General features: G+C 68.9%; 101 protein-coding genes (1 of these 101 cut by a window edge). 33 read left to right on the forward strand and 68 right to left on the reverse strand.

The features are described 5' to 3' along the window. Positions 1 to 311 precede the first annotated feature (311 nt). The 13 genes from biuH to AC1DJH_RS22065 all read right to left on the reverse strand — a co-directional run bounded on the left by biuH (position 312) and on the right by AC1DJH_RS22065 (position 12,978). On the reverse strand, positions 312 to 1,022 hold the full coding sequence (gene biuH, locus AC1DJH_RS22005; protein WP_478187160.1) for a biuret amidohydrolase: 711 nt from the start codon (positions 1,020 to 1,022) through the stop codon (positions 312 to 314). 7 nt (positions 1,023 to 1,029) lie between these two features. Then, positions 1,030 to 2,022 (reverse strand): formamidase, encoded by a 993-nt coding sequence (locus AC1DJH_RS22010; protein WP_478187161.1) that lies wholly within the window; start codon positions 2,020 to 2,022, stop codon positions 1,030 to 1,032. A gap of 5 nt (positions 2,023 to 2,027) precedes the next feature. Next, positions 2,028 to 2,951 carry an ABC transporter permease gene (locus AC1DJH_RS22015; RefSeq protein WP_108140058.1) on the reverse strand — a complete coding sequence of 308 codons (924 nt, stop codon included), beginning with the start codon at positions 2,949 to 2,951 and terminating at the stop codon, positions 2,028 to 2,030. A 61-nt stretch (positions 2,952 to 3,012) separates the two neighbouring features. Beyond that, positions 3,013 to 4,086: an ABC transporter permease gene (locus AC1DJH_RS22020; protein ID WP_478187162.1), complete on the reverse strand. Its 1,074-nt coding sequence runs from the start codon at positions 4,084 to 4,086 to the stop codon at positions 3,013 to 3,015. Positions 4,087 to 4,105: 19 nt separating this feature from the next. Then, positions 4,106 to 5,224 carry a BMP family ABC transporter substrate-binding protein gene (locus AC1DJH_RS22025; protein WP_472113958.1) on the reverse strand — a complete coding sequence of 373 codons (1,119 nt, stop codon included), beginning with the start codon at positions 5,222 to 5,224 and terminating at the stop codon, positions 4,106 to 4,108. A 66-nt stretch (positions 5,225 to 5,290) separates the two neighbouring features. Beyond that, positions 5,291 to 5,674: an oxalurate catabolism protein HpxZ gene (gene hpxZ / locus AC1DJH_RS22030; RefSeq protein WP_435438803.1), complete on the reverse strand. Its 384-nt coding sequence runs from the start codon at positions 5,672 to 5,674 to the stop codon at positions 5,291 to 5,293. Then, positions 5,671 to 7,128 (reverse strand): AtzE family amidohydrolase, encoded by a 1,458-nt coding sequence (locus AC1DJH_RS22035; RefSeq protein WP_478187163.1) that lies wholly within the window; start codon positions 7,126 to 7,128, stop codon positions 5,671 to 5,673. Before AC1DJH_RS22035 ends, hpxZ begins: the two co-directional genes overlap by 4 nt. Continuing rightward, complete coding sequence (locus tag AC1DJH_RS22040) at positions 7,125 to 7,331, reverse strand: AtzG-like protein (protein WP_478187164.1); 207 nt, start codon at positions 7,329 to 7,331, stop codon at positions 7,125 to 7,127. Before AC1DJH_RS22040 ends, AC1DJH_RS22035 begins: the two co-directional genes overlap by 4 nt. 13 nt (positions 7,332 to 7,344) lie before the next feature. Continuing rightward, the gene (locus AC1DJH_RS22045) at positions 7,345 to 8,178 is read right to left on the reverse strand and encodes an ABC transporter ATP-binding protein (protein WP_478187165.1); all 834 of its coding nucleotides are present in this window, start codon (positions 8,176 to 8,178) and stop codon (positions 7,345 to 7,347) included. Further along, entirely contained in the window at positions 8,175 to 9,002 is an 828-nt protein-coding gene (locus AC1DJH_RS22050; RefSeq protein WP_478187166.1) for an ABC transporter permease, read from the reverse strand. The genes AC1DJH_RS22045 and AC1DJH_RS22050 overlap by 4 nt, the downstream gene beginning before the upstream one ends. Before the next feature lie 2 nt (positions 9,003 to 9,004). Next, on the reverse strand, positions 9,005 to 10,009 hold the full coding sequence (locus AC1DJH_RS22055; RefSeq protein ID WP_478187167.1) for an ABC transporter substrate-binding protein: 1,005 nt from the start codon (positions 10,007 to 10,009) through the stop codon (positions 9,005 to 9,007). A gap of 19 nt (positions 10,010 to 10,028) precedes the next feature. Next, positions 10,029 to 11,780: an allophanate hydrolase gene (atzF, locus tag AC1DJH_RS22060; RefSeq protein ID WP_478187168.1), complete on the reverse strand. Its 1,752-nt coding sequence runs from the start codon at positions 11,778 to 11,780 to the stop codon at positions 10,029 to 10,031. Positions 11,781 to 12,120: 340 nt separating this feature from the next. Continuing rightward, positions 12,121 to 12,978, reverse strand: a complete 858-nt coding sequence (locus AC1DJH_RS22065; RefSeq protein ID WP_478187169.1) for a M48 family metallopeptidase — start codon at positions 12,976 to 12,978, stop codon at positions 12,121 to 12,123. Between the two features lie 60 nt (positions 12,979 to 13,038). On the opposite strand from AC1DJH_RS22065, the gene AC1DJH_RS22070 reads away from it, so the two are divergent. The 8 genes from AC1DJH_RS22070 to AC1DJH_RS22105 all read left to right on the forward strand — a co-directional run bounded on the left by AC1DJH_RS22070 (position 13,039) and on the right by AC1DJH_RS22105 (position 22,730). Continuing rightward, positions 13,039 to 14,424 carry an AmpG family muropeptide MFS transporter gene (locus tag AC1DJH_RS22070; protein WP_472113981.1) on the forward strand — a complete coding sequence of 462 codons (1,386 nt, stop codon included), beginning with the start codon at positions 13,039 to 13,041 and terminating at the stop codon, positions 14,422 to 14,424. Between the two features lie 205 nt (positions 14,425 to 14,629). Beyond that, on the forward strand, positions 14,630 to 15,835 hold the full coding sequence (locus tag AC1DJH_RS22075; RefSeq protein WP_478187170.1) for a beta-ketoacyl-[acyl-carrier-protein] synthase family protein: 1,206 nt from the start codon (positions 14,630 to 14,632) through the stop codon (positions 15,833 to 15,835). Further along, positions 15,832 to 16,680, forward strand: a complete 849-nt coding sequence (locus tag AC1DJH_RS22080; RefSeq protein WP_478187171.1) for a beta-ketoacyl synthase chain length factor — start codon at positions 15,832 to 15,834, stop codon at positions 16,678 to 16,680. Before AC1DJH_RS22075 ends, AC1DJH_RS22080 begins: the two co-directional genes overlap by 4 nt. Positions 16,681 to 16,722: 42 nt before the next feature. After that, positions 16,723 to 18,375 carry an NAD(P)/FAD-dependent oxidoreductase gene (locus tag AC1DJH_RS22085; protein WP_478187172.1) on the forward strand — a complete coding sequence of 551 codons (1,653 nt, stop codon included), beginning with the start codon at positions 16,723 to 16,725 and terminating at the stop codon, positions 18,373 to 18,375. Between the two features lie 53 nt (positions 18,376 to 18,428). Continuing rightward, a complete protein-coding gene (locus AC1DJH_RS22090; RefSeq protein ID WP_435438791.1) occupies positions 18,429 to 19,151 on the forward strand; it encodes a response regulator in 723 nt (240 codons plus the stop codon). 10 nt (positions 19,152 to 19,161) lie between these two features. Beyond that, positions 19,162 to 20,361: an ATP-binding protein gene (locus tag AC1DJH_RS22095; RefSeq protein ID WP_478187173.1), complete on the forward strand. Its 1,200-nt coding sequence runs from the start codon at positions 19,162 to 19,164 to the stop codon at positions 20,359 to 20,361. A 69-nt stretch (positions 20,362 to 20,430) separates the two neighbouring features. Next, positions 20,431 to 21,675, forward strand: coding sequence for an O-antigen ligase family protein (locus AC1DJH_RS22100; RefSeq protein ID WP_472113997.1), 1,245 nt, complete (start codon positions 20,431 to 20,433; stop codon positions 21,673 to 21,675). Continuing rightward, positions 21,672 to 22,730 (forward strand): hypothetical protein, encoded by a 1,059-nt coding sequence (locus tag AC1DJH_RS22105; protein ID WP_478187174.1) that lies wholly within the window; start codon positions 21,672 to 21,674, stop codon positions 22,728 to 22,730. The genes AC1DJH_RS22100 and AC1DJH_RS22105 overlap by 4 nt, the downstream gene beginning before the upstream one ends. A gap of 60 nt (positions 22,731 to 22,790) precedes the next feature. Here the strand turns inward: AC1DJH_RS22105 and AC1DJH_RS22110 are convergent, their stop codons facing one another. Then, complete coding sequence (locus AC1DJH_RS22110; RefSeq protein ID WP_093127844.1) at positions 22,791 to 23,000, reverse strand: zinc-finger domain-containing protein; 210 nt, start codon at positions 22,998 to 23,000, stop codon at positions 22,791 to 22,793. Positions 23,001 to 23,004: 4 nt separating this feature from the next. Further along, complete coding sequence (locus AC1DJH_RS22115; RefSeq protein ID WP_472114003.1) at positions 23,005 to 23,955, reverse strand: branched-chain amino acid transaminase; 951 nt, start codon at positions 23,953 to 23,955, stop codon at positions 23,005 to 23,007. A 132-nt stretch (positions 23,956 to 24,087) separates the two neighbouring features. On the opposite strand from AC1DJH_RS22115, the gene AC1DJH_RS22120 reads away from it, so the two are divergent. Then, on the forward strand, positions 24,088 to 25,095 hold the full coding sequence (locus AC1DJH_RS22120) for a recombination-associated protein RdgC (protein ID WP_472114006.1): 1,008 nt from the start codon (positions 24,088 to 24,090) through the stop codon (positions 25,093 to 25,095). Positions 25,096 to 25,105: 10 nt separating this feature from the next. Here the strand turns inward: AC1DJH_RS22120 and AC1DJH_RS22125 are convergent, their stop codons facing one another. Then, the gene (locus AC1DJH_RS22125) at positions 25,106 to 26,317 is read right to left on the reverse strand and encodes a M20 aminoacylase family protein (protein ID WP_478187175.1); all 1,212 of its coding nucleotides are present in this window, start codon (positions 26,315 to 26,317) and stop codon (positions 25,106 to 25,108) included. 26 nt (positions 26,318 to 26,343) lie between these two features. Then, positions 26,344 to 27,672: an MFS transporter gene (locus AC1DJH_RS22130; protein ID WP_478187176.1), complete on the reverse strand. Its 1,329-nt coding sequence runs from the start codon at positions 27,670 to 27,672 to the stop codon at positions 26,344 to 26,346. 202 nt (positions 27,673 to 27,874) lie between these two features. On the opposite strand from AC1DJH_RS22130, the gene AC1DJH_RS22135 reads away from it, so the two are divergent. After that, positions 27,875 to 28,819: a LysR family transcriptional regulator gene (locus AC1DJH_RS22135; RefSeq protein ID WP_435438784.1), complete on the forward strand. Its 945-nt coding sequence runs from the start codon at positions 27,875 to 27,877 to the stop codon at positions 28,817 to 28,819. Here the strand turns inward: AC1DJH_RS22135 and AC1DJH_RS22140 are convergent, their stop codons facing one another. Further along, positions 28,820 to 29,254: a glycerate kinase gene (locus tag AC1DJH_RS22140; protein ID WP_478187177.1), complete on the reverse strand. Its 435-nt coding sequence runs from the start codon at positions 29,252 to 29,254 to the stop codon at positions 28,820 to 28,822. 159 nt (positions 29,255 to 29,413) lie between these two features. Between AC1DJH_RS22140 and AC1DJH_RS22145 the strand changes: the two genes are divergently transcribed. Beyond that, positions 29,414 to 29,869, forward strand: a complete 456-nt coding sequence (locus tag AC1DJH_RS22145; RefSeq protein WP_435438782.1) for a hypothetical protein — start codon at positions 29,414 to 29,416, stop codon at positions 29,867 to 29,869. A gap of 55 nt (positions 29,870 to 29,924) precedes the next feature. On the opposite strand, the gene radA is transcribed toward AC1DJH_RS22145, so the two are convergent. Continuing rightward, the gene (radA, locus tag AC1DJH_RS22150) at positions 29,925 to 31,322 is read right to left on the reverse strand and encodes a DNA repair protein RadA (RefSeq protein WP_478187178.1); all 1,398 of its coding nucleotides are present in this window, start codon (positions 31,320 to 31,322) and stop codon (positions 29,925 to 29,927) included. 111 nt (positions 31,323 to 31,433) lie between these two features. On the opposite strand from radA, the gene hpaR reads away from it, so the two are divergent. The 15 genes from hpaR to AC1DJH_RS22225 are packed head-to-tail and all read left to right on the forward strand — an operon-like array spanning position 31,434 to position 44,045. Beyond that, a complete protein-coding gene (gene hpaR / locus AC1DJH_RS22155) occupies positions 31,434 to 31,868 on the forward strand; it encodes a homoprotocatechuate degradation operon regulator HpaR (protein WP_435438780.1) in 435 nt (144 codons plus the stop codon). Then, complete coding sequence (locus AC1DJH_RS22160; RefSeq protein WP_478187179.1) at positions 31,865 to 32,497, forward strand: fumarylacetoacetate hydrolase family protein; 633 nt, start codon at positions 31,865 to 31,867, stop codon at positions 32,495 to 32,497. The genes hpaR and AC1DJH_RS22160 overlap by 4 nt, the downstream gene beginning before the upstream one ends. After that, positions 32,494 to 33,276, forward strand: a complete 783-nt coding sequence (locus AC1DJH_RS22165) for a fumarylacetoacetate hydrolase family protein (protein WP_435487264.1) — start codon at positions 32,494 to 32,496, stop codon at positions 33,274 to 33,276. Before AC1DJH_RS22160 ends, AC1DJH_RS22165 begins: the two co-directional genes overlap by 4 nt. Beyond that, entirely contained in the window at positions 33,273 to 34,736 is a 1,464-nt protein-coding gene (gene hpaE, locus AC1DJH_RS22170) for a 5-carboxymethyl-2-hydroxymuconate semialdehyde dehydrogenase (RefSeq protein WP_478187180.1), read from the forward strand. Before AC1DJH_RS22165 ends, hpaE begins: the two co-directional genes overlap by 4 nt. Then, positions 34,733 to 35,707, forward strand: a complete 975-nt coding sequence (locus AC1DJH_RS22175) for a tripartite tricarboxylate transporter substrate binding protein (protein WP_478187181.1) — start codon at positions 34,733 to 34,735, stop codon at positions 35,705 to 35,707. Before hpaE ends, AC1DJH_RS22175 begins: the two co-directional genes overlap by 4 nt. A 3-nt stretch (positions 35,708 to 35,710) precedes the next feature. Then, positions 35,711 to 36,046: an aromatic ring-opening dioxygenase subunit LigA gene (locus AC1DJH_RS22180; RefSeq protein ID WP_472114025.1), complete on the forward strand. Its 336-nt coding sequence runs from the start codon at positions 35,711 to 35,713 to the stop codon at positions 36,044 to 36,046. After that, positions 36,043 to 36,870: a DODA-type extradiol aromatic ring-opening family dioxygenase gene (locus AC1DJH_RS22185; RefSeq protein WP_478187182.1), complete on the forward strand. Its 828-nt coding sequence runs from the start codon at positions 36,043 to 36,045 to the stop codon at positions 36,868 to 36,870. The genes AC1DJH_RS22180 and AC1DJH_RS22185 overlap by 4 nt, the downstream gene beginning before the upstream one ends. Before the next feature lie 13 nt (positions 36,871 to 36,883). Next, the gene (locus tag AC1DJH_RS22190) at positions 36,884 to 37,291 is read left to right on the forward strand and encodes a 5-carboxymethyl-2-hydroxymuconate isomerase (RefSeq protein WP_478187183.1); all 408 of its coding nucleotides are present in this window, start codon (positions 36,884 to 36,886) and stop codon (positions 37,289 to 37,291) included. A 12-nt stretch (positions 37,292 to 37,303) separates the two neighbouring features. Continuing rightward, positions 37,304 to 38,107, forward strand: coding sequence for a 2-oxo-hept-4-ene-1,7-dioate hydratase (gene hpaH, locus AC1DJH_RS22195; protein WP_478187184.1), 804 nt, complete (start codon positions 37,304 to 37,306; stop codon positions 38,105 to 38,107). Between the two features lie 10 nt (positions 38,108 to 38,117). Then, positions 38,118 to 38,939, forward strand: a complete 822-nt coding sequence (gene hpaI / locus AC1DJH_RS22200; protein ID WP_478187185.1) for a 4-hydroxy-2-oxoheptanedioate aldolase — start codon at positions 38,118 to 38,120, stop codon at positions 38,937 to 38,939. 26 nt (positions 38,940 to 38,965) lie between these two features. Next, positions 38,966 to 39,439, forward strand: a complete 474-nt coding sequence (locus AC1DJH_RS22205; RefSeq protein ID WP_472114031.1) for a nuclear transport factor 2 family protein — start codon at positions 38,966 to 38,968, stop codon at positions 39,437 to 39,439. 43 nt (positions 39,440 to 39,482) lie between these two features. Next, positions 39,483 to 41,216, forward strand: a complete 1,734-nt coding sequence (gene ilvD / locus AC1DJH_RS22210) for a dihydroxy-acid dehydratase (RefSeq protein WP_478187186.1) — start codon at positions 39,483 to 39,485, stop codon at positions 41,214 to 41,216. Positions 41,217 to 41,250: 34 nt separating this feature from the next. Continuing rightward, on the forward strand, positions 41,251 to 42,243 hold the full coding sequence (locus AC1DJH_RS22215; protein ID WP_478187187.1) for a Bug family tripartite tricarboxylate transporter substrate binding protein: 993 nt from the start codon (positions 41,251 to 41,253) through the stop codon (positions 42,241 to 42,243). Between the two features lie 19 nt (positions 42,244 to 42,262). Next, positions 42,263 to 43,054 (forward strand): class II aldolase/adducin family protein, encoded by a 792-nt coding sequence (locus AC1DJH_RS22220; protein ID WP_478187188.1) that lies wholly within the window; start codon positions 42,263 to 42,265, stop codon positions 43,052 to 43,054. Between the two features lie 13 nt (positions 43,055 to 43,067). Beyond that, positions 43,068 to 44,045 (forward strand): 2-dehydropantoate 2-reductase, encoded by a 978-nt coding sequence (locus AC1DJH_RS22225; RefSeq protein ID WP_478187189.1) that lies wholly within the window; start codon positions 43,068 to 43,070, stop codon positions 44,043 to 44,045. A 24-nt stretch (positions 44,046 to 44,069) separates the two neighbouring features. Here the strand turns inward: AC1DJH_RS22225 and AC1DJH_RS22230 are convergent, their stop codons facing one another. The 5 genes from AC1DJH_RS22230 to alr form a co-directional block, all read right to left on the reverse strand. Next, positions 44,070 to 44,918 (reverse strand): hypothetical protein, encoded by an 849-nt coding sequence (locus tag AC1DJH_RS22230; protein WP_478187190.1) that lies wholly within the window; start codon positions 44,916 to 44,918, stop codon positions 44,070 to 44,072. Between the two features lie 105 nt (positions 44,919 to 45,023). Further along, positions 45,024 to 46,178, reverse strand: a complete 1,155-nt coding sequence (locus AC1DJH_RS22235; RefSeq protein ID WP_478187191.1) for a serine hydrolase domain-containing protein — start codon at positions 46,176 to 46,178, stop codon at positions 45,024 to 45,026. A 9-nt stretch (positions 46,179 to 46,187) separates the two neighbouring features. After that, entirely contained in the window at positions 46,188 to 46,856 is a 669-nt protein-coding gene (locus AC1DJH_RS22240) for a hypothetical protein (protein ID WP_478187192.1), read from the reverse strand. Between the two features lie 16 nt (positions 46,857 to 46,872). Further along, positions 46,873 to 47,637: a hypothetical protein gene (locus AC1DJH_RS22245; RefSeq protein ID WP_478187193.1), complete on the reverse strand. Its 765-nt coding sequence runs from the start codon at positions 47,635 to 47,637 to the stop codon at positions 46,873 to 46,875. After that, on the reverse strand, positions 47,634 to 48,743 hold the full coding sequence (gene alr / locus AC1DJH_RS22250; RefSeq protein ID WP_478187194.1) for an alanine racemase: 1,110 nt from the start codon (positions 48,741 to 48,743) through the stop codon (positions 47,634 to 47,636). Before alr ends, AC1DJH_RS22245 begins: the two co-directional genes overlap by 4 nt. Positions 48,744 to 48,923: 180 nt before the next feature. Between alr and lplT the strand changes: the two genes are divergently transcribed. From lplT to AC1DJH_RS22265, 3 genes are all read left to right on the forward strand, one after another. Beyond that, positions 48,924 to 50,228 (forward strand): lysophospholipid transporter LplT, encoded by a 1,305-nt coding sequence (gene lplT, locus AC1DJH_RS22255; protein WP_472114051.1) that lies wholly within the window; start codon positions 48,924 to 48,926, stop codon positions 50,226 to 50,228. A gap of 62 nt (positions 50,229 to 50,290) precedes the next feature. Beyond that, a complete protein-coding gene (locus AC1DJH_RS22260) occupies positions 50,291 to 51,190 on the forward strand; it encodes a DMT family transporter (RefSeq protein WP_472114054.1) in 900 nt (299 codons plus the stop codon). 9 nt (positions 51,191 to 51,199) lie between these two features. Beyond that, entirely contained in the window at positions 51,200 to 51,691 is a 492-nt protein-coding gene (locus AC1DJH_RS22265; RefSeq protein WP_472114057.1) for a glutathione peroxidase, read from the forward strand. Between the two features lie 13 nt (positions 51,692 to 51,704). Here AC1DJH_RS22265 and AC1DJH_RS22270 read toward each other — a convergent pair whose 3' ends face one another. The 9 genes from AC1DJH_RS22270 to AC1DJH_RS22310 all read right to left on the reverse strand — a co-directional run bounded on the left by AC1DJH_RS22270 (position 51,705) and on the right by AC1DJH_RS22310 (position 61,163). After that, complete coding sequence (locus AC1DJH_RS22270) at positions 51,705 to 52,142, reverse strand: carboxypeptidase regulatory-like domain-containing protein (RefSeq protein WP_435494451.1); 438 nt, start codon at positions 52,140 to 52,142, stop codon at positions 51,705 to 51,707. Positions 52,143 to 52,255: 113 nt separating this feature from the next. Beyond that, positions 52,256 to 53,485 (reverse strand): glycolate oxidase subunit GlcF, encoded by a 1,230-nt coding sequence (gene glcF, locus AC1DJH_RS22275; protein WP_478187195.1) that lies wholly within the window; start codon positions 53,483 to 53,485, stop codon positions 52,256 to 52,258. Positions 53,486 to 53,498: 13 nt separating this feature from the next. After that, positions 53,499 to 54,638: a glycolate oxidase subunit GlcE gene (gene glcE / locus AC1DJH_RS22280; RefSeq protein WP_478187196.1), complete on the reverse strand. Its 1,140-nt coding sequence runs from the start codon at positions 54,636 to 54,638 to the stop codon at positions 53,499 to 53,501. Between the two features lie 8 nt (positions 54,639 to 54,646). Next, entirely contained in the window at positions 54,647 to 56,149 is a 1,503-nt protein-coding gene (locus AC1DJH_RS22285) for an FAD-linked oxidase C-terminal domain-containing protein (protein ID WP_478187197.1), read from the reverse strand. A gap of 183 nt (positions 56,150 to 56,332) precedes the next feature. Continuing rightward, entirely contained in the window at positions 56,333 to 57,217 is an 885-nt protein-coding gene (locus AC1DJH_RS22290; RefSeq protein ID WP_472114069.1) for a LysR substrate-binding domain-containing protein, read from the reverse strand. A gap of 84 nt (positions 57,218 to 57,301) precedes the next feature. Further along, positions 57,302 to 58,234 (reverse strand): SMP-30/gluconolactonase/LRE family protein, encoded by a 933-nt coding sequence (locus tag AC1DJH_RS22295; protein WP_478187198.1) that lies wholly within the window; start codon positions 58,232 to 58,234, stop codon positions 57,302 to 57,304. A gap of 187 nt (positions 58,235 to 58,421) precedes the next feature. After that, complete coding sequence (locus AC1DJH_RS22300; RefSeq protein ID WP_478187199.1) at positions 58,422 to 59,855, reverse strand: ammonium transporter; 1,434 nt, start codon at positions 59,853 to 59,855, stop codon at positions 58,422 to 58,424. A gap of 29 nt (positions 59,856 to 59,884) precedes the next feature. Continuing rightward, on the reverse strand, positions 59,885 to 60,223 hold the full coding sequence (gene glnK, locus AC1DJH_RS22305; protein ID WP_007833403.1) for a P-II family nitrogen regulator: 339 nt from the start codon (positions 60,221 to 60,223) through the stop codon (positions 59,885 to 59,887). A 67-nt stretch (positions 60,224 to 60,290) separates the two neighbouring features. Then, on the reverse strand, positions 60,291 to 61,163 hold the full coding sequence (locus AC1DJH_RS22310; RefSeq protein WP_472114078.1) for a TorF family putative porin: 873 nt from the start codon (positions 61,161 to 61,163) through the stop codon (positions 60,291 to 60,293). A gap of 214 nt (positions 61,164 to 61,377) precedes the next feature. Between AC1DJH_RS22310 and AC1DJH_RS22315 the strand changes: the two genes are divergently transcribed. After that, a complete protein-coding gene (locus AC1DJH_RS22315) occupies positions 61,378 to 62,928 on the forward strand; it encodes a YifB family Mg chelatase-like AAA ATPase (RefSeq protein ID WP_478187200.1) in 1,551 nt (516 codons plus the stop codon). 12 nt (positions 62,929 to 62,940) lie between these two features. Here the strand turns inward: AC1DJH_RS22315 and AC1DJH_RS22320 are convergent, their stop codons facing one another. The 7 genes from AC1DJH_RS22320 to tssJ all read right to left on the reverse strand — a co-directional run bounded on the left by AC1DJH_RS22320 (position 62,941) and on the right by tssJ (position 75,642). Next, the gene (locus AC1DJH_RS22320; protein ID WP_478187201.1) at positions 62,941 to 65,565 is read right to left on the reverse strand and encodes a hypothetical protein; all 2,625 of its coding nucleotides are present in this window, start codon (positions 65,563 to 65,565) and stop codon (positions 62,941 to 62,943) included. A gap of 134 nt (positions 65,566 to 65,699) precedes the next feature. After that, positions 65,700 to 67,727, reverse strand: a complete 2,028-nt coding sequence (locus AC1DJH_RS22325; RefSeq protein ID WP_478187202.1) for a serine/threonine-protein kinase — start codon at positions 67,725 to 67,727, stop codon at positions 65,700 to 65,702. A 49-nt stretch (positions 67,728 to 67,776) separates the two neighbouring features. After that, a complete protein-coding gene (gene tagF / locus AC1DJH_RS22330; protein ID WP_478187245.1) occupies positions 67,777 to 68,490 on the reverse strand; it encodes a type VI secretion system-associated protein TagF in 714 nt (237 codons plus the stop codon). A gap of 2 nt (positions 68,491 to 68,492) precedes the next feature. Next, positions 68,493 to 72,149, reverse strand: a complete 3,657-nt coding sequence (tssM, locus tag AC1DJH_RS22335) for a type VI secretion system membrane subunit TssM (protein WP_478187203.1) — start codon at positions 72,147 to 72,149, stop codon at positions 68,493 to 68,495. After that, positions 72,149 to 73,561, reverse strand: coding sequence for a DotU family type VI secretion system protein (locus tag AC1DJH_RS22340; protein WP_435488151.1), 1,413 nt, complete (start codon positions 73,559 to 73,561; stop codon positions 72,149 to 72,151). The genes tssM and AC1DJH_RS22340 overlap by 1 nt, the downstream gene beginning before the upstream one ends. An 8-nt stretch (positions 73,562 to 73,569) precedes the next feature. Further along, positions 73,570 to 74,949, reverse strand: a complete 1,380-nt coding sequence (gene tssK / locus AC1DJH_RS22345; RefSeq protein WP_435488150.1) for a type VI secretion system baseplate subunit TssK — start codon at positions 74,947 to 74,949, stop codon at positions 73,570 to 73,572. A gap of 174 nt (positions 74,950 to 75,123) precedes the next feature. Beyond that, entirely contained in the window at positions 75,124 to 75,642 is a 519-nt protein-coding gene (gene tssJ, locus AC1DJH_RS22350) for a type VI secretion system lipoprotein TssJ (RefSeq protein WP_478187204.1), read from the reverse strand. Positions 75,643 to 75,772: 130 nt separating this feature from the next. Between tssJ and AC1DJH_RS22355 the strand changes: the two genes are divergently transcribed. The 3 genes from AC1DJH_RS22355 (at position 75,773) to AC1DJH_RS22365 (ending at position 79,077) form a co-directional block, all read left to right on the forward strand. Continuing rightward, positions 75,773 to 76,183, forward strand: coding sequence for a TssQ family T6SS-associated lipoprotein (locus AC1DJH_RS22355; RefSeq protein WP_478187205.1), 411 nt, complete (start codon positions 75,773 to 75,775; stop codon positions 76,181 to 76,183). 64 nt (positions 76,184 to 76,247) lie between these two features. Then, complete coding sequence (gene tagH / locus AC1DJH_RS22360) at positions 76,248 to 78,269, forward strand: type VI secretion system-associated FHA domain protein TagH (protein ID WP_478187206.1); 2,022 nt, start codon at positions 76,248 to 76,250, stop codon at positions 78,267 to 78,269. Then, positions 78,262 to 79,077, forward strand: coding sequence for a PP2C family protein-serine/threonine phosphatase (locus AC1DJH_RS22365; protein ID WP_478187207.1), 816 nt, complete (start codon positions 78,262 to 78,264; stop codon positions 79,075 to 79,077). Before tagH ends, AC1DJH_RS22365 begins: the two co-directional genes overlap by 8 nt. A gap of 12 nt (positions 79,078 to 79,089) precedes the next feature. Here the strand turns inward: AC1DJH_RS22365 and AC1DJH_RS22370 are convergent, their stop codons facing one another. From AC1DJH_RS22370 to AC1DJH_RS22505, 28 genes are all read right to left on the reverse strand, one after another. Continuing rightward, on the reverse strand, positions 79,090 to 79,470 hold the full coding sequence (locus AC1DJH_RS22370) for a DUF4150 domain-containing protein (RefSeq protein ID WP_435496911.1): 381 nt from the start codon (positions 79,468 to 79,470) through the stop codon (positions 79,090 to 79,092). 14 nt (positions 79,471 to 79,484) lie between these two features. Further along, positions 79,485 to 80,129 carry a DUF3540 domain-containing protein gene (locus AC1DJH_RS22375; protein ID WP_478187208.1) on the reverse strand — a complete coding sequence of 215 codons (645 nt, stop codon included), beginning with the start codon at positions 80,127 to 80,129 and terminating at the stop codon, positions 79,485 to 79,487. A 52-nt stretch (positions 80,130 to 80,181) separates the two neighbouring features. Beyond that, positions 80,182 to 81,231: a pentapeptide repeat-containing protein gene (locus AC1DJH_RS22380; protein ID WP_478187209.1), complete on the reverse strand. Its 1,050-nt coding sequence runs from the start codon at positions 81,229 to 81,231 to the stop codon at positions 80,182 to 80,184. Next, entirely contained in the window at positions 81,228 to 83,939 is a 2,712-nt protein-coding gene (locus AC1DJH_RS22385) for a DUF2169 family type VI secretion system accessory protein (RefSeq protein ID WP_478187210.1), read from the reverse strand. Before AC1DJH_RS22385 ends, AC1DJH_RS22380 begins: the two co-directional genes overlap by 4 nt. A 19-nt stretch (positions 83,940 to 83,958) precedes the next feature. After that, positions 83,959 to 84,372, reverse strand: a complete 414-nt coding sequence (locus AC1DJH_RS22390; RefSeq protein WP_478187211.1) for a hypothetical protein — start codon at positions 84,370 to 84,372, stop codon at positions 83,959 to 83,961. A gap of 29 nt (positions 84,373 to 84,401) precedes the next feature. Further along, positions 84,402 to 86,771, reverse strand: a complete 2,370-nt coding sequence (locus tag AC1DJH_RS22395; RefSeq protein ID WP_478187212.1) for a type VI secretion system Vgr family protein — start codon at positions 86,769 to 86,771, stop codon at positions 84,402 to 84,404. Between the two features lie 20 nt (positions 86,772 to 86,791). After that, positions 86,792 to 89,518 carry a type VI secretion system ATPase TssH gene (gene tssH, locus AC1DJH_RS22400; RefSeq protein WP_478187213.1) on the reverse strand — a complete coding sequence of 909 codons (2,727 nt, stop codon included), beginning with the start codon at positions 89,516 to 89,518 and terminating at the stop codon, positions 86,792 to 86,794. Next, entirely contained in the window at positions 89,515 to 90,567 is a 1,053-nt protein-coding gene (tssG, locus tag AC1DJH_RS22405) for a type VI secretion system baseplate subunit TssG (RefSeq protein WP_478187246.1), read from the reverse strand. The genes tssH and tssG overlap by 4 nt, the downstream gene beginning before the upstream one ends. A gap of 170 nt (positions 90,568 to 90,737) precedes the next feature. Beyond that, positions 90,738 to 92,618, reverse strand: coding sequence for a type VI secretion system baseplate subunit TssF (gene tssF / locus AC1DJH_RS22410; RefSeq protein ID WP_478187214.1), 1,881 nt, complete (start codon positions 92,616 to 92,618; stop codon positions 90,738 to 90,740). Continuing rightward, entirely contained in the window at positions 92,619 to 93,158 is a 540-nt protein-coding gene (gene tssE, locus AC1DJH_RS22415; protein ID WP_435441484.1) for a type VI secretion system baseplate subunit TssE, read from the reverse strand. Further along, positions 93,155 to 94,018, reverse strand: coding sequence for a type VI secretion system accessory protein TagJ (locus AC1DJH_RS22420; RefSeq protein WP_478187215.1), 864 nt, complete (start codon positions 94,016 to 94,018; stop codon positions 93,155 to 93,157). Before AC1DJH_RS22420 ends, tssE begins: the two co-directional genes overlap by 4 nt. A 147-nt stretch (positions 94,019 to 94,165) precedes the next feature. Then, the gene (locus tag AC1DJH_RS22425; RefSeq protein ID WP_435441482.1) at positions 94,166 to 94,648 is read right to left on the reverse strand and encodes an Hcp family type VI secretion system effector; all 483 of its coding nucleotides are present in this window, start codon (positions 94,646 to 94,648) and stop codon (positions 94,166 to 94,168) included. A 47-nt stretch (positions 94,649 to 94,695) separates the two neighbouring features. Then, entirely contained in the window at positions 94,696 to 96,204 is a 1,509-nt protein-coding gene (gene tssC / locus AC1DJH_RS22430; RefSeq protein ID WP_472114246.1) for a type VI secretion system contractile sheath large subunit, read from the reverse strand. A gap of 24 nt (positions 96,205 to 96,228) precedes the next feature. Further along, the gene (tssB, locus tag AC1DJH_RS22435; RefSeq protein WP_435488136.1) at positions 96,229 to 96,807 is read right to left on the reverse strand and encodes a type VI secretion system contractile sheath small subunit; all 579 of its coding nucleotides are present in this window, start codon (positions 96,805 to 96,807) and stop codon (positions 96,229 to 96,231) included. Between the two features lie 85 nt (positions 96,808 to 96,892). Then, positions 96,893 to 97,990, reverse strand: coding sequence for a type VI secretion system protein TssA (gene tssA / locus AC1DJH_RS22440; RefSeq protein ID WP_478187216.1), 1,098 nt, complete (start codon positions 97,988 to 97,990; stop codon positions 96,893 to 96,895). 150 nt (positions 97,991 to 98,140) lie between these two features. After that, positions 98,141 to 99,322, reverse strand: a complete 1,182-nt coding sequence (locus AC1DJH_RS22445) for a fumarylacetoacetate hydrolase family protein (protein ID WP_472114252.1) — start codon at positions 99,320 to 99,322, stop codon at positions 98,141 to 98,143. A 111-nt stretch (positions 99,323 to 99,433) separates the two neighbouring features. After that, a complete protein-coding gene (locus tag AC1DJH_RS22450; protein ID WP_478187217.1) occupies positions 99,434 to 103,270 on the reverse strand; it encodes a molybdopterin cofactor-binding domain-containing protein in 3,837 nt (1,278 codons plus the stop codon). Beyond that, entirely contained in the window at positions 103,267 to 103,848 is a 582-nt protein-coding gene (locus AC1DJH_RS22455; protein WP_472114258.1) for a (2Fe-2S)-binding protein, read from the reverse strand. Before AC1DJH_RS22455 ends, AC1DJH_RS22450 begins: the two co-directional genes overlap by 4 nt. Beyond that, a complete protein-coding gene (locus AC1DJH_RS22460) occupies positions 103,826 to 104,986 on the reverse strand; it encodes an ABC transporter substrate-binding protein (protein ID WP_478187218.1) in 1,161 nt (386 codons plus the stop codon). Before AC1DJH_RS22460 ends, AC1DJH_RS22455 begins: the two co-directional genes overlap by 23 nt. Before the next feature lie 56 nt (positions 104,987 to 105,042). Continuing rightward, positions 105,043 to 105,768 carry a bifunctional nicotinamidase/pyrazinamidase gene (pncA, locus tag AC1DJH_RS22465; RefSeq protein ID WP_478187219.1) on the reverse strand — a complete coding sequence of 242 codons (726 nt, stop codon included), beginning with the start codon at positions 105,766 to 105,768 and terminating at the stop codon, positions 105,043 to 105,045. Positions 105,769 to 105,795: 27 nt separating this feature from the next. Next, on the reverse strand, positions 105,796 to 106,530 hold the full coding sequence (locus tag AC1DJH_RS22470; protein ID WP_435488130.1) for an ABC transporter ATP-binding protein: 735 nt from the start codon (positions 106,528 to 106,530) through the stop codon (positions 105,796 to 105,798). Next, complete coding sequence (locus AC1DJH_RS22475; RefSeq protein WP_478187220.1) at positions 106,527 to 107,366, reverse strand: ABC transporter ATP-binding protein; 840 nt, start codon at positions 107,364 to 107,366, stop codon at positions 106,527 to 106,529. Before AC1DJH_RS22475 ends, AC1DJH_RS22470 begins: the two co-directional genes overlap by 4 nt. Continuing rightward, on the reverse strand, positions 107,363 to 109,294 hold the full coding sequence (locus AC1DJH_RS22480; RefSeq protein WP_478187221.1) for an ABC transporter permease: 1,932 nt from the start codon (positions 109,292 to 109,294) through the stop codon (positions 107,363 to 107,365). Before AC1DJH_RS22480 ends, AC1DJH_RS22475 begins: the two co-directional genes overlap by 4 nt. 24 nt (positions 109,295 to 109,318) lie before the next feature. Then, positions 109,319 to 110,524 carry an ABC transporter substrate-binding protein gene (locus tag AC1DJH_RS22485; RefSeq protein ID WP_472114272.1) on the reverse strand — a complete coding sequence of 402 codons (1,206 nt, stop codon included), beginning with the start codon at positions 110,522 to 110,524 and terminating at the stop codon, positions 109,319 to 109,321. Between the two features lie 80 nt (positions 110,525 to 110,604). Beyond that, positions 110,605 to 111,189, reverse strand: a complete 585-nt coding sequence (locus tag AC1DJH_RS22490) for an amino acid synthesis family protein (protein ID WP_478187222.1) — start codon at positions 111,187 to 111,189, stop codon at positions 110,605 to 110,607. Positions 111,190 to 111,223: 34 nt separating this feature from the next. Next, positions 111,224 to 111,865, reverse strand: coding sequence for an amino acid synthesis family protein (locus AC1DJH_RS22495; RefSeq protein WP_472114278.1), 642 nt, complete (start codon positions 111,863 to 111,865; stop codon positions 111,224 to 111,226). 21 nt (positions 111,866 to 111,886) lie between these two features. Further along, positions 111,887 to 112,804: a UPF0280 family protein gene (locus AC1DJH_RS22500; protein ID WP_472114280.1), complete on the reverse strand. Its 918-nt coding sequence runs from the start codon at positions 112,802 to 112,804 to the stop codon at positions 111,887 to 111,889. A 2-nt stretch (positions 112,805 to 112,806) separates the two neighbouring features. Continuing rightward, positions 112,807 to 113,100 carry the 3' end of a 6-hydroxynicotinate reductase gene (locus AC1DJH_RS22505; protein ID WP_478187223.1) on the reverse strand. The gene runs 1,329 nt beyond the window's last position, so 294 of the gene's 1,623 nt are visible here — the last part of the coding sequence; its start codon lies beyond the right edge, outside the window; its stop codon occupies positions 112,807 to 112,809.

A 113,100-nucleotide genomic window follows, 5' to 3' on the forward strand; every position in this document is an offset into this window, starting at 1 on the left:
GCCGGGCACTCCCCTCCGCGAATGTCCCCCGCTTCGCTCCTCCTTTATTTCGCTGCGGGGAGCACCCGACGCCCTGTGCACTGGACACGCTGCTGGTGTGCCCCGATCACGACCGCTCTTGACAATGCTCACGCTCCTGGCGTGCGGCCGATCAACCACCGCTTTGAACAAGCTCACGCCGATGGGGTGCCTTGCGCAGCGAAATAAAGGAGGAGGGGCGCAGCCCCGGGGGACATTCGCGGAGCAAGGTACCCCGTCGGCGTGAGCGCGCCCCGAATGCCCCCGACAGCGACGAACAAGACAACCGCTCCTCATAGCACCGCCAAAAGAGCCGACGAGCTGGCATGCGCCCCGAACACACCGCCCTGCATCGTGATCATCTTCAGCGCAGCCAGGTGGTTGCCGTAGTCCGTTGCAGCCGTGCAGTCCGACAACAGCAGGCACTCGAACCCCCGGTCGTTCGCGTCGCGCATCGTCGTGTGCACGCACACGTCCGTCGTGATGCCCGCGAGGATCAGGTTCTCGATGCCGCGCGTGCGCAGGATCAATTCGAGGTCCGTGGCATAGAACGAGCCCTTGCCCGGCTTGTCGATCACCACCTCGCCCGGCAACGGCGCCAGCTCCGGAATGATGTCCCAGCCCGGCTCGCCGCGCACCAGGATGCGCCCGCACGGCCCGTCGTCGCCGATGCCCACGCCGTTCGCACCGATCTGCCGCGAGCGCCAGCGCTTGTTGGCAGGCAGGTCGGCCAGGTCCGGCCGATGGCCCTCTCGCGTGTGGATGATGTGAAAGCCCAGCGGGCGCAACGCCGCCAGCGTGCGCGCGATCGGCTGGATCGGCGCCTGCACCAGCGCCAGGTCGTAGCCCATCACGTCGACGTACCCGCCCTTGCCGCAGAAGTCGGTCTGCATGTCGATCACGATCAGCGCGGTGTTGTCGGGCCGCAGCGCGCCGTTGTAGGGCCAGGCATAGGGCTCGGCGGCGACGTGGCGCTCGGTGGTGTTGGCGATGGTCGTGGTCATGGGTGCGTCATTCGCCGTAGTTGCGTTCGGGCGGCGCGAAGCCGCAGCTCGTGCCGTCGGTCACCTTCACGTCGGCGCTCCACGGCAGCTTGTAGGTGCCGGCCGCCATGTCGTGCATGTAGGTGTAGGGGCAGTCCTGTGCGCCGCCCTTCACCGCCACGTAGCCGCGGTGGTACAGCTGGTAGATGTTGTTCTCCACGCCCCAGCCGGTGCGCGCCTCGCGCACCAGGTCGGGCCGCAGCTCGGCGGTGATGATCTCGTCGACGCGGCCGCCGCCCTCGACCATCACCGTGCCGTCGAAGCTGCAGAACATGCCCTCGCCCATCGAGTCGAAGCTGCCGTCGCTGCCGCACAGGCACACGCTCGCGGTGTAGGCCAGGTTGCAGAAGGCGTTGGCCTGGTTGGTGATCTTCCAGGCGTGGCGGATCGGCGCGGTGTAGCCCGCCGTGCGCAGGATGATGTCCGCGCCCTTGTACGCGGCCTCGCGCGCCATCTCGGGGAACATGCCGTCGTGGCAGATGATGAGCGAGAGCTTGCTGCCGTTGGGCCCGTCGCACACCGGAATGCCGAGGTTGCCCGGCTCCCAGGGTTCCACCGGCACCCACGGGTGCAGCTTGCGGTAGTAGAGCTTGATGTCGCCGTGGTCGTCGATGATCAACCCGCTGTTGTACGGGTTGCCGCCGGGGTTGGCTTCCATGATGGAGAAGCAGCCCCAGATCCTGTGCTCGACGCAGGCCTGCTTGAAGGCCGTGACCTCGGGCCCGTCGAGCGTGCACATGATCTCGGGGTTGGTGTCCATCGACAAGCCGTGCAGCGCGTACTCCGGGAACACCACGAGGTCCATGGTGCCCTGGTTGCGCCGCGCCTTGCCCACCATGTCGCAGATGCGTCGCGTCTGCGCGGCCAGGTCGGCCGGCGTCTTCACGCTGGGCAGTTGCAGCTGCACCAGCCCGACCACCACACCGTGCGCCGATTTGTTGAGGCCTCCGAAACCGCTCATGGCATTCAGCTCCTTGTCGATGAAAGTTCGCCGGGGCTGCCGACGGCCGCGCTGCCCGGCTTGCAGGTGAACACCAATATCACCAGCGTGAGCACGTAGGGCACCGTGTTGAACAGGTGGTAGCCCCAGCCGATGCCGATGGACTGCAGCGCCGGGCCGATGGCGCCCGCGCCGCCGAACAGCAGCGCCGCGCCCACGCAGCGCAGCGGACTCCAGCGCGCGAAGATCACCAGCGCCACGGCGATCAGGCCCTGCCCGCTGGAGATGCCTTCGTTCCAGCTGCCCGGGTAGAACAGCGTGAGCGACGCGCCGCCGAGCCCGGCGATGAAGCCGCCCGCCGTGGTGGCCGCGATGCGCAGGCCCGACACCGAGTAGCCGAGCGCGCGCGTGGCCTGCGCCGAGTCGCCCGCCATGCGCACCAGCAGGCCGGCGCGCGTGCGCGCGAAGCCCCACCACAGCAGCACCGCGAGCGCCACGCCGATGGGCACCAGCGCATTGAGCTGCAGGGCGGAGCGCACCACCGTGTTGTCGCTCCAGAAGCCCAGCGGAATGGCGGGGATCTGCGGCGCCTGTGGCTGGATGAGCGGCTTGCCGAGATAGAAGGCCAGGCCGGTGCCCAGCAGCATCAACGCGATGCCGGTGGCCACGTCGTTCACGCGGTCGAGCGAGCACAGCAGGCCGTGCAGCAGCGCCAGCAGTGCACCGGCCACCGCACCGACCAGCACGCCCAGCCACGCCGAATCGGTGAGGTAGGCGCCGCCGAACGCCGCCATGGCCGACAGCACCAGCACGCCTTCGAGCCCGAGATTGATGCGGCCCGACTTCTCGGTGAGGCACTCGCCCAGGCTCACGAAGAGGAATGGAGCCCCCACGCGCAACGCGCCGCCGACGATGCCGGCCACGAGCGCGATCCATTGGTCGGCGGTCATTGGCATACCTCCGTGCTTCGCACTGCGGTGCGACCTTGCTTGGGGCGGCCCGGCGCGGCGGTCATGCATTGCTCCTTTCGTAGGTCTTGGCCTCGGGCAGCATGCGGTCGCCGAACTTCTTCCAGTTCACGGTGCGCAAGCCCTCGCTAGCCAGGATCAGCACGAAGGCGATGCCCTGCAGCACCAGCACCGACGCATCGGGCAGGCCGAGCCGCCGCTGCAGCAGGCTGCCCGCCGCGCCGAAGCCGCCGAACAGGATGGCCACCGGCACGATGGCCACCGGGTTGTGCCGCGCGATGAACGACACCAGGATGCCCGCGTAGCCGTAGCCCGCGATCAGCGAGGCGTTGGCATTGGTGTGCACCGCCGCCACCTCGACCGCGCCCGCGAGCCCCGCGCACGCACCGCCCAGCCCGCAGGCCGAGAGAATGAGCCGCGTGGCCGGCAGCCCCACCAGCTGCGCGGTGCGCGGATTGCCGCCCACCACGCGCACCGAGAAGCCCGACACCGTGGCGCGTAACCACCAGCCGAGCCCCAGGCACGCCACCACGCCGATCGCCAGCCCCCAGTGGATGTCGGAGCCGCCGATGCCGCCGATGAGCAGCCCGTCGTTCAATGCGTAGGTCGAGGGCTTGTTCAGGCTCGCCGGGTCGCGCAGCGGGCCTTCGACCAGGTGCTTGAAGATGCCGATGGCGATGTAGGCCAGCAACAGGCTGCTGATGGTTTCGTTGATGCCGCGGAACTGCCGCAGCCAGCCCGCCAGCATGATCCACAGCCCGCCGGCGATGGCGCCCGCGATGCAGACGGCGACCGTGCCGACGACGTTGCCGGGCAGCGGCACCGCATGCGCGAGCGCCGCGCAGGCCAGCCCGCCCAGCACCAGCGCGCCCTCGCCGCCGATGATGATCAGCCCGGCGCGCGCGGGCAATGCCACGCACAGCGCGGTAAGCATCAGCGGCGCGGCGCGCTGCAGCGTGTTCTGCCAGGAGAACCAGTCGCCGAACGCGCCCTTGAACAGCGTAGTCCACACCTCCACCGGGTCGACCCCGGCGAAGGCCACCACCAGGCCGAACAACAGCAGCGCCGCCGCGATGGCGAACACCGGCAGGGCGAATTCCTTGAGCGCGTGGCGCATTTCGGTGGTGCGGAATCGATCAGACGGAGCCGACCACACCCTCGACCAGGTAGTTCATCTTTTCCAGCTCCAGGTCGTTCTGCTTCAGCACCTTGCCCGCCGGGACCACCACCGCGCCCTTGTTGTCCTTGATGCCGTCCTTGAAGATGTCGAAGCTGCCCGCGATCATCTTCGCCTTGATGTCGTCGGCCTGCTTCTTCGCGGCGTCCGGCACCATGGGGCCGTAGGCGGACATCTTCACGTAGCCCTCCTTCAGGCCGCCGCGCAGGAAGTTGGGATGCGGCTTGCCGGCCTGCGCGGCGTCGATGATGGTCTTGTAGGCGGTGAGCCAGTTCCACTCGGCACCGGTGAGGTAAGCGTTGGGCGCCAGCTTGGCCTGGCTCGCGTGGTAGCCGCAGACCATCTTGCCGCGCTTGGCCGCCGTTTCAACCACTACCTTGGGGCCGTCCACGTGCATGGTGAACACGTCGCAGCCCTGGTCGGCCAGGCTGTTGGTGGCCTCGGCCTCCTTCACCGCCATCGACCAGTCGCCCGTGAAGATCACGCTGCAGGTGATGTTCGGCTTGACCGAGCGCGCGCCCAGCGTGAAGGCGTTGATGTTGCGCAGCACCTGCGGAATGGGCTTGGCGGCGACGAAGGCGATCTTGTTGCTCTTGGTCATGTGCGCGGCGATCACGCCGTTCAGGAACTGGCACTCGTCGATGTAGCCGAAGAAGCTGCCCACGTTCTTCGGGTGCTTGCCTTCGGTCCACAGGCCGCCGCAGTGCGAGAAGCGCACGTCGGGGTTCTTCGGCGCCACCGCGAGGATGTGCGGATCGAAGTAGCCGAACGAGGTGGGGAACAGCAGCTTGGCGCCGTCCTGCGAGATCATGCCGGCCATGGTCTTCTGCACGGCGGCGGTCTCGGGCACGTTCTCTTCCTCGACCACCTTGATGCCGGGCATCTTCTTGACCTCGGCGGCGGCCTGCGCGTGGGCCTGGTTGTAGCCGTAGTCGTCGCGCGCGCCGACGTAGATCACGCCGACCGTGAGCGGCTTGGCCTGCGCGCTGGCGAGGGCGCTCCAGCCCCCGAGGGAGCCGGCGGCGCCCAGCGCGGCCAGGGTCTTGAGGGAATCGCGGCGATTGAGGGGGCTGGTCATGACGTACTCCGTTGCTGGATACAAGTTGAAGGACTGGAAGAAAAAACTGTTGTGCGGCGAGGTGCCTCAGCCAAGCAGGCTGACGTGCGCCGAGACCACGCGCCAGCCCTCGGGCGTGCGCATCCAGGTCTGGCTCTGGCGGCCGGTGCGCTCGGCGCCTTCGCGGCGGAACTCGCAGTTGGCGGTGGCGAAATCGCGCCCGTAGGTGGTGATGACGGTGATCAGCAGTTCGCGCGCCAGCCCCTGCGAGGGGCGCGATGCGCGAAAGGCCCGGATCTCGTCGTAGCCGTAGAGGTTCTCGGTGGCGCCGTAGCGCAGCGTGGTCGGGCTGTTCCAGAACAGCTCGTCGAGCACCTCGACCTTGTTGTGGACCAGCGCGTCTTCGTAGCGGGCGAAGGCGGCCTGCACTTCGGCCAGCACGTCGGGCAGGTTGATGTCGGTGGCATTCATGCGGGGGTTTTCTCCGAATTCAGTGCGGCGACGGGCGCATGCGCCACGCCCGCGGCTTCGAGTGCGGCGGCCACGCGCAGCACGAGGTCTTCGCGCCAGGGCGCGGCGATCACCTGGACGCCGATCGGCAAGCTGGCGTGCGCGCCCCACACCGGCACCGCGCACACCGGCAGGCCGATGCACGAGAAAGGCTGGGTCAGCAGGCCCATGTTGGGCCGCACCGGCAGCTTGTGGCCGTTGACCTCGAAGGTCTCCGCGCCCACGGGCGTGGCCGCGGTCGGCGTGGCCGGGGCCAGCAGGATGTCGTAGCGGCCGAGCAGCCGCGCCACGGCTTCGGCATAGAGCCGGCGCACGCGCTGCGCACGCGACACCCAGGCAGCGGGCAACAGCGCGCCGGCCAGGAAACGGTCGCGCGAGAGCGGCTCGAAGTCGTGCGCGCGGCGGCGCAGGTCTTCCAGGTGCAGCGCGGCGCCTTCCGCGTTGGTGATGAGGAAGGCCGCGGCGCGACCCGCCTCGACCATCGGCAGCTCGACGCTGGCCTGCGCGACGCCCGCGCCCAGCGCATCGGCCACGAGATCGACGGCAGCCAGCGCCTCGGCGCCGGCGCGCTGGTGAAAGTAGCCGCCGAGCACGCCGATGCGCAGGCCGCGCGTGCCGTGCGCCAGCACACCCGACACGGGCTCGACCGCGCGCTGCGCGCAGCCGGGGTCCTGCGGATGACCGGCTTCTTCGGGCCCCTGCATCGCGTCGTAGACCAGCGCCAGGTCGCGCGCCGAACGGGCGAAGGGGCCGAGATGGTCCAGGCTGGACACGAACGGAAAGCTCCCGGTGCGCGGCAGCCGCCCGAAGGTGGGCTTCAGGCCGAACACGCCGCACAGCGAAGCGGGCACGCGTATCGACCCGTTGGTGTCCGAGCCCAGCGTGAGCGGCACCTGCCCCGCGGCCACCGCGGCGCCCGAGCCGCCCGACGAACCGCCCGCGATGCGGGTGAGGTCGTGCGGGTTGCGCGTGGGGCCTTCGTGGCTGTTCTCGGTGGTGAAGCCGTAGGCGTACTCGTCCATGTTGAGCGCGCCCACCAGCACCGCGCCGGCGCGCTCCAGGCGGCGCACCAGCGCGGCGTCGGCGCGCGCGGGCGCGGTCTGGCGCTCGATCTTCGAGCCCGCGAGCGTGGGCAGGCCGGCGATGTCGAACAGGTTTTTCACCGCGAAGGGCACGCCGAGCAGCGGCAGTTCGCGGGTGCGCGCACCGTGCGCCGAGGCCAGCGAGGCATCGACCTGCGCGGCGCGGCGCAGCGCGCGTTCGCTCAGCACGCAGGTGAATGCGTTGACCTTGCCGTCGGTGGCGTCGACGCGGTCGAGGCTGGCCTGCACCAGCGCGGTGGCGGTCGACGCACCGGTGCGCACGGCTTCGGCCATGGCGGACGCATCGCGGGCCAGCAACTCGGCGGGGGTCATACGGCCTTCTCGTCGGGCTCGACCGGCGAGAAATGCACCGCCGGTTCGGCCGACATCGCGAGCGGCACGGCCTCGACCACCGCGGCGAACTCGGCCGCGAGCGCGAAGTAGCGCAGCACGCCGGGCCGGTGATCGGGCGACAGGCGCAGGTCGAGCACCGCGGCGGCGGCGTCGACGTAGCTTTCGATCTGTGCGGGTGTCATGGCAACGCTCCTTCTATCGGCGCACTTCGCGCTGGAAGATGTCGAGGCTGAGCTTCTTCATGGCCACGAAGCTCTCGGTGCTCAGCGTCTCCACGGTGCGCGGACGCGCATCGCCGTAACGCAAGATCTCGGCCACCTTGGTGGGCCGCTTGGTGAGCAGCAGCACCTCGTCGGCGAGGTACACCGCTTCTTCGAGGTCGTGCGACACCAGCAGCATGGTGGTGCCGGTCTGCATGAACACCTCCTGCAGCTTCTCGCGGATGAAGAGCGTCATCTCGAAGTCGAGCGCGGAGAAGGGCTCGTCGAGAAACAGCACCTCGGGGTTGGGCGCCAGCGCGCGCATGATCGACGCCGTCTGCTGCTGGCCGCCCGAGAGCTCGTAGGGAAAGCGCTTCAGGTCGAACTTGACGTCGAAGGACGCCACCAGCTCTTCCATGCGCCGGTCGACCTCGGCCTTGCTGCGGCCTTCGAGCTTCAGCGGATAGGCGATGTTGTCGATGGTGCGCATCCACGGAAACATCGCCTCGCGGTAGTTCTGGAACACGTAGCCGATCTTGGTGTCCTTGCGCTGCTTGCCGTCGAACAGGATCTCGCCCGCGTCGATGGGAACCAGCCCCGCGATCATGTTGATGAGCGTGGACTTGCCGCAGCCGTTGGGCCCGAACACCGAGACGATGGCGCGCTTGGGAATGTCGAGGTCGAAGTTCTCGTACAGCGGCCAGCCGGCGAAGTACTTGGTGAGCCCGCGGATGGTGATGTGCGTGCCGGCGGGGCCGGGCTTGAAGACCGGCTTGGGCACGTCGGCGTACACCGGGCCGTTCAGGACGATGTCGGAGGTCACTTTCATCTTCCGCTCCAGTGCACGATTCGGCGCTCGGCAATGAGGAAAAGGATGTTGAGCGCGTAGCCCAGCGCACCCGCCGCGAGGATGGCCGCGTACATGCTCTTCACATTGAGCACCTGCTGCGCGTCGATGATGCGGTGGCCCAGCCCGGTGTCGGAACCGATGAACATCTCGGCCACGATGACGATCACCAGCGCCATCGACACGGCCGAGCGCAGGCCGACGAAGGTGGGCTGCAGGCTTTCCCAGATCAGCACGTCCTTGAAGACCTGCCAGCGCGACGCGCCCATGACCTTGGCGGCCATCACGCGCTGCTTGCGCGCATTCATCACGCCGTAGGCGCTGTTGAACACCACGATGAGCAGCGCGCCGAAGGCCGCGATGGCCACCTTGTTGACGTCGCTCACGCCGAAGATCAGCAGGAACAGCGGAATCAGCGCGGACGAGGGCGTGGAGCGGAAGAAGTCGATCAGGAACTCCACGCTGCGGTAGGCGCGCTCGTTGCTGCCGAGCAGCACGCCCAATGGCACGCCGATGGCCGCCGCGATGACGAAGGCCTGCAGCGTGCGCCACACGGTCATTGCGAAGTCGGTGAGCAGCGGCCCGCCCGCCAGCCCGGTGACGAGCGCGGCGATGGTGTCGGCCGGCGTGGGCAGCAGGATGGGCTTGATGAAGCCCAGGCGCACCACCAGGTCCCATGCAATGAACAGCACCACGGGGCCGATGAAGGGCAGCAGGCGCTCGCGCAGCGGCGTCTTCGGTGCGGCGGCGTTGAGGCTGGCCGGCGGGGTCCACGGCGCGGCCGTGGTCGGGCTTGCGTCGGCCATGGTCAGGCCTTGTAGAGCAGCGTGTCCACGAGCACCTTCTTCTCGAAGATGCCTTTCTCGGTGAACAGGTCGTAGAACTTCTGGAAGTACGCGACGTCGCTGGGCTTGAACTCGTTGTAGAGCATGTACGACGCGAGCGGCACTTCGGCCGTGAGCTTGCCTTCGATGGCGGTGTAGCCCTTCATGAACTGGCGCGCCTCGTCGGGTTGGGTGCGCACCAGCGCCACGCCGCGCGCGTAGGCGGCGATGTACTTCTTCGCCACCTCGGGGTTCTTCTTGATGAACTCGGTCGTGAGGCTGGCCGCGCCGCCATGCCACGGCGCCAGCGGGTCGCCCAGGATGTACTTCGCCACCACGCCGGCTTCGATGACGCGCGTGGTGCCGTTCATGCGGCCCACGGTGCCGGTGGGTTCCAGCGTGTAGCAGGCGTCGACCTGGCCCGCCACCAGCGCGGCCACGTGCTGGCCGATGGGCAGTTCGGTGACGGTCGCGCCCTTGGCGCCGGCGCGCTCCAGCATGGTCTTGCACAGCGTGACGTTCTGGATGCCGGGGCCCGAAGCCACCCGCTTGCCGGCCAGTTCGGCCATGGCCTTGATGGCGCTGTCTTTCGCGACGATGAACTCGTCGAGCACGAACTTGGCGTTGCTCGGGTTGGTGCAGAAGATCTTGAACAGGCCGGGCTGCGCGATCTCGCCGATGGCGAGGTTGGCCGAGCCGGTGCCGTTGGCGCTGCCGTCGCAGCGGCCTGCGAGCATGCCTTCCATGACCTGCTGCGCGCCGGCGAACTTGAGCGGCTCGACGTCGAGGCCGGCTTCCTTGAAGTAGCCCTTGTCGACCGCCGCGAAGAACGGCAGGCCCGCGGCCACGGGCCAGAAGCCGATGCGCAGCTTGGGTGCGGCCTGCGCGCGCACGAGGGCGGGCGCGGCCAGCACGGCCAGGCCCGCGGCGCCGGCCTGCAGCAGCTGTCGGCGGTGGCGCGAAGCGGAGGGTTTCTTGGGGGTGCTCATCGGGACTCCTGGATCAAAGTCAAAGGGAAGTAGGTGCGGTGCCGGTGCCGGTGCGGTTGGCGACGTAGGCACGCCAGCCGCCATGGGAGCTCACGTCCTGCGCGGCCGCCAGCGCGTGGCCTTCGCAGATGAAGCCCTTGACCCAGCTGCCGTCGGCCAGCTCGACGCTGCCGAGGCCCAGGGGCGGCGGAATCAGCGCCAGGAAGCTGCCGACCTGCGCGAGCGGCACCGACCACACCTCCAGCGCGATGGCCGCACCCGCCTCGCCTTCGGCCACGCGCTGCAGGCCGGGCTTGGGCGGCACCGTGCCCGGCAGCGCGTACAGGCGGTAGGCCGGCGACGTGGTGGTGGCGCGCAGCAGCGTGGCACCGCGCTCGGTGAGCTGTCCGTTGAGCGGCATGCCCGACAGGTGGGCACCGACCACGGCGATGGACAGCATGTCGGCATCGGCCGCGGCAAGGCCCGGAATGGCGCGCGGCGCGGGCAGCGGTTTGCCGGTGGCGCCCTGCGCGAGTCCCGTGGCGTGGTGGTAGCGCTGGCCCAGGTCGGCCAATGCCAGGTCGCTGCCGCAGGGCCCGATCAGCGTGATGCCGAACGGCAGGCCGTCGTCGCGCAGGCTGCTGGGCACCGAGAGCGCGGCGTAGTCGAGCAGGTTGACGAAGTTGGTGTACGCGCCCAGGTTGCGGTTGAGCGCCACGGGGTCGGCGCGCATCTGTTCGCGTGTGTAGTGGGTGGGCGCGGTGGGCACCACCAGCAGGTCGATGCCGCGCCACATCGGCTCGACTTTCTGCGCGATGGCGCGCAGGCGCGTCTGCGCGTCGAACACGTCGGCGGCGTTGTAGCCGCGGCCGGCGGCGAGGATGCCGCGCACGGGCTCGATGACTTCGTCGCCGTGCGCGTCGAAGAATTCGCGCACCGCGGCGTAGCGCTCGGCGACCAGCGCGCTTTCGTACAGCAGCGCGGCGGCCTCGGCGAGCGGCGCGTAGGCAATGGTGACGGGCGAGCCGCCCATGGCCAGCAGCCGCGCGGTGGCGTCGTTGAAGGCCTGCTCGGCGCCGGTGTCGCCGAAGAAGTTCAGCGTGTCGGGCACGCCGAAGGAGAAGCGCACGGGCAGCGGCTTGCGGGCCAGGCCCAGGTTGCGCGAGTACGGGTCGCGCGCGTCGTGGCCGGCGGCGGCCAGCAGCACGTCGACGGCGGTGGCGACGGTGGTCGCGAAGATGGAGACGCAGTCCGCGCTCTGCGCGGCCGGCACCACGCCGAAGGTGCTCAGCAGGCCGCGCGAAGGCTTCAGGCCGACGATGTTGTTGAGCCCGGCCGGCACGCGGCCCGAGCCTGCGGTGTCGGTGCCGAGCGCGAAGTCGACCTCGCCGGCGGCCACCAGGTAGGCCGAGCCCGAGCTGGAGCCGCCCGACACGTAGCGCGCGTCGAAGGCGTTGGGCACCTCGCCATAGGGCGAGCGCGTGCCGTTCAGGCCGCAGGCGAACTGGTCGAGGTTGGTCTTGCCGGCCAGCGATGCACCGGCTTCGAGCAGGCGCTGCACCACGGCCGCGTGGACCGTGGGGTGGCGGTCGAAGGCCGGGCAGGCGGCGGTGGTGGGCACGCCGGCCACGTCGATGTTGTCCTTGACCGCGAAGCGCAGGCCGGCGAGCGACAGGGCGAACCCGAGGGAGTCGCCGGCCCGTGCGTCCACGACGGGGAAGGCGAATTTCGCGATCCAGGCGGCGGCGGGAGATCCGTTTTCTTCATGCACCATCATCAGGCATCCAAACATGTGTACAAGTTGAGATGCAAGCGGCGTGCCAGCGGGAGCGTGCCGCGGCGTGGTTCAGATCAGGCGGGGATTTGCTCCTTCCCCTTCCGGGGGAAGGCTGGGATGGGGGCAGGCCTTCGATGAGGCGCCGCTCCTTTTCAGAGGCCGTCGTGCCCCCACCCCAACCCTCCCCCGGGAGGGGAGGGAGCAAGGCGGGAATGCAGGTTCGGATTTGCTCCTTCCCCTTCCGGGGGAAGGCCGGGATGGGGGCAGGCCTTCGATCAGGCGCCGCGGTTTTTCGGAGGCCGTCGTGCCCCAACCCCCTGCCCTCCCCCAGCGGGGGAGGGAGAAAGACGGAAGCTCAGGTCTTCTTCGCGTCCCGGTAGAGCTTCTCCACCTTCGGCAGGTTCGCTTCCAGCTTTGCGATGCGGTCCGGCCCGCTCGGGTGCGTCGACAGGAAGCTCAGCCCGCCCTGGTTCTTCGACGCCGTGGCCATCTTCTGCCACAGCGACACCGATGCCTTCGGGTCATAGCCCGCGCGGGCGGCGAGCTCGAGCCCCACCAGGTCGGCCTCGGTTTCGTCGCCGCGGCTGAACTTGAGCGTGATGAGCTGCGTGCCCGCGCGCGCCGCCAGGTCGCCCACCTGCCCCAGCCCGAGCAGCTGCGCACCGATGGAGAGCGCCGCCCCGGTGCCCGCGCTCTTGGCCATGCGGGCGCGCGCATGCTCGCGCAGTGCGTGGGCCATCTCGTGGCCCATGACCATGGCGACCTCGTCGTCGCTCAGCTTGAGCTGGTCGAGGATGCCGGTGAAGAAGGCGATCTTGCCGCCGGGCATGCAGAAGGCGTTGATCTGCTTGCTGCCGATCAGGTTGACCTCCCACTTCCATTCGCGGGCACGCGAGTTCCACGGCATGGCGAAGGGAATCAGGCGGTTGGCGATGGTGCGCAGGCGCTGCAGCTGCGGGTTGCCGTCGCCCGCGAGTGCGCCCTTGGCGCGCGCCTGTTCGAGCAGTTGGCCGTACTGCTGCACGCCCGCCGCCTCGATCTTGTCGGCGGGCACGAGGTTGCGCGCCATCGAGGCGTTGCCGACGTTGACCTGCGCCAGGGCAGGGCCGCTCAGGGCCGCGCCGGCGGCAGCCAGCAGGAAGGCCCGCCGGGGGTTCCAGGGCGACGCCATGGCGGGCGCGGCAAATTCGGAGCGGTCGCATCGTGTGCACATAGGGGCGGGATCATAGGAACAAATGAAGACAAACGCGCTCCGCGATGACCCCGGGCGCTCATGGACAATCCGAAGCTCATGTCCGCCACGCCCGCCGAAACCCCCACCGCCCCCCAACCACCCTGGCGCGACGCGCTGAAGGTCTACCTCGAACCCGCCACGCTGCGCATGCTGGCGCTGGGTTTCTCCGCCGGCCTGCCGCTGCTGCTGGTGCTGGGTACGCTGAGCTTTCGCCTGCGCGAGGCGGGCATCGACCGCACCACCATCGGCTACCTGAGCTGGGTCGGGCTGGCCTACGGCTTCAAGTGGGTCTGGGCGCCGCTGGTCGACCGCCTGCCGCTGCCGCCGCTGACCACGCTGCTCGGGCGCCGGCGCGGCTGGCTGCTGCTGGCGCAGGGCGTGGTGATCGTGGGGCTGGTCGGCATGGCCATGAACGACCCGCGCCTGGGGCTCAAGCCGCTGATCTGGTGCGCGCTGCTGGTGGCCTTCGGCTCGGCCACGCAGGACATCGCGCTGGACGCCTTTCGCATCGAATCGGCCGAGACGCGCAAGCAGGCCGCGCTGGCCGCCGCCTACCAGACGGGCTACCGGCTCGCGATGATCTGGGCCGGCGCGGGCGTGCTGTGGGTCGCGGCCTGGGCCGAGGTGGCACCGGCCGTGGTAGCCACAGGTGCAGCGGCCTACCAGAACGGCGCCTGGAAGACGGCCTACCTGGTCATGGCGGCCTCCATGTCGGTCGGCGTCGTCACCGTGCTGCTGTCGCCCGAGCCGGTGCGGCGCGTGCTGGCCCCGGCGAAGAACGCGGCGCAGTGGCTGCGCAACGTGCTGGTCGAGCCCTTTGCCGACTTCATCCGCCGCTACAAGTGGCAGGCGGTGCTGATCCTCTCGCTCATTGCCATCTACCGCATCAGCGACGTGGTGATGGGCATCATGGCCAACCCGTTCTACGTGGACATGGGCTTCACCAAGGACGAGGTGGCCACGGTCAGCAAGATCTACGGCGTGGTCATGACACTGGCGGGCGCCTTCGTGGGCGGCGTGCTGTCGATGCGCCTGGGCGTGATGCGCGTGCTGATGCTGGGCGCGGTGCTCAGCGCGGCCAGCAACCTGCTGTTCGCCTGGCTGGCCTCGCGCGGGCACGACCTGACGGCGCTCATCGCGGTGGTCTCGGCCGACAACCTGGCCGGGGGCATTGCCTCGGCGGCCTTCATCGCCTACCTGTCGAGCCTGACGAACATCAGCTACTCGGCCACGCAGTACGCGCTGTTCAGCTCGCTGATGCTGCTGCTGCCCAAGTTCATTGCCGGCTACTCGGGCGTCTTCGTCGACGCCTACGGCTACAGCACCTTCTTCACCGCCACCGCGCTGCTGGGCGTGCCGGTGCTGGTGCTGGTGGCGCTGGCCTCGCGGCTCACCGCCGTCGCCGGGCCTGCGGACCGGCCTTGAGACGGCTTTGAAGCCCCGCTGAAGCCGCGTTCAACCGCCCGCCGGACGGCCTCCAGGCGCCCGGCCGTATAGGACACGACCGACGTCCCGCGCAGCCCGCAACTGGTAGGCTGTTCGCGTATACATTCGCTTTTGCTCCTTTTTGTTTCCTTTTCTTGCGCTCCCTTCTGGAGCCCCCGTTGTCAGCAAGCCCACCTACAAGATCGTGCCGTCCCGAATTCCCCCCCTCCAAATCAGCGCCTTCACGGCGACCTCCGCGGTCGGCGTCGGCAAGGAAGCGCTGGCCGACGCGCTGGCGCAGTCGCGCAGCGGCCTGCGCGCCAATGACTTCGGCGACGCACCGCTGCCGACCTGGATCGGCCGCGTCGACGGCATCGAAGAGGTGCGCCTGCCCGGGCCGCTCGCGCAGTGGGACTGCCGCAACAACCGGCTGGCGTTCATGGGCCTGCAGGCCGACGGCTTCATCGAGGCGGTGGCCGCCGCACGCGAGAAGTACGGCGCATCGCGCATCGCGCTGATCCTGGGCACCTCCACCGCGAGCATCGGCGAGACCGAGCTGGCCTACACGCAGCTGGACGCCGAAGGCAGCTTTCCCCCGAACCAGCGCCGCCCCGCGGTGCACACGCCCCATTCGCTGGCCATGTTCACGCAGGAAGTGCTGGGCATCAGCGGCCCGAGCGAAACCATTTCGACCGCCTGCTCGTCCAGCGCCAAGGTGTTCGCCTCGGCTGAGCGGCTGATCCGCCTGGGCCTGGCTGACGCGGCCGTGGTGGGCGGTGCCGACACGCTGTGCGGCAGCGTGCTGTTCGGCTTCAACTCGCTCGAGCTGGTGTCGACCGAGCCCTGCCGCCCCTTCGATGCCGAGCGCAACGGCATCAGCCTGGGCGAGGCGGCCGGCTTTGCACTGGTGGAGCGCGTGCAGACCGGCGCCGCGGCCTCCCCGCTGCTGCTGCTGGGCTATGGCGAGGCGAGCGACGCGCACCACATGTCCACGCCGCACCCCGAGGGCCTGGGCGCCGAACGTGCCCTCGACGAGGCACTGGCGCGCGCCGGCCTCGCCCCTGGCGACATCGACTACATCAACATGCACGGCACCTCGAGCCAGAAGAACGACGAAGTCGAAGGTGCGCTGGTGGCACGCCGCTTCCCCGCGCACACGCACGCCAGTTCGACCAAGGGCTTCATGGGCCACACGCTGGGCGCGGCGGGCATCGTCGAGGCGGTCATCAGCCTGCTGGCGATCGAGCGCGGCCTGAAGCCGGGCACCGTGAACACCCGCACGCTGGACGAAGGCTTCGGCCCGCAGATCCAGCTGGCGCCGGTGCACGGCGAGGTGCGCTACGTGCTGAGCAATTCCTTCGGCTTCGGCGGCAGCAACTGCTCGCTGGTGTTCGGCAAGGCCCCCGCATGAGCACGAACGACGCCAAGCCCGTGATGCCCCCGACCCTCTACATCGAAGGCCCCGCCTTCTGGACCCCCACCCTGCCCGGCTGGGAGGCCGCGCGCGCCGCCTTCCGCGGCGAAGGCCCGCTCAGCGACCCGCCCGCCAAGCGCCCCGCGCCGCAGGTGCTGGCCCCGGCCGAGCGACGCCGCGCGCCCGACACCGTGGCGCTGGCGCTCGAAGTGGCCGCGGCCGCCATGGCCGCCTCGGGCCGCAACGCCGCCGAGGTGCCCTGCGTGTTCACGTCGGCGCACGGCGACCTGTCGATCAACGACTACATGTGCAGCACGCTCGCGTCCGACCCGAAGATGCTGTCGCCCACCAAGTTCCACAACTCGGTGCACAACGCGGCCGTGGGCTACTGGACCATCGGCACCGGCTGCATGGCGGCCAGCAATGCCGTGTCGGCCTTTGACCACAGCTTTGCCTCGGGACTGCTCGAAGCGGCGGTGCAGTGCGCGGCCGACCAGGAGCCGGTGCTGCTGGTGGGCTACGACACGCCCACGGTGGGCGCGCTGACCTCGGTCACCGACAGCCGCGGCCTGCTCGCGGTGGCATTCGTGCTGGCCCCCGCGCCCACCGAGCGCACCGTGGCGGCGCTGCAATGGTCGCTGGCCCGCGATGCCGAAGCGGCCACCACCGCCACGGCACCGCGCTCGGACGCTGCGAAGTCGCTCGCCGGCCTGAACCCGATGTCGGACGCGCTGGGGCTGTTCGAGGCGCTCGCGCACCTCGATGCCGACACAGCGGCGCCGGTCGATCTGCCGCTGTCGCCTTCGCTGTCCCTGCGGCTGCAACTCCAGCGCCTGTCCTAGCCCGTCCACCTGTTTCCCGAACCACCACCCGGAGCCGACCCCATGAAAGACACTGCGACTGACTCCTTCGACGCGGTGATCATGGGGGGCGGCCTGGCCGGCCTCACGCTGGCGCTGCAATTGCGCCGGCGCTTCGCCGACCTGCGCGTGCTGGTGCTGGAGCGCCGCGCCCACCCGGTGCCGCACGCGGCGCACAAGGTGGGCGAGTCGTCGGTGGAAATCGGCGCGCATTACTTCGACACCGTGCTCGGCCTGAAGGCCCACATGGACGAGAAGCAGCTGCGCAAATTCGGCTTTCGCTTCTTCTTCAGCGAAGGCCGCAGCGACATCGAAGGCGTGACCGAGATCGGGGCGAGCCGCTACCTGTCGGTGCCCAGCTACCAGATCGACCGCGGCATCTTCGAGAACTTCCTGGCCGAAGAGGCCGCGCGGCTGGGCGTGCACTTCGTCGACAGCGCGCTGGTGCGCCGCATCGACCTGTCCGAGGACGCCGCCACGCCGCACCACATCGAGTGGACGCGCGGCGAGCAAACCCACCGCACGCAGGCCCGCTGGCTCATCGATGCGTGCGGGCGCGCCGGCATGCTCAAGCGCAAGCTGGGCCTGGCCGAGCCGAACGCGCACGACGTGAACGCGGTGTGGTTCCGCATCGGCGAGCGCATCGCGATCGACGAGTGGAGCGACAGCACCGAATGGCGCGAGCGCTGCAACCCGCAGGCGCGCTGGCTGTCGACCAACCACCTGGTGGGCGCGGGCTACTGGGCCTGGCTGATTCCGCTGGCCTCGGGCTCGCATTCGGTGGGCATCGTGGCCGACCCCAAGCTGCATCCGCTGGACACCATCGACACCTTCGACAAGGCGATGGCGTGGTTCGCCACCTACCAGCCGCGTCTGTACGAGGCGCTGGACGGCAAGCGCCACCTGCTGCAGGACTTCGCGTTCCTCAAGCACTTCTCGCACGGCTGCAAGCAGGTGTTCTCGGGGCGCCAGCGCTGGGCCATGACGGGCGAGGCGGGTCTCTTTCTCGACCCCTTCTACTCACCGGGCAGCGACTTCATCGCCATCGGCAACACCTACATCACCGACCTCATCGCGCAAGACCGCGCCGGCCGCCCGCTGGAGGCGCGCGCGCAGCTGTACGACCAGCTCTACCACTCGTTCTACGAAAGCACGCTGGCGCTCTATCAGGACCAGTACCCGCTGTTCGGCGACCCCGAGGTGCTGCCGGTGAAGGTGATCTGGGACTACGCCTACTACTGGGGCGTGCTGTCGCAGATCTTCTTCCACCAGCGACTGACCGACCTGCATGCGCTGGGCAGCCTGAAGGGCGAGCTGCAGCACTGCCAGCGCCTGAACATCGCGGTGCAGGCGCTGCTGCGCCACTGGTCGGCCGCGACCGACCGGGCCAACCCGGCCGTCATGCTCGACCAGGCGGCAATGCCGTGGTTCGCGGAGCTCAACCGCAGCCTGAAGGACACGCTGGACGACGACGCCTTCCGCGCGCGCATCCGCGCCTCGACCGTGCAGCTGCGGCAGCTGGCCGGCGAAATCCTCGCGCGGGCACGCGCCGCCGACGCGAACGTGGACGCGGGCGACCTGCCTGCGCTGCTTGCGGCGAATCTCGACCTCCCTCCGGTGGCTGTTGGACAGGACGCTATGCTTTTCGCAGCGAACCCGGTTGACATGGCCAGCTGAGGTTTACCCAACTTTACGGAGCGTTCAAGCCTGCTTGCTCCCTGTGGACGACCATGAAGCGCATGAGCACCCCCCAACTCCTGATGATCGAAGACGACGCCCGCCTGGCGCAGATGGTGGGCGAGTACCTGACGCAGTCGGGCTTCGCCTTCAACCACGCCGGTGACGGCGCCAGCGGCCTCGAACAGCTGCAGCAGCACGCGCCCGACCTGGTGATCCTCGACCTGATGCTGCCCGACACCGACGGGCTCGAAGTCTGCCGCCGCATCCGGGCGCTGCCGGGTCCGATGTCGAAGGTCTCGGTGCTGATGCTCACGGCCAAGGGCGACCCGATGGACCGCATCATCGGCCTGGAGATCGGCGCCGACGACTACCTGCCCAAGCCTTTCGAGCCGCGCGAGCTGCTGGCGCGCATTCGCGCCGTGCTGCGCCGGCGCAGCGAGAACGCCACCGAGAGCGAGGCCTCCACCGTGATGCGCTTCGGCACGCTGGAGATCGACCGCAACGCGCGCACCGTGTCGGTGGCCGGCGCGCTGGCCGACCTCACTTCCTACCAGTTCGACCTGCTGGTGGCCATGGCCGAACGCGCGGGCCGCGTGCTCACGCGCGACCAGATCATGGAAGCCGTGCGCGGGCGCGAGCTCGAGGCCTTCGACCGCTCCATCGACGTGCACATGGGCCGCATCCGCGCGGCCATCGAGGTCGACGCGAAGAACCCCAAGCGCATCCTCACGGTGCGCGGCGTGGGCTACGTCTTCGCCAAGCAACAAGACTGAGCGGCTGCCGATGCTGCGCGGTCTCTACTCCCGGCACCTCTACGTGCGCATCTGGCTCGCGGTGGTGGGCGGCGTCGTCATCCTCACGCTGATGGCCAACTGGATCGTGCGCGAAGCGGCGGAGGCCGAGCGCGAGCGCCTGGCGCCGGTGCCGCGCGAGGTGGTCGTGCTCGACGCACAGGACAAGAAGATCGGCGCGGGCACCGCACTGCGCGTGCCGGGCCAGGGCCTGGAGTTCGACGTGACGCTCAGCGACGGCAAGGCCATCACGCTGCGCGTGGCGCCGCGCGAGCGGCCCACGGGCTCGGGCGGCTTCGCGCCGTGGCGCACGCCCTTCGGGCTGGGCTGGATGATCGCCCTGGTGGGCGTGGCGGTGGCGCTGGGCGTCTACCCGATCGTGCGGCGCATCACGCAGCGGCTGGAGTCGCTGCAGCGCGGCGTGCAGCGCTGGGGCGAAGGCGATCTCTCGGTGCGCGTCGCCGAAGAAGGGCAGGACGAAGTGACCGATCTCTCCAAACGATTCAACGCGTCGGCCGAACGCATCGAGAAGCTGGTGCGCTCGCACAAGTCGCTGCTGGCCAACGCCTCGCACGAACTGCGCTCGCCGCTCACGCGCATCCGCATGGGCCTGGAGCTGATGGGCGAGCGCCCGAGCCCGTCGGCGCGCGAAGAAATCTCGCGCAACATCGGCGAGCTCGACCAGCTCATCGACGAGATCCTGCTGGCCAGCCGGCTGGACGCCAGCGAGGCCGACATGGGCACCATCGAGGCGGTCGACCTGACCGGCCTGGCGGCCGAGGAATGCGCGCAGGTGAACGCGGAGCTCGATCTGGCCGAAGGCACCGACAACGCAAACCTCACGGTGCCGGGCGTGTCGCGCCTGCTGCGCCGGGCCATTCGCAACCTGCTGGAGAACGCGCGCCGCTACGGCGCCGGCGAAATCGCGGTGGAGCTGGGCAGCGCCGACGGCTATGCCACGGTGCGCGTGAACGACCGCGGCCCAGGCGTGCCGCCCGCCTTGCGCGAGCGCATCTTCGAGCCCTTCTACCGGCTGCCCGGCGCCAGCGAACGCAACGGCGGCGTGGGCCTGGGGCTGGCACTGGTGAAGTCGATCGCCGAGCGGCACGGCGGCACGGTGCGCTGCGAAGACCGGTCGGGCGGCGGCGCGAGCTTCGTCATTCGCCTTCCGGCCGCCGCGCGCGGGCACTGAGCGCGCCACCCTCGCAGCCGCGGGGCTGGTCAGGTTGGTGCCTCGGGGCGCACCTAAAATCCCGCCCCTATGCAGAGATCGCACATCGTTCGGCCCGCGGCCATGTTCTGGGGGCTGGTGGTGTTCATGCCGGTCGGCGTCACCTACCTTTCAGCCATCCTGCTGATGCTCACCCTGCTGGCGGCCGGCGACGGCCGCGAGCGCATCGCGCGGCTGCGTGCCAACCCGCTGTGGTGGCCGGTGATGGCCTACCTGGCCTGGACCCTCGTGGTGCTGGCCGTTAGTCCGCACTACCCCGAAACCCCCTCCAACCTGTTCCACGGGTTGCGCATCGGCCTCACGGTATTGATGGCGATGGCGCTCACGCGCGAGGAGGCGATCTGGGCGCTGCGCGGCTTCCTGCTGGCGGCGGCGCTGGGCGTGCTGCTGATCGTGGCCTATTACGTCATCGGCTTTCCGCTCTGGTCGCCGCTGCGCGCGGTGGTCATGGAGGTGGGCAACAAGTCGATCAGCAACGCGTTGCTGTTCAGCGTGGTGGCGTCCACGGCCGCCGTGTGGGGCATTGCGCAGATCGCCGCGCACAGGCCGCTGCGGGCCGTGCCGGCCTTCGTGCTGATGCTCGGGCTGGGCCTGGTGGTGGCGCTGCCGCTCACCTCGCGCACCTCGGTGCTTGCGCTGCTGCTGGTGGTGCCGATGGTGTGCATCCACCAGTGGCGCAATCACCTGAAGATGCTGGTGGGCGCGCTGGTGCTGGGCACCGTGGTGCTGGGGGCCGGGCTCTACCAGTTGCCGCAGCTCCAGCACAAGGTCGAGACCGGCGTGCAGGAACTCGAGGAAGCGCAGGCCGGCGCCGTCTTCAAGGGCAGCTGGGTCATCCGCTACTACATGTACCGCGACACCGGCCGCATGATCGCCGACCGGCCGCTCACCGGCTGGGGCATCGGCGGCTGGACCGAGCAGTGGCACAAGCGCGGGCCGGCGATGTTCGCCGACTCGAACATGCCGCACAACGACTTCCTGTGGGTCGGCTCGCAGGGCGGGCTGCCGGCCGTGCTGAGCCTGCTGTTCATCATGGTCGGCGCCGTCTGGCAGGCATGGAAACGGCCCGACATCGCGGGCCGCTACGCGCTGGCAGCCACGCTGATCGCGCTGATCGCGTCGAGCGTGAACTCGGCGCTGCGCGACGCGCAGATCGGCCTGGCGCTGCTGTGGATCGCGATGATCTACCTGCGGCTCGCGCAGGAAAGGCAAGACCCGGATCCGTGGCGCGACCTGTGGCCGCGCCGGCGGCTCCAAACGAACAAGACTCCATGAACAACAAACGTCACATCCTCGCCGCCCTGCTGGTGGCCTGCACGCTCGGCGCGCACGCGGCCCCGGCCGTCGTGCAGGGTCTGGTCCACGGCACAGGCCAGGAAGCGCAGCGCTTTCCATGGGTGCGCGCCGACGACGCCAAGGCGGCCGATCGCATCAACCAGTTTCTTTTCATCGAGACTTTCGAGGCGATGTCGCCGGCACGTGCCGCGGACGGTCTGCGCGGCGTGGAGGCGCAGCAGTGGAAGACCCTGCCGAACCTCGGCTACAAGGTGCTGCGCAACGACGCCCGCCTGCTGTCGCTGCGCATCGAAGGCGAAAGCTGCGGCGCGTACTGCGAAAGCTTCGCCGTCGGGCATGCGTTCGACGCGGCGACCGGACGCCATCTCGCGCCGGCCGACCTGTTCACGGCCGCCGGCCTCGCCGAAATGGCGCGCAAGGTGCAGGCCGACAACGTCGCCCGGCTGCGCAAGGAAATCGCCGCGCTGGGCGGCAAGGCGCGCGCCAAGGAAGAGGACCGCGAGGACAAGGCGGCGCTCTACACCGAATGCCTGCAGTCGCGCCAGGACCCGTCCTGGCTGAAGATGGACCCGTTGCGCAGCATGGAGATCGATGCGAAGGGCGTGCTGTTCACGCAGGGCCGCTGCAGCAACCATGCGATGCGCGCGCTCGACGACCTCGGTGACTTCAGCAGCCGCTTCACGCCGGCACAACTGGCGCCGTCGCTCACGGCCTACGGCCGCGCGTTGCTGCTGGGAGAAGGCACGGCGAGCGCGCCGGCTTCGGCGTTCGACCAGGTGCTGCGCGGCAGCATCGATGCACGATTGCCGGTCACCTTGCGGCTGCAGCCGCTGGCCAGCGACGGCTCGGTCGGCGCCACCTATTTCTACGACCGCTATCGCAAGCCGATTTCAGTGTTCGGCACGTACCGCGACGGGGTGCTGGCGCTGGAAGAATCCAAGGACACGCGCCTGCGCCTGGTGCCCGAAGGGACGGGGTTGCGCGGCGAGTGGATCAGCGGGCAGAAGACGCTGCCGCTGGTGCTGGCGCCCTGACCCAGGCGCCACGGGCGCCAGGCCGGCCGCGGCGAAGCGGCAGACCGGCGCGCGGCGGCGTCAGTGCCGCGACGACACCGTTTCGCCGGCCTTCAGCCGGTACACCGTGCCGCAGTACGGGCACTTGGCTTCACCGGTGCGCGCCACGTCGAGGTAGACCTTCGGGTGGTTGTTCCAGAGCTTCATGTCGGCCTTGGGGCTGGGGCAGAACACGCCGCCTTGATGATTGAGCTCCTTGGCCAGGAGTTCGACGACTGCATTGGTGGACATGGGATCAGACTTTCGTGAGCCAGTGGGCGTACTTGGGGTTCTTGCCGTTCACGATGTCGAAGAAGGCAGACTGGATTTTTTCGGTGATGGGGCCGCGCGAACCGCCGTCGCCCCGGTTGCCGATCTCGATGCGGTCGAGCTCGCGGATGGGCGTCACTTCGGCGGCGGTGCCGGTGAAGAAGGCCTCGTCGGCGATGTAGACCTCGTCGCGCGTGATGCGCTTTTGCACCAGCTCCAGGCCCAGGTCCTTGCAGATGTGCAGGATGGTGTTGCGCGTGATGCCGTTGAGCGCGCCGGCCGACAGGTCAGGCGTGTAGACCACGCCACCCTTGACCACGAAGATGTTCTCGCCCGCGCCTTCGGACACGAAGCCGCTCGCGTCGAGCAGCAGCGCCTCGTCGTAGCCGTCGTCCAGCGCTTCCATGTTGGCCAGGATCGAGTTGGTGTAGTTGCTCACCGCCTTGGCCTGCGTCATCGTGATGTTGACGTGGTGGCGGGTGTAGCTCGACGTCTTCACGCGGATGCCGCGGCGCATGCCTTCTTCGCCGAGGTAGGCGCCCCAGGACCAGGCCGCGACCATGGCGTGGATCTTGTTGCCCCTGGGGCTCACGCCGAGCTTTTCGGAGCCGATCCAGATCAGCGGGCGCAGGTAGCAGCTTTCGAGCTTGTTCTCGCGCACCACCTGCTTTTGCGCTTCGTTGAGTTGCTCCTGCGAGAACGGAATCGTCATGCGCAGGATCTTGGCGCTGTTGAACAGCCGCTCGGTGTGCTCGGCCAGGCGGAAGATGGCGGTGCCCTGCGCCGTCTTGTAGGCGCGCACGCCCTCGAAGGCGCCGCACCCGTAGTGCAGCGTGTGGCTCAGCACATGGATCTTGGCGTCGCGCCAGTCCACGAGTTCGCCGTCCATCCATATCTTGCCGTCACGGTCGTCCAGCGAGGGGGGGATCGAGCTCATTTCCTGATTCCTTTGGAAGCGGTATGGGGTGCGACCGGGGGGAAGTCGCAAAAGCTTTCGATTTTACGGCGGCGCCCGGAACCGGGTGCCCGACAATGGCCGGTTGTGCAAACCAGTGGAAAAAGGGTTTCCGTGTCCGTATTCAAGAACGTCATCGTCTATCGCATCGAACCTGCCTGGTCCCAGACACTGACCGAGGCGGAAGAAGGGCTCGGCAAGCAGCGCTTCGTGCCTTGCGGCCCCTCGCAGGAAAAATCCGCCGGCTGGGTCGAGCCCCGCGGCGAGGCCGGCGGCCCGCTGGTCGAATCCATCGACGGCCAGTGGCTGGTCGAGTACATGATCGAAAGCAAGGCCGTGCCCGGCTCCGTGGTGCGCCGCAAGCTCGACGAGCGCTGCGCGAACATCGAGGCCACCACCGGCCGCAAGCCCGGCAAGAAGGAAAAGAAGGACCTCAAGGAAGACATCACGCTGGAGCTGCTGCCCATGGCCTTCACGCGCAGCGCGCGCGTGACGGTGTGGATCGACAAGGCCGAGAACCGTCTCGTGATCAACAGCGGCAACGCCTCGCGCGCCGACGAAGTGGTCACAAGCCTGGTGAAGTCGCTCGACGGTTTTGCGGTGGCCCTGGTGAACACGCAGATCGAGCCCGCCGCCGCCATGGCCAACTGGCTGCTGACGCAGGAGCCGCCGGCCGGCTTCACCATCGACCGCGAATGCGAGCTCAAGGCCTCGGACGACTCCAAGGCCGTGGTGCGCTACGCCAAGCACCCGCTGGACATCGAGGAAGTGCAAAAGCACATCACCGACGGCAAGCGCCCCACGCGCCTGGCGCTCACCTGGGACGACCGCGTGTCCTTCGAGCTCACGCACGGCATGCTGATCCGCAAGATCACCTTCCTCGAAGGCACGGGCGACGGCGCCTCCGGCGGCAAGAAGGAAGACAACTTCGATGCCGACGTGGCCATTGCCACGGGCGAACTGGGCCAGCTGGTGCCCGCACTGCTCGACGCGCTGGGCGGCGAGGCCGCGTTCTCGGCAGCGCCGGCGGACGAAGCACCGAAGCCTGCAGCGAAAGCATCGGCACCCACCACCACGACCCCGGCCGATGCCGCCGAGGAAGAGGAAGACGCGCCGTTCTGATCGAAGGCGTTCAGGCGACCAGATAGGTCTGCGCGAGGCGCACCCAGCATGCCGCGCCCAGCGGCAGCACCCGGTCGTTGAAGTCATACCCGGGGTTGTGCACCATGCAGCCCCCGAACTCGCCCTCCCCGTTGCCGAGCAACAGGTAGCAGCCCGGCAGCGCGGCGAGCATCCAGGCGAAGTCCTCGCTGCCCGCGAAGCCCTTGGGCACCTGCGTGACAACGTTCTCCTCGCCCACCAGCTCGGCGCAGACCTGCGCGGCCAGCTGCGTCTCGGCCGCCGTGTTGACCACCGGCGGCACCAGCTGGCGGTAGTCGATCTCGGCCTCCACGCCGTGCGCCTGCGCGGTGAAGCTCACGATCTCGCGGATGCGCTGCTCGACCAGCGCGCGCGTCTCGGGCCGCGCCGCGCGCACGTTCAGTCCCAGCGTCACCGACTGCGGAATCACGTTGTGCGTGGCGCCGCCGCGGATGAAGCCGACGGACACCACCGCCGTGTCGTCTGGCGCCACGTTGCGCGCCACCACGGTCTGCAGCGCCGTCACGATGGCGGCCGCCGCCGCGACCGGATCGCGGGCACGGTGCGGCATGGCACCGTGCCCGCCCACGCCCTTGATCGTGACGTCGGCCACGTCGGACGACAGCGTCACCGGGCCGGTCACGGCCAGCATGGTGCCCACCGGCACGCCGGGCGCGTTGTGCAGCGCGTACACCGCATCGCAGGGAAAGCGCTCGAACAGGCCGTCGGCGATCATCGCGCGCGCGCCGCAGAGGTTCTCTTCATCGGGCTGGAAGATCAGGTTCAGCGTGCCGTCGAAGTTGCGCGCCTTCGCCAATGCCTTGGCCGCCGCCAGCAGGATGGCCGTGTGGCCGTCGTGCCCGCAGGCGTGCATGCGCCCGGGGTTGCGGCTCGCGTACGGCAGGCCGGTGGCCTCGACGATGGGCAGCGCGTCCATGTCGGCGCGGATGCCCAGGCGGCGCGTGCCGTGGCCCACCTTCAGCTGCGCCACGATGCCGGTCTTGCCGATGCCCGTGTGCACCTCGTAGCCCCAGCTGCGCAGCAGGTTGGCGACCAGCTCGCTGGTGGCGCTCACCTCGAAGCCGAGTTCGGGGTTGGCGTGGATCTGCCGGCGGATGTCGACGAAGGCCTGCGTGTCGACGTCGGCCTGGGGCAGCAGGCGGGACAGGAGCTTGGTGGTCTGGGGGCTGAGTTCGCGGGTCATGAAGAAAGGTCCGTTTCGAAGGGATGTCAGGCCGCCTTGCGCTCGCGCAGGCTCAGCAGCGCGGCCAGGCTCAACGCGCCGCAAACCACCATGTAGAAAGCCGGCGAGAGCGGGTTGCCGGTCTTGGCGAGCAGCCAGGTCACGATGAACTGCGAGGAGCCGCCGAAGATCGTCACGCCCACGCTGTAGATCACCGAGATGCCGCTGGCGCGCACGCCGGCCGGCAGCATTTCCAGCAGCATCAGGAACATCGGCGTGGTGCCGATGTTCACGCTGGCGGTCAGCAGCGCCGACAGCGCGAGCACCAGGGGCACGCTCGGGTAGTGGCTGATGAGCCAGAACACCGGCACCACCGCGACCACGCTGAACAGCAGCGAGCCGATCACCAGCGGGCGGCGGTTGGGCAGCCGGTCGGCCAGGCGCCCCGCCACCAGCGACACCACGAACAGCGTGATACCGGTGACGCAGCCCGACAGCAGCGACAGCGACGGCGGCATGTGCAGCACGCGGATCATGTAGGTGGGCATGAAGAACACCACCAGGTACATCGTCGCGGTGCCCGCCGTGGTCGCCAGGATGCCCTTGAGCACCGTACCGCCGTGTTCGCGCAGGAGCCGGCCCACGGGACTGGACGCATGGCTGTCGGCAACGTGGGTCTCGTCGAGGTGGGCGCGAATGTAGAAGCCCACCGGCGCGATCAGGAGGCCGAGCAGGAACGGCAGGCGCCAGCCCCAACTCTCCAGCGAAGCCTGCGGCAAGGCGGCGTACAGCGCGGCGCCCGTGAGCGCACCCAGCAAGGCCGAGATGCCCTGGCTCGCCAGCTGCCAGCTCACGCGAAAGCCCCGGCCCTTCACGCCGCCGGCCTCCATCAGCATCGAGGTGGCCGCGCCCACTTCGCCGCCGAGCGAGAAGCCCTGCAGCAGCCGACCCGCCACGATCATCAGCGAGCCGAACACGCCGGCCGATGCGTAAGTCGGCGCGAAGGCGATGCACAGCGTGCCCAGCACCATGAGTCCTATGGTCAGCGTCATGGCGGCCTTGCGGCCCTTGCGGTCGGCGTAGTTGCCGATGATCACGCCGCCCAGCGGACGCATCACGAAGCCGATGCCGAAGGTGGCCACAGCCAGCAACAGCGAGCCGTAAGCGCTGTCCGAAGGAAAGAACAGCTTGCCGATCAGCAGCGCGAAGAAGCTGTAGACGGTGAAGTCGTACATCTCCAGCGCATTGCCGAGCGAGCAGGCCGCGATCAGGCGGAACTGGCTCTGCGGTGCCTTCGCCTTGGCGGCACTGGCAGCGTTGGAGGCGCTGGAAGAAGAACCCAGGATCGGGCTTGCAGGCAAGGTGGCTTCGCTCATCTAATGTCTCCACGAACAGGTTTGCGGGGGACCGGCAGGGCCCTTTGCGGCGGAGTATTCAGGCAAAGCACAGCAGCGAAGAATCACAAATTTTCATGCCGATAACCAAACGGAATCCCCGACAGAAAGAGGCCCGCGTCGCCATCGGGAGAACCACCAAGGCGGCGTTTTTGCGCCCCTTTATCGAGAAAACGGCACCACGATGAAGCTGCAACAGTTGCGCGTTCTGCTGGCGGTGGCACAGCACGGCAGCATCCACGAGGCCTCGCGCAGCCTGCATACCACCCAGCCGGCGCTGTCCAAGACCATCTCGGAGCTGGAGCGCGAGCTCGGCGTGACGCTGATGTCGCGCTCCACGCGCGGCGTGAGCCTCACGGCCTACGGCGTGGCGCTGGTCAAGCGCGCGAGCCTGGTCGAGCAGGAGCTGCGGCATGCGCTGGAAGACATCGAGGCGATCCGCGGACACGACGAGGCGCAGCTCAACATCGGCTTCACCGCGGTCGCCTCGAGCGGCCCGCTGCCCGACGCAATGGCGTCGTTCCGCCAGCGCTTTCCCAACGTGGCGATGCGCGGCTTCGAACTGCGGCCGCAGCAGATCTTCGAAGGCCTGCGCGAAGGGCGGCTCGACCTGGGCCTGATCTCCACCTGCAACGGGCCGGGCACCAACGCCTTTCAATGGGAGCCGCTGTTCTCGGTGGCCATGCACCTGTCGGTGCGCGCGGGCCATCCGCTGCGGCGCGTGCGCAAGCTGCAGCCGCTGCTGGACGCCGACTGGCTGGTGCTCGACCCGATCGACGACGCGGGCAGCCCGCTGGTCAGCACCATGCAGATGCACGGGCTCGAGATGCCGCGGCGCATGGTGCAGAGCGCATCGAACCTGCTGGGCCTTCAGCTGGCCACGCAGACCGACATGATCAGCATGTGGTCGGACTTCGTGTTCCACGGCGCGGGGCCGCTGCGGCTGCAGCCCGGCCTGCTGGAGAAATTGCCGATCACCGACGCGTTGCCGGACTTCGACGTGTTCCTGGTCTACCGCTCGGCCGACCTGATGACGCACGCATGCGCCGAATTCGCGAAAGAGGCGCGGCACCACGCCAAGGCGAACCCGCCCTGGCGGCAGCCCGGGCGCAAGGCGGGTGCGGGCTGATCAGGCTGTGGGGGTTTGTGTTTCGTCTTCGGGCGCGGTTTCGGGCCGCGTCATGGTCCAGCTCTGCAGCTTGCCGCCGCTGAACACGGTGTCGACGTACGAATTGCCGCCGTCGGTCCAGCGGTACAGCTCGGGCTGCTCGTCCTTGGGCGAACGCAGCTCGCCCAGGGCGCGCGTCATCGCGACCACGTGCATGAGCGAGACACCGGGCTTGAGCTTGGCATTGAGCATCACGGCGCTGCCCACATAGCCCACCGGCCGTTCCGCCGCCCGCTTGAGCACCTGCATCGCGCGGTTGAAGTGCAGCAGCAGGAACATCACGATCGCGCCGGCGGCCAGGGCCACGCCGCCCCATCCGCCGCTGCGCCACGCCAGCCCCAGGAGAAGGATGGCGCCCACGGGCACCAGAAATTTCTTGAAATTCATGGCGCGCATTGTCGCCGCCCGACCGCGGGGCGAACCGGCACCCCGAAGTAGCGGCGCTGACTACCGCCGGGGGCGCCGGGCGGTACCCGGGCCGAAAAGCGCAGGGCCAGGGAGCGCCAGCGGGCACATTTCGCTTCACGGGCATCAGCCCGGGCCATTGAAAAGCGTATGACCATTCCGCGTTCCGTCACCTTCGTTCGCCTCACCCTCGTCGCCGCGCTCGCGGGCACCGCACTCAGCGGCTGCTACGTGGTGCCGCTCGGACAACCCGCTCCCGCGGCACCGCCTTCGCAGGCCTACGCCGTCGCACCGGGCCCGATCGCGCAGACCTTCAACGCGCGGCTGTATCCGTCGAACGCCGAGGCCGCGCGCTACGGCGCCGTCGCCGGCACGGTGACCAACGACATGAACGGCCGCGGCCACTTCAACGCACAGATCGGCGGCGAACAGTTTCAGGGAGAGGCAACCCGGGTCGCAGGCTCGCGGGGCACCGGCGTGGCGAATGCCACCGGCAGCCGCGGCGGCAATCTCAGTTGCCAGTACACGATGAACTCGGCCACGTTGGGCAGCGGCCAATGCGTGCTCAACAGCGGACCGGCGTTCACGATGCACATCGGGGGGTAGGGAGGGTAGGCCCGGCGCGTCAGAGGCGCGCCGGGCCGTTTTTTTCCCGTCACGATCAATCGAGGCGGCGGACCACGTCCATCGCCTCTTCGATGCGCTCGACGGCATGGATCGTCAGGCCTTCGATTTCCTTCGCGCCCTTTCGGGGCGCGTTGGCCTTGGGAACCACCGCCACGCTGAAGCCCAGCTTGGCGGCCTCGCGCAGGCGCTCCTGCCCGCGCGGCGCCGGGCGCACCTCGCCGGCCAGGCCGACTTCACCGAACGCGATGAAGCCCTTGGGCAGCGGCTTGCCGCGCAGGCTCGAGGTGATGGCCAGCATCACGGCCAGGTCGGCCGCGGGCTCGCTGATGCGCACCCCGCCCACCGCGTTGACGAACACGTCCTGGTCCACGCAGGCCACGCCCGCATGGCGGTGCAGCACGGCCAGCAGCATCGCCAGGCGGTCACGGTCCAGGCCCACCGACAGACGGCGCGGGCTCGGCCCGCCGTTGTCGACCAGGGCCTGGATTTCCACCAGCATCGGCCGCGTGCCTTCGAGCGTGACCAGCACCACGCTGCCGGGCACCGGCTCGGCGTGCTGGCTCAGGAAGATGGCGCTCGGGTTGGTCACGCCCTTCAGGCCGCGCTCGGTCATGGCGAACACGCCGATCTCGTTGACCGCGCCGAATCGGTTCTTGATGGCGCGCACCAGGCGGAAGGTCGAATGCGTTTCGCCCTCGAAGTACAGCACCGTGTCGACCATGTGCTCGAGCACGCGCGGACCCGCCAGCGCGCCTTCCTTGGTGACGTGGCCCACCAGCACCACGGCCGTGCCGCTGGTCTTGGCGAAGCGCGTGAGGTGCGCCGCGCATTCGCGCACCTGCGCGACCGAACCCGGCGCCGAGGTGAGCTGGTCGGAGTACACCGTCTGGATGGAGTCGATCACCGCGATGGCCGGGCGCGTGGCGTCGAGCGTGGCGATGATCTTCTCGAGCTGGATCTCGGCCAGCACCTGCACCTGCGAGTGATCGAGGCCCAGCCGCTTGGAGCGCAGCGCCACCTGCGCGCCGCTTTCCTCGCCCGTGACATACAGCGCGTTCTGCCCCGCGCGCTGCAGCGCATCGACCGCCTGCAGCAGCAGCGTCGACTTGCCGATGCCCGGGTCGCCGCCGATCAGCGTCACGCCGCCCGACACGATGCCGCCGCCCAGCACGCGGTCGAGTTCGTCGAGCCCGGTGGGCGTGCGCGCGACGTCGGTCGCCTCGATTTCGGAAAGGGTCGACAGCTCCGACGCGCCCGCGAGCGACGCGAACTGCGTGCCGAAGCGGTTGTTGGCTGCTGCGCCCCCCGCGCCTGCGCCCGCCACCTGTTCGACGAGGGTGTTCCAGGCGCCGCAACTCGGGCATTTGCCGAGCCATTTGGGGCTGGTGCCGCCGCATTCACTGCAGACGAAAAGTGTTTTGTCCTTGGCCATGCGACGAGTTTAGGTGTCCGCACAAACCCTGATGCCCGGCGCCTTGGAAAGAACGGGCCAATCATTTAACATGTTAAGTAATTTCGAGAGAACGCGGAAAGAGACAAGCCCTTGAGCACCACATTCACGCACCGCAATTTGCCGCGCCTGCTGCTGCAGGCCCGCGAAGCCGTGATGGCCCACACCCGGCCCAGCCTGCGCGAGCACGCGCTGTCCGACCAGCAATGGCGCGTGCTGCGCGTGCTGGGCGAGCACGGCGCGGTCGACACCGGCCGGGTGGCGCGCGAGGCCTTCATCCTCGGCCCCAGCCTCACCGGGGTGCTCGCGCGCATGGAGCGCGACAACCTCATCACCCGCGGGCGCGATCCGGCGGACCAGCGCCGCACCGTGGTCGCGGCCACGCCGCACGGCATGAAGCTGGTCAAGCGCCTGGGCAGCAGCATCGAGGCGCACTACGACTGGATGGAACAGTCGATGGGCAAGGCCAAGCTCACGCAGCTCTACGGGCTGCTCGACGAACTCATTGCACTGGAGCAACCCTCATGAGCCACGCGCCTTTCATGCCCGCCGGCACGGTGTACGGCACCTTGCTGAACTTTCGCGCCGAGGTGGACGCGCTCGCGCCGCAGATGACGCAGCCGCCGTACAAGGCCCCGCCGCAGGCGCCCGTGCTCTATGTGAAGACGGCCAACACCTGGAGCCCGCACGGCAGCGCCATCGCGGTGCCCGCCGCAGTGCCCGAGGTGGAAGTCGGCGCGAGCATCGGCATGGTGGTCGGCGCCGAGGGCGACGTCGAAGGCTTCGTGCTGCTGGACGACCTGTCGATTCCCCACGCGAGCTTCTTCCGTCCGCCGGTGAAGTTCAAGTGCGTCGACGGTTTCCTGGGCGTGGGGCCGGCGCTGCGCGACGCACAGGACGTCGCGGACCCGGCGGCCTTCCGCCTCGAGGTGCGCATCAACGGCGAACTGAAGCAGTCCATCGACTTCTCGCAGCTCGTGCGGCCCGCGCGGCAACTGCTGGCCGACGTCGGCGAGTTCATGACGCTCGCGCACGGCGACGTGCTGATGCTGGGCTGCGGCCCCGGCCGCCCGCTGGCCCGTGCCGGCGACCGCATCGACATCTCCGCGCCGGGGTTCGAGACCTTGAGCCACACGCTGGTGAAGGAAGCCGCATGAAGCACGCACGCGTCATCTACGAAGGCCGCGAACACACCGGCACCGCCCACGAATTCGACGGCCAGGCCGACGCGGCCGTGCGCCTGGACGACGGCCGCGTCGTGCCGCAGGCGCAGCTCACCTGGCTGCCGCCGCTCGCGCCCACGGCGCGCCCGCGCACCATCCTCGCGCTGGGCCTGAACTACGCCGACCATGCCAAGGAACTCGAATTCAAGGCACCCGAGGAACCGCTGGTGTTCGTCAAGGGCCAGAGCGCGCTCATCGGCCACCGCCAGCGCACGCACCGCCCGGCCGGCGTGAAGTTCATGCACTACGAATGCGAGCTCGCCATCGTGGTCGGCAAGACCGCGAAAAATGTGAAGCGCGACGACGCCTGCGACTTCATCGGCGGCTACACGGTGGCCAACGACTACGCCATTCGCGACTACCTGGAGAACTGGTACCGCCCCAACCTGCGCGTGAAGAACCGCGACACCTGCACGCCGCTGGGCCCGTGGTTCGTCGATGCGGCCGATGTGCCCGACCCCATGGCGCTCGCGCTGCGCACCACCGTCAACGGCACCGTCACGCAGCAGGGCAACACGCGCGACATGATCTTCGACGCGCCTTTCCTCATCGAATACTTCAGCCGCTTCATGACGCTGTCGCCGGGCGACCTGATCCTCACCGGCACGCCCGACGGCGTGGTCGATTGCCAGCCGGGCGACGTGGTCGTCACCGAGATCGAGCGCATCGGCGCGCTCATCAACACCATCGAGACCCTTCAAGGACAAGCATGAGAGTCGATCACCTGATCAACGGCAAGCGCGTTGCCGGCACCGATTACTTCGAAACGGTGAACCCCGCCACGCAGGAGGTGCTGGCCGAGGTCGCCTCGGGCGGCGAAGCCGAAGTCAACGCGGCCGTGGCCGCCGCGAAGGAAGCCTTCCCCAAGTGGGCCGGCATGCCCGCGCCCGAACGCGCCAAGCTGATCCGCAAGCTCGGCGACCTGATCGCCGCGCACGTGCCCGAGATCGCGCAGACCGAGACCAACGACTGCGGCCAGGTCATCGCGCAGACCGGCAAGCAGCTGATTCCGCGCGCGGCCGACAACTTCTACTACTTCGCCGAGATGTGCACGCGCGTGGACGGCCACACCTACCCCACGCCCACGCACCTGAACTACACGCTGTTCCATCCGGTGGGCGTGTGTGCGCTCATCAGCCCGTGGAACGTGCCCTTCATGACGGCCACCTGGAAGGTCGCGCCCTGCCTGGCCTTCGGCAACACCGCGGTGCTGAAGATGAGCGAGCTGTCGCCGCTCACGGCCGCGCGCCTGGGCGAGCTGGCGCTCGAAGCGGGCATTCCGCCCGGCGTGCTGAACCTGGTGCACGGCTACGGCAAGGAAGCCGGCGAGCCGCTGGTGGCGCACCCTGATGTGCGCGCGATTTCGTTCACCGGCTCCACCGCCACGGGCAACCGCATCGTGAAAAGCGCGGGCCTGAAGAAGTTCAGCATGGAGCTGGGCGGCAAGAGCCCGTTCGTGATCTTCGACGACGCCGACCTCGACCGCGCGCTCGACGCGGCCGTGTTCATGATCTTCAGCAACAACGGCGAGCGCTGCACGGCGGGCTCGCGCATCCTGGTGCAGCAGTCGATCTACGCGGACTTCGCGGCCAGGTTCGCGGAACGCGCCCAACGCATCACCGTGGGCGACCCGCTCGACGAGAAGACCATCGTCGGCCCGATGATTTCGCAGGCCCACCTGGCCAAGGTGCGCAGCTACATCGAGCTGGGCCCGAAGGAAGGCGCGACGCTACTGTGCGGCGGCCTCGAAGGTCCGAGCAACCTGCCCGACCGCGTTCAGCGCGGCAACTACGTGATGCCCACCGTGTTCGCCGACGTCGACAACCGCATGAAGATCGCGCAGGACGAGATCTTCGGCCCGGTCGCCTGCCTGATTCCGTTCAAGGACGAGGCCGATGCGATCCGCCTGGCCAACGACATCCCCTACGGCCTGAGCAGCTATGTGTGGACAGAGAACATCGGCAAGGCGCACCGCGTCGCTGCGGCCGTGGAGGCCGGCATGTGCTTCGTCAACAGCCAGAACGTGCGTGACCTGCGCCAGCCTTTCGGCGGCACCAAGGCCTCGGGCACGGGGCGCGAAGGCGGCACCTGGAGCTACGAGGTGTTCTGCGAACCGAAGAACATCGCGGTGTCCATGGGCTCGCACCACATTCCGCACTGGGGCGTGGCGTGAGCACCCGACGCCGCACATTGCTGCAAGGCGCGGCCGCATTCGCTGCACTGCCTGGGCTCGCGCGTGCACAGGGCACCTGGCCCGCCAGGCCGATCCGCGTGATCGTGCCCTTCACGCCCGGCGGCACCACCGACTTCGTGGCACGCCTCGTGGGCGTCGAACTGTCGAAGGCGCTGGGCCAGCCGGTGATCGTCGACAACAAGCCAGGCGCCGGCACGGTGATCGGCGTCGATGCCGCCGCCAAGGCCGCGCCCGACGGCTACACCTTCGTCTGCGTGGCCAACAGCTTCACGGCCAACCAGACATTGATCCGCAAGCTGCCCTACGACACGCAGAAAGACCTGCGCCCCGTCGCGCTCATGGGCATGTCGGAGCACGTACTCGCCACGCACCCGGGCAGCGGCCTGAAGACGCTGGCCGACCTGCGCAACCAGGCCAAGGCGAAGCCGGGCACGCTGAGCTTCGCCTCCTTCGGCAACGGCACCTCGGCCCACCTGTCGGGCGAGATGCTCAAGCTGCAGATGGGCCTGGACATCGTGCACGTGCCCTACAAGGGCCAGGGCCCGGCGCTCACCGACCTGCTCGGCGGGCAGGTGACGATGATGTTCGGCAACTGGCCCGAGTTCCGCAGCCACATCGACAACGGCAAGCTGATTGCGCTGGGCATGGCGACCGCGCAGCGCTCGCAGTACGCACCGAACATTCCCACACTGGCCGAACAGGGCGTGCCCATCGAGTCCAATTCGTGGAACGGCCTGCTGGCGCCCGCCGGCACGCCCGATGCCATCGTGCAGCGCATGAACGCCGAGGTGAACCGCGCGCTCGCGGGGCCCGTGGTGACCGAGGCCTTCCACAAGGGCGGCATCGCGTCGCTGTCGGGCACGCCCGAGCGCTTCGCGGCCTTCATCCAGAGCGAGATCGCGAAGTACGGCGACGTCATTCGCAAAGCCAACATCCAGGTGGAGGGCTGACCGGTGAGCCTCTATGCGATGCAGAAGTTCTTGTTCGCGCTCAACCGCGAGCCCGAGGTGCAACGCCGCTATGCCGAAGGCGGCGATGCACGCGCGGCTTTGCTGGGCGCCTATGACCTGAACGACGAAGAGCGCGAAGCCATCAGCACCGGTGACATTGGCAAGCTCTACGTTCTCGGATGCAACGGCCAGTTGCTGATGCACTTCGCGCCGCTGCTGGGCATTGCATGGGCCGACTACCTGGAAGCCATGCGCGAAGGCGTGCGCAAGTACGGCCCCGTGCGTGCCGGCATCTACGCCATGACAACCGGCACAGACGAAAGGGTGGCAGGCGTATGAGTCTCGTATTCGCAGGCGTGTGCAGCCACGCCCCCGGCATCACGGGCCGCGCGCATCTGGCCGACCCGGTGGTGAAGGACGAGTTCCACGCGCAGTTCCACCGATTCGGCGAAGCGATGCGCGCGACGAAGCCCGACGCGGTGATCGTCATCGCGGCCGAGCACTTCGCGAACTTCTTCATGAACAACATGCCGGCCTACGCCATCGGCATGGCCGACAGCTACGAAGGCCCGATCGAGGACCCGAAGTGGCTCGGCATCGCGAAGACCACCGTGCCCGGCGACGCCGCGCTCTCGCAGCGCCTGATCCGCGAGGTGATGCAGACGGTGGACGTGGCCTACGCGGAGGAGTGGAAGTTCGACCACGGCATCATGGTGCCGCTGAACTTCCTGACGCCGAAGTTCGACACCAAGGTCATTCCCGTCAACATCAATTGCCAGGGCCCGCCGCTCACGCCGCTGCACCGCGCCTGGGCCTTCGGCGAAGCGCTGCGGCGCGCCTGCGACAAGGCGCCCGAGCGCATCGCGCTGGTGGGCACCGGCGGCATCTCGCACTGGCCGGCCACGCCGGATTCGGGCAAGGTCAACGCCGCGTGGGATGCCGAGTTCATGCGCCGCTGGTGCGCCAACGACCGCGAGGCATTGCTCTCGCAGGACGACTACAACGACGAGGCCACCTACCGCGAGGCGGGCCAGGGCGGCTTCGAGATCCGCACCTTCCTCAGCGTGGCGGCGGCCGCGCGCGGCAAGGGCGAGATCCTGCACATGAAGGCCATTCCGATCTTCGCGGTGACCTGCACCGCGGCGACGATGGCCATCGAATGAACCGGAGATACGCATGCCCCACCTGGTGATCCTCTACACGCCGAACATCGAGGCCGAGACCGACATGTCGGCCCTGTGCCGCACGCTGGCCGACACCATGCTCGAACAGCGCGACGAGGCCGGCAAGCCGGTGTTCCCCATCGGCGGCACGCGCGTGCTGGCCTACCCGGCCGCGCACCATGCGGTGGCCGACGGCAAGGCCGACTACGCCTTCGTCTACCTCAACCTGCGCATGGCCGCGGGGCGCGCCGAGGCGGTGAAGAAGAAAGCCGGCGACGAGCTGCTGGCCGACGTGCGCGCGCATTTCGCGCCCATCTTCGAGCAGCGCCCCATCGGCATCACGCTGCAGATCGACGAAAGCCCGGGGCAGGTGTACGACGGCAAGCACAGCAACCTGCACCCTCTGTTCAACAAGACCTGAGCGAAAGCCTCCATGCTCTCTTCCGACACCATTGCCAAGCTGGCCGCCGAGCTGCACGACAGCGAGAAGTCGCGCGTGCAGGTCGAGCATTTCTCCAAGCGCTTTCCCGAGATGACCGTCGAGGACGGCTACGCCATCTCGCGCGAATGGGTGAAGACCAAGATCGCCGAGGGGCGCACCGTGAAGGGCCACAAGATCGGCCTCACTTCGCGCGCCATGCAGCAGGCCAGCCAGATCACCGAGCCCGACTACGGCACGCTGCTGGACGACATGTTCTTCGAGCAGGGCGGCGACATTCCGTTCAAGCGATTCATCGCGCCGCGCATCGAGGTGGAGCTGGCCTTCGTGCTCGGCAAGAAGCTGCAGGGGCCGAACGTGACCATCTTCGACGTGCTGGCCGCCACCGACTACGTGGTGCCCGCCATCGAGATCATCGACGCGCGCATCGAGCAGTTCGACCGCCACACCAAGGCCATGCGCAAGGTCTTCGACACCATCGCCGACAACGCGGCCAACGCCGGCATCGTGATGGGCGGGCGGCCCGTGAAGCCCGATGCGGTCGACCTGCGCTGGGTGAGCGCGCTGCTCTACAAGAACGGCGTGATCGAAGAGTCGGGCGTGGCCGCGGCCGTGCTCAACCACCCCGCCACCGGCGTGGCGTGGCTTGCGAACAAACTCGCGCCGTGGGACGAATGCCTGGAAGCCGGCGAGGTTGTGCTCGGCGGCTCGTTCACGCGCCCCACCACCGCGGTGCCGGGCGACACTTTCCATGCCGACTACGGCCCGCTCGGCTCCATCGCCTTCCGTTTTGTCTGAAAAGAACCCCATGCACACACCCATCAACACCTTCAAGCAGGCCCTTCAATCGGGCAAGCCCCAGATCGGCCTCTGGGTCGGCCTGGCCGACGGCTACGCGGCCGAGATCCTGGCCGGTATCGGCTACGACTGGCTGCTGGTCGACGGCGAGCACGCGCCCAACGACGTGCGCTCGGTGCTCGCGCAGCTGCAGGCCATTTCCAGTGCATGGTCGGCGCAGCCCGAAGCCGAGCGCTCGCACCCCGTGGTGCGCATTCCGGTCGGCGACACCACGCTGATCAAGCAGTACCTGGACATCGGCGCGCAGACGCTGCTGGTGCCCATGGTCGACACGGCCGAGCAGGCCGCGCGGCTGGTGCAGGGCATGCGCTACCCGCCCGAGGGCATCCGCGGCATGGGCAGCGCGCTGGCGCGTGCGTCACGCTGGCAGGCCTACCCGAACTACCTGCACGAGGCCAATGCGCAAACCTGCCTGCTGGTGCAGGCCGAGACGGTGGAAGCCATGAAGAACATCGACGCCATCGCGGCCACGCCCGGCGTGGACGGCGTGTTCATCGGCCCGGCCGACCTGTCGGCATCGATGGGCTTCGTGGGCCAGCCCAACCACCCCGAGGTGCAGGCGGTGATTGCGGACGCCATCGCGCGCATCCTCAAGGCCGGCAAGGCGCCGGGCATCCTGTCGACCACCGAGGAACAGGCGCGCAAGTGGCTCGCGGCCGGCGCGCTGTTCGTGGCGGTGGGGGTGGACACCATCGTGCTGGCGGCGGCGGCGAAGCAGCTGCTGGCCAAGTACAAGGCCGCGCCGGGCGCGGCCGCGCCCAGCGGCTACTGAATTCACTTCACACCGGAGCAGCCCTCATGCAACGCACGACCTTCACGGCCATCGCCGCCGCAGCCACCCTGTGCCTCGCCGCCTGCGCCCCCATGGGCACCGGCAAGCCGCAAGGCGCCACCGCCCAGCAGGAAGCCAATCGCCAGACGGTGCTCGCCTTCTACGAAAAAGGCCTGAACCAGAAGGACGCCGACGCGGCCCTGCAGTACGTGGGCAACCGCTACGTGCAGCACAACCCCACGGCGGCCGACGGCCCCGAGGGCTTTCGCAAGTTCGTGGGCTTCCTGCGCGAGAAGTTTCCGAAGTCGCGCGGCGACATCAAGCGCAGCTTCGTCGACGGCGACTACGTGATCCTGCATGTCAATGCGGTGCGCGAGCCGGGCACCCGCGGCAGCGCCATCGTGGACATCTTCAAGCTGGAGAACGGCAAGATCGTCGAGCACTGGGACGTGGTGCAGCCCGTGCCCGAAACGGCCGCGAACAACAACACGATGTTCTGACCCTCCCGCACCGACGCATTCCCGCCAGCCCGACGCCAGCCCGATGACCACACCCACCGACCCCTCCAAGCGCTTTCGCTCCACCACCATCCGCGAGGGCACGATCCGCGCGACCACGCGCAGCTTCCTGCATGCGCTGGGCCAGGACGACGAGGACATCGCGCGCCCGCACATCGGCGTGTTCCACACCGGCGGCGAGATGAGCCCGTGCAACCTCAACCTGCGCGAGCAGGCACAGCACGCCAAGACCGGCATCTACGCGGGCGGCGGCACGCCACACGAATGCCCGGTGGTGTCGGTGAGCGACGGGCTCACCATGGCGCACTCGGGCATGCGCTTCTCGCTGATTTCGCGCGAGCTGATCGCCGACAGCGTGGAGGCCTCCACGCGCGGCCACCAGTGGGACGGCATCTTCGCCATCGGCGCGTGCGACAAGAACCTGCCCGGGCTGATGATGGGCATGGTGCGCTGCAACGTGCCCAGCGTGTTCGTGCACGGCGGCTCCGCGCTGCCGGGCCAGATGCCCGGGCCGGACGGGCGCGACCTGAACGTGGTCGACACCTACGAGACCATCGGCAAGGTGCTGGCCGGCACGGCCACGCACGACGAGCTCGACGCCATGAGCCGCGCCTGCCTGCCCACGGCCGGCGCGTGCGCGGGACAGTTCACCGCCAACACCATGGGCATGGTGTCCGAGGCGCTGGGCCTGGCGCCCATCGGCTCGAGCATGGTGCCCGCGGTGTTCAGCGAGCGCGCACCGCTGATGCGCCGCGCCGCGAAGACGCTGATGAAGGCGGTGATGGGCGATAGCCCGCTGCCGCGCGACATCGTCACGCGCAAGGCGCTGGAGAACGCCTGCGCCGTGGTGTCGGCCACGGGCGGCTCGACCAACGCCGCGCTGCACCTGCCGGCCATCGCGCACGAGGCGGGCATCCGGTTCCACCTGGACGACGTGGCAGAGATCTTCGCGCGCACCCCGCTCATCGCCGACCTGCGCCCGGGCGGCCAGTACCTGGCGCGCGACGTGTTCTACATCGGCGGGGCGGGGGTCATCCTGCGCACGCTGCTGGAGCAGGGCTTCCTGCACGGCGACGCGCTCACCTTCACCGGCCGCACCATGGCCGAGGAACTGGCCGGCGCGCTGGCGCCCGACGGCCGCGTGGTGCGCGAGCCCGGCAACCCGATCTCGCGCGACGGCGGGCTGGCCGTGCTCAAGGGCAACCTCTGCCCCGACGGTGCTTTGCTGAAGACGGCGGGCCTCAAGGGCCTGGTGTTCCGCGGCCCGGCGCGCGTCTTCGACTCGGAAGAGCAGGCACAGGCCGCCGTGCAGAACCGCCGCTACGAGCCGGGCGACGTGATCGTGATCCGCAACGAGGGCCCCAAGGGCAGCCCCGGCATGCGCGAGATGCTGGGCATCACCGCCCTGCTCTACGGCCAGGGCATGGGCGACAAGGTGGCGTTGCTGACGGACGGGCGCTTCTCCGGCGCCACGCGCGGCCTGTGCATCGGCTACGCGGGGCCGGAGGCGGCCGACGGCGGGCCGATTGCCGCCTTGCGCGACGGCGACGTGATCGCCATCGACGCGCGCGCGGAAGCACGCACCATTTCGGTGGAATTGACGGCAGAAGAAATCGCGTCGCGCCTGGCCGGACGTGAGGTAAACGCGGGGGCGCCAAAGGGCGGTTTGTTGGAAAAATACGCGCTCACCGTGCGCCCTGCCCATCAGGGCGCCGTGACCCACTCGGGCGCGGTCACCTGGCTGCGCGACGAGTCGTGACCTTTCACAACAACGTCCCGGAGCGAGACCCATCATGACTTTCACCCGCCGCCAGATCCTGCAGACCACCAGTGCCTCGGCCTTGATGGCCAGCCTTGGCCAGAACGTCTTCGCGCAAGCGATGAACATCGAGACCGCCACCATCGTCACCGGCTTCGCGGCCGGCGGCACGTCGGACACCACCTGCCGGCGCCTGGCGCTGAAACTCAGCGGCGAGTACGCCAAGACCGCCGTGGTCGAGAACCGCACCGGCGCGGGCGGCCAGATCGCCGTGAGCTACGTGAAGGGCCGCCCGGCCGACGGCAGCACCATCCTGCAGACGCCGACCTCGATCCTCACGATCTACCCGCACATCTACAAGAAGCTGCCCTACGACCCGATGGTCGACATCACGCCCGTCAGCCTGGCCTGCGTCTTCGACTTCGGCTTTGCCGTGGGCCCGGCCGTGCCGGCCAGCGTGAAGACGGTGCCCGAGTTCCTGGCCTGGGCCAAGGCCAACCCGGCCGGCGCCAACTTCGGCTCGCCGGCCGCGGGCTCCACGCCGCACTTCATCGGCGCGCTGCTGGGCAAGAAAGGCGAGGTCGAACTCAAGCACGCCGCCTACCGCGGCACGCAGCCGGCCATGCTCGACCTGCTGGGCAGCAACGTCTCGGCGGTGTCGGGGCCCATCGGCGACATCACGCAGCACTTGCAGTCGGGCAAGGTGCGCATCCTGGGCGTGTCGGGTGCCAAGCGCAGCCGCTTCGCGCCCGACGTGCCCACCTTCAGCGAACAGGGCCTGAAGGACATGGCGCACAGCGAATGGTTCGCCTTCTTCCTGCCGGCCAAGGCTTCGCCCGAACTGGTGGCCAAGCTGAACACGGCCATGAAGAACGCGCTGGCGCAGAAGGACGTGATCGACGGCCTGGGCACCTTCGGCCTGGAGGCGATGTCCTCCACGCCCGCCGAGCTGACCGCGCTGCTGAAGAAAGACACCGCCAAGTGGGCGCCGATCGTCAAAGAGGTCGGCTTCACCGCGGAAGGTTAACCCCAATGAAGGAACTGCCATGAACACACTCGCCACGCCAGCGCCGTCCGCGCTGGTCCACCCTTCGATCCATCCCGACGAGCGCGCCGCGCGCGAGGAGCTCGCGGCCTGCTACCGCGTGTTCGCGATGCTGGGCTGGGTCGAGATGATCTACAACCACATCACGGTGCGGTTGCCCGACAGCGTGACGGGTGGCGAGAAGCAGTTCCTCATCAACCCCTTCGGCCTGCACTACAGCGAAGTGACGGCCAGCAACCTGGTGAAGATCGACCTGCAGGGCAAGGTGCTCGACGGTTCGACGCACAAGGTGAACCCGGCCGGCTTCGTGGTGCACGCGGCCATTCACGACGGGCTGCCCGGCGCGCACTGCGTGATGCACACGCACACCACCGCCGGCGTGGCCGTGGCCTGCCTGCAGGGCGGCCTGCAGCAGACCAACTTCTATACCGCGCAGCTGCACGGCATGGTGGCGTACCACGACTTCGAGGGCATCACCATCCACGCCGACGAGGGCCCGCGGCTGCTCAAGAGCATCGGCGAGCGCAACGCCGTCATCCTGCGCAACCACGGCCTGCTGGCCTGGGGCCAGACGCTGCCGCAGACCTTCGCCATCCTGTGGACGCTGCAGCGCGCCTGCGAAATTCAAATGGCCACCTTCTCGATGGGTCCCGCCATTCCGGTGAGCGAAGAGATCGCGCAGCGCTGCACGCGCGACGCGCTGCAGTTCAGCCCCGCGCACGGCGCGGGGCAGGACGTGTTCAATGCGCTGGTCCGCCAGGTGGACCGCATCGACACTTCCTACCGCAACTGAACCCGGAAACCTCATGAAGATTTGCATCTACGGCGCCGGCGCCATCGGCGGCTGGATCGGCGCCGGCCTCGCGCAGGCGGGCCAACGGCTCAACGTGGTGGCGCGCGGCGCCACGCTGGAAGCGCTGCAGCGCGACGGCCTCTCCCTGGTGCGCGGCGACGTGCGCACGCGCGTGCCCGTCAACGCGGTGGCCGACCCGGCCGAGCTCGGCGCGCAGGACCTCGTCGTCATCGCCGTGAAGGCGCCCGCGCTGGCCGGCGTGGCCGAACGCATCGGACCGCTGATCGGTGCCGACACGATCGTGCTGGTGGCCATGAACGGCGTGCCGTGGTGGTTCCTCGAAGGCGGCTTCGGCGGCGCGATCACCGGGCACCGCCTCGCCGCGGTGGACCCCGAAGGCGCCATTGCCAAGGCCATTCCGTCGCGTAGCGTGATCGGCTGCGTGGTGCACGCGAGCTGCTCGCTCGACGGGCCGGGCGTGGTGCGGCACCACTTCGGCAACGGACTGATCGTGGGCGAGCCATCGGGCGAGGCCACACCGCGCGTGCAGAAACTTGTCGAGCTGCTCAAGCGCACCGGCATCGACACCACGCTGTCGCCGCAGATCCAGAAGGACGTCTGGTTCAAGCTGTGGGGCAACATGACGGTGAACCCGATCAGCGCGCTCACCGGCTGCACCACCGACCTGATCATGGGCGACGACTACGTGCGCGGCTTCATCTCGGCGGTGATGCTGGAGGCCAAGGAAATCGGCCGGCGCATCGGCATCGAGATCACGCAAAGCCCCGAAGACCGGCACGCCATCACGATGAAGCTCGGGGCGTTCAAGACCTCGATGCTGCAGGACGTGGAGGCGGGGCGCTCGGTGGAGCTCGATGCGCTGGTGACGGTGGTGCGCGAGCTGGGCGAGCTGACCGGCGTGGCCACGCCGTTCACCGATGCGCTGCTGGGGCTGGCCCGGCTGCGCACGCGGCAGCTCGGGCTGTACTGATCCGCCGGGCGCCCCGGCGCCCGCTCACCAGCGCTTTTCAGGCGTGGCGGCCAGCGTCTCGGTGCAGGCGGCGACGGCCTTCGTGCGTTCCTCGCGCAGCCGCTGCCAGTTGTCGGCCTGCCATTGCGCCCACGCGACGGGTTCCGACTGGTAGAAGCAGGTGGCCGGCGGGCGCATGAAGCCCGGGCGGCCCAGCTCGGCGCCGAACTTCAGGCGGAACAGCTCGTCCGACCCCGTCAGGTTTTCATAGACCAGGTGCCACGCGCCCGGCAGCAGCGGCGTGTCGGCTTCCGCCTGGACCTTGCCCGCTTCCGCGATCTCCTCGGGTGTGGAGCCGTCCGTCAGGGCGGTGGCGTGCGCGGCTTCGGCGCGCTTGCGGTAGATGTCGGTGGCGACCTTGCCGAGCGCCTCGTTCAGCTCGGCCATGGCCGGGTTGACGCCCAGCGGGTCGTCCTTGAGGGCGTCGAGCGTGTCACCGCCCAGGTCGTCCTTCGAGAAGCTTTGCACGGCCGCGCCACGCGTCAGCACCGCGAACGCGACATTCAGTGCAATCTGCCCTGCCACGTTGTTGACGGTGTTCTCGCGGCGGACCACGCGAAGCTTTTCGATGCCGGGCTTGTATTGGCCACGGTTGAAACGCAGCCGGGTCTGCGGCGCGGCGGGCGCCTCCGGGGGCGCCGCAGTTGCTGCGGCAGGTGCGGCCGCAGCGGGTGCTGCGGCGGGGTCCGTGGCCGGAGCTGCGGTACTTGCCGGCAACGGTTCCGATGCCGCGCCTCCCTCTGTCTGCGCCCGCGCCTGCGCCGAGAAGCCGGCGACAGCCAGCGCGATGCCGCATGCATGCCATGCGGCGTTTGTATGTTTTTTCGGTTTCATGTGAGCAGTTATTTCCTCCGGCGCGGATTGTCTCCGCCCGGAAGCCACTGCCCGACACCCCGCGCGCCTACAAATTCACGGAGCGCGCGTTTCGCCGACTGTCGTTCAGGCCAGCGCGCGCCGGATGGCCCCTACGGCCCGCAAGGTGCGCGCCGTCGCGATGGCATCGATCGGCTGGTTCTGCGACGACAGCTTGGCAACGACCAGTTCGTTGCGCGGGTCGACGAACAGGTGCTGCCCGTGGATGCCCATGGCGAACAGCATGCCGGGCGCGTCATCGACCACGTACCAGCCGCTGCGGTAGCGCATGCGCATGCCCGCGAAGCCGGCGGCGAACTCGCCCTGGTTCCAGGCCTCGGCGTCGCCGCCATGCCAAATGTCGTCGATCCAGCCGGCGGGCACCACGGCGCGGCCGTCGGCGGCGCGGCCCTGCTGCAACACGAGCCAGCCCACGCGCGCCAGATCGCGCGCGGTGGCGCACAGGCCGCCGGTGCAGCGGGCCGCGCCCTTGGCGTCGACGGTGATGTACGCCGGGTCTTCGGCGCCCATGGGGGCCCACAGGCGCTCGCTGGCCAGCGTGGCGAAGGGCTGCCCGGCCACGCGCTCCATGACGAGCCCCAGCAGGTCGGTGTTGGCCGAGGTGTACTTGAACGGACCGCCGTGCGGCGCGTGCGTGGCGGTGGACGTCTCGAAGAAGGTGCGCAGGTCCGACGGCGCCTCACCGGCGGGCACCGGGTCCCAGCCGGTGGCGGCGCGGTAGGCCTCGGCGGCCTGCGCGTCCATGAGGACGCCGGTGCGCATGTCGAGCAGCTGCCGCACGGTGGCGCCCTGGAAGGCAGTGCGCGCCAGCTCGGGAACGATGTCGGACACGTGGGCATCGACGTCGAGCAGGCCCGCACCATGCAGCACGCCGGCCACGAGGCCGACCACCGACTTGGTCGCCGACATGAGGATGTGCGGCGTGTGCGCCGCCATGCCGGCGTCGTAGGACTCGTGCACCACGCAGCCCTTGTGCATCACCACGAGGGCGTCGGTGCGGGTGAGCTGCTGGAACTCCGCGAGGTCGAGCGCGGCGATGTCGGTGGGAAAAGGCGCGGCGCGCGCCGGGTCGTTGGCGATGTCGGCCACGGGGATGAGGTCGCGCACGTGCTGGAAGGCCCAGGTGCTGTGGGGCCGGGTGCGCCAGTTGGTGTGGTCCGCGTGGTCCGCGTGGCCTGCGCGGTCCGTGGCGGCGGGGTTTGCTTCGGGGGATTGATCCATGCCCCAAGTCTAGGGAGACCGGACAGGCGGGTCCATGCGCGAGGCCACCGAATTCCTTGCCGATCGTTCGGCTTCGGCGCGCCGCAGCAGGTCCGACGCCTCCTGGGCGTTGAGCCTGTCGAGCCTGGCGGCCCAGGCCTCGAAGTGGTCCAGCTCGCCGAGTGCGGCGTCCAGCACCAGCACGTTGCGCCACTGCGCGGTGCCGCCGAGGCACCAGGCGTCGTTGGCGGCCACGGCGTTTCTCGCGGCCGCCATGTCCGCGAAGCGCTCGAAGAACGGCAGCGCCATGCCGCGGATCGCGGCGACCATCTCCGGCACCAGCGTGGCGTCGGGCGTCTTGCCGGTGTGAACGTTCCACGAGACCCGGCCCGGGCCGGACGCCGGCAAGCCCTTCATGGACGCGCGGTTCAGCGAGTACTGCGAGATGTGAGGCCCGACGGCCTGCAGCCCGAGCTGCTTCGCCACGGCCCTGGCCGCCGTGAAGCTGCGGCCGAAGTGAAAGGCGATGGCGATGAAGGGCGCGCCGCGCATCGCGCCGCCCAGCGTGATGACGTTGTCGCCGGTGCCGGTGGGCGCGCGGAGTTCGAGCGCGGACTTGTAGAAGCGGTAGTCGGGCCGGAGCGACGTGGCCAGTTCGGCCCCCAACGCCTGCAGGTATTTCTTCGCGTCGCTCGACATGCGGTGCCGTGCGCGCTCAGTGCGTCTTCAGCAGCACGCGCACCGCCTCGGGCAGCGAGTCGACCTGCGGCATGAAGTGGTCGAGCAGCGCGCCCAGGGCCACCGCGCAGACCACCGCGCCCAGCAGCGGCTTCCAGGTGAGCCGCACGGCCGCCATGAGCCAGCCCTCGCGCGCCACGCGCACCGCGGCGCGCGCCGACACGTACGAGAAGGCGACCTCGACGGCCACGGCCAGCAGCGCGTCCCAGCTGAAGTACAGCAGCACCAGCGAGCCCGCGCCGAGCACCACGGCCGTGCAGATCAGGAAGATGGCGACCACCGGCACCACGATGACGGCACCCTCGTCGGACGCGCCGGCCACGTCGAGAGCGCCGCTGGCCACGTCGGACAGGCCGCTGCCGCCGCCACCACTGCCGCCGCCGCCTTCACCGACGCTCGCGTGGCTGTGCGAGCCCCCGCCTGCGCTGCGCCCGCCGCCGAAATCCAGGTCGGGCACGTCGATGTCCGGATTGAACTCGCGCCCCTCGACCAGCCGCTTCGCCCACCAGCGCAGCACCAGCAGGTAGCCCAGGTACCCCACGCCCAGCGTGAGGAAGTAGCGCACCGCCAGCGAATCGACGTGCAGCAGGTGCATCTGCAGCGCCGACACGCACCACATCAGCAGCAGCGTGAAGCTGCCGATCAGGATGCCGTGCGTGCGCAGGCTGTGGTCGCGGTGCAGGTCGCGTTCGACCTGCGTTTCCCAAAGGCGCACGGAGCGCCAGTTGGACAGGACCTTCATTCGCCCTGGGCGCGGCCGGGTTCCGCGAACGGCACGCGCTGCGCCACGGCGCACATGAGCTCGTAGCCGACGGTGCCCGCGGCGCGCGCCACGTCGTCGATCGGCAGCACCGTGCCGGTCTTCGCGGACTGGCCCCACAGGGTGACCTCGCTGCCGAACTTCGCGCCGGGCACGTCGGTGAGGTCGACGGTGATCATGTCCATGCTCACGCGCCCGACCATGCGGGTGCGCACGCCGTTCACCAGCACCGGCGTGCCGGTGCCGCAGTGGCGCGGGTAGCCATCGGCATAGCCGACCGCGGCAACGCCGATGGTGAGCGGGCCCTCGGCCGTGAAGTTGGAGCCGTAGCCGATGGTGTCGCCGGCCTTCAGCGTCTGCACCGAGATCAGCTGGGTCGCCAGCGTCATGGTCGGCTGCAGCTGCCAGTGCGCCGCGTCGTGCTCGGGGAAGTCGGGCGCGCTGCCGTACAACACGATGCCGGGGCGCACCCAGTCGCCGCGCGTCAGCTCGGGGTGACGCAGGGTGGCGGCGCTGTTGGCGATGGAGCGTTCGCCCGGCAGGTCGCGCGTGACGCGCTCGAAGGCCTCGAGCTGGTGGGCGATGCCGCGGGCGCCGTCGGCGTCGCTGAAATGGGTCATCAGCGAAATCTCGTCGACCTGCGTCAGCGCATTCAGGCGGGTCCAGGCGGAGCCGAAGCGCTCGGGCGTGAAGCCCAGGCGGTTCATGCCGGAGTTCATCTTCAGGAACACACGCTGCGGCTTCAAGGTCTTGTGGGCGGCGAGCATGTCGATCTGCTCGTCGCAGTGCACGGTGTGCCACAGGTCCAGCCGCGAGCACAGCTCCAGGTCGCGCGCGTCGAACACGCCTTCCAGCAGCAGCACCGGGCCGCGCCAGCCGAGGGCGCGCACGCGTTCGGCCTCGGCCAGGTCGAGCAGCGCGAAGCCGTCGGCACCGCGCAAGCCCTCATAGACCCGCTCGATGCCATGGCCATAGGCGTTGGCTTTGACCACCGCCCAGACCCGGGCGTCGAGGGCCGAGCGGCGTGCCCGCTCGAGGTTGTGACGCAGCGCGTCGGTGTGGACGGTGGCAAGAATGGGGCGCGGCATAGGGGCTCTGCGGGGGCTGGAGGAAAATGCAGACCACGTTTTAGCACCTTCGGGAATGGGGTCGAACACCGTGGGGATGCCTAATTTGGCGCCGCACCCCCATGCTATAACCGCCCATTCGCCCACAACGCGACACTTTTTCACTACCGCCAGCAGACCCTCTGGCCAGCCAGCCCATCGATGAAGCGCGGTTTCTTTACGATCATGTCGGCCCAGTTCTTTTCGTCACTGGCCGACCAAGCGCTTTTCGTTGTTGCCGTCGATCTCATGCGGAGTTCGGGCGCGCCCGAATGGCAACGCGCGGCACTGGTGCCCATCTTCGCCGTCTTCTATGTGGTGCTGGCCCCGCTGGTGGGCGCCTTCGCGGACGCCTTGCCCAAGGGCAAGGTGATGTTCATCAGCAATGCCATCAAGGTGGCCGGCTGCCTGATGATGCTGTTCGGCTCGCACCCGCTGCTGTCGTATTCCATCGTGGGGCTGGGCGCGGCGGCGTATTCGCCGGCCAAGTACGGCATCCTGACCGAGCTGCTGCCGTCGTCGCAGCTGGTCAAGGCCAACGGCTGGATCGAAGGCCTGACGATCGCGTCCATCCTGCTGGGCATCGTGCTCGGCGGCACGCTGGTGGGGCATGCGGTGTCCAGCAAGCTGCTGGCCTTCGACTTCCCGCTGATCGACACCGGCATCGACTCGCCGGCCGAAGCCGCCATTGCGGTGCTGATCTTCGTCTACGCGCTGGCGGCCTGGTTCAACACCCGCATTCCGCACACCGGCGTGGAAATGCGCCCGCTGCGCTCCAACCCCGAGCAAGGCCTGGCGCGCAACATCGTGGCGCTGCTGCCCGACTTCTGGCATTGCAACTCCCGCCTGTGGCGCGACCGGCTCGGCCAGATCTCGCTGGCCACCACCACGCTGTTCTGGGGCGCGGGCGGCAACCTCAAGTACATCGTGCTGGCCTGGGCCTCGCTGGCGCTGGGCTACAACACCACCCAGGCCTCCGCGCTGACCGGCGTGGTGACCATCGGCACGGCGGTGGGCGCCATCGTCGCTTCGATGCGCATGCGCCTGGACATGGCCACCCGCGTGATCCCGATGGGCATCGCCATGGGGCTGATGGTGATCGCCATGAACTTCATCGGCAACGTGTGGCTGGCGGTGCCGTTCCTGATCATCCTGGGCGGGCTGGGCGGCTTTTTGGTGGTGCCGATGAATGCGCTGCTGCAGCACCGTGGCCACAACCTGATGGGCGCGGGCCGCTCCATTGCCGTGCAGAACTTCAACGAGCAGGCCTGCATTCTTCTGCTGGGCGGCTTCTACAGCGTGTGCACCGGCCTGGGCCTGTCGGCCTACGGCGCCATCAGCGCTTTCGGCCTGGTGGTGGCGGGTTGCATGTGGCTCATCAAGCGCTGGCACGAGAACAACCTGAAGAAGTACCCCGAAGAGGTCGAGCACCTCCTGGCCATCGCGCGCAGCGACAAGCACCACTGACATTGCGCGACCGCGTTGGTGAACTGGCCGGCGCGCCCTGCGCCCCTTCTACCAACGCCCCCATGCCCGCGCTCGCCCTCGTCTTCAACGCCTTCGTCTGGGGCGTGTCCTGGTTTCCGTTCCGCCAGATGGCCAGTCACGGGCTGCATCCGCTGTGGACCACCTGCCTGATCTACCTGGCCATTGCCGTGGCGATGGGCCTCGTGCGCCGGCAGGCCTGGAAGGGCTTCGCGGCAGTCCCGATGCTGGCGGTGCTGGGCATGGCGGCGGGCTTCACCAACGTGGGCTTCAACTGGGCCGTGACCCAGGGCGACGTGGTGCGCGTGGTGCTGTTGTTCTACCTGATGCCGCTGTGGAGCGTGCTGTTGGCCTGGCTTGTGCTGGGCGAGCGGCCGACCGGCGGCGCGCTGGTGCGGGTGGCATTGGCACTGGCCGGGGTGGTCGTGGTGCTGAAGGCGCCGGGCACCGACTGGCCGGTGCCGTCGAGCCTGCCCGACTGGCTGGGCGTGGCGGCGGGCTTCGGCTTCGCGGTGACCAACATCACGCTGCGCCATCTGCGCCAGGCCCCGGGCGAATCGCGCGCGCTGGCGATGTTCTGCGGTTGCACCGTCGTGGCCGGCGTTGCGGCGCTGGCGGGCACCGCGCTCGGCGCCATCGATTCGCCGATGCGCGCGTCCCCGGGCTGGCTGGGCTGGGCCGCGCTGCTGGGCACGGGCTTCGTGATCGCCAACGTGTGCCTGCAATACGGCGCGTCGCGGCTGGCCGCGAGCGCCGCCTCGGTGATCATGCTGTCGGAGGTGCTGTTCGCCAGCGTCTCGTCGGTGGCGCTGGGCGCGGCCACCATGGACGCGCGCATTCTCGTGGGCGGTGCGCTGATCGTGGCGGGCGCGGTGTGGTCGGCGTTTGCGCGAACGCCCGTGCGGGGCGATGATCGCGCCTCCAGCGCTTCTGCCGCTCACTGAGGACATTCCATGACCAGCGTCTACGACTTCGAAGCCAACCAGATCGACGGCAAGCCGGTGCAGCTTTCCGCCTTCAAGGGCAAGGTACTGCTGATCGTGAACACCGCCAGCAAGTGCGGCTTCACGCCGCAGTTCGCGGGGCTGGAAGCGCTGCACGAGAAGTACGCCGACCAGGGGCTCACGGTGCTGGGCTTTCCCTCGAACCAGTTCGGCTCCCAGGACCCGGGCACCAACGAGGAGATCGGCGCCTTCTGTACCAGGAATTACGGCGTGAGCTTTCCGATGATGGAGAAGATCGACGTCAACGGCAGCAACGCGGCGCCGCTGTACCAGTGGCTCACCAAGGAAAAGCCGGGCCTGCTGGGCCTCACGGCCATCAAGTGGAACTTCACCAAGTTCCTGATCGGGCGCGACGGCACGGTGCTCAAGCGCTATGCGCCGCTGGACACGCCCGCTTCGCTCACGCGGGATGTGGAAGCGGCACTGGCCGCCGCAGGCTGAAGCGCCCGCCCGCTCAGAACCTGAAGTCGGCCGTCTTCGAGCCGCCGCCGACCGTCACGGTCTGGCTCTTGGGGCTGCCGCCGGGCACGGCCGCATCGATCACGTAGCGCCCGTTCGGCAGGTCGACCAGGCAGACCGGCCCGTTCGCGCGGAACGCCAGCGCGGCGGCGTTGTTGGCGTCGCCGCCCTTGATGGTCACGTCCACGTTGGCCATGTAGGCGCCATCGGCGCGCGCGAACAGCAGCGCCAGCGGGTGCTCCTTCATGGCGGAGCGCATGGCCGTCGATTCGTCGGAGCCGATGCCGCCGCACACGTAACGCGCAGCGCCCGCGCCCTGCCAGGGCGGCATGGCGCCTTGCGCCTGCGCGGCCACCGCACCGGCTGCGCACACGCAGGCCAGCAGCGAGCGCCGCAGCGCGGGAGAAACGAGGGATGCGAGAACGGGGGACATGGCATGGACTCCTTGCAGATTCGGTGCAGCCATGATGCGCCGCCCCGCACGCTCGCGCGAGTCGGACCAACCCCCTCCCCGCTGTGCGACCAGGCCCCGGGGCACGCGCCCGGTCAGGCCTTCAGCGCCGCGTCCAGCAGCTCGACCCAGTGCCGCACCGGCGTGTCTGCGCTGCCGCTTTGCAGGTGCGTGATGCAGCCGATGTTGGCCGACGCGATGGTGGTGGGCTGCAGCTGCTTCAGGTGGCCCAGCTTGCGGTCGCGCAGCGGATAGGCCAGCTCCGGCTGCAGCACCGAGTAGGTGCCGGCCGAGCCGCAGCACAGGTGCGATTCGTTCATGGCCACGCGCACGTCGAAACCCAGGGCGCGCAGGTGCGTCTCGACGCCGCCGCGCAGCTTCTGGCCGTGCTGCAAGGTGCAAGGCGGGTGGTAGGCCACCACGCCCGCCGGCGCCTGCACACGGGCCTTCAGCGCGGGCACCAGGTCGGGCAGCAGTTCGCTCAGGTCGCGCGTGAGTTCGCTGATGCGCGCCGCCTTCAGCGCGTAGGCGGCGTCGTGCTGCAGCAGGTGGCCGTACTCGCGCACGGTGACGCCGCAGCCCGAGGCGTTCATGACGATGGCCTCGACGTGGTTGCGCTCCACCAGCGGCCACCACGCGTCGATGTTCGCGCGCATCTGCGCCTTGCCGCCTTCCTGGTCGTTCAAGTGGAACTTCACGGCACCGCAGCAGCCCGCTTCCTTCGCGATCACGGCCTGGATGCCGGCCGCGTCGAGCACGCGCGCGGTGGCGCTGTTGATGTTGGGCATCATCGACGGCTGCACGCAGCCCGCAAGCATCAGCACCCTGCGCGCATGCGTGGCGGTGGGCCAGGCGCCGGCCTCCTGCTTCGCGGGCACCTTGGCCTTGAGCGCCTCGGGCAGCAGCCCGCGTACGGCCTGGCCGAGCTTCATGGCGGGGCCGAACAGCGGCGAAGGCAGGCCTTCCTTCAGCAGCCAGCGCTGCGCCTGTTCCATGGCGGGGCGCGGCACCTTCTCGTCGACGATCTTGCGGCCGATGTCGACCAGGTGGCCGTACTGAACGCCGCTCGGGCAGGTGCTTTCACAGTTGCGGCAGGTCAGGCATCGGTCCAGGTGCAGCTGCGTGCTGCGCGTGGGTGTCTTGCCTTCGAGCACCTGCTTGATGAGGTAGATGCGCCCACGCGGGCCGTCGAGCTCGTCGCCGAGCAGCTGGTACGTGGGGCAGGTGGCGGTGCAGAAGCCGCAGTGCACGCACTTGCGCAGGATGGCCTCGGCCTCGCGGCCTGCGTCGGTGCCTTGGAATTCGGGGGCGAGCTCGGTTTGCATGGCGGTTCTTGTTTTACGTGGGGGCAAGCAGGCGGCCGCGGTTGAACAGGCCGTGGGGGTCGAACTCGCGCATCAGCGCGCGGTGGATGCGTTCGATGGGCGTGCTCAGGGCGTCGAAGCGCGGCACGTGGCCGCCGGTGTGCTCACCCGTGTGCTCGCCCGGCAGGCGGAACATCGTGGCATGGCCCCCCGCGGCGCGCGCGATCTCGCGGATGCGCGCGGCCTGGCCCGCGCCTGGCGGCGCCTTGTACCAGCGCTGGCCGCCGTGCCATTCGACCAGCGGCGCGGCGCCGTCGAGCGCGAGCACCGGCGCGGTCTGCGGCACCGACAGGCGCCAGAGCGCATTCGCCCCCTCATCCATCGCGAACCACGGCAGCTGCTGGTTGCGCAGCGATTGCCAATAGGCGGCCGCACGCGCGTTGTCTGCGCGCTCGCCGCCCAGGTGCGCGCAGGCAGCTTCCACCGCCGCCACCGCACCACGCAGGCGCAGGTACAGCGCGCCCGCGCCTTCCTGTTCGAGCCAGCAGCTGGCATTCAGCGGCAGCGGCCGGCCACCCCACTCGTTGAGCAGGCGCAGCGCATCGGCCTGGCTGCAGGCGAAGGCCAGCGTGGCCTCGGCGGGCGGCACCGGCAGCACCTTGAGGCTCACCTCGGCGATCACGCCCAGCGTGCCGAGCGAGCCGGCCAGCACACGCGACACGTCGTAGCCCGCGACGTTCTTCATCACCTGGCCGCCGAAGCTCAGCACCTCGGCACGGCCGTTGACCAGCGTGGCGCCGAGCACATAGTCGCGCACCGCGCCGACGCTGGCGCGCGCCGGGCCGCTGAGGCCGGCGGCGACCATGCCGCCCACCGTGCCATCACTGCCGAAGCACGGCGGCTCGAACGGCAGGCACTGGCCCTTCTCTGCGAGGGCCGCCTCGAGCTCGGCCAGCGGCGTGCCGGCGCGCACGGTGACGACCAGTTCGCTCGGCTCGTAGCTCGTGATGCTGGCAAGCCCGCGCATGTCGAGCTCCTCGCCTTCCTCGCCTTCCTTGCCTTGCGGCGGCTCGCCGTAGAAATCTTTGGTGCCGCCGCCGCGAATGCACAGCGGCGTGGCGTCGGCCGCGGCGGCGCGCACGCGCTCGACGACCTGTTGAAGTGCGGTGTCCATGCTGCTCATCAGAACCTCGGCAGGTCGGGGTGTTGCAGCTTGCCGCCGCGCACCACCTGCTTGCCGTACTCGGCGCAGCGCTGCAGCGTCGGAATCACCTTGCCGGGGTTCAGCATGCCCTCGGGGTCGAAGGCGCGCTTCACGCCGAACATCTGCTCGTTCTCGCTGGCGGTGAACTGCACGCACATGCTGTTGAGCTTTTCCACGCCCACGCCGTGCTCGCCCGACACCGTGCCGCCCATGGCGACGCTGGTCTCCAGGATGTCGGCGCCGAACAGCTCGCAGCGGTGCAGCTCGTCGGGGTCGTTGGCGTCGAACAGCACCAGCGGATGCAGGTTGCCGTCGCCCGCGTGGAACACGTTGCAGCAGCGCAGGTTGTACTTCTTCTCCATCTCCTGGATGGCCAGAAGAATGTCGGCCAGGCGCTTGCGCGGAATGGTCGAGTCCAGGCACATGTAGTCGGGGCTGATGCGGCCCGACGCGGGGAATGCGTTCTTGCGCCCGCTCCAGAATTTCATGCGCTCGTCTTCGCTGTTGCTCACCGCGATGGCGGTGGCGCCGCAGCCGCGCAGCACGGCGGTCATGCGGCCGATTTCTTCTTCGACCTCTTCGGGTGTGCCGTCGGACTCGCACAGCAGGATGGCCGCGGCGTTCAGGTCGTAGCCCGCGCGCACGAAGTCTTCGACCGCCGCGGTCATGGGCTTGTCCATCATCTCCAGCCCGGCCGGAATGATGCCGGCCGCAATCACCGCGGCCACCGCGTCGCCGGCTTTGCGCACATCGTCGAAGCTGGCCATGATGCAGCGCGCCAGCTGCGGCTTGGGCACCAGCTTGACGGTGACCTCGGTGGTGACGGCCAGCATGCCTTCGCTGCCGATGACCAGCGCGAGCAGGTCGAGCCCCGGCGCGTCGAGCGCGTCGCCGCCGAACTCGATGGCCTCGCCCTCGGCCGTGAAGCCGCGCACGCGCAGCACGTTGTGCAGCGTCAGGCCGTACTTCAGGCAGTGCACGCCGCCGGAGTTCTCGGCCACGTTGCCGCCGATGGTGCAGGCGATCTGGCTCGAGGGGTCGGGCGCGTAGTAGAGGTTGAAGGGCGCGGCCGCCTCGCTGATGGCGAGGTTGCGCACGCCGCACTGCACGACGGCCGTGCGGCTCACCGGGTCGATCTTCAGGATGCGGTTGAACTTGGCGAGCGACATCGTCACGCCCATGGTGTGCGGCATGGCGCCGCCCGACAGCCCCGTGCCCGCACCGCGCGCGACCACGGGCACGCCGAGGCGGTGGCAGGTCTGGAGCACGGCGGCCACCTGCGCCTCGGTCTCGGGCAGGGCCACCACCAGCGGACGGGCGCGGTAGGCGGTGAGGCCGTCGCACTCGTAGGGGGTGGTGTCCTCGGCGTGCCAGATGAGCGCATGCGCAGGCAAATGTGCCTGCAGCGCATGCACGACCTGCGACTGGCGCTCTGTTTTCTGTAGCGAATCCTGCTGCGTGGGAGTGAGCGGCGCATTCATGCGGCGGCCTCTTTTCTTCTGTTCGCGCCTGCGCGCGGAATGTCTCGGGGTGGACCGCACTCTACGGACATCGCCCCGGGTGCGGGTTGACGGATTTTCGCGGCCGGCTTGAGAGAACTTTGCCGGCACGGCGCACGGCGCTGCACAGCCCGGTCCGGTCCTTCGCTTCGCTTCGCTTGCCGTTCAGCGCAGGCTCTGTTCCAGCCAGTCGGCAAAGGCCGCGCACTCCCAGCGCTCCAGCGTGCCGGGTTGCCAGCAGATGTAGTGCCGGTGCGGCGAGGGCACGGCCTGCTCGGACAGCGCCACCAGCCGCCCCGACTCGAACCAGGCGGCGCCCATCTTCTGCCGCACCAGCGCCACGCCGAAGCCGCTGGCCGCGGCGTCGTACACGAGCCCCAGGTCGTTGAACTGCGAGCCGATGTTCGGCTCGGGCTGGTCGAGCCCGCAGCTGGCGAACCAGGTGCCCCAGGGTTCGAGCGGGCTGCGGATGAGCCGCGCGCTGGCGATCTCGGCGGCGCTGCGAAAGCCGGTGAACGGCCCGAACTCGTTCAGATAGCTCGGGCTGCAGGCCGGCACCACCTGTTCTTCGAGCACGAGGCGGTGTTCGCAGTCGGCATAGCCGCCGGGGCCGTAGCGCACTTCGAGGTCGGCCTGCTCGGCGGTGACGTCGAGCAGCGGAATCGACACCTGCAGCACCAGTTCGATGTCGGGGTAGATGTTGCGGAACAGCTCCAGCCGGGGCATGAGGAATTGCCGGCTGAAGGTGGGCGTGACGGCGATGCGCAGCCGCGTGGCGCGCTGCGCGGCATTGCTGCCAAGCGGCGTGGCCTGCAATGCCGCAAGCCCGGTGCGAACGTTCGCGAGGTAAGCGGCACCGTCGGCCGTGAGGCTGAAGTCGCTGCGCCCGAAGAGCTTGAAGCCGACGTGCGACTCGAGCTGGCGGATGCGATGGCTCACCGCGCTGGGCGTGACGCACAGCTCGTCGGCCGCGCGGCCCGCGTGCCGCAGCCTTGCGACGGCCTCGAAGGTCAGCAGGCATTGGATCGGGGGGATGTGCTGCAGGGCCATCGTCTCAGTGGGGGTGTTCGGTCTCCGCACGTCCGGGGCGCCGCTCGATCGACCTCGGCCCTGAACAATGCTCTTCGCGCACCCTCAGTCCTCGAAAAAGCTCACGGGCAGCCCGGGCGTCTCCACGCGCATCGAAATCACGCAGCCCGAAGCCGGCCGCTGTTCGATCTCCGCCGCAGGCCGCCCCTTGCGCGCGCTGGTGACGAACAGCGTCTTCAGATCGTTGCCTCCGAAACACGGCATGGTCGGGCATTGGACGGGCACAGGAACCGAGGCCACGATGTCGCCCGAAGGTGCGAAGCGCAGCAGCTGTGCGCCTTCGAACATCGCCACCCAGTAGTGGCCTTGCGCATCGATGGTGGCGCCGTCCGGCCGGCCTTGGTAACCCAGCGGCGCATCCACAGTCCAGCCTTCGCGCTTGGCTTCGAACTGGTGGAACACGCGGGCACGCGAAAGCGCGTTGGCCTCGGCGTCCCAGTCCCACGCGCACACCACGTGCGCGGCGGTGTCCGCCCAGTACAGGATGCGGGCGTCGGGCGAGAACGCGAGGCCGTTGGCCGTGGTGGACTCGTTGGCCATCTGCGTGATGGTGGGCGAAATGCCCGTGCCGGGGCGTGCGTCGAGGCAGTAGAGCGCGGCGTTGGGCCGGTCCTTGGCTTCGTTGAGCGAACCGCCCCAGAAGCGGCCCCGGGGGTCGCACTTGCCGTCGTTGAAGCGCATGGTGCGCACGTCGTGCTCCACACGCGCCAGGGCGACCAGCTCGCCGCCCCATTCGCGCGCCCGGTAGAAGCCGTCGCGCAATGCGATCACCAGGCCGCCGCTGCGCGCCGGCGCCATGCAGCCGGGCTCGGTCGGCAACGGCCATCGCTCCACGGCGGCATTCGGCGAAGCGATGTCGCCGCGGGTGCGCAGCACCGCGCGGCCGGGAATGTCGAGCCAGTAGAGCGCGCGTTCTTCAGGGTGCCAGAACGGCGACTCGCCGAGCTCGCAGAGGCTGTCTTCGATGGAGGTCCACATGGTTCGGCCATTGTGCCCCCGGCCATGAAAGCGACAGGCAAAAAAAAGCCCGCTGACGCCGGAGCGCTCGCGGGCTGAACATCCAAAGGAGACCTCGCTTGAAAAACTCGTGACGAAGAATTGTTCTTGTGAATGCGTTTGGATCGCCAGCGGCGGGGCTGCCCGAAGGCAGCCTCGCCACAGGGGATCAGCGGTTGTAGGCGGTTTCGCCGTGGGAAGAAATGTCGAGGCCTTCGCGCTCTTCTTCTTCCGACACACGCAGGCCGATGGTCAGGTCGGCGATCTTGAAGGCGATGAAGGCCACCACGCCGGACCACACGATCGTGAGCGCCACGCTCTTGATCTGGATCCAGACCTGTGCGCCCATCGCGAAGGTGTCGGGCGTTGCGCCGCCGGTGCCGCCCAGGCCCTTGGCTGCGAACACGCCGGTCAGGATGGCACCCAGGATGCCGCCCACACCATGCACGCCGAACACGTCGAACGCGTCGTCGGCACCGAGCATGCGCTTCAGGCCGCCCACACCCCACAGGCAGACCAGGCCGGCCAGCAAGCCCAGCACGATCGAACCCATCGGGCCGACGAAACCGGCGGCAGGCGTGACGGCCACCAGGCCGGCAACGGCACCGGACGCAGCGCCCAGCATCGAGGCCTTGCCCTTGTGCAGGCTTTCACCCAGGATCCACGACAGCGCGGCGGCAGCGGTGGCGAGCACCGTGTTGATGAAGGCCAGGCCGGCCAGCGCGTTGGCAGCACCTGCCGAACCCGCGTTGAAGCCGAACCAGCCGACCCACAGCAGCGAAGCGCCGACCATGGTGAGCGTGAGCGAGTGCGGCGTGAACGCTTCCTTGCCGTAGCCCACGCGCTTGCCGACCATGTAGGCACCGACCAGGCCGGCCACACCGGCGTTGATGTGCACCACGGTGCCGCCTGCGAAGTCGAGTGCGCCGTCCTTGCCCAGCAGCCCGCCGCCCCACACGATGTGGGCGATCGGCACGTAGCTGAAGGTGAACCACAGCACGGAGAACAGCAGCACGGCCGAGAACTTGGCACGTTCCGCGAACGCGCCAACGATCAGCGCCACGGTGATGGCCGCGAAGGTGCCCTGGAACGCGACGAACACGTATTCAGGAATGGTGGTCAGCGCGCCGAAGGTTTCCTGCGTGATGCCCTTCATGAAGATCTTGTCGAATCCCCCGAAGAAGTTGCCTTCGCCCGAGAACGCGATGCTGTAGCCATAGACGGCCCACAGGATGCTGATCAGCGAGAAGATCACGAAGACCTGCATCAGCACCGACAGCATGTTCTTCGAACGGCCCAGGCCGCCGTAGAACAGCGCCAGGCCGGGAATGGTCATCAGGATGACGAGCAGCGTGGAGGTCAGCATCCAGGCGGTGTCGCCGGAGTCGATCTTGGGTGCCGGAGCGGCGGCGGGCGCCGCGGCTGCCGCAGCGGCAGGTGCCGCGTCGGCTGCAGCAGGTGCGGCCGGCGCCGCGGGTGCAGCGGCAGCGGGAGCCGAAGCGGCAGGCGCTTCGGCCGGGGCGGCGGGCGTTTGTGCAAGGGCGGTGGTGCCGGCAGCCAGCACACTCAAACCGAACGCAAGAGAGACAAGCAGTTTTTTCATAATCGTTGTTCTTTCGGGCCTGGACTCGTTCAGAGGGCTTCGCGACCTGTTTCGCCGGTGCGGATGCGCACGACCTGTTCGAGGTTGTAGACAAAGATCTTGCCGTCGCCGATCTTGCCGGTGCGGGCAGCACCCTCGACGGCTTCGATCACGCGATCGACGAGGTCGTCGGAGACGGCCGCTTCGATCTTGACCTTGGGCAGGAAGTCGACCACGTACTCGGCGCCGCGGTAGAGCTCGGTGTGGCCTTTCTGGCGACCGAACCCCTTGACCTCGGTGACGGTGATCCCCTGCACGCCGATGGCCGACAGTGCTTCGCGCACCTCGTCGAGCTTGAACGGTTTGATGATGGCTGTGACCAGCTTCATGAGTTTTCTCCTGCGGATGGAAATGAAACGGTGCGGCAGCTTGGGCCGCACCTCGTTGTTCTGGTGCTTAGAGCGTCTTCGTCAGCGTGAGGATGAAGCGCGCCTTGTTCGGCGAGTACGTCGTCTGGCCGAAGGTGCCGAAGCCGTAGTCCACGCCCGGGTTGCTCACGGCGAGGTACGAGCTCTTCTTGTTCGCGCCTTGCACCGAGCCGGTCAGCGACAGGCCGTTGCCGAAGTCGTACGACGCACCGACGTTGTAGTCGACATAGCTCTTGTAGCCCAGGCTGCGGATGTCGCTGGACATGTTCGTGTAGCCCACGGCGGCCTTCAGCGTGACCTTGGGCACGATTTCCTTGCTGTACGCCAGGTTCAGGTAGCCGGTGTTGGTGCCCTTCAGGCCCGAGCCCGCCTTGTTGCCGGCGTAGCCGAAGTAGTCCTTCGACACGGTGTGCGAGTACTTGGCGGTGAACGAACCGAGGGTTTCGCTGGCGTAGGTGCCGGCAACGTACAGCTCGGTGGTGTTGCCCGACGAGTTGCCCGGGTAGATGTAGGTGAGCGCACCGACGTCCATGTCCAGCGGGCCGGCCTTGAACTTGTAGCCGCCGTACAGGTCCATCTCGATGCTGTTGCCCTTGAGCCAGTTGACGCTGGAGTTCCAGCTGCCCACGTAGAAGCCGCTGTCGCCGAAGGCGTAGTCCAGGCCGCCCTGGACGGCGGGCTTGAAGCCCTTGGTCTTGGCGTAGTCGTTCTTGCCCAGCATGTCCTGGTCCTGGCCACGGAACTTGTAGTTGGTGGTCAGCGAGATGTTTCCCGTGAGGTTCGGGGCCGGAGCGGCGGCCGGCGCGGCAGCGTCGGTTGCGGCCTGCGCCAGGGCGGCGCCCGAAGCGGTCAGTGCCGTGGCAAGAACGATCAGCGCCTGGGCGGCGGTGCGGTACGTCATCGGGAAACTCCTCGCAAAGTGTGTTGGGGGACCTGAGAGGCTCAAAGCAGGGAGCGTGCCAAACTGCTCAAAAGCCCGCCCGCAGAGCATTCCCCGCGGGCTTGAGCGAGCGCCAAATCGTTACAACAGGTGCTTCGTGTGGCGGCGGTTTCTCCGGGAACTGCACCACGGGCGTGCCCCCGATGGGCGCACCATCTTGGGGAGATCAAGAACAATGAGTCTGTCTTTGGTGCAAAGCCGTGCTTTGCTGGGGCTGGAAGCAGCCAGTGTCACGGTTGAGGTGCATCTGGCGAACGGCCTGCCCAGCTTCACGCTGGTGGGGCTGGTGGAAACCGAGGTCAAGGAGGCGCGCGAGCGGGTGCGCTCGGCCATCCAGAACGCCGGGCTGGAGTTTCCCAACAACAAGCGCATCACCGTGAATCTGGCGCCGGCCGACCTGCCCAAGGACTCCGGCCGCTTCGACCTCCCCATGGCCATGGCCATCCTGGCGGCCAGCGGGCAGATCGACAACGCCCGGCTCGCCGGCCACGAATTCGCCGGGGAGCTGTCGCTTTCCGGGGAACTCCGGCCCGTTCGCGGTGCGCTGGCCATGGCGCTGGCACTGCACACGCGGGGCGTGGCCACCCGTTTGGTGCTGCCCATGGACAGTGCACAGGAAGCCGCACTGGTGCCCGGCAGCGAGGTGTACGGCGCCCGGCACCTGCTGGACGTGGTGCGGCAGTTCATGCCCGACGCCGACGCGGCCGCGCAACTTCCCGAGCCGGCCTCCGACGATGGCTGGGCCCGGGTCGAGGCCGCGCCCGGCGCGGCCGCACCGCGCTACGCCGACCTGTGCGACGTCAAGGGCCACGCGGGCGCCAAGCGGGCGCTGGAGATCGCGGCGGCCGGCGGCCACAGCCTGCTGATGATGGGCGAGCCCGGTTCGGGCAAGTCGATGCTCGCGCAGCGCTTCGCCGGCCTGCTGCCGGGCATGAGCATCGGCGAGGCGCTGGAAAGCGCTGCCGTGGCCAGCCTGGGCGGGCGCTTCGCGACCGATCGGTGGATGTGCCGGCCTACTTCTGCGCCGCACCATACGTCCAGCGCGGTGGCACTGGTGGGCGGCGGCTCTCCGCCGCGTCCCGGTGAGATTTCCAGAGCGCATCACGGCGTGCTCTTCCTCGACGAATTCCCCGAATTCGCTCGCTCCGCCCTCGAAGCCCTGCGCGAGCCGCTGGAGACCGGCACCATCACCATCTCGCGCGCCGCGCGCAGTGCCGAGTTTCCCGCGCGCTTCCAGCTGATCGCCGCCATGAATCCCTGCCCTTGCGGCTACCTGGGCTCCTCGCTGAAGGCCTGCCACTGCACGCCGGCGCAGGTCGCCCGCTACCAGGGCAAGCTCAGCGGCCCGTTGCTGGACCGCATCGACCTGCACATCGAGGTGCCCGCGGTGTCGGCGCAGCTGCTGCTCGACGCGCCGCCGGGCGAGTCGACCGACAGCATCCGCGCGCGCGTGGTCGCCGCGCGTGAACGCGCCATGCAGCGCCAGGGCCATGCCAACCAGGCGCTGCAGGGCAGCGCCATCGACCGGCATGCAGCGCTCGAGGACGCCGCGCGCCAGTTCATGTTCAACGCCGCCAGCAAGCTCGGCTGGTCGGCGCGCAGCACGCACCGGGCGCTGAAGGTGGCGCGCACGATCGCCGACCTGGCGGGGGCCGACACGGTGCAGGCCGCGCACGTGGCCGAAGCAGTGCAGTACCGCCGGGCGCTGAGCCGCGGCCCGGCCTGAGAACGCCGCGACTCAGCGCACCAGCGCATCGATCCAGCGTGCCACCAGCACCTGCTCCTGGTCGAAGTAGTGCGTGTGCGCGCCGCTGCCCAGGCACACGTCGTGTTCGGCCGCGGTCATCAGGGTCACCGGCGGCGAGGGCTTGTACAGCGGCGGATCGGCCCACAGCCACCGGCCCACGTAGTCGCCCGTGGCATAGGCGTTGACCCAGCGCTGCACGCCGACGTCGCTCGCCTCGGCCGTCAGCACCCATTCGTACAGGCGCGGAAAACGCGCCGCATAGAGCTGGCGCAGCGGGCACCCCGCGGTGAGCAGGTCGACCCGGCCCTCCAGCTTGGACCACAGCTTCACCACGCGGTCCTCGGGGCAGGACTGCGCCAGCCAGCGCGCGCGGTGCTGCAGGTAGCGCAGCAACTCCGCCGAGATCACCGTGCCCTGGCTGTGCGCCACGATCACCACGCGGTCGTAGCCCTGCGCCGCGATGCTCTCCAGCAGCGCGACGTAGCGCGAGAAGATGCGCGCGCGCGGAATGGCGTGGCGCGGGAACTCGCGGAAGTGGTTGTCGATGTCCAGCGCCACGTCCAGCGGCAGGCGCAGCCACGGCACATAGCGCGACAGCACGCCGCCGAAGGCCGACAGCGCCGCGACCGCGGTGGCGGCGGTGAGCACCAGCGGCTTGAGCACGAACTCCGACACCTCCCCGATGCGGCCGGTGAGCATGTCCACGCTGCGCACGACAGCGCCGATCCAGCTGTCGGCCTGCACGTCGAGCCGCGCCAGCGCCAGCAGCAGGCCCACGCCACATGCCATGAGCACGCTGGCGAAGGTCAGCCCTGTGACGAAGCCGTCGAGCCGCCGGTAACCGCCGGTGAGCCAGCGGCCCAGCGTGAACGAGGTGCCCACGGTCTTCCTGACTTCCGCGAGCACGCTGGGCGCCAGCACCACCACGAGGTACAGCGCCAGCACCAGCGTCAGCCCGGCCGCCAGCGCGAAGGTCTCGGTGCTGCGCAGGTAGCGCAGGTGCAGAAAGGTCGCGCCGTCCAGAAAGCAGAGCTGCCCGCTCGTGAAGATCAGCGGCTCGTAGTCGGTGCGGGCCGCACCGAACTCCACGAAGGTGGTCACCAGCGCCCAGATGGCCATCGCCAGCGTCACGAACGAGGCAATCGACACCAGCAACCCGAGCCGCCCGGTGGCCACGCTGGCCCGCTCGGCCGGGCCGTCGCGCGCCGCGAGCTGGCCGAACACCGCCCACGCGATGAGCAGGCCGCCCGCCAGCAGCCACCAGCACACGATGCCCAGCAGCAGGTACTCGACCGTGCGCAGGCCGGCCTGCACCCAGGCGTGCAGGTCGGCCGCGCCGTTCGCGGCGAAGGACGCCATGGCCACATGCACCAGCAGCGTCGCCGCCATCGCGGCCAGGAACACGAGGCCCGCCGCGCGCATCGCGGGAAAGCGGCTGTCGGCCACGCGCAGGCCGTAGTTGAAAAGCACGCCCAGCAGCGCCAGCCAGGTCAGCCCGATGAGCCAGTGCGTCCACGGCGCCGGCACGAGGCACAGCAGCACCGCGGCCCCCACCGCCAGCACCAGCGCCCCGCCACGCTTCACCGGCCGCACCCCATGCAGGTAGCAATACCACCACGCCGCCAGCGCCGGCAGCAGCAGCGCCAGCACGATGTGCAGCGCGCCCGCGTGCGGCGCGGCCAGGCCCAGCCCGGCGATCACCAGACCGGCCAGCAGCAACTGCAGGAACAGGTTGGCCAGCACGCCGGAAAACGCCCAGTCCAGCGCCATCTGCAGCTTGGCGAGCCAGCCCCACGCAAAGGCACCGGGCGTCTTGTGCCGTGCGGCGTAGAGCCCCGCGCGGTCGACCGCGTCGCGCCCCAGCTGCGACAGGCGGAACACCATGGTGAAGAGTTCGGTGACGATGCGCGGCAGCACGCCCGACAGGCGCGACAGGTCGGCCCAGTACATCTCGTGCACGTCCACATGCTGCGCCGTGCCCGTGGCCGGTTCCTGCCGGACCATGCGGATGCGCGTGGCCTCGTAGGCTTCCTTGCCGGCGCCTTGCCACTTGAACAGCAGGTAGTCGCTGAAGGCGATGCCGGCGTCCGCGGCCATGAGGCGCGCGGGGGCGGACTGCGGCTTGCCGGGCTTGCCGGGCTTGGTGGCTGCGGCGGTGGCCGCCATGGCCGCCGCGGTGCCCGCATCTGCCGTGGGCGCCGCCGCCGCCGGGCCGGTGCTCCAGTTCTCGCGCAGGAAGTCCGAGCGCACCGACTGGCGCAGGGCCTTGCGGAGCGACGGCGCCTGCGGCTTCTTCGCGGCGGCATCGCCGGGCGCGGGGTCGCGCGGCGCCATGCGCTTGCGCGCCGCGCCTTCGCCGTGGGAGCCGCTTTCCACCATCGACAGCAGCGGCGGCACGGCCACGATGTAGCTGTCGCAATCGCCGCGGCTGTAGCGCGCCCGCGGGCCGCCCGCATTGACCATGAGCGATGCGATCGCGCGCGCCGTGTCGCCGGCCTTCTGGTCCGCCACGCCGTGGATGGCGATGACGGCGACGCGCTCGGCGCGCTTGGCGATGACGGCCGCGCGCTCGGCGTTCGGCGTGCCGGGCGGTGGCGGTTCAAGCGGTGCGCTCATGGCGTGCTCCTGCGGGGAGACGCATTGTTCTGCCGCGGCGCAAGGCAGCGCCATCCCGCAAACGCAGGAGGCGGCCTACTGCCTACGGCCTAGCTGGCGACGACCCGGCAGCCGCTAGGTGCCGCGCCTCACGCCTACTTGAACTCGTGCGCGACCACGGGCGCCGACTTGCTGTCCTGCACCGTCACACGCTGGCGGAACACCTCGAGGTCGCCATTGCGCACCTCGATGTTGTAGATGCCCGGGCGCAGCGGCAGCGACTTCAGCGGCGGGCTCACGCCCCGGTCCGCGCCGTCGACGAACACCTGGCCCCACGGGCGGATGTTGAAGTTCACGCGGCCCATGCCCGGCGGTGCGGCAGGCGCAGTACCCGCCACGGGGGTCCCGGGCAACGCCCCGGCATCGGCGGTCACGGTGGGCGGCGACACGCGGTTGATCTCTGCGATCGCGTTGCGGGCCTCGCGCGCATGCAGGCCGCGGCGGTAGCGCCGCAGGTAGGCCTCGTAGCCTTCGCGCGTGTTCTCGGCCTGCGCCAGGTTCCAGTCCTCGGTCTCGGCCGTGGCAAGCGCGGCTTCGGGGGGGATGGTCGTCGGCGGCGGGTTGACCGGCACGTTGTCCAGCGGGGTCAGCGGGCCGGTGGACGCCACGGCGGCGCTGGCGGGCGCAGCGGGGGGCGTTGCGCCCGCCACCGCGCCGCCACCGGCCACGGGCACGCCGTCGGTCGCGGTTGGCGTGGCCGCCGTGCCCGCGGGCATGGCGGCCGGCGGCGACGCGGGGTTCGACATCGGCGCGCCCGGCGGCGGCACCGGCACCATCGCGGTCGAGGTGTCCTGCTTGGTCGTGGTCAGGCGCAGGCCGATCCAGCTGCCGACCGCCACCAGCGCCACCACCAGGCCGCCGACCAGCAGCCACGACTTGCCCGACGACTTGCCCGACGATTTGCCAGACGACTTGCCCGACGACTTCTTCTTCGGTGCCGGTGACGCCGGTCGCGAAGCGGCTGCTGCAGCCTTCACGGGGTTCGCGGCCTTGACCATCACCGGCTCGGCCGCCGCGACCGGCGGCGTCGCGAAGCTGGGCGCGCCGGTCGGCTCCAGCGGCACCGGTGCCGACGCGGGCGCGAACTGGTGCGGCGCCAGCTCCGGCGGCGGCGGCGCGGCCGGCACGGGCGCGGCGGCAATGATCACCGTCGGCGCGGCCATGCCGTTCACGTAGATGTCGCCGAGCTTCAGCAGCCCCAGCTCGGCGGCGAACGCCGCCACGGTCTGCGTGCGGTCCTTGCTGTGCACGGCCAGCGTGTGGTCGACCGCTGCGCAGAAGGCCGGGCTCACGTCGGCACGGCCCATCGACGACAGCGGCACGTAGGCGTCCTGCACGCTGCGCACCACGGCCGAAGGCGGCGGGTTGCCGGTGACCGCGCGGTACAGCACGGCACCCAGCGCATACAGGTCGGTCCACGGGCCTTGCAGCAGCGTGTTGTCGTCGGCGTACTGCTCGATGGGCGAGTAGCCCGACTTCACCATCACGGCCACCTCGTCGACCATGTCGGCAATCGACTTGCGTGCGGCGCCGAAGTCGAGCAGCACCGGCAGGTCGTCATGCTGGATGAAGATGTTGTCGGGCGCGATGTCGCGGTGGAAGCACTGGCTGCGGTGCAGCGTCTCGAGCGCGCCCAGCAGCGGCCCGAGCATGCCCAGCATCCAGGTCTCGGTGACCTTGCCCGGGTCTTCCTCGGCCAGGCGGCGCAGCGTGCGGCCCTTGTAGAGCTGGATCGCCATGTAGGCGGTGGAGTTCGACTCCCAGAAGCGATGCACGCGCACCAGCGCCGGGTGGCTGAACTGCGCGAGCGTGCGCGCCTCGTTGATGAAGCTGCGCAGGCCGGCCTCGAAGGTGGCGGTGAGCCGCTCGGAGCGCACGTGCACGCTGTTGTCGCCCACGCGGCGCGCGAGCATCGAGGGCATGTACTCCTTGATGGCCACCTCGCGCAGCAGCGAGTGGTCGTAAGCCCGGTAGACGATGCCGAAGCCGCCTTCGCCGATCACCTCGAGCAGTTCGAACTCGTCGAGCCGATGGCCCACGCCCAGCGGGTGCGGGCGTTCCTGCGGGTCGGCCGGCGGACTGCCCAGGCCCGTGCCTGCGCCTGTACCGTTCGTGGTCGTCATGCGTTTCCTCCTCCTGCGGGGCCGTGGCTCTTGTGGCTCGTTCGACGCGTCATGCCCATGGCACATGCCCCTGCGAAAACAATTTCGAAAACAGCGGTGTGTTGAGTCCCCCGCCATGGGCGGCGGTGCGCAACGGCGACCCGTCGGCCTGGTTGGTCCACCAGTAGCTGGTGCTGCCGAAGGGATCGAAACACAGTGGAAGCTCGGGCCAGCCCAGGCGCTGCTGGGCACTCTCGCCACCGGCTGTAGGCCCGAGGATCGACAGGATGTCGTCCGAGCCGCCGCTGGCGGTGTGAAAGCCCGCACGGCCCGCGGCGAGCACCTGCGTGTCGAACTGGTCGGGTGCCACGCCGTGGCGAATGGCCTGCAGCAGCGCGGTGCCGCACTGCCAGTACCAGGCGGCCGAGCCCTCGAGCACGGACGGCCGGTAGTTGTGCGCGGCCACCTGCAGCGTGACGCACACGGGGTAGTAGCGGCCCACCCGGTCGCAGCTGGGGGCGAGGCAGCCGAACTGCACGGCGTTCACCCCTTGCGTGGCGGGGATCGCAAAGTTCCACACGGGTGCCACGGCGTAGTGGCGCGTCATGGCGTCGGGCCAGCGCTTGAAGCTGCCCAGGCCGTTCTGCATCCAGCGGTCCCACCAGGCCTGCAACTCGCGCGGCATGCGGCGGTAGAGAAAGTCACCGGCGCCCGGGAGCTTGCCGTACCAGCCGATCTGCTCGTCGACGGGGACCCAGGCCTGCGGGGGCATGGCGCTGTTCATGCTCATGACTTCCCCGGGCACGAGAAGCTGTTCATCTGCGGCAGACGCAGCGGGTTGTAGACGCTGTTGGCCGTTACCGCCAGCACCACCTTCTTGCCCTGCAGGTCGAAGGTCGCATTGAAAGACTCGGGCGACTTTCCCGCCGAGATCGAGGCCTTGTCGAACAGGCGATGCAGGGCCCACGGACCTTCCGTCACGATGCCGCCCGCCGGCGTGCCGTTGGCGGTGGTCACCTGCAGGCGCACCTGGTTGCTGTTGCGCGGGCCCGGCCACTTGACGGTGGACGGTGCCTGCGGGCCGTGCGCGTAGCGCACCGTCTGGCCGTCGATGTCGAGCGTGAACTGCGTGAGCGCGGCGTCCATGTCCTCGGGCCGGATGTCCAGCGTGAACGACGGGGTGCGCCCGCCCGCCATGCCCGAGAAAAACACGTCGCGAATGGCCTGCGCCTTCTGGAACGAATCGAGGTAGCCCGAGCGCCCCGACGCGCTGCCGTCCACGCCGCGCTTGAAGGCCCAAGGGTTGACCGAGGTGTCGACCTGCGTGACGAGGTTCTTCTGGAAGAAGTCGTCCATCATCCCGCCTGGTGCGAACAGCTGCGCGAAGTCGCCCGAGGCCACGTCGCGGTTCGAGCCGCGCGTGAACGGGTAGCGCCCCGCGATCGCCTGGTTGCAGAACGAGCCGATGCTCGCCGCCGCGCTCTGCCCGATGTTCTGCCGCGTCACCGCCGCCGCCTTCGACGACGCCGTGGCCGACAGGTCGTTCAGCATGCCCTGGAACGGCACCGGCAGGCGCCCTGCTTCGGCCTGCACCTTGGTCACCGCGTCGCTCGACGGCGGAATGTTGCCGCTGCGCAATGCGCTGTCGGTGGCGGTGAGGAAGGTGTAGAGCTCGTTGATGAGCGCGGCCGTCGCGTCGATGGGCGCCTGGCCGCCCTGCTTGGGCGCCGTGACCATGCGGCGCAGCGGCTCGAAGTGGTTGTCCACCAGCGACTCGGGGCGGTCGAGCTGCGTGTTGCGGCGCTGGCTGCCGTCGGGCTGGCCGATGAGCTGCTCGATGCGCTCGCGCGTGGTCTGCACCCGGTTCTGCGCCTGGTCGAGCAGGCTGCGCGCGGCCTCGTCGTGGTTGCGCAGCAGGTCGGTCTCGCGCGCGGCGCCGCGGATGATGCGCGACATCGGCGACTCCGACGTCGACAGCACGCGCGTCATCTGGATGCTCTGCAGCAGCGAGCGGCTGTCGGCCAGGCGAATGTCCACCAGGTAGTCGTCCCACACCTTGATGTAGTCGGTCAGGTAGAGGCGGCGCACCTCGCGCAGCAGCAGCTCGCGCGAGGTGATGTCGGCGATGCCCGGCGCGCGGATCTGCAGCACCCAGCGGTCTTCCTGCTCCAGCGACAGCGTGGTCTCGGCCATGCGCTTGTCGAAGATGTCCCAGTAGCCGCGGTAGGTGAACAGCGTGGAGATGCCGTCGGTCAGCGGCTTGCCGCTGGCCCGGCGGATGACCAGCGCCGACTCGGCCCCGCCGGCCTCCGCGATGGTGAAGGCATTGGGCGGACTGGTCTGCAGCAGGATGCGGCGCAGCCGCGCGTACGAGCGCTGCGCCAGCGGCATGCCGGCCAGGCGCTCGCGCGTCTGCGTGACGAGCCGCTCGTCCTTGGCGAAGGGCGAGGTCAGCACGCGTCCCGTGAACAGCGCCTTCAGATGCGCCTCGAGGTGGGTGCGCTGCTCCCGCGTGAGCGAGGCGCCGATCTTGCGGTCCACGTCGCTCAGCAGCCAGGCCTGCAGGAAGTCCGCGTCGTAGCGCTCGGCGTCGAACAGCATCAGGTAGGCCTTGAGCGCCTCGTAGCTGTACTCCGTGTCGTTCTTCGCCGCATCGCGCAGCGACTGTTCGACCCGTTGGGCGGCCTGCGGCAGCAGCACGGTTTCGAGCGCGCGCTGGTACACGCCGTCGGTCGCGGCCTGCAGCTTCTCGCCCTGGTAGAGGCCGAAGCGGTAGGACACGGGCGGCTCGTCGATGTCGAAGCGGGTCGACTTCGGCAGGTCGCGCAGCTTGTCCAGGATGAGCAGCGAGCTCGCGATGTCGCCGCTGGAGTCGACCACCGTGGGCAGGTCGCCGCGCGCCGCCGCCTTGTTGAAGGCCTTGGCGTTGCCGTCGACCTCGGCCACGTAGTCCTTGTTGTTGCGCCAGCTGTTCACGCAGGCGCCCAGCAGCAGCACCAGCAGCACGCCGATCACGCTGTAGCCCGCGATGTCGATGGCCCGCTTGCGCCGGTACCAGCGCAGGTTGGTGCCCGCCACGCCCGCATCGCGGAAGATCACCTGCTGCAGCAGCTCCTTCAGGAAGTAGCTCTTGCCCGGGCCCGGCGGCGGTGCCGGCGGCGCGTTGACCTGCAGGTAGCGCTTGATGGCGCCCATCACGCGGTCGAAGGCCGTGCCCTCCTGCGTGCCGCTGGTGAAGTACACGCCGCGCAGCATCGAGGCGGCCTCGAACTTCGACGGGTTGAACACATCGGCCAGGAAGGTGCCCAGGATGTCCTCGAAGCTCGCGAACTGCTGCGGCAGCAGGTAGGCCTGCGCGCGGCGCATCGGGTCGGACTCGGCCGCGAGCAGCTCGGGCAGACGCTCGTCCAGGCGCTGGTGCAGCAGCTTGTACTCCTGGTGGAAGCGCTCGCGCAGGTCGCCGGCCACCGGGGCGGCACCCTTGGCCGTCTTCCTTGCCGCAGTGCCCGCGATCGGAAAGGTGAAGCCCCACACCTGCTGGCGCTCGGCACGGCCCAGCGATCCGAAGTACTCGTTGAAGCCGGCCAGCAGGTCGGTCTTGGTGACCAGCACGTACACCGGAAAGTCGATGCCCAGGTCCTGGCGCAGCTCCAGCAGCCGCTTGCGCAGCGCCATCGCGTGGCGCGCGCGCTGCGCGTCGTCGGCCAGGGGCAGGTCGGCGATGCTGATGGTGAGGATGGCGCCGTTGATCGGCTGGCGCGGACGGAACTTCTTCAGCAGCTCGATGAAGCCCTTCCACTCGCCCTCGTCGGTCTCGCGGTTGCTCTCGTGCGTGGTGTAGCGGCCGGCCGTGTCGATCAGCACTGCCTCGTTGGTGAACCACCAGTCGCAGTTGCGCGTGCCGCCAATGCCGCGCACCGCGGCCTTGCCGAGCTGGTCGGCCAGCGGAAAGTCGAGGTCGGAGTTGACCAGCGCCGTGGTCTTGCCCGAGCCCGGCGCACCGATGAAGATGTACCAGGGCAGCTGGTACAGGTACTGCCGGTCGAACAGCGAGAAGCGGCCGGCGCCCTTGCCGTCGGCGCCCTCGCCGAAGCGCATGTTCTTCAGGATGGCCGTGGCGTCGGTGAAGCCGCTCTGCAGTTCCTTGATTTCGGGCGCGTCTTCGGGCTTGGCCTCTTTTTCCTTCTTGGAGGGCGTGCGCAGCTGGTTGAGCAGCTGTGCGTTGAGCCGGCGCTCGCGCCACTTGCGGTAGATGACCCGTGCGATCCAGACCGCGAACATCAGCACGATGACCGCGATGCGCACGATCTCGTCTTCGAACGGGCGGTAGCGGCCCACGGCGATGACCGGACCGATGACCCAGATCAGGAACGCGACCGCGACAAGGCCCAGGAAGACCCACAGGTCGCGGCTGATGAGAAAACGGAAGAGGGCGCGCAGCATCAGCGGGCACCTCCTGCTTGCGGTGCCTGCGATGCAGGCAGCGAAGGCTGCCCCTGCGCATTCGAGGTTCCCGCCACCGGCGCCACCAGCAGCGTGACTTCGACGCGCCGGTTGCGCGCGCGGTTCGCGGCCGAGTCGTTGGGCACCAGCGGCTCGGCATCGCCGCGGCCTTCGGCGCGCAGGCGTTCGGGCCGTGCGATGCGCTGCGAAATCATTTTCTTCACCGCGTCGGCGCGGGCCTGCGAAAGTTGCCAGTTGGAGGGGAAGCGCACGCTGCGTATCGGCTGGTCGTCGCTGAAGCCGCTGACCAGCACATTGCCTTCCACCGAATTCAGCGCATCGGCCACGCGCGCGAGCACCGGCGCGTAGCGGTCGAGCACGCGGTCGGAGCCCGAGGCGAACAGGCCGTCGCCGCGCAGCACCACCACGCTGCGGTCGGCCTCGTCGCGCACGGTCAGCAGGCCGTCGCGGATCTCGGCCTCCAGGAAGCGCTGCAGGCGCGGTTGCGGCGCGGGCATGACCACGGCGCGCGCGGTCTGCGGCAGCCGCACCGCGTTGACGGCCGCGAAGGCGCCGTCTGACGTACCGGCCAGGTTGAAGGTGAGCAGCGCAAAGGCCAGCACCAGCAGCACCGCCGCCACCGCGCCCACCGCCCACACCGGCAGCCAGTTGCGCGCGCGGCGCACCGGTGCGCTGGCGTCCTGCCAGTGCGGCGACAGCGGCACCGCAATCTCGCCGCGCGTCTGGCGAATGATCTGCAGCAGCCGCTGCTTGAGGGTTTCAAGCTGCGAGCGGCCGTTGTCGATGACGCGAAAGCGCCCCTCGAAGCCCATGGCCAGGCAGAAGTAGATGAGCTCGATCAGGTGCAGGTGCTGCTGCGGGTTCTGCACCAGGCGCGACAGCAGCTGGAAGAACTTCTCGCCGCCCCAGGTCTCGTTGTGGAACATCACCAGCAGGCTCTGGGACGACCAGATGCTGCCGCCCCACGGCGTGAGTGCGGCGGCCTCGTCGACGGCCGTGCACAGGCAGTAGCGCGCGCCGATGATCACCTCGGGCGCGATGCCGGCCTGCTGCGCGCGCGTCTCGAAGCGGCGCACCTCGTCGACCAGGTGCTCGCGCAGCTGCGCGGGCGCGGGGTGGTGGCCGGTGGCGCGGATCTGCGGGATCAGGTCGAGCAGCGGATTGGCCGCGGCCACCAGCGGGTTGTTGCCGGCAATGGCCGTGTCGCCCGCATGCGGGCGACGTGTGTCGTGCCATGCGGTGAAGGACTCGGGCTGCGCACCGAGGCCGCGCGGGGCGGAGCCATCGCCCATGCCGCTGCCCATCCCGTTGCCCATACCGTTCCCGGTGGCGCCGCCGCCCGGATTCGGCGGCACGAAGCCGCCCTGGCCGACGGCCATGTCGTTGTTCATAGGGTCCCTCACGGACGGATCGCCCAGAACTCCATGGCCAGACCCGGAAAGTCACCGGCCAGGTGCATCGCGACGCCGCCCGACTTCTCGAGTTGGCGCCACATGTCGCCGCTCTTGTCGAGCTCGAAGTAGTGGTAGCCCGCGTTGTACGGAATCTGCCGCGGCGCCACCGGCAGCGGCCGCACCACCACGCCGGGCAGCTGCAGCTGCACGAGGTCGCGGATGCGCTCCACCGAACCGATCTTCACCTGCGTGGGAAAGCGCTGCTGGATGGCCTCGGCCGGCAGGTCGGCATGCACCGCGAGCACGAAACCCGCGTTGCGCACCAGCACCGGGTCGGGCATGCGGCCCACGCGCACGCCGTGGCTGCGCTCCTCGAGCTCGATGGAGATGGCGCTCTGTTCGAGCACGGCCGACAGCGAACGGCGCAGCTCTTCCATCAGCGGACGAATGCTTTCGTTGAGGTTGTCGTGGTCGTACACCGGCCACACCACCGGCCGGCGCGTGGGCGAGGTGTGCGTGGCCAGGTGGCAGGCCAGCTTGAGCCAGTCGATGAACAGGTGCTCGGGATGAACCTGCACCGCCTGCTGTGCGTGCCAGGTGGTCGCCAGATAGCGATTGACCAGCTCCAGCAGCAGGAAGTCGGACACCTCGCTCACGCCGCCGCGGCCCGGCTGCGACAGCCGCGAGGCCAGCGCCTCGGAGCGCTGCGTGAGCAGGCCGTGCAGCTCCGCGATCATGCTGCGCAGCATGGCGTGCGCCGACGCGTCGAGCACGGGCGGAATGTAGTTGGCGTCGACCACCAGCTTGTGGTCGGTGCGCCGCTCGATCACGCGCACCGCGCCGATGGCCTGCCACTCGGCGGTGAGCGACGAGGCACGCGCCAGGCGCAGGCGCGGCGACGCGAGCTGCAGCGTGGCAGGGCCCAGGGCCACGGCGTTGCCGTCGTTCACCTCGCGCTCGATCACGCCGTAGCGCGCGGCCGAGCCTTCTTCTTCCGTGAAGATGACCTCTTCGCTGCCCGGCCTGCGCAGCGGCAGCGCGAGCACGATGAGTTCGTCGGTGAGGTCGGTGGGTACTTCGTAGGGAAGCGGTGCGTCTTCGGCGCCGAACGCGAACGGCGTGCCGTCGGGCAGCACGCCTGCACCGCTCTGCAGCGATACACGGCCGAGCGCGTAGGCATCGCGGTCGATCTCCAGATGCAGCCAGCCCCAGGAGGCGCCTTGCAGGCCGGCGGTGCGGCGGGTCACGTACTGCTCGACATAGCGTTCCAGTTGCTGGAAGTGCTGCGGCCGCAGGTACATGCCCTCGGACCACACCACGCGATTCGCCAATGCCTGCGGTTGGGCGCCATTTCTTCCGGCGCCCGGATTGCGGACTGTCACCAAAGAACCTCCTGGAATTGCTCAACGGAAGCGGGAGGTGCGTTGATGAACGACCTCCCGATCGATCTGCTTTTTTATGCGTCTGATGCTACACGGCGTGTCTTGAATACGGCATGGCTTTTCATTCGTCGACGACACGCACTTTCGTACTAGCTAGACAGCAAGACGCCGAGAAAACTAACGACTTGGTATCAGCTCGATGCCGGTCTTGCGAATGGCCACCTGCACCGCCTGGTCGCTCGGCGAGAACTGCCACACCTTGTAGAGATTGGTTTGCTTTGGCTCTTTCAGCGGCAGCACGATGCGCCAGCGAGAGGCTTCCAGCTTGCGATAGCCCGCGATGATGCCGATGGCGCGCGAGTCGAGTCCGGCTTCGCGCTTGAACACGCGCTCTTCGCCGCTGCGCATGATGGCCTGGTCGGCGTTCACGAGCTCCGTCATGAGCGTCTCGCGGTCGCGGTCCTGCAGTGCAAAGTAGTCTGCCGTCTCGAAGTTACCGGAAGATTTCAGTTCGAAGACCTTCACGAGGATGGGCGCCGCCTGCCCGCGTCCGTCGGGGTTCACGCCCTCGTCGATCCTGATGGTCACCGCGTAGGGCGTGGGCATCGACTTGGCCGTCGATGCGCATCCACTGACCAGGCCTGCAAACAAAGGTGTCGTTGCAAGTGCGCCTTGTAGCAAGGTTCTTCGATGCATTGAGTTCTCCCCGATATGGTTGCGACCTATATTATCGAAAGCATGCGCATTTACGATGGCGCATCGCGTGCCTGTCGCAACTCAGCGGCACACTATCTCGAACATTGCATTCAGCAGGTAGGAGAAAAGATTGAAGTCATGTCTGCCAGCTCTGGCGTTCACTCTTTTGATGGTCGCAGGTTGCACCACCCCGCAGCCCGCACCCGATCCCGCACCGCAACCCGAACGACTCAGCCAGCAGGTAGCGCGCACCACGCTGGAGCGCGCGCAACAGGCCTATGACGAAGGCGACTACGCCAAGGCCGTGAGCACGCTCAAGAGCGGCGGTGTGTCGGTGTTCGACGGTGCCGATGCCAACACGCGGCTCGAGGCGATGAAGCTCGAGGCCTTCAGCTACTGCGTGGCCAACCAGATCCCCGAGTGCCGCGCGCAGTTCCGCAAGCTCCTCGACACGTTCCCCACCTTCGACCTCAGCGTGGCGGAGCGCAAGCATCCGGTGTGGGGCCCGGCCTTCGAGGCCGCGAAGCGAATGAAGCGTTGATGATGGACATCGCCAATGGCGCGCCTCGATGCGGCCGGCGAGAAACGACGACCAGGGAGATGCGATGCGTTGGACAGTGATCGAACATGCCGGCAGGCCGGTGACAGCGGGGCCCTCGGCATGGCTCGCGGCGCCCGGCGGCACCATCGGGCGCAGCCCTGACAACCACCTCGTGCTGCCAGACGAACAGCGCCAGATCTCGCGCCTGCAGGCCACGGTGCGCTTCGACGAGGACGGTGCGGTGGTCCTGCGCAACATGAGCGCGGTGCTGCCCATCGGCGTGAACGGCAGCACGCTGGCGCACGAGCAGGAGTCGCGCGTGGCCGATGGCGACCGCGTGACGATCGGCAGCTACGTGCTCGAAGCCGCGAGCGCCCAGCGCGCGGTGCCTGCGGTGCCGCTGGAGCCCACGGTGGCGGTCGTTCCTCCATCGCCACCTCCACCGCCCTTTTCTCCACCGCCCTTTTCTCCCCCGCCTGTGCACCCGCTGTCCCCGGCACTTGGCGCCGCACCGGTGCAGGCGAGCCCCATCGGTGACCTGCTGCCGTCATCGCCTGGCGCCGATGTGTTCGCAGACCTGTTCGGCGAAGGCGCGCTGCCCATCGGCGATGCGCAGCCTGCAGCGGCCGTGCCGACGCCCCAGCGTACGCCGGAGCCCGAGCACGCACCGGCACCTTCACCGGCGTTCGTGCCCGCGCCGGTGCCACCGCCCGCGCCTTTCGTCGCCCCTCTTCAGCCGCCGGCCGCACCACCGAAGGCGAGCGACAACAGCAACAACATCGGCAGCGCCACTGCGGCGGCGCAGATGCCCTCGGCGGCCGACTGGGACGCCATCCTCGCCAATGCGCCGCGGCGCGTCGACAGCACCCCCGCGCCCATGCCCGACCCGATGGCGCACGAGCCCTTCGAGCTGCCCTCGCAGGCGCACAGGAACCCGGCAGACCCGCTGGCCGAGCTGAACCCGCACGCGGCCGGCGGCATGTCGGACATCGCACTGAAGCGCGGGGTCGATCCACTCTCGTTCTTCGCGGCCGACGACAGCGCGCACTCGCCGCTGGCCGACCCCCGCCCCACATCGCTCGCGCACCACGACACGCTGTTGCCGGGCGAGCCGCACCCCGCGCTCGACCTGCTGCGGAACAAGCCGGCGGTGCAGGGCTACAGCCAGCCGAACCATGCGCGCGAAGTGTCGGCGCAGTTCCGCCCGCCGATGCCGGTGGCCGCGCCTGCGCCGGTGGCGGAACCAGTGAAGCTGGAGGCACCGCCACCGCCACCTCCACCTCCACCTCCACCTCCACCGCCACCGCCACCTCCACCATCGCCCGCGCCACCTCCCGTGGTGGCCGCGCCGGTCGTGCCGCCGCCGGTCGCCGTGGCAGTGCCGGCGGCACCCGTGGCCGCACCTGTCGCCGCCACGCCCGCAACACCGACAACGCCGACAACGCCTGAGTCGCCCGCCTCCGCTGCGCCGCCCTCGCCCGCCTCCGAAGCCCTGTTCAAGGCCTTCCTCGAAGGCGCGGGCGTGCCCGAGCTGGCCGGCCAGCAGCCGATGGACCTCGAGGCCATGCAGCGCCTGGGCCGCATCATGCGGGCCTTCACCGACGGCACGATCGAACTGCTGTCGTCGCGCGCCATGCTCAAGCGCGAGGTGCGCGCCGAGATCACCATGATCGTGGACGAGGAGAACAACCCGTTCAAGATCCTGCCCAACGGCCGCGCCGTGCTGATGCAGATGTTCGGCGCGCGCATGCCCGGCTTCCTGCCGCCCGAGGCCGCCGTGCACGACGCGCTGGGCGACCTGCAGTCGCACCAGCTCGGCATGGTGGCCGGCATGCGCGCCGCGCTGCTCACGCTGCTCAAGAGCTTCGACCCCGCCGCGCTCGCCCGCGACACGCCGCACGACGGCGGCCTGGGCGAGAAGCTGCTGCCCGGCGGGCGCGAGGCGCGCCTGTGGCGCCGGCTGCAGGCGCTGCACACGGAAACCACCGCGGCCGTGGAAGACGACTTCCAGGCCGTCTTCGGCCGCGCGTTCCAGCAGGCCTACGACAAGGAAATGGAACGGTTGAAGGAGGCCCGCCGTGCCTGACACCATGACCGACAAAGCGGCCCACGCCGCCCACGCCTTCGCCGTGCCCGTGTCGACCTCGCAGTTCTCCTGCGTGGGCGAGCGCAGCGGCAACCAGGACGCCATCGGCTACCACCTGGACGAGCGCAACGCCTGCTTCGTGGTGAGCGACGGCGTGGGCGGCAACGCCGGCGGCGAGCTGGCCTCGCGCATCGCGGTGGACACCGCCCTCAACGCCTTCGTGGACGCCCCCTCGCTGACGCCCGACAGCATCCAGCGCTGCGTGAAGTCGGCCAACGACGCCATCCTGGCCAGGCAGCGCGAGCTCACCGAGCAAAGCCGCATGAGCGCCACCTTCGTCTCGCTGTTCGTCGACCGCGCCACCAACCAGGCCTGCTGGGCCCACGTGGGCGACAGCCGCCTGTATTGGTTTCGACGCGGCGCGCTCATGGAGCGCACCGAAGACCACAGCCTGTCGGAGCGCTCCGGCGACGCCGCCGCGAGCCATCAGAACGGCGGCGAGCGGCTGGTGAAGACCAACCTGTTGTACCGCGCACTCGGCGCACGCGCCACGGCCGAGGCCACGCTCACCGCGCCGCGGCGCCTGGCCGACGGCGACGCCTTCCTGCTGTGCACCGACGGGCTCTGGCAGCTGATCTCGCAACAGGTGATGGAGCGCTCGCTGCAGCTGGCCGACAGCGCCGAGGAATGGCTGGCGCTGCTGCGCCGCGCGGCCGAGGCCAAGGCCGACGAGTCGCGCGACAACTACTCGGCGCTGGCCGTGTGGGTGGGGTTTCCGCAGCAGGTGACGCTGGCGGGAACGGTCTGAATAAACGCGCCCTCAGGGCGCGAGCATCAGCACCTTGAACTGGCTCGGCACGATGCGCATGCCGACGATGTTGCAACGGTTCTGCATCGTGATGCTGGTGACCCGCGTGGCCGGCGTACCCTTGAGAAGCACGGTGAACGCGCCTGTCACATGACGCGATTGCTGCATGAACGTCTGCGATACAACGCCGCCCAGCGCCCCGGGCTGATCCCCCAGAGTGATTGGCGTGGTGGTGGCCATGTTGTGTGCCGGCATCGCCATGAAGAGGATGTTCCAGGCATTCGGAATGGCCATCGGTCCCATGGCCATGTTCGGGTAGGGAATGGGCACCGGCGACCTGCAGACGTCGGGAAACGCCATGTCCATGCCCATGAGCTGACAGTTGGCAAACATCTGGTATCTCCTCGCTAGCCCATGTGGATCTGAGCCGCGTCCACCTTCACCAGCTCCTGGCCGGTGACCATCGTGTGGTGGCCATGAATGCGCACCGTCTCGCTGGCCTTGTAGTCCATGTGGCCCGCACGCACCTGGTCGACTTCATCCGTCAGGCGCAGCGTCTGGCGCGCCATCTGCACGATGCGATCGGCCACGGTCTCGAACACCTTGCCGACCAGCCGGACGCTTCCGGCCGCGGCCTGCATGGAACGCGTCACCAGCCGCAGTTCACCGATGTCGCACTCGCCCTCTTCTGCCTTGAGCACGAAGCGCTTGTCCGCGCGAAGCCTGAGCTCCGAGGCACTCGCGATGGTCACCCGGCCGTTGCCGGCAGGCGCGAAGGTGACGTCGCCCGCCGCCTCGATGCAGCTCGACGACGCATCGGCCTGCTCGATCACGGCGATCAGGTAGGCGCGCGCGCTGTCGGGACCGGACACCAGCACGGTATCGCCGGTGGCCGGTTTGAGCAGGCAGCTCGCCGCGCGCCGGCAAACCCAGACGGCACCCTGCTCGTCTTCGACGGTGACACGTCCGTCCGGCAGCAATGCGGCGACCACCCCTTGGAAGTGAACCGGAGCCGTCAGCTTCGAGGCTTTGTGCAGTGAAACGACTGACATGGTGTCTCCTTGTTTCGATGGGTCAACAGTGGAAAGGACAGGCGTGGCGGCATCAGCGCGGCGGATCAATCTCTTGAGCCTTGAACAGCTCCGGATCGTTTTCGATGATGCCACCGCTTCCCGAGAAACGCGCACCTGCGCGCTCGGCCCGATGAAAGCGAGTGCGCAAGAAACGTGCATTGCGCAAATCCGCGTCCTGAAGCGCGGCATAGGAAAAATCGGCATCGTGCAGGTCCGCGTCGCGAAAGCCGGCACCCTTCGCCTGCGCGCGATGGAACACGCTCAGCGGCAGGCGCGAGCGGCTGAAATCGGCCCCTTCGAGCTTGGCGTCGGCCCAGATCGACTGATCGAAGACGGCATCGCTGCAATTCGCTTCACGCAGATCGGCCTCCGGGAACATCGTCTGGGCGGCATCCACGCCGCTGAAGTTCGCCCTGGTCAGCGTGGCGCCCTTGAAGTTGCTCTGGGTGAGCGCGGCGCCGCTGAAATCGACACCTGCCATCGCGCTGTCGGTGAACTGGCAGCGCAGGAAGGCGGTGTGCGGCAAGCGCAGACCTTCGAGATTGCACTCCATCAGGATCGAACCGTCGCATTGGGCCTGAGCGAACTCCACCGTGCGCAGATCCATGCGGTAGAACATCAGGTGCAACAGCCGTGCCCCACGGCAATCGAGCTGGTCGACCCGTGATTCGGTGACGACGATCTGATCGCAGATGCCGGGCTTCAACACGGCATGCCCGAGCTCGCATCTGACAAAAGCCACGCGCTCCATTTGCGCTTTTTCGAAATTCGCGTGAGCCAGCGAAGATTCGAAGAAGTTGGTGTCCTGCATGAACGCGCGGCCGAGTTGCGCGGACTCCAGCCGACACCGGAACACGCGCACGCCTCTCAGGCTGGCCGCGGACAGGTCGGCCTGATCGAAGTTGCATTGCGTCAGTGAACTGTCGTCGAGGCTGGCGCCACGCAGATTCGTCCGGCTCAGGTCGACGTGCTCCATCTGTGCGCCTGACAGGTCGACGCCGCTGAGGTCCTGACCCGCGAGACTCGCCTTGACCACCGGTTCGCCATGCCGAATCTTGTCCAGAAGTTCTTCGACTGTCATCGAACCGGCTCAGTCCTTCGTGCGGGCAAGGTCTTGGCTCCCTGGGTGTAGGCGCCGGTGAAGGTGGTCGAGCCGTCCATGGCGGCCTGTGACACGTCGGCGCGAAACAAGTTGGCATCCTGCAAGCTGGCAAAGCGCAGGTCGGCCTTGGAAAGGTTGGCGTCGATGAGGTTGGCGCCGCGCAACGAGGCTTCGCGCAAGTCCGCGCGAATGAACAGGCTCTCGCCGGCCTGCAATCCCTCCAGCCGCGCGCGCCGCAGGTCGCACTCGGAGAAGTCGCAGCCTTCAAGGCGTGCCTTCGCGAGGTCGGCGCCGACCAAGATGGCGCCGCGCAGGCCGCACTGCCTGAGCGAAGCGGCGCAGAACACCGCCTGCACCAGGCTGCAGCCATGGACGAAGGAACAGGTCACGAGGCTGGCCTCGGTGAAGTCGACCCCCTGCTGTGCATCGACGGTGACGAAAGCACAGGCGTTCAGCGAGGCGCGTGCGAAGGATGTTCCCTTGAAGCTGCACTCGGTCCAGCTCACCTGCTTGAACGCGGCGTCGTCGAACGCGATGTCTTCCAGTGCCAGCTTGACCATCGCCATCTGCTCCCAGTGCGAGCCGCGCGCATCGCAACGCACCCATTCGCTTTCGAACAGATCGGCTTGCGTGAACGCGGCCTTCGCCAGCACGCAGGAACGAAAAATGGTCTTGCTGCAACGCGTCTGCACGAAGCTCGCACCCGTGAAGTTCGCGCCTTCGCAGTGCGCGCCACCCAGGTTGGCCTCGTCCAGCCGCGCATCGGTGAGCGAAGCCCGGACAAGCCGCGTCCGCGCAAGCACCGCGCGCGTGAAGTTGCAGCCATCGAGCCGCGCGTCGCTGAAGTCGACGTCTTCGAGGTTCGCTCCCGTGAAGTCGGCGCCGCGCAGATCCAGCCCCGAGAGGTTGGCGCCGCCGAAGCTCATGCCTGCGAAACGGCGCTCGTCGCTGGCTGCGGCCTCGAGACGCCGACGCAGCCGCCTGGAGCGCAGGCTGCTGGCCGGCGGCGCCGGCTCGAGCAGGTGCGCGCCGTAGAGGTGCCCCATGCGCGCGCTGTGCCCGGCCTGCTCGCGCAGCCGCGCGCTTTCGGCGGCCTCGTCGGATGTGGGGGGTGTGCGGCGCTCGCGCGCCGCGTCTTCCTCGAGGCGCGCGAGGTCACGCAGCAGGCGGTCCGGGTCGAATCGGCGCTGCACGGGCTTGCCGGTCCGCGACGCCACCTCGGTCATGGCCTTGTCGAGGCTCGCCTGGATCTCGCTGGACAGCTTGCGCGGATCCATCTGCGACAGCGGCGGGATGTCGATGTCGGGTTGAACGGCAGCGGGCATTCCGTGTGCGACGGCCTGAGCACGGTCCTCGGCGCTGCGGGCAAGGGCCGCCTCGCGCATTTGCTCGAGGGCTTGATCGGCCTTCTCGGCGAAGTCGGGCAGGTCGTCGATGGAGGCAGGCGGCTGCAGGTCCGGTTCGGACAGCGGCGGCAGATACTGCTCGGGATCCAGGCCCTGCTCCAGCAGACGGGCGTGCAGGCGTTCGCGCTCGCGCTGCCGGCCTGCGCGCAGGTTGCGCACCAGCGGAAGCGAGGCGATATCGGGCATCTGTTCGCCTGCCCATGGCCCCATGGCCGCCCTGGGAACCAGGTCGCTGTCGCGCAGGACCAGCACCGCCTGGGCTGGATCGATGCGCTGCTGCAGCACCTGTTGGTAGTGGGCGAGCGGCCGCGGCTGCCCGCGCAACTCGAGCGCGGGCATGATGTGCTTGACGTCGGCCGCGTCATCCTCTGCGATGGGCGATGCACCGTGCCAGACCAGGATCACGCGCTCGGCGTGCGGAAAAAACCAGGCCGTGCTCAGGCGCAGCGAAATTTCCGCCAGCGCGCCACCGTCTTTCTGGAAGCTGGCGAAGCAGCGCGCCTGCCAATCGGGCAGCTGGCCGCGCATCACCGGCTGCCGCGGGTGCATGTTCCACAGTTCGTAGGCGGCGCCCGGCGGCAATTCGCGCTGGCCAGGCAGGCGCTGGTCGGAAGGTGCGGCATTGAAGTAGCGCCAGTCCATGTCATCGGCGAAACCCGGGTACTCGTGCTGCAGCCACTGCTGGTCGTAGGCGCGCCCCATCAGCGAAAGCCGCTGCGGCCGATCAGGAGGCACGGCGCCGAAACCCGCAGGCACGATGCGCCGACCGGGTGCGTCCTGGCGCGCGCCGGGCAACTCGACATTCGGAAGCCGGCGCGTCTGTACGCCGTTGATCGTTTCATCGAAGCTGCCGATGCCTTCCGGGTTTTCAGGCTCGCTCGGGCCGCCATAGGCGTGCGCCCAATCCAGCCTCAAGCGCTCGAAAGGCTGCGCAGGCGTCGCGCGGCCGTCGAGCCAGTAGCGATCACCGCTCACCAGCAATGGCTTGGCCTGGCCATGGAAGACGGCCTTGGCCGCGCACAGTGTCTTGTCGTCCTGATGCGCCGTGTACGCATAGCCGCTGACCAGCCACTCCGGCTCGATCTTGGGCACGCCCAGGTCCAGCACGTTGCCCGGCCCGATCTCGTCGGCCGCCAGCTTCCAGAGATCCTGGTCGGGCAACAGCAGGGGCTCGGGCGCCAGGCTGGCCATCGCGAAGACCGAGACGCCCAGGATGTCCTGCCGCTGCCGCCGGAAGGGCCGCGTGAGGATGCTCAGGCGAAAAGGCTTGATGGTCTTCATGGGGGGCAGCGCACCTGCTTCAGCGCATCGGCTGGTCGATGGCGATCTCGCGCGAGACCGGGTCGAAGCGCAGCTTCACGGAGCGCCCCGGTGCGAAGTCGGCGAGCTTCACCGGGCTGATCGGGGCGTCCATTTCAGTCTCGTAGGCAGGCAATCCGCCCTCGGGCTGTACTCGGAGCTTGAGCCGCACGAGGATATAGATGCGCTCGACCCGCATGGCCGTGTCATAGCTCTCGAGCACCGTCGCCACGGCCGGCTGGCCGGTACGAAGCACTCGCTCGGCGCGATCCACACCCATCACGCGGCGGTTGACCACACTCTGCACATGCATCACGCGCGAGACATAGCGCTTGGCCAGCGTGGTCATCACGAACGCCAGCAGCGCGACGACAGCGATGGGGACAATCAGATGCCAGTATTTGGTGAACCACATAGCGAGAAGATCCAACACGCGCCCCTGGCTCAGAGATAGACGGTGATGCCTCTGGGGTTCACCTTGATCTGGGACAAGTCGATTTTCAACGCCCTGTTGTCCGTCGTGAAAACCGTCTGGGTGGTGCTGTAGAGGCCGACAGCACCGCTGGCGGAATACACGTCGAACTTGTTGATGGCGCCCGTGAGCGAGTAGGCGTTGAAGCCCAGGTTCAGTCCGGCAAGGCTGGTCACCATGCCGTTCACGAACAGCGAAGTGCCGTTGAGGCTCACGTTGGCCCCGTTGATCCCCATGTTGAAGCCCTTGAAGGCAATAGCCCAGTCCGTGAAGGTCACCTTTTTTGCCGACTTGTCCTCGACATGGGGCGCATCCAGCACGATCTTGGTCGGCGACTTGACCGTGATGTCCGCCGCGGTGCTTTCCAGGTTCATGGGGCCATCGGTCGTCGCTTTCAGCGAGGTGTTCGCATGCACCTTCTGCGCGCCTTTGACGAGATAGTCCTCGTCACCGTTGACCGTCACCTTCTTCCCATTGGTTTCTTCGGTGTACAGGCCGACCACCGTGGTGGTCTGCGGGCCTGCGATGTCTTCCTTGAGCGACGTACCGATGATCCGCTCTTCACCGCTGTCGACCGTGTCCTTGCGCTTGCCGGTGACATGGATCGTCTGGTTGCCGATGACGTCGACCTGCTGGTCGCCGCCATCCACCTTGATGAACTGGTTGCCGCCGTTGACGGTGATCTTCTGCGGCCCGCCCTTGTTGACCGTCAGCGTGTGCGGCCCGTTGACCGTCTCGTCGAGCGAGGTGTTGGTCGTGTAGGTGTCCGCGCCTTCGATCAGCGTGTCGCGCGTGCCGTCCACGGTGTGCGTTTCATTGTTCTCGACGTTGAGGCTGAAATCCTTCTGCGCGTGGATCTTGATCGACTCGTTGCTGGGGTCGTCGTCGATCACGAAGTGGTTGGCCAGCTCGCCGTCGCCCTTGATGGTGCGGCTGATGAAGCCGCTGACCGTTGCCTTGGCCGGCAGTTCGAGCGGCGGCATCTGGTCGGCGTTGTACACGCGGCCGATGATGATCGGCCGGTCCGGGCAACCGGCGATGAAATCGACGATCACTTCCTGCCCCACGCGCGGATGGTTCACCGCGCCGAAGTTGGAGCCTGCCCACGCGCTCGACACGCGCACCCAGCACGAGCTGTCCTCGTTGCGCTGGCCGTAGCGGTCCCAGCGGAACTGCACTTTCACGCGGCCGTACTTGTCGATCCAGATGTCTTCCCCGGGCGGGCCCACGACCGTGGCGGTCTGCGGGCCGTGCGTGGTCGGCATGCGCGTGACGCGCGGCGCGCGGAACGGAAACGACGTGGGCTGCACGCCGAAGTTGAAGCTGTAGAGCCCGTCGGGGCTGCCCGTCGCATAGCCGCCCTCGCGCAGGTTGTAGGTCACCGAGACGACCAGGTATTCCTTGTTGTCCTCCTCGCGCGGCGCGTTCTGCATGTTGAAGCGGTAGCCGGGCGCCATGCCGCGCACGTTGGAGTGGCCGGTGTCGACTTCGGCCTGCGCCTGCGCTTCCTCGAGCCGGATGCGCGCGTAGTGCTCGCCCTGCCCGGCGTCGCTGTAGCCGCCGAGCCACTCGTACATCTCATAGCGGCCGTGATCGTTGTCGCGCGGCTGGCTGCGCGTGTTGAGCAGGTCGGCCTTGGGTTTCTTGAAGTCGAAGTCGTCGACCACGAAGGTGCCGGGGCGGATCTCCTCGGTCACCTCCCACTGGTCGATGACTTCGCGGCCCGTCTCGCCCACGCGATCGGTGGCGAGATAGCCGATGCGCGGATAGCCCGGCAGCGTGTCGTGCGCCCCCATGTCGTCGGCCAGCACCAGCGTGTGCTGGTTCTTCTCGTGCTTGAAGTAATAGTAGATGCCTTCGTGTTCCATCATGCGGCTCACGAATGCGAAGTCGGTCTCCTGGTACTGCACGGAGTAGTCGCGCTGGCGGTAGGTGGCGCTGAGCTTCTTCTCGAAAGCGAAACCGTACTCACCCAGCACTTCGTCCAGGATGTCGACGACCGATTTGTTCTGGAAGATCTTGCAGTCGCTGGTGCGCGTGAGGTACCAGAGCCAGGGCCGCACCGAAGCGCGGTACACGACATAGCGCGAGGAGCTCTCTTCACGGCCGATCATCGTGAAGCGCGTGATCTGTCCGTTGAGATAGCGCGGGGTACCGTCGATGGTCACGATCTCGAGCGTCAGCGGCTTGCCCAGCACCGCCTTCATGTCGACCGAGGTGTTGGGGCTCAACAGGTCGACCTCGAACTCGAACAGCTCCGACAGCCCTTCGTTGCCGTGCATCGAACGGAACAGCAACTGGTCTGGTGCAAGCGGTGTATGTGCCGTGACTACTCTGGTCATGTGGTACTCCCTTTCTGCGCTCAACGTTCAGAAAATTCGTAGCGAAAATCGTCATCCGCCGCGCTCAGCCGCACGCTCGCGAGCTTGCGCGCACTGACCGTGGCGCCGATGACTTCCTCGCTCAGCCGCGGCAGGATGGTGTGCGTGAGGATCGCGTCGATCATCCGCCCGCCCGACTCGATGGCGGTGCAGCGGCGGGCCACCAATGCGACGGCGCTGTCGTCGTAGACCAGCGCGATGCCGTGGTTCGCCAGCAGCCGCGCCGCGATGCGGTCCAGCTGCAGGTGAATGATGCGGTGCAGTGCCTCGGCGTGCAACGGGTAATAAGGCACTACAACCAGGCGGCCCAGCAGCGCGGGCGCGAACACCTTGAGCAGCGGCTCGCGCAGCGCGGCCGCCAGCGGCTCTGGGTCGGGCCGCAGGCTCGGGTCTTCGCACAGCTGCATGACCAGGTCGGTGCCGACGTTGGAGGTCATGATGATCACGGTGTTGCGAAAGTCGATGTGGCGGCCCTCGCCGTCTTCCATCCAGCCCTTGTCGAACACCTGGAAGAAGATCTCGTGCACGTCGGTGTGGGCCTTCTCGATCTCGTCGAGCAGCACCACGCTGTAGGGCCGGCGGCGCACGGCCTCGGTGAGCACGCCGCCTTCGCCGTAGCCCACGTAGCCCGGCGGCGCGCCCTTGAGCGTGGAGACGGTGTGCGACTCCTGGAACTCGCTCATGTTGATGGTCACGAGGTTCTGCTCGCCGCCGTACAACGCTTCGGACAGCGCCAGCGCGGTCTCGGTCTTGCCCACGCCCGAGGGGCCGCACAGCAGGAACACGCCCACGGGCTTGTTCGGGTTGTCCAGCCGTGCGCGCGCGGTGCGGATGCGCCGTGAAATGGTTTCCAGCGCATCGGGTTGCGCGACCACGCGGGCCGACAGGATCTCGCCCAGGCGCAGCACCGACTGCGCGTCGTCGCGCACCATGCGGCCGATGGGAATGCCGGTCCAGTCGGCCACCACGGTGGCGATGGCCTGCGCGTCGACGGCCGCCAGGATGAGCGGCGACTCGCCCTGCAGTTGCACGAGCTTGTCCTGCGCCTCATTGAGTTCGGCGCGAATTTCCTCGGGTGTGCGTTCGGGCTCGGCGGCCGGTTGCGGCGCCTCGCCGACCGGATCGCCGTCCTCTTCGGTGTCGGTTTGGGCTTCGGCCTGCACCGGCACCGCCGCGGGCGACAGCAGCTTGCGCAGCGCCACGATGCGCTCGACCAGCGCGCTCTCTTCCACGCGCCGCTGCTCGAGCAGATCGAGTTCGGCCTGCGCGGCGGCCACCTGGGCCGCGATGTCTTCCACGCGCTGGTGCTCGCCCACGCCGATGGCCGCCTCGCGTCCCGCAATGCCCGACTCGATGCCCAGCACCTCGATGCGCCGCTGCAGGTCTTCCAGCGCGGCAGGCAATGCATGCTGGCTCAGCGCCACGCGCGCGCAGGCCGTGTCGAGCAGGCTCACGGCCTTGTCGGGCAACTGGCGCGCAGGAATGTAGCGGTGCGACAGGCTCACGGCCGCTTCGAGCGCGGCGTCGAGGATCAGCACGCCGTGGTGCTTCTCCAGCTCAGCCGAGATGCCGCGCAGCATGATCACCGCCTTGGGCTCGGTGGGCTCGTGCACCTGGATGGTCTGGAAGCGCCGCGTGAGCGCCGGGTCTTTCTCGATGTACTTCTTGTACTCCGACCAGGTGGTCGCGCCGATGGTGCGCAGCCGTCCGCGTGCAAGCGCCGGCTTGAGCAGGTTGGCCGCGTCGCCGGTGCCGGCCGTGCCGCCCGCGCCCACCAGCGTGTGCACCTCGTCGACGAACAGCACGATGGGTTTCGGGCTTTTCTCGACCTCGTCGATCACCTGGCGCAGGCGCTGCTCGAACTCGCCCTTCACCCCCGCGCCGGCCTGCAGCAGCGTGGGGTCGAGCACCCACAGCGACACGTCCTTCAGCGAAGGCGGCACGTCGCCCGAGGCCAGCCGCGAGGCCAGCCCCTCGACCACCGCCGTCTTGCCCACGCCGGCCTCGCCGGTGAGCAGCGGGTTGTTCTGGCGGCGGCGCATGAGGATGTCGATGATCTGGCGGATCTCGTCGTCGCGGCCGAACACCGGGTCCAGCTCGCCCGCGCGCGCCTTGGCCGTGAGGTCGCTCGCGTACTTGGCCAGCGCGGAGCCGCCTGCGGCGGGCGCGTCGCCCTGGTGCGCAGCCGCGGGGGCGCCGCCGGCCGCGTTCTGCACGGCGTCGAAGTCGTCTTCGGGCGAGCCTTCGGTCCAGGCCGCGAGCTGCGCCACCAGCACGTCGGGCACCAGCTTGTCGAACTCGCGCGAGATGCCCGAGAGCACCTGCCGCAGCCCCGGCGTCTTGACGATGCCCGCGAGCAGGTAGGCGCCGCGGATCGAGGTGGCCTCGAAGCGCAGGCTGGCATACACCCACGCACGCTCGACCGCGTTGTCGACGTGCTCGGAGATGTCGCTGATCGAGGTGGCGCCATGCGGCAGGCGGTCGAGCGCGCGCACCACGTCCTGTTCGAGCGCGTCGAGGTTCAGCCCCGCGCGCTTGACGATGCGGCGCAGGTCGCTGTCCTGCAGCTGCAGGATCTGGTGCAGCCAGTGCACCAGCTCCACGTAGGCATTGCCGCGCAGCTTGGCGAAGGCGGTGGCGGTCTCCAATGCCTTGTAGAGCATCGGGTTGAGCTTGGAGAAAAGCGAGACGCGGCGGATGTCGGTCATAGAGCGTTGGCAGGGCGGGCCGCGGGGGCGGCCGATGGGTGACGGGAAAACAATGCTTCGGGCTGGAACACCATGTCGCCGGCGTCGGTGTCCGCCAGGCGCGTGCCGAGCCAGCTGCCCCAGCCCAGGCGCTGGCTGCCGCCCAGCGTGGAGCCGTGCGCGTCGTCCTTCTTGAGCACCAGGCGCAGCTCCCAGGCGAACTCGATGCCGATGTACTGGCGCACCCAGTCGACCACTTGCTGCAGGCGCTTGCTGCCGGGCAGGAACTCGCGGAACTGGTCCTGCGAGAGGGGACCGAGCTCCAGGCGGAACTTGGATTGGGCGTCGCGCACCGCCAGCCCCAGCGTGGCACCGCCGCCCAGCCGGTGGTTGCGCCCGAACAGGCCCAGGCGGCTAACTTCGCGCTCTTCGAGCATCACCCAGTCGCTCACGAACTCCTCCACGCGCACGGGCACGTCGAAGTACAGCCTGAGGATCTGGATCAGCCCTTCGGGATTGCGCGTCTGGCGCACGAGGTGGCCCGCCATGAAGGTGCGCGCATGGTCGGCAATGCGGTCGCGCTCCTGCAGGCCGGGCTGCCCCATGCTCATGAGGCTGGCCACGTAGTCGACGAAGCGGTGGCCGTCGGGGCGGTCCAGGCTGTTGACCGATTGCGCGTCGGCCCAGGCCCGGTAGAACAGCAGGATGAGCCGGTGATGGAACAGGTCGGCGAACGCACTGAGCGTGTCGTCGGCGTGGTGGCGCTTGCGTTCGCGCGCGTACTCCGTCAGGTGCAGCGGCAGCGGGCCGTTGGGGCCGAACAGGCCGAAGCCGTAGATGGAAATGCGCGGTGGGCCGTCGCCGTCCACGTCGACGCCCGACACGTTCGACGGCGCGAACGCCATCGACGGCTCCTGCCCCAGCCGCAGCGGCTCGTCGGCCGGGCGCGGCGCGCGGCCCAGCAGCGGATGGCCGCCCTGCGCGTCGAGCCGGCGCAGCAGCATGAACAGGTCGTGCTCGAAGGGCTGCTCGACCAGCGCGGCCCACAGTTCGGGGTCGAGCTCGGGCATGCCGCGCGGCACCGGTGTGGCCTGCAGGGGCTGCACGACCTCCAGGGTCTGCAGGTCCTGTACGGCGTGCAGGTTCTGTACGGCCTGCGGGGTCTGTACAGCCTGCGGCGTGTTGTCGTTGCCCTCCCGGCCTTCCAGGCCTTCGGCGCGGTCGGTGATGCCGGTGTCGCTCATACGGCCGGGCGGCGTCCCACGCGGGGGGTCCAGCGCGCGATTTCGCCGCGCTGCAGGCTGGACAGCGCGAACTCGGTGAACGAATTGAGCGACACGTGGCGGCTGAAGAACTGCTCCAGCACGGCGCCGAACAGGTACGGGCTCGCGCCGGAGAACGCGACCTCGTCGATCTTCAGCGCAATCTCCACGCCGCGGCCGAACACGATGGGGCCCGGCTCGGGCAGGCGGCGGAACACCGGTGCCAGCGCCATCGAGCGCACGCCCTGGATCTGACGGCGCACCGCGGGGTCGGCGAGGTTGCCGTACAGGTCGAGCATCTCGCGCAAGGCCGACGCGCCCTGCGCCGCGTCCACGTCGGTGAGGCTCAGGTAGTTCAGGCCCAGGTGGCTGATGAGGCGCCACGTGAGCGCGCCTTCGGCCAGCGCCGGGTAGGGCCGCGACGGCCCGCGCAGGATGCGGATGGCGCGCACCGGCGCGGACACGCGCAGCGTGAAGTCCGACTCCAGCCCGGTGGGCAGCAGCAGCGGCAGGTCGCGGTTGGTGCACAGCGCGTCCAGCGTGATGTGGCGCATGCTGTGTGTGAAGGGCGCGTCGTGCTGGTCGACCAGCGACACGTACACCTCGCTGCCGGTGTAGCTGGTGCGGGTGCCCTGCGCGCGGGCGCGGTCGGACACCAGGCGCGGCTCGCGGCGCAGCGAGAAGTAGGCGCCGAAGTCGCCGTCGTCCGCCGCGAACGAGCCGAGAAAGGGCCGGAACTCGCGCTCTTCGGAGCCGTTGGCCATGTGGCCGGTGACGCGCTCCACCGTGAAGATCTCGAAGTCGCGCGGCCGCGTGCGGTCGATCACCGCATGGTGCTCGTGCTGGCCCGGCCCCACCGGAATGCGGTCGCTGCGGCGCGGCACCAGGTTGATGATGGGCGTGCAGAACAGCGAGAAATGCTTGGCGTCGACCACGCGTTCGAGGTCGGCGTCGGCGCGGTCGAGCAGGATCACGATCTCCATCGTGGTGCCGCCCATCGCCGCGGCCGCCGCGCGCAGCTTGTTCACGCTGAAGAACAGGTAGCGCTCGGGAAACGCGAAGTACTCGTGCAGCAGGCGGTAGCCCTGGAACGAGCGCGCGTCGTAGGGCAGCAGGGCCTGCTCGGGGTCGAAGCCCTCGTGCTTGATGGCGTCGTCGCCCAGCGGCACGATGCGCGCCGGGCCGCCCGATGCGCCGGGGCCGCTGCGGCACACCACGCCCACGCTGTGGTGCGCGGCAAGTTCCAGCACGCGCAACGCATGCAGCTCGGCGCCCGACAGGAAGAACTCGAGGCGGTCGAGCGGCATGTCGGCAAAGCGTGCGCCGCCCACCGCTTCGAGCTTGAGGGTGATGGCGCTCCTGGCCTGCCGCGCCACCAGGGGCATGGCATGCCCGATGTCCGCCGGCACCGGGCCGATGCCGGCCTCCGCGATGCGGAGGGGCCACAGCGTGACGGCATGGCCGGTGCGGAACTCGCAGGCCGTCTGCTCGCCCTTGATCATGCGGCCGCGCAGGATGGTGTGGCGCGGCAGCTCGTAGCCCGCCTTCAGCGAGCCTTCGTTGAGATTGCCGTCGATCTGCACCACCGCCATGGCGGGCAGCGGCGCGAGGAAGTTGGGGTACACCACCTCGAGCAGCCGCTGCGAGAAGCGCGGAAACTCCGCGTCCATCTTCAGCTGGATGCGCGCGGTGAGAAAGCTGAAGCCTTCGAGCAGGCGCTCCACGTACGGGTCGCTGACCTCGATGCCGCGCATGCCCAGGCGGCCCGCGATCTTGGGGTAGCGCTGCGCGAACTCGGCCCCGAGCTCGTGCATGTAGGTGAGCTCGCGGTTGTAGTAGTCGAGCAGCTTGGCGTCCATTCAGAGGCCTCCGGTGGGGCGCAGCACCATGTGCCCGCTTTCCAGGTCCAGCTCCGAACGCAGGATGAACTCGATCGGGTACGGCACCGACCACAGCGTGCCGCGGATCTCCAGCGCGAGCAGGTTGTGGTGCTCCAGGTCGTTCGCGTCGGTCACGCAGCGCACGTCGATGCTGTCTTTCATGATGCGCGGCTCGAAGTCGATGATGGCGGCGCGGATGGCCGCCTCGACGTCGGCGAAGTCGACCTCCGACATGCGCCCGCCGGCCCAGCCGCGCACGCCGTAGTTCACCACCGAGCCGCGCGCGCGGGGCATGGTGTTGATGGTGTGGTCGGCGCCGAAGTTGGCGGTGTTCAGCAGCCACTGCAGGTCGCGCAGCACCGAGTCGCGCAGCAGCTTGCCGCTCATGAGGAAGGCGCCCGCGCGCTCCTGGCGGGTCTGCGGCGTCTTGTCGGTCAGGCGGTCGAGCAGCACCGGCTGCAGGCGGTCGCGCGCAACGCTTTCCTGCTGCTCGCCGTCGGTGTCCAGCATCGCGCTCATGCCTTGGCGTCCTCCGGCGTGAACTCGATCAGGCGCACGTCGAGCAGCGAATGGTCGCCGGCCTCGCTGATCAGCGTGCGCTGGCCCACGCCGGCGTACTGCGCTTCGCCGGCCAGCGGCAGCCAGTCGGTGCGGCGGCCCAGCGTGATGGCGTCGTCCTGCCCTTCCAGCGTGCCGGGGTAGCGCACCGGCACCAGGCCGTTGAGCGCGCGGCCGTCGTGCAGCTCGATCTGCGCGGGCGTCCACAGCAGGTCGACCAGGTGCTGCGGGCGCGAGAACTTGATGCGGCGCGCCTCTGTCAGCGGCAGCCAGGCGTAGCCCGAGGGCGTGAGCAGCTCCAGCACCGGGCCGATGCGCACGTCGCCGTCGCACAGCCAGGCAAAGCCGCTGCGTTCCACGGGCTCGTCATCGAGCGAATGGGCGGCACGCGAATCGCTGCGGTCCACGCTGGTCAGCGCGCCTTGCAGCGCGGGCGCGGACTGCCGCGCGCTGTCACGCAGCGCGGCGGCTTCGTCGGCGCGCTCGGCCGGCAGCGCGGCCGCGGCGATCAGCTGCTCGACCCATTCCGCATTGCCCCCGAGCAGGGCCGGCGCGCGTGCGCCGCGCCAGAACTCGGCACGATGCCGCTCGCCCGCGAGCGCCATCGCGCAGGTGACGCTGGCGGGTGTGAAGGTGGGGTCGAGCTTGGTGGCCAGCTTGAGCTGGTCTTCGGCGCGCTGCCACTCGCCGCGCAGCGCAAGAAAGTGGCACAGCGCGAGGCGCAGGCTGGCGTTCTGTGGGCTGGCGCGGATCTGCCGCTGCACCCATTCGGTGTGCTCGGCCACGGACCGTTCGCCGAGCACTGCAAAGCCATCTCCCATGAAGCGTCCTCACTGACTGACTGGCACGTGGCACGCAAGGCCACGGTGCGAAAGACGAACCTGCAGCGCATGCAGGCCGTCGAAAAAACAGGGCGGCCGGTCGGGCAGACCGGCCGCGCTCACATCACCGGAAACCGGCCAGGGAAATCAGGCTTCCTTGTTTTCCTTGATGTTCCAGCCCAGCACGGTCTCGGCGCCCTTGCCGCCGGAGCTGGTCTGCTCCCAGTACTGCTGCTTGACCTTCGCGGCCTGGAAGCTGTACTGCACGAACACGGCGTCCGAGCCTTGTTCGGCCGTGTACTGCACCGAGGTGACCAGCACCTCTTCGAGCGTGACGCGCGTGTATTCGATCTGCCCGCCGCCGGCCTTGCACACCGACACTTCGATCTTGGCCAGGTGCTTGCCGCTGGCGCAGTTCTTCAGCACGGCAGGCGCGGCCTTGTCGATGCGTGCGAGCACCTGCAGGTCGTTGAAGCTCGCCTTGCCCACACCGCCGCCCCCGCCACTGACCATGTTTCCGGGCTGCGTCGCGCCCCAGGCAAACGACTTGATGTCGGTCCAGTCCTTGTGATTCGAGTCTTTGGATTCACCGCCTGCGCCTTCGACGCGCATGAACATGTCTACTGCCATAGTCAACTCCCAGAGTGATTTGCGCCCGGATTCGGGACACCGTTGAACTAGCTGCTGTCCTTCTTGTTGGACGGCAGCTTCGAAACCAGCCGCAACGACACGGTCAGCCCTTCGAGCTGGTAGTGCGGCCGGAGAAAAAACTTCGCGGCGTAGTAGCCCGGGTTGTCCTCGATGGCTTCGACCTGGACCTCGGCCGCGGCCAGCGGCTTCATGGCCTTGGTGTCCTGCGACGAGGTGCCGGGGCTGCCGTCGACGTAGTTCATGATCCAGTCGTTCAGCCAGCGCTCCATGTCCTCGCGCTCGCGGAACGAGCCGATCTTGTCGCGCACGATGCACTTCAGGTAGTGCGCGAAACGGCAGCAGGCAAACAGGTACGGCAGGCGCGCGGCCAGGTTGGCGTTGGCCGTGGCGTCGGCGTCGTAGTACTCGGCCGGCAGCTGCAGCGACTGCGCGCCGATGAAGGCCGCGAAGTCGGAGTTCTTGCGGTGCACCAGCGGCATGAAGCCGTTCTTGGCGAGCTCGGCCTCGCGCCGGTCGCTGATGGCGATCTCGGTCGGGCACTTCATGTCCACGCCGCCGTCGTCGGTGGGGAAGGTGTGGGTGGGCAGGTTCTCCACCGCGCCGCCCGACTCCACGCCGCGGATGGAGGTGCACCAGCCGTACTGCTTGAACGAGCGGTTGATGTTCACGCCCATGGCGTAGGCCGAGTTGGCCCAGGTGTAGCGGTTGTGCGCGGCCGAGTCGGTCTCTTCCTCGAACTCGAACTCGTCGACCGGGTTGGTGCGCGCACCGTAGGGCAGGCGCGCCAGGAAGCGCGGCATGGCCAGGCCGATGTAGCGCGCGTCTTCCGAATCGCGCAGCGAGCGCCAGGCGGTGTGCTCGGTGTTCTGGAAGATCTTGGTCAGGTCGCGCGGGTTCGACAGCTCCTGCCACGAGTCCATCTGCATCACGGTGGGCGATGCGCCGGCGATGAAGGGGCAGTGCGCGGCCGCGGCGATCTTGGCCATCTCGCCGAGCATCTCGACGTCGGGCGGGCTGTGGTCGAAGTGGAAGTCGCCGATGAGCGCGCCGAAGGGCTCGCCGCCGAACTGGCCGTACTCGGCCTCGTAGATCTTCTTGAACAGCGGGCTCTGGTCCCAGCCGATGCCCTTGTGGCGCTTGAGCGAGCGCGCCACTTCGCGCTTGGACGCGCACATCACGCGGATCTTGAGCTGCTCGTCGGTCTCGGTGTTGTTCACCAGGTAGTGCAGGCCGCGCCATGCGCCCTCGAGCTGCTGGAACTCTTCGTGGTGCAGGATCTGGTTGATCTGCTCGGAGAGCTTGCGGTCGATCTCGGTGATGATGGCCTGCACCGAGCGGTAGGCATCGTTGGAGATGGTGACCGTGTTCTCCAGCGCCTGCACGGCCAGCGTCTTGACGGCGTTCTCCACCGCCTCGCGGGCCTGGTCGGTCTTGGGCTTGAACTCGCGCTGCAGCAGGTCGGAGAACTCGTTGGGCGCAAGCGCCTCGACGGTGGCCTGCGCCTGCGCGGCGGTCTTTTGGGATGCGGTGCTCATGGTGGCTGTCCTTGCTGCTCGCGCTTACTCGGAAGAGGTACCGGGGTTGCCGGGCGTGCCCGACTTCTCGTTCGCGGCTTCCACCGCCTTGGCCACGGCCGGGTTGGGCGCGGTAGCCAGCGACTTCAGCAGCGCCGGGTTCTGCAGTGCCTGCGCGATGAGCTGCTCCGCGCCGTTCTTGCCGTCCATGTACGACAGCAGGTTCGACAGCTCGGTGCGCGCTTCCAGCAGCTGCTGCAGCGCATCGACCTGGCGCGCGATGCGCGCGGGCGAGAAGTCGTCCATGCTGTCGAAGGTGATGTCCACGTTCATCTGGCCGTCGCCCGTGAGCGTGTTGGGCACCTGGAAGGCCACGCGCGGCTTGATGGCCTTCATGCGCTCGTCGAAGTTGTCGATGTCCACCGCCATGAACTCGCGCTCCGCGAGGTCGGGCATCGGGTCCGTCTGCTTGCCCGCGAGGTCGGCGATGACGCCCATCACGAAGGGCAGCTGGATCTTGCGTTCGCTGCCATAGATCTCCACGTCGTACTCGATCTGCACGCGCGGCGCACGGTTGCGCGAAATGAACTTCTGACCACTGTTTCTGACACGGTTGTCTGCCATAAAGCTTCCTCTTGAATCTGAAATGCGTGGGGGATGCGCCCCTCCCTGCCACGCCTGTCGCCCTCTCACGGGCAATGCGGCGCGGCTATTCGGCGTTGCTGGCGCCGCTGGACGGCCGCCCCGCAAGGCTCTCTATCTTTTGCAACCCCTCGGGCACGAGTTCTTCGATGATCTGGAAAAAATTGAGGTCCAGAAGTCGCTGTGCTCTTCGTATCAGCATGGGCGCGGGATGGCTGGGCTCCGCACGCTCCAGGTAACGGCAAGCTTTTTCCAACAGAACTTGCACATCATCACGACTGGATATTTCAATATCTTTAACAAGCGCGGCGCGTAGGCCGATACCGCCATTTGCATGACTTGCGGCGGTACTTTGCGCAGCTGTAGTGGAAAGTTCAACACCCGTCGGATCGGCTCCAGCGTGGGCCTCCATGACTTTCGTCATGTCGGCCGACGACTGCTCCGGCAGCAGTTGCATCACGGTGCGCAGCGAACGTTCGAGGCGCGAGAAATCGGGTGCCCAGCTCTGGCCCAGGGCACGCTCGCAGGTCTCGCGAATGCGCTGCAGCAGCTCCAGCGCCGCACGCAGGGCCACCACCGGTGGCGCCGATTTCTCATGCGCGCGCCGTGCCGCGTCGCGCAGGCGGCCGATGCCGCCGGGGTAGTCGATCTGGTGGTCGGTCTTGCTCGAGTCGAGCAGCGCCTCGACCTGCCGCAGGCTCATCGAGGTGCCGGCATCGTCGAGCAGCTTCGCATCGCGCACGCTGCGCCCGAGGCCTTCGGCTTCGGCCAGCGCGGCCAGCGCATTCATGCGCGGCAGCGGGTCTTCGAAGTCGCCGTCAGTGACGACGGGATGCACCTCGTTCCAGAAGGTGCGCAGCACGGCGTCCACCAGCTGCAGGCCTTCGACGTAGCCGGGCAATCCGCGGCTTTCGGTCCATGCCAGTGTGAGAGGCACCAGCACCCGCAGGTCCCGCGTGCGGGTGCACAGCTGCCTGGCAAGGCGCTCCACGCGCGCCCAGTCGGGCGGTTCCGCGGGGATGATGGTCGAGCCGAACTGCTGCTCGCGCTTGCCCGTGATGGACTGCTGCAATGCCAGGAAATCAGGGTCGTATTCGAGGTCTTCGCCGCACGCGCGCGCGCCATCCACCGCCGACTGCAATAGTTCGATCTCGCTTTGCGACAACCTCTTCTCCCTTAGTTAACTGTTCGTCAACAACGGTTATCTTGAGGGGAACGCGAAGCGCGGTCAACAGCAACGGACAGGATGCCCGCTCAATGAATCACAAAGGAGTACAGCTCCCTGGATTCAATTCGCAGAACGTCTACGGAACGGCTACAGCAGCCCGCGTTGCCCCAAGTTGCGCATCAACGCGCCGACACCGAAAGTCCAACGCGGCGCCTGGTCCGCATGCACCACGCGGTTGATCAATGCACCGAGTTCGGGTGCGGCGATGCGCACGCGGTCCCCCACCACATGGGTGAATCCTTGCCCAGGCCCATGACGGTCTTGTGTCGGTGCGAACATGGTTCCAAGAAACAACATGAAGCCGTCCGGGTAGGCGTGGTGCTTGCCGATGGTCTGTGCGACGAGGTCCAGCGGGTCGCGGCTGATCTTCGACAACGAGCTGGAGCCTTCGAGGGTGAAGCCCTCGGGGCCCGTCACTTCCAGTGCCACGGTGATGCGGCGCACGTCGGCAATGCCGAAGTGCGCATCGAACAGGCGAATGAACGGGCCGATGGCGCACGAGGCGTTGTTGTCCTTGGCCTTGCCCAGCAGCAGGGCGCTGCGGCCTTCGAAGTCGCGCAGGTTGACGTCGTTGCCCAAGGCGGCGCCGAGCGTTTCTCCGCGGCTGTTGACGGCCAGCACCACCTCGGGCTCGGGGTTGTTCCACACCGAGCCCGCGTGAATGCCCACGTCGGCGCCCGTGCCCACGGCCGCCAGCACCGGGGCCTTGGTGAAGATCTCGGCGTCGGGGCCGATGCCGACCTCGAGGTACTGCGACCACACGCCCTGGGCGATCAGCACCTCCTTGACCTTCATGGCCTCGGGCGAGCCGGGCACGATGTCCGCGAGGTTGTCGCCCAGCACGCCGCCGATGGCCGCGCGCGTGGCCTCGGCCCGCGAGGCATCGCCGCGCGCCTGTTCCTCGATGACGCGCTCCAGCAGGCTCGCGACGAAGGTCACGCCGCTGGCCTTGATGGCCTGCAGGTCGCAGGGGGCGAGCAGCCAGGGCTTGTTCGTGTCGCGTGCGGTTTCATCGCTGTTGGCGATGGCTTCGTCCAGCGAGGCGATGCGCGGCGCGCCCTGCAATGCGCGGCGAACCGCTTCTGCTGGCGCTTCGTCGCCTTCGAGCAGGTCGCTCATGGTGGGGGCGAGCTTCGACAGGTCGTGCAGGCCCCCGTCGTGCACGGCCACCAGCACTGGCCCCACGCCGGGCTGCCACAGGCGTCCGACAAGGGTGGCGCGCTCGGCGTCGCGGGGCAGGCTGGAAGAAGTCGAAAGATTCAATGGCATGGCGTTTGTCTCCGTGAATGGGTGCGCTACGTGGCATCGTAGCGGCGCGTTCGCGGGGATGGCCTTCGCCAGCGCTTCTTCTTGCTGCCCGTACCCCCGTCAGTGCCCCGGTCAGTGCCCGGGAGTGGCCCGCACGCGCGCCACCTCGGCCGGCAGGTTCTGCCAGGCCGGCTCCTGCGGCGCGAAGCGCGCGCGCATGTAGCCGGCCAGCTCGGCGATCTGCCGGTCGTCGAGCGCCTCGCGGAACGCCGGCATGAAGCCGATGTCGCGCGTCGCGGGCTCGCGCACGCCGTCGAGGATGGTGCGCAGCAGGTTGTCGGGTTTCGCGCTCGTGAGGTTGCTGTTGAGCGCGAGCGGCGTGTTCACGCCCAGCAACGTGGGACCGTTGCCGTCGTGATGGCAGGACGCGCAGGCGCTGTCGAACATGCGCTGCGCGGGGCCGAGCAGCTGGCCTTGCGTGCGTGCGGCGTTGTCCACCACTTGCTGCGCCACGGCCTTCGGGTCGGCGGCCGGTGCGGGGTTGAACGAACCGAGGTACGTGGCCATGGCGCGCACGTCTTCGTCGGGCACCTGTTGCAGCTCGCGCACCACCTCGGCCATCGGCCCGCCGGCCATGCCATGGCCTGGCGCGTGGCCGTGGCGCAGGTAGCGGTACAGCGCGTCGGTGTCCCACGGCACGGCGGCCAACGACCGCTGCGTGAGCGCCGGCGCCTCCCAGCCGTCGACCATCGCACCCGACAGGAACGCGCTGCCGCCCTGCTCCGCACCCAGGGCATTGCGCGGCGTGTGGCAGGCGCCGCAATGGCCCAGGCCGTTGACGAGGTAGGCCCCGCGGTTCCACTCGGCGCTTTGCGTGGCCACGGGCTGCATCGGCGCGGGGTCGTGGAACAGCGCGTTCCAGCCGGCCATCAAGGGCCGCATGCTGAACGGGAACTTGAGCTCGGACTTGGGCGTTTCCGCGCGCACCGCGGGCATCGACATGAAGTACGCGTAGAGCGCCTGCAGGTCGTCGTCGCTGGTCTTGGCAAAAGCCGTGTAGGGGAAGGCGGGGTACAGGAAGTGCCCGTCGCGCGAGACGCCTTCGCGCATCGCGCGCTGGAAGGCGCTGAACGACCAGCGGCCCAGGCCCGTGTCGGCGTCCGGCGTGAGGTTGGTGGTGTAGAGCGTGCCGAAGGGCGTGTCCATCGCACGGCCGCCGGCGTTGACGGTGCCGCCGGGCGCGGTGTGGCACACGGCGCAATCGCCCGCCGCGGCGAGCACGCGGCCGCGCTCGATGGTGGACTGGCTGTAGACCGGCGCGGTGAGCGACACGGGCGCGATGGCGGAGCGCCAGCCGAGCAGGCCGGCGATGACGCCGATGCCGCCGACGACGAGTGCAGCGCCCGTGGCCCATACGCCCTTGCGCCGTGGCCAAGGTGCATTGCTCCTTCCCCCGCTGGGGGAAGGCCGGGATGGGGGCACGGCGGCGTCACCATTCGAGCGCCGCAGGCCCCCGCCCCCTCCCTCGCCCGGAGGTGGAGGGAGCAAGCCCCGGTTCAGCTCCGCCAGCACCGTCTCGGGCGTGAACGGCGGCGAGCGGAACCGCACCCCCGTCGCATCGAAAATGGCGTTCGCAATGGCTGCCGTGCCCGGCACCGACGACGACTCGCCCGCCCCCAGAGAAGGCTCGCCGGGCCGGGGCATGTGCATCACCTCGATCACCGGCACTTCGCGGAAATTGATGATCGGGTAGCTGCCCCACTCGCGGCTCGCGACCACGCCCGAGGGCAGCACGCCCGGCAACTGCACGCCGCCTTCCGCTTGCTGCTGCGGCTGCTGCGGCGCGAACTGCACCCGCTCCTTCAACGCCCGGCTCGTGGTCTGGATCACGTTGCCGTGGATCTGGTGCTCGACCCCCGCCGGGTTGATCATCAACCCCGCGTCGTGCCCCACCACCACGCGGCGCACATGCACCTCGCCGGTCTTGCGGTTGACCTCCACGTCGGCCACCCACGCGGCCCACGCCGCGCCGAAACCCGGCCACTTGCTGTGGATGTAGCGCGCATAGGCAAAGCCCTGGCCGAAGAGGATGTCGCCGCCCTCGCCCAGCCCGCCGTCCGCGTGCTCCTGCGGCCCGGTGCGCATGCGCCAGCCGGCCTTCTGCGCCGTGGCCTGCACCAGTTCGACCGCGCGCGGGTCCTGCAGGTAGCGCAGGCGGAACTGCACCGGGTCCACGCCCGCGGCCGTGGCGAGCTCGTCGATGTACGACTCGTGCGCGAACGAGCTCGGCAGCGCCGACACGCCGCGCAGCCACGAGGCGCGCACGATCGGCGCCATGTCGTTCACCTTCACGCGCAGGTTGTCGTAGCTGTAGGGCGGGCGCGCGGTGCGGTCGCCCATCTCGTAGGCCTGCGCCACCGGCTCGATGGTGCGCGTGAGCAGCAGCGCCAGCGTGGGGGCGCCGTTCGACGGGTACGAGGTCTCGAAGTCGTAGGCGGCGACGCGGCCGTCGGCCGTCAGGCCGCCGTCGATCTCCATGAGCTGCGCGGCGCCCTTGGGCTCCCAGGCATGTTCCTGTTCGCGCGTGAGCTGCACGCGCACCGGCGCGCCGACCGCGCGCGCGAGCAGCGCCGCGTCGGCGGCCACGTCGTCGGCACCGTTGCGGCCGTAGCAGCCCGCGGCCTCCATGCGGACCACGTCGACCTGCACGTCTTGCACGCCCATGAGCTTGGCGAGGTCGGCGCGCAGCACGTGCGGGTTCTGCGAGCCGGCCCAGCAACGAAGGACGATGCCCCCGCTCTCCCCCGCTGCGTGTGGGTCGCTGCCCCCCGGGGGGGCCGCGTTCCGCCTTGGGAGCGGCCCGGCGGCTGAACCCATGCCGCTGCCGTCGTCGGGCAGCCACTCGGCCAGCGCGCACGACGGGCCGATGGACGCATGCATCTGGTACGGCCAAACATACGTGCGCTGCATCGGCCGGGCGGCCGAGGCGATCGCGCCATCGACATCGCCCTCGTCGACCAGAAGGCGCTGCGTCGAGGGGTTGTCGCGCAGGGCCTGCGCCACGTCGCTCAGGTCGGGCATGCCGGGCCACGGCTTCCAGGTGACGCGCAGTTCGCGCAGCGCCTGCTCGGCGTGCTCCTCGCGCTCGGCCACGATGCCGACGAAGTCGCGGATGACGACCACGGCGCGGATGCCGGGGATGTGCGCGATGGACGACGCGTCCACCGCTTCGAGCGTGTTGCCGATGAACTCGCCGTGGTCCGCGCCCGCGTACGGCGGACGCACCACGCGCCCGTGCAGCATGCCGGGCACGCGCATGTCGTGCACGAAGACGAGCTCGCCGGCGAGCTTGGCCGGAATGTCCACGCGCGCCTGCCGCGTGCCGACCACGCGGTAGTCGGCCGGGTCCTTCGGTGTCGCCGTCGGGTCGAGCCGCAGCACGGTGCGCTGGCCGGCCACGAGCTCGCCATGGCTGACCTGGCGGTCCGGCGCTTCGGTGACGCGCACCACGCCGTTGCGCACCTGCAGTGCCTCGGCGGCCACGCCGAGCCGCTCGGCCGCGCGCGCGAGCAGCCAGGCACGCGCCTGCGCGGCGGCCAGGCGCAACGGCTGCGCATGGATCTGGATCGACGCGCTCGCGATGGTCGCGCCCTGGTTGGGCGCGCGCGCGGTGTCGCCGAGCATCACGCGCACGCAGGGCATGCCGAGGTCGAGCTCCTCGGCCACGATCTGCCCGAGCGCGGTCTGGATGCCGGTGCCCAGGTCGACGTGGCCGTTGAGCGCGGAGACGCTGGCGTCGTCCCACACGGCGAGCAGCACCTCGTCGCCCTCGATGGGGTTGCCTGCGATCAGCGCGGGCTGGCCCTTGGCGGGCGGCGGCGCAGGCGGGGCCTCGCGCACAACGAGCAGCACGCCGTCGGCCGACAGGAATTCGGCGCGGGTTTGCGGCAGATCGGCGCGGCGGGTCATGGGTTGGAAGGGGCGCGCATGCGCACCGCCGCGCGCTGCACCGCATCGAGAATTTCGATGTGCGTTCCGCAGCGGCACAGGTTGCCCGACAGCTCGGCGCGGATGCGCGCCTCGCTCGCGTCCGGTTCGCGCGCCAGCAAGGCCGCTGCCTGCATGACCATGCCGTTCAGGCAGTAGCCGCATTGCGCGGCCTGCGCGTCTTCGAACGCGGCCTGCACCGGGTGCCAGGCGCCGCGCCGCGCCGCCGGTCCGCCCCAAGGCGCGGCAGCCCCCTCGGGGGGCAGCGAGGACACGAAAGTGCCGAGCGTGGGGGTCGCATCCCCCAGCCCTTCGAGCGTGGTGATCGCGCGGCCCGCCACGCCGTGCGCGGGAATCACGCAGGCGCGCGCCGCCACGCCGTCGACGTGCACCGTGCACGCGCCGCACTGCCCCAGCCCGCAGCCGTACTTGGGGCCGTTCAGCCCCAGGTCGTTGCGCAGCAGGTGCAGCAGCGAGGCCTCGCGCGGCACGCCCGGCAACGAACAGGCCCGGCCGTTGACCCGCAGCTGCAGCGGCTCAGCGCCGCAACTGGCCGTCACGGGTGTACATCTCCAGGTCCACGAAGGTCGAGCCGTTGTGGTTCTTCGCGCTGTACTCGACGGGAAAGTCGCCCAGGCGCGTGCTGCCGATGCTCTCGAGCCCGGCGATGAAGCTGTCGTGCGTGAGCGCCTTGCCCGCGCGGCGCAAGCCCTCGACCATCACGCGCGCCACGATGTAGCCCTCCAGCGCGGTGTAGCTGTCGATCTTTTCGCCGAACTCCGCGCGGTCGCGCTGGTAGTCGGCCACGATGGGCACGCGCAGCGCCTGGGGCGGCGGCACGATGCTGGCCGTGACCAGGCCTGCGAGCTTGCCGTCGAGCCGCTTGGCGGAACCGGCCGCGTCGGTGATGCCGACCGAGAGCGTGTAAAGCGGCGCACCGCCCGCGCTCGCGCGGTAGTCGCGCATGAACACCTCGACCATGCGCCCGGCCATGATCATCACGACCGCGCCGGGCTTGGCTTGCGCCAGGCCGGCGACCACGGTCTTCGCGTCTTCGGCCGCAATGGCCAGCGGGAAGGTCTTGAGCACCTTCACCTTGTAGTCGGCCGCGAGCTCCTCGCAGGTGACGAGGTTCGACTTGCCGAAGGCGCTGTCCTGGTAGACCACCGCGATCGACTGGATGCCGATGGTCGACAGGTGGCTGATGATCTTGCGCAGCTCCAGGTCGTAGCCCGCGCGCACGTGGAACAGGTAGCGGTTGGTCTTGGTGCGGAACGAGCTGGTGCCCACCAGCGGCGCGAACATCGGCACCCCGGCCTTTTCGGCCAGCGGCATCGCGGCCGCGAGGTTGCCGGTGGCCACATAGCCGGTGAGCGCGAAGACCTTGTCCTCGTCGATCAGCTTCGCGGTGTTGACGGCCGTCTTCGCGGGGTCGTAGGCATCGTCGTAGGTGATGAGTTCGATCTTGCGGCCGTTCACGCCGCCCGCCTTGTTGACCCGGTCGAAGTACAGCTTGATGCCGGCGCGGTAGTCCACGCCGAAGTCCTTGGCCGGCCCGCTGAACACGGCCGACTGGCCGATGCGGATGGTGGTGTCGCTCACGCCGTTGTCCGCGCGGGCCGTGCGCAGGAGGCCGGGGCCGAGGGCCAGGGCTGCGCTGCCCGCCAGCATGGCGCGCCTTGAGATCGAGAGCTTCATGCGTCGGGGGGTCTCGCAGTGGGGTTGGTGGTGCGGGAGGTCGCGAGCGGCTGCGCTCAGGCGACCTGGATGTCGGCGGACTGGATGCGCTTGACGCCCTTGGCCGCCATCTGCTTCCAGGCCGCGGCCAGCGAGCCGTTGAGGTCGATGCCGCGCGTGGCGTCTTCGATCACGTAGGCGTCGAAACCGGCCTTGCGCGCGTCCATGGCGGTCCAGGCCACGCAGAAGTCGGTGGCCAGGCCGGTGACGAACACCGTCTTGATGCCGCGCGCCTTCAGGTAGCCGGCGAGGCCCGTGGCCGTCTTGTGGTCGGCTTCCTCGAAGGCCGAGTAGCTGTCCATGTCCTTGTGGAAGCCCTTGCGGATGACGAGTTGCGCGGTCGGCACCTTCAGCTCCTTGCCGAGCGCGGCGTCGTCCGTGCCCTGCACGCAGTGGTCGGGCCACAGCACCTGCGTGCCGTAGCTGAGCTTGGTGGTCTCGAAGGGCTTCTTGCCGCTGTAGGTGCTGGCGAAGGACGCATGGCCCGCCGTGTGCCAGTCTTGCGTGACCACGATGTTCTCGAATGCCGGCGCCAGCGCGTTGATGACCGGAATGACCTCGTTGCCGCCCTTCACCGCCAGCGTGCCGCCGTCGAGGAAGCAGTTCTGCACGTCGACCACGATCAGCGCCGCCTTGGCGCCGGGCTTGACCTTGCCGGCGGCGAAGGCGTTGAAACCGAAACTGCCGAGGCCGCTGGCCAACCCGAGGGCGGCGGCGGATTTCACGAGGGTTCTGCGATGCATGGCGTGGACTCCGGGGTTGAAGAAAACTCAGACGCTGAGGTAGGCGCGGCGTACTTCGTCGTTGGCCGCGAGCTCGGCCATGGTGGCCTGGTAGCGGATCTGCCCCTTCTCGAGCACATAGGCCCGGTCGGACACCAGTTCGGCGAAGTGCATGTTCTGCTCCGACAGCAGGATGCTCACGCCCTGCGACTTGAGCTCGAGGATCATGTTGGCCATCTGCTCGACGATCACCGGGGCCACGCCCTCGGAAGGTTCGTCGAGCAGCACCAGGTACGGGTTGCCCATCAGCGTGCGCGCCACGGTCAGCATCTGCTGTTCGCCGCCGCTCATGCGTCCGCCCGGACGGTTGGGCATTTCGCCGAGGTTGGGGAACAGCTTGTACAGGCGCTCGGGCGTCCACAGCGGCGCGTCGGTGCCGTCGGCCCAGCGGCGCGCGGGCTGCTTGCCCACCTCGAGGTTCTCGGTCACGGTGAGGTCGGTGAACACGCGACGGTCTTCGGGCACGAAGCCCAGGCCCAGCCGCGCGGCCACGTGCGGCTCGCTTCTGGAGATGTCGTGGCCCAGGAAGCGTACCGCGCCGCGGCGCTTGGCCAGCATGCCGATCAGCGTCTTCAGCGTGGTCGACTTGCCCGCGCCGTTGCGCCCCATCAGCGCGACCACTTCGCCGCGCCGCACTTCGAGATCGACGTCGTACAGGATCTGCGCGGCGCCATACCAGGCGCACACCGACTTCGCTTCAAGCAACAGTTCTGCGCCGCTCATGCGGTTTCTCCCAGGGCAGCCGACACGGCCGCGGCCTTCTCGGCGATTTTTTCGAATGTCTTGCCGCTGCCGAAGTACACCTCCTGCACCTTCGGATGGTCGCGGATTTCCAGCGGCTTGCCCTGCGCGATGAGGCGTCCGCGCGCCAGCACGATCATGCGGTCGGCGTACGCGAACACCACGTCCATGCTGTGCTCGGTGAACAGCACGGCCAGGCCGCGCTGGATGACCAGGTCTTTGGTCAGCGCCATGAGCGAGTTGCGCTCCTTGGGCGCCATGCCGGCGGTGGGCTCGTCCATCAGCAGCAGCTTCGGGCTGTTGGCCATGGCGATGGCCAGCTCCACGCGCTTGACGTCGCCGTAGGCCAGCTCGCTGCAGGGGCGGTCGGCCTGGGCCTTCATGCCCACCTGGTCGAGCAGCACCAGCGCCTCGTCGCGCTTGTGGTCCGCCGCGCGGCGCCACATGGAGAACAGCTTGCCGTCGTGCGAGAGCATGGCCATCTGCACGTTCTCGACCACGGTGAGCGAGGCGAAGGTCTCGGCAATCTGGAAGGTGCGGCCCACGCCCATGCGCCAGATGGCGCGCGGCTTCTGGCCCACGAGCTCGTGGCCGTCGAACACGATGGAGCCCTGGTCGGCCTTGAGCTGGCCGTTGACCATGTTGAAGGTGGTGGACTTGCCGGCGCCGTTGGGGCCGATGAGGGCAAGCAGTTCGCCGGCATGCAGCTCGAAGCTGATGCCGTCGACGGCTTTCACGCCGCCGAAGGACTTGCCCAGGTTCTCGACCTTGAGCAGGGGCGCGGTCGGGGTGGTGGTGGAAGTGTGCGGGGTGCTCATGCCTTGGCCTCCTTCACCTCAGCGGCGGCAGGCGCATCGGCCTTGCCGCGACGCATCAGCTTGTCGGTCAGTTGCTTGGCGAAACCTGCAATGCCCTGCGGGAACAGCAGCACCAGGATCAGGATGATGGCGCCGAGCGTCGCGCGCCAGTAGTCGGTGTTGCGCGCCACGGTGTCGTGCAGCCAGCTGAAGGTGACGGCGCCCACCACCGGTCCGGCCAGCGTCTGGATGCCGCCCAGCAGCACCATCACGAGGCCGTCGACCGACTTGTCCACGCTCAGGCTCTCGGGCGAGATGCTGCCCTTGGAGAAGGCGTAGAGCGCACCGGCCAGGCCGGCCGCGGTGCCCGCGATGACGAAGGCCGTCCACTGCATGCGCTTGACGTCGATGCCGATGGCGTCGGCGCGCAGCACCGAGTCGCGGCCCGCGCGCAGCGCGTAGCCGAAGGGCGAGAACAGCACGCGGCGCAGCATCAGGATGCCCGCGGCCACGAGCACCAGCGTGAGCCAGTAATACATGCGCTTGTCCGACAGCCACTCCGAGGGCCACACGCCCGTGAGGCCGTTGCTGCCGCCGGTGAACGAGTCCCACTGGTAGACGACGGCCCAGGTGATCTGCGCGAAGGCCAGCGTGAGCATGGCCAGGTACACGCCCGACAGCCGCACCGCGAACCAGCCGTAGACCAGCGCGCCCGCGGCCGCCACCAGCGGCGCCACGACGAGCGCGGCCTCCATCGGCAGGCCGCTCGCGCGCACCAGCAGCGCGGCGCCATAGGCTCCCAGCCCGAAGTACGCGGCATGCCCGAACGAGTGCATGCCGGCCGGGCCCATGATGAAGTGCAGGCTGGCGGCGAACAGCGCGGCGATGAGCAGGTCGATCATCAGCACCGTGGTGTAGGGCGAATCGGCGGTGAGCAGCGGCATGGCCATGAGCACCGCGCCGAGCGCGGCGACCAGCCACAGGTAGCCCTTGCTCGCGCGGCGCAGCGGCTCCTCGGCCATGCCCACGTAGCGGCTGGGTGCCTGCGGACGGCCGAACAGGCCCCACGGGCGCCACACCAGCACCACGGCCATCACGATGAAGTCGACCACCAGCGTGAGCTTGGAGAACGACACGCTGTAGCCGAAGATGTCGACCACGTCGAGCCAGATGCACACGGCCTTGATCTCGGACAGCAGCAGGGCCGCCGCATAGGCGCCCGGAATCGAGCCCATGCCGCCCACCACCACCACCACGAAGGCCGCGCCGATGGTGTTGAGGTCCATGGCCAGCGTGGCCGGTTCGCGCGGCAGCTGCAGCGCGCCGCCCAGGCCCGCGAGCATGGCGCCCAGCGCGAACACGGCCGTGAAGAGCCAGGCCTGGTTGACGCCCAGCGCGCTGACCATCTCGCGGTCTTGCGTGGCGGCGCGCACCAGCGTGCCCCAGCGGGTGCGCGTGAGCAGCAGCCACATGAGGCCGAGCACGACCGGGCCGACGACGATCAGGAACAGGTCGTAGGTCGGGAACTGCCGCCCCAGGATTTCGACCGAGCCCGACAGGCCCGGCGCGCGCGGGCCGAGCAGTTCGTCGGGCCCCCATAGATAGAGCACCGCGTCCTTGATGACGAGCACGAGTGCGAAGGTGGCCAGCAGCTGGAACAGCTCCGGCGATTTGTAGATGCGGCGCAGCAGCACCATCTCGATCAGCGCGCCCAGCACGCCGACCGCGACGGCCGCGATCACCAGCGCCGACCAGAAGCCGACGCCCCCGCCGAGCTTCTCGGCCAGCGTGTAGGCGACATAGATGCCGACCATGAAGAAGGAGCCATGCGCAAAGTTGACGATGCGCGTGACGCCGAAGATCAACGAAAGGCCGGCCCCCACGAGGAACAGCGACGAAGCCGACGACAGCCCGGTGAGGAACTGCAGCAGCAGGGACGAGAGGCTCATGGGTGCAAGCGTTCCGGAAAAGGGTCAGTCTGCGGCGCGCGACTTCTTGACGTCGGCGGCGGTGGGCTGGAACTTGGCGCCGTCGAAGTAGGTGTAGTCGACCATCACACCCTTGCCGTTGTCGTTCTTCGTCTTGCCGACGAAGGCGCCCATGGTGGACTGGTGGTCTTCGGCGCGGTAGCTGATCTTGCCGAACGGCGTGTCGACCTGCAGGCCCTTGAAGGCGGCCACGAGCTTGGGCGTTTCGGTGCCCTTGGCCTTGGCGATGCCGGCCGCGACCGACTTGATCATGCTGTAGCCGACCACCGAGCCCAGGCGCGGATAGTCCTTGTACTTCTCGTGGTACGCGAGGAAGAAGGCCTTGTGCTCGGGCGTCTGGATGCCGTACCAGGGGTAGCCGGTCACGATCCAGCCGTTGGGCGTTTCGTCCTTCAGCGGGTCCAGGTACTCGGGCTCGCCGGTCAGCACGCTGACGACCGCGCGGTCCTTGAAGAGACCGCGGGTGTTGCCTTCGCGCACGAACTTGGACAGGTCGGCACCGAACAGCACGTTGAAGATGGCGTCGGGCTTGGCGTCGGCCAGGGCTTGCGCCACGGCGCCCGCGTCGACCTTGCCCAGCGGCGGTGCCTGCTCGGCGACGAACTCGACGTCGGGCTGCGCGGCCTTCAGCAGCGACTTGAACGCGGCCACGGCCGACTGGCCGTATTCGTAGTTCGGGTACACGACGGCCCAGCGCTTCTTCTTGAGCTTGACGGCCTCGGGCACGAGCATGGCGGCCTGCATGTAGGTGCCGGGGCGCAGGCGGAAGGTGTATTCGTTGCCGCCCTGCCAGGTCATCTTGTCGGTGAGCGGTTCGCCGGCCAGGAAGAAGATTTTCTTCTGCTTGGCGAAGTCGGCCACGGCCAGGCCGGTGTTCGACAGGAAGGTGCCGGTCAGCACGTCGATCTTCTCGCGCGCCACCAGTTCTTCGGCCACGCGCACGGCGTCACCGGGGTTGGCGTTGTCGTCGCGCGTGATGAGCTCGACCTTCCTGCCGTTGACGCCGCCCTTGGCGTTGATTTCTTCGACGGCCAGCTCCATGCCCTTCTTGTAGGGCTCCAGGAAGGCAGGCTGCGACTTGTAGCTGTTGACCTCGCCGATCTTGATCACGCCCTGCGCATGCGCGGGAACGAGAGCGGTGGTCAGCGTGGCGAGGGCCGCGGCGCTGAAGACGTGACGCAATGGGTTCATGGGGAAACTCCTTGGGATCGAAAGAGAAAGGGGAAACGGCGTGAAGGGTGGCGAGAAGATGGAAGCGAGATAACGGCGGCTCAGCGCAGGCCGTCTTCGCCCTTGATGTCGCTGGCCTGCAGTCCGCCGATGCGCGGCAGAGGACGGCCGCTGTCGGTGACGGCGACGGCGACCACGATTTCGTTGGCGCGCGGCGCGTCGGACACGCGGGCCTCGATGGCGTCGAAGTGGCTGCGCACGAATGCGGCGTCTTTATGGCCCAGGGGCACGTCGATGGCGGTGCCCAGCGTGCCCTGCTTCTTGGCCGAAGGCACGAGCGCCGCACCCTTCTCGACCGCCACGCGCAGCGGCGCGCCGAGCTTGGGATGCAGGATGGCGGCGGCGTGTTCGAGCTCGCCGCGCTCGCCGACGATGGCGGCCTTGCCGTAGCTCTGCACCTGGCCGGGCTCGATGCCCAGCGCCTTCACCGCCTTCTGCCCGAGCAGCGCGCCGAGCTCCTCGCCGATGGCGATGAGTTCGTCGAGGTTCTCGCTGTAGCGCCCGGCGTAGGGGTTCTCGATGACGGCGATGGCAACGGCGCGGCGCGTGGGCGGCGACACGTCGCGGCCCATTTCCTTGCGGATTTCGTCGACCTGGATGACGAGCTTGCGGATGTTGGCGGTCATGTTCTGTGTGTTCCTTGTCTTGTCTCTGTACGGGTCAGCGCAGGCCGTCCCACTTGCTGATGTCCTTGGCCAGCAGCCCACCGACGCGTGCGTGGACGCGGTAGCCGGTGCTCATCGCGAGGATGAAGACGATCTCGTCCGCGGCCGGCGCACCGGGCACGCGCACCTCGATGGCGTCGAACTGGCCGCGCACGTAGCTGGCGTTGATGTTGGTCAGCGGCACGTCGAGCGTGGCACCGGGCGCACCAACCTTCTTGGTCGACGGCACGATGGAAAGCGCATTGCCGGGCTGCCCCGTCTTGGCTTCGGCCTTGCCCGCGGTGTACGCGGCGCGATCGCCCTTCCAGCCGAGCAGCTCGCGCATGGCGTAGCCGCCGGGCACGTGCCACAGCGCGCCGTGCTCGAGTTCGCCGTCGGCGCCGACGATGGCGCCCTTGCCGTAGGTGGCGATCTGCTCGAGCTGCACGTCCATGGCGGCGTGCAGCCGGTGCGCCATGTCGACGCCCACGGGGTCGAGCAAGGCCATCATGGGCAGGATGTCGGCCTCGTAGCGGCCGGCGAAGGGATTGGTCAGCACCGCGCCGATGGCACCGCGCACCAGCGGCGTGTCGGCACGCGGACCGAACTCGTGGTGGATGTGCTCGACATGGGTGAAGACGCGACGTATTTCGATCATGAAAAAGAACCTTGCTTTTCGTTAAGCAAATACTGAACCAACTGTCTTTGGCAGCTCTGCCTTGAGCGCCTTGGAGCATAAGGGCTCGACAAGTCGCCACTGCCCCTGGCAAACGAGCAGAGCGGCCCACACGAGCCCGCCTTTTTGCAGGACCTTGGCGCAGACCACGCCCGTATCGAGTGCGTCGCGCACCTGCGCGGGGGCCAGCGCGGGCACATCGACGGTCACCAGGGTGTCGCCGAGGTCGCTGTTGTCCTTGCATGCGCTCGCGGGGCGGCGCGCGATGGCCGGGTCGTCCACGTCGACGGCGTTGGCGATCACGGTGGCGGCCGCGTCGGCCTGCGCCGCGGTGGGGGCCAGCACCGTCACGCTGTCGGCGATGCCCAGCGAGAAGCTGCGCCCGCGCCAGCCGCTGGTGGCCACGCCGCGCACCGGTTGGTCCGCCTGCAGTTCGAACTGGCCGTCGGTGGTGAGGATGCCGCCGGCGTCCCCGACGTGGTCGCGCCAGTCGAAGCGAGCGAGGTCGGAAAACACGCCCACGCGCGCCGACTGGCCGGGCGCGAGGTGCAGCGCGATGTCGCCGCCGTTGTTGATCCAGGCGCGCTCGATGCCGGGACGCTGGTAGAAGGCAATGAGCTCCTGCGCCACCGACCCGGCCACGGCCGCCATCGGCGTGATGAAGGTCGGCGAGAACGCGGCGCAGGCGTCCCACATGCGGCGTGCGACCACGCTGCGCGGGCGCAACCTGTCTGTGACGGGCAGGCGCAGCAGCGGCAGCTCGCGCACCAGTTCGTCGAGCACGTGGCCAAAGCGCGCCCACGCCGCGTCGTGCGCGGCCGCGACGGCGTACGGGTCGCCATGCGCCTCGGCCACGATGTCGATCGGGCCGTGGTTGAAGTGCCAGCGGTTCTTGTCGAGCGCCGTGCGTTGGGCAGACATGATCAGCCCAGCATGGGGGCGTGGCCGAGCGGCCACGGGTTGGCATCGTCCATCGCGAGCCATTGGCGTGCGAGCGGCGCGCCGTCTTCCTGCCACGCACCGCGTGCGAGCGCCTGCTCGAGCGGGAAGATGTGTTCCATGTGGCCGCCGAGCGCCTCATAGTCGTCGCGCCGCATGCTGAACTCGATGGGCGCCACGATGGCCGGCGTGGGCACGGTGCCGAAGCTGTTGTCGGGCATGCGCATGACGTCGGCCATCACGGTGATGCCGCCGCCGGGCCACACATAGGCCGGTGC

It is taken from the genome of Variovorax sp. 10N412 (assembly GCF_056394985.1).

Coding starts and splice junctions, on each gene's coding strand:
- biuH (WP_478187160.1), bottom strand. CDS start 1,022: ATGACCACGACCATCGCCAACACCACCGAGCGCCACGTCGCCGCCGAG.
- AC1DJH_RS22010 (WP_478187161.1), bottom strand. CDS start 2,022: ATGAGCGGTTTCGGAGGCCTCAACAAATCGGCGCACGGTGTGGTGGTC.
- AC1DJH_RS22015 (WP_108140058.1), bottom strand. CDS start 2,951: ATGACCGCCGACCAATGGATCGCGCTCGTGGCCGGCATCGTCGGCGGC.
- AC1DJH_RS22020 (WP_478187162.1), bottom strand. CDS start 4,086: ATGCGCCACGCGCTCAAGGAATTCGCCCTGCCGGTGTTCGCCATCGCG.
- AC1DJH_RS22025 (WP_472113958.1), bottom strand. CDS start 5,224: ATGACCAGCCCCCTCAATCGCCGCGATTCCCTCAAGACCCTGGCCGCG.
- hpxZ (WP_435438803.1), bottom strand. CDS start 5,674: ATGAATGCCACCGACATCAACCTGCCCGACGTGCTGGCCGAAGTGCAG.
- AC1DJH_RS22035 (WP_478187163.1), bottom strand. CDS start 7,128: ATGACCCCCGCCGAGTTGCTGGCCCGCGATGCGTCCGCCATGGCCGAA.
- AC1DJH_RS22040 (WP_478187164.1), bottom strand. CDS start 7,331: ATGACACCCGCACAGATCGAAAGCTACGTCGACGCCGCCGCCGCGGTG.
- AC1DJH_RS22045 (WP_478187165.1), bottom strand. CDS start 8,178: ATGAAAGTGACCTCCGACATCGTCCTGAACGGCCCGGTGTACGCCGAC.
- AC1DJH_RS22050 (WP_478187166.1), bottom strand. CDS start 9,002: ATGGCCGACGCAAGCCCGACCACGGCCGCGCCGTGGACCCCGCCGGCC.
- AC1DJH_RS22055 (WP_478187167.1), bottom strand. CDS start 10,009: ATGAGCACCCCCAAGAAACCCTCCGCTTCGCGCCACCGCCGACAGCTG.
- atzF (WP_478187168.1), bottom strand. CDS start 11,780: ATGTTTGGATGCCTGATGATGGTGCATGAAGAAAACGGATCTCCCGCC.
- AC1DJH_RS22065 (WP_478187169.1), bottom strand. CDS start 12,978: ATGTGCACACGATGCGACCGCTCCGAATTTGCCGCGCCCGCCATGGCG.
- AC1DJH_RS22070 (WP_472113981.1), top strand. CDS start 13,039: ATGGACAATCCGAAGCTCATGTCCGCCACGCCCGCCGAAACCCCCACC.
- AC1DJH_RS22080 (WP_478187171.1), top strand. CDS start 15,832: ATGAGCACGAACGACGCCAAGCCCGTGATGCCCCCGACCCTCTACATC.
- AC1DJH_RS22085 (WP_478187172.1), top strand. CDS start 16,723: ATGAAAGACACTGCGACTGACTCCTTCGACGCGGTGATCATGGGGGGC.
- AC1DJH_RS22090 (WP_435438791.1), top strand. CDS start 18,429: ATGAAGCGCATGAGCACCCCCCAACTCCTGATGATCGAAGACGACGCC.
- AC1DJH_RS22095 (WP_478187173.1), top strand. CDS start 19,162: ATGCTGCGCGGTCTCTACTCCCGGCACCTCTACGTGCGCATCTGGCTC.
- AC1DJH_RS22100 (WP_472113997.1), top strand. CDS start 20,431: ATGCAGAGATCGCACATCGTTCGGCCCGCGGCCATGTTCTGGGGGCTG.
- AC1DJH_RS22105 (WP_478187174.1), top strand. CDS start 21,672: ATGAACAACAAACGTCACATCCTCGCCGCCCTGCTGGTGGCCTGCACG.
- AC1DJH_RS22110 (WP_093127844.1), bottom strand. CDS start 23,000: ATGTCCACCAATGCAGTCGTCGAACTCCTGGCCAAGGAGCTCAATCAT.
- AC1DJH_RS22115 (WP_472114003.1), bottom strand. CDS start 23,955: ATGAGCTCGATCCCCCCCTCGCTGGACGACCGTGACGGCAAGATATGG.
- AC1DJH_RS22125 (WP_478187175.1), bottom strand. CDS start 26,317: ATGACCCGCGAACTCAGCCCCCAGACCACCAAGCTCCTGTCCCGCCTG.
- AC1DJH_RS22130 (WP_478187176.1), bottom strand. CDS start 27,672: ATGAGCGAAGCCACCTTGCCTGCAAGCCCGATCCTGGGTTCTTCTTCC.
- AC1DJH_RS22135 (WP_435438784.1), top strand. CDS start 27,875: ATGAAGCTGCAACAGTTGCGCGTTCTGCTGGCGGTGGCACAGCACGGC.
- AC1DJH_RS22140 (WP_478187177.1), bottom strand. CDS start 29,254: ATGCGCGCCATGAATTTCAAGAAATTTCTGGTGCCCGTGGGCGCCATC.
- AC1DJH_RS22145 (WP_435438782.1), top strand. CDS start 29,414: ATGACCATTCCGCGTTCCGTCACCTTCGTTCGCCTCACCCTCGTCGCC.
- radA (WP_478187178.1), bottom strand. CDS start 31,322: ATGGCCAAGGACAAAACACTTTTCGTCTGCAGTGAATGCGGCGGCACC.
- AC1DJH_RS22160 (WP_478187179.1), top strand. CDS start 31,865: ATGAGCCACGCGCCTTTCATGCCCGCCGGCACGGTGTACGGCACCTTG.
- AC1DJH_RS22165 (WP_435487264.1), top strand. CDS start 32,494: ATGAAGCACGCACGCGTCATCTACGAAGGCCGCGAACACACCGGCACC.
- hpaE (WP_478187180.1), top strand. CDS start 33,273: ATGAGAGTCGATCACCTGATCAACGGCAAGCGCGTTGCCGGCACCGAT.
- AC1DJH_RS22185 (WP_478187182.1), top strand. CDS start 36,043: ATGAGTCTCGTATTCGCAGGCGTGTGCAGCCACGCCCCCGGCATCACG.
- AC1DJH_RS22190 (WP_478187183.1), top strand. CDS start 36,884: ATGCCCCACCTGGTGATCCTCTACACGCCGAACATCGAGGCCGAGACC.
- hpaH (WP_478187184.1), top strand. CDS start 37,304: ATGCTCTCTTCCGACACCATTGCCAAGCTGGCCGCCGAGCTGCACGAC.
- hpaI (WP_478187185.1), top strand. CDS start 38,118: ATGCACACACCCATCAACACCTTCAAGCAGGCCCTTCAATCGGGCAAG.
- AC1DJH_RS22205 (WP_472114031.1), top strand. CDS start 38,966: ATGCAACGCACGACCTTCACGGCCATCGCCGCCGCAGCCACCCTGTGC.
- ilvD (WP_478187186.1), top strand. CDS start 39,483: ATGACCACACCCACCGACCCCTCCAAGCGCTTTCGCTCCACCACCATC.
- AC1DJH_RS22215 (WP_478187187.1), top strand. CDS start 41,251: ATGACTTTCACCCGCCGCCAGATCCTGCAGACCACCAGTGCCTCGGCC.
- AC1DJH_RS22220 (WP_478187188.1), top strand. CDS start 42,263: ATGAACACACTCGCCACGCCAGCGCCGTCCGCGCTGGTCCACCCTTCG.
- AC1DJH_RS22225 (WP_478187189.1), top strand. CDS start 43,068: ATGAAGATTTGCATCTACGGCGCCGGCGCCATCGGCGGCTGGATCGGC.
- AC1DJH_RS22230 (WP_478187190.1), bottom strand. CDS start 44,918: ATGAAACCGAAAAAACATACAAACGCCGCATGGCATGCATGCGGCATC.
- AC1DJH_RS22235 (WP_478187191.1), bottom strand. CDS start 46,178: ATGGATCAATCCCCCGAAGCAAACCCCGCCGCCACGGACCGCGCAGGC.
- AC1DJH_RS22240 (WP_478187192.1), bottom strand. CDS start 46,856: ATGTCGAGCGACGCGAAGAAATACCTGCAGGCGTTGGGGGCCGAACTG.
- AC1DJH_RS22245 (WP_478187193.1), bottom strand. CDS start 47,637: ATGAAGGTCCTGTCCAACTGGCGCTCCGTGCGCCTTTGGGAAACGCAG.
- alr (WP_478187194.1), bottom strand. CDS start 48,743: ATGCCGCGCCCCATTCTTGCCACCGTCCACACCGACGCGCTGCGTCAC.
- lplT (WP_472114051.1), top strand. CDS start 48,924: ATGAAGCGCGGTTTCTTTACGATCATGTCGGCCCAGTTCTTTTCGTCA.
- AC1DJH_RS22260 (WP_472114054.1), top strand. CDS start 50,291: ATGCCCGCGCTCGCCCTCGTCTTCAACGCCTTCGTCTGGGGCGTGTCC.
- AC1DJH_RS22265 (WP_472114057.1), top strand. CDS start 51,200: ATGACCAGCGTCTACGACTTCGAAGCCAACCAGATCGACGGCAAGCCG.
- AC1DJH_RS22270 (WP_435494451.1), bottom strand. CDS start 52,142: ATGTCCCCCGTTCTCGCATCCCTCGTTTCTCCCGCGCTGCGGCGCTCG.
- glcF (WP_478187195.1), bottom strand. CDS start 53,485: ATGCAAACCGAGCTCGCCCCCGAATTCCAAGGCACCGACGCAGGCCGC.
- glcE (WP_478187196.1), bottom strand. CDS start 54,638: ATGGACACCGCACTTCAACAGGTCGTCGAGCGCGTGCGCGCCGCCGCG.
- AC1DJH_RS22285 (WP_478187197.1), bottom strand. CDS start 56,149: ATGAATGCGCCGCTCACTCCCACGCAGCAGGATTCGCTACAGAAAACA.
- AC1DJH_RS22290 (WP_472114069.1), bottom strand. CDS start 57,217: ATGGCCCTGCAGCACATCCCCCCGATCCAATGCCTGCTGACCTTCGAG.
- AC1DJH_RS22295 (WP_478187198.1), bottom strand. CDS start 58,234: ATGTGGACCTCCATCGAAGACAGCCTCTGCGAGCTCGGCGAGTCGCCG.
- AC1DJH_RS22300 (WP_478187199.1), bottom strand. CDS start 59,855: ATGAAAAAACTGCTTGTCTCTCTTGCGTTCGGTTTGAGTGTGCTGGCT.
- glnK (WP_007833403.1), bottom strand. CDS start 60,223: ATGAAGCTGGTCACAGCCATCATCAAACCGTTCAAGCTCGACGAGGTG.
- AC1DJH_RS22310 (WP_472114078.1), bottom strand. CDS start 61,163: ATGACGTACCGCACCGCCGCCCAGGCGCTGATCGTTCTTGCCACGGCA.
- AC1DJH_RS22315 (WP_478187200.1), top strand. CDS start 61,378: ATGAGTCTGTCTTTGGTGCAAAGCCGTGCTTTGCTGGGGCTGGAAGCA.
- AC1DJH_RS22320 (WP_478187201.1), bottom strand. CDS start 65,565: ATGAGCGCACCGCTTGAACCGCCACCGCCCGGCACGCCGAACGCCGAG.
- AC1DJH_RS22325 (WP_478187202.1), bottom strand. CDS start 67,727: ATGACGACCACGAACGGTACAGGCGCAGGCACGGGCCTGGGCAGTCCG.
- tagF (WP_478187245.1), bottom strand. CDS start 68,490: ATGAACAGCGCCATGCCCCCGCAGGCCTGGGTCCCCGTCGACGAGCAG.
- tssM (WP_478187203.1), bottom strand. CDS start 72,149: ATGCTGCGCGCCCTCTTCCGTTTTCTCATCAGCCGCGACCTGTGGGTC.
- AC1DJH_RS22340 (WP_435488151.1), bottom strand. CDS start 73,561: ATGAACAACGACATGGCCGTCGGCCAGGGCGGCTTCGTGCCGCCGAAT.
- tssJ (WP_478187204.1), bottom strand. CDS start 75,642: ATGCATCGAAGAACCTTGCTACAAGGCGCACTTGCAACGACACCTTTG.
- tagH (WP_478187206.1), top strand. CDS start 76,248: ATGCGTTGGACAGTGATCGAACATGCCGGCAGGCCGGTGACAGCGGGG.
- AC1DJH_RS22370 (WP_435496911.1), bottom strand. CDS start 79,470: ATGTTTGCCAACTGTCAGCTCATGGGCATGGACATGGCGTTTCCCGAC.
- AC1DJH_RS22375 (WP_478187208.1), bottom strand. CDS start 80,129: ATGTCAGTCGTTTCACTGCACAAAGCCTCGAAGCTGACGGCTCCGGTT.
- AC1DJH_RS22380 (WP_478187209.1), bottom strand. CDS start 81,231: ATGACAGTCGAAGAACTTCTGGACAAGATTCGGCATGGCGAACCGGTG.
- AC1DJH_RS22385 (WP_478187210.1), bottom strand. CDS start 83,939: ATGAAGACCATCAAGCCTTTTCGCCTGAGCATCCTCACGCGGCCCTTC.
- AC1DJH_RS22390 (WP_478187211.1), bottom strand. CDS start 84,372: ATGTGGTTCACCAAATACTGGCATCTGATTGTCCCCATCGCTGTCGTC.
- AC1DJH_RS22395 (WP_478187212.1), bottom strand. CDS start 86,771: ATGACCAGAGTAGTCACGGCACATACACCGCTTGCACCAGACCAGTTG.
- tssH (WP_478187213.1), bottom strand. CDS start 89,518: ATGACCGACATCCGCCGCGTCTCGCTTTTCTCCAAGCTCAACCCGATG.
- tssG (WP_478187246.1), bottom strand. CDS start 90,567: ATGCCCGAGCTCGACCCCGAACTGTGGGCCGCGCTGGTCGAGCAGCCC.
- tssF (WP_478187214.1), bottom strand. CDS start 92,618: ATGGACGCCAAGCTGCTCGACTACTACAACCGCGAGCTCACCTACATG.
- tssE (WP_435441484.1), bottom strand. CDS start 93,158: ATGAGCGCGATGCTGGACACCGACGGCGAGCAGCAGGAAAGCGTTGCG.
- AC1DJH_RS22420 (WP_478187215.1), bottom strand. CDS start 94,018: ATGGGAGATGGCTTTGCAGTGCTCGGCGAACGGTCCGTGGCCGAGCAC.
- AC1DJH_RS22425 (WP_435441482.1), bottom strand. CDS start 94,648: ATGGCAGTAGACATGTTCATGCGCGTCGAAGGCGCAGGCGGTGAATCC.
- tssC (WP_472114246.1), bottom strand. CDS start 96,204: ATGAGCACCGCATCCCAAAAGACCGCCGCGCAGGCGCAGGCCACCGTC.
- tssB (WP_435488136.1), bottom strand. CDS start 96,807: ATGGCAGACAACCGTGTCAGAAACAGTGGTCAGAAGTTCATTTCGCGC.
- AC1DJH_RS22445 (WP_472114252.1), bottom strand. CDS start 99,322: ATGCCATTGAATCTTTCGACTTCTTCCAGCCTGCCCCGCGACGCCGAG.
- AC1DJH_RS22450 (WP_478187217.1), bottom strand. CDS start 103,270: ATGACCCGCCGCGCCGATCTGCCGCAAACCCGCGCCGAATTCCTGTCG.
- AC1DJH_RS22460 (WP_478187218.1), bottom strand. CDS start 104,986: ATGAAGCTCTCGATCTCAAGGCGCGCCATGCTGGCGGGCAGCGCAGCC.
- pncA (WP_478187219.1), bottom strand. CDS start 105,768: ATGCATCGCAGAACCCTCGTGAAATCCGCCGCCGCCCTCGGGTTGGCC.
- AC1DJH_RS22470 (WP_435488130.1), bottom strand. CDS start 106,530: ATGAGCGGCGCAGAACTGTTGCTTGAAGCGAAGTCGGTGTGCGCCTGG.
- AC1DJH_RS22475 (WP_478187220.1), bottom strand. CDS start 107,366: ATGAGCACCCCGCACACTTCCACCACCACCCCGACCGCGCCCCTGCTC.
- AC1DJH_RS22480 (WP_478187221.1), bottom strand. CDS start 109,294: ATGAGCCTCTCGTCCCTGCTGCTGCAGTTCCTCACCGGGCTGTCGTCG.
- AC1DJH_RS22485 (WP_472114272.1), bottom strand. CDS start 110,524: ATGAACCCATTGCGTCACGTCTTCAGCGCCGCGGCCCTCGCCACGCTG.
- AC1DJH_RS22490 (WP_478187222.1), bottom strand. CDS start 111,189: ATGACCGCCAACATCCGCAAGCTCGTCATCCAGGTCGACGAAATCCGC.
- AC1DJH_RS22495 (WP_472114278.1), bottom strand. CDS start 111,865: ATGATCGAAATACGTCGCGTCTTCACCCATGTCGAGCACATCCACCAC.
- AC1DJH_RS22500 (WP_472114280.1), bottom strand. CDS start 112,804: ATGTCTGCCCAACGCACGGCGCTCGACAAGAACCGCTGGCACTTCAAC.